Raw genomic sequence first — 114,843 nt, 5'->3', positions numbered from 1 at the left:
AGTCGACCCAGGAATGCAATGCGATCTATTCGCTGCAGGTCAGCGCGCGGCTGACACTCGCCGTGATCGGCGCGGGCATCGGCATCATCGCGACGTTCTGTTCACCGTTATTGTCGGAGCGGCCGCTGATCGGCCTGCTCGCGACCTTGCTAGGTATCGTGTCGGCATGCAATCTCGGCTGGCTATTTCAGGGGCGGCAACAGATTCGCACGCCGATCATGATCGAGGTGTTCGGCTTCGCGCTGAGTCTCGTGCTGGTGCTGACTCTCGTCAAAGGACCGAACGATGCCGTATGGGTGGTGGCGAGTCTGCTGATTGCGGGTATCGCGTCCTTGATCATTGCCTACGGTTTGACGACGTGGCAACTCGGCTGGCCGCGACTGGCGTTTGCCGGCGTCCTGCCGCTCGTGCGCAGGTCGACGATGCTGTTCTGCTATTCGTCCGGCTCCGTCGTGCTGACGGCATCGTCGACGTATTTGCTGACCTTGTTTTCGACGCCCGCGGAGGTTGGCTATTTCGGCGCGGCCGAGCGTTTCGCGGCGATCGGACTCGGCCTGATGGCCCCCGCGGCGCAAGTCTTTATTCCGACGATATCCCGGCAACTCGCGCAGGGCGACAAGGCGGGCGCGCATGTCACGACGCGGCGCGGCGCCATCTTGCTGCTCGGCTATGGCGTGCTCGTGCTGTGCGGCGCGTTGACGCTGTCGCCTTTCGTGTTGCCGCTGATTCTCGGCGCCGCGTTCGAGCCGAGTGTGCACGTATTGCAGGTATTTGCATGGATGTTCCCGTTCGCGGCTTTCAATGATTTCGTCGCGCTCTATGTATTCGTGCCGCGCAGGAAAGACCGGGTGCTCGCGATTGCCGGCGTCGCCTCGGCGCTGGTCAATCTCGCAGCGGCGCTCGTTCTCGCGCCGCGTTTTGGCGCGATTGGCATGGCCTCTGCTCGGGTGATCGGCGAAGCGGCGCTGTCGGTGACGCTGCTCAGCGTGTTGATTCGCCTCGAGCTGGTCGGGCTGTTGCCCGGCGCCGAGCGGGCGCTCGAGCGGGTGCGGGTGGCGTGCGGGCTTCGTACGCAGGCGGGCGGCGCAAAGGACGATTGAAGTGGCGCGTGGGTGCGTGGGAGTTTGGGTGGATTGTCACAGGAGGTCGAAGTGAAAGTCGCTATTGTTCACGATTGGCTGGTAGTGTCCGGCGGCGCCGAGAAAGTATTGAAGAACATCATCGAGTGCTTCCCGGATGCGGACGTCTTTTCGATTGTCGATTTTCTCGAAGACCGCGATTGCGTGAAGGGGAAGTCCGTCAACACGTCATTCATCCAGAAGATGCCGTTTGCGCGAAGACGATACCGCGCCTATCTACCATTGATGCCGATTGCGATCGAGCAGGTGGATCTGTCAGGCTACGATCTCGTCATTTCGAGCTCGCACGCGGTCGCGAAAGGCGTGTTGACCGGGCCGAACCAGGTGCATATCAGCTACATTCATTCGCCGATCCGCTATGCGTGGGATCTGCAACATCAGTACCTGCGTGAATCCCATCTCGACACAGGGCTGCGCTCCGCGTTGGCGCGCGTGCTGCTTCATTACATTCGAGGCTGGGATTCGCGCTCCGCGAACGGCGTCGATCATCTCGTCGCGAATTCTCAGTTCATTGCGCGGCGTATCAGAAAGGCCTATCAGCGCGAAGCGACCGTGATCTATCCGCCGGTCGATCTGGTGAACATGCCTATTGGTACGGAGAAAGAGGATTTCTACGTGACGGCGTCGCGGATGGTGCCTTATAAGCGTATCGATCTGATCGTTCAGGCCTTTTCGCAATCGCCTGAACGCAAGCTGGTTGTGATCGGCGACGGTCCCGAGATGAAGAAGATCAAATCGGTGGCCGGCGACAACGTCCAGATTCTCGGGCATCAGCCGTCCGATGTGCTGGTCGATCATTTGCGGCGCGCGCGCGCGTTCGTGTTCGCGGCGGAAGAAGACTTCGGCATTTCGGTGGTCGAAGCGCAGGCATGCGGCACGCCGGTGATCGCCTTCGGCCGCGGCGGCGTGCTTGAATCGGTGGTGGGATTGCCGCTCGAGCGACCCACCGGGGTCTTTTTCGGGGAGCAAAGCACCGCGTCGTTGCTCGAAGCCGTTACCCGGTTCGAGAGCAATGCAGCCCTATTCGACGCACGCGTGTGCCGCAAGAATGCCGAGCGGTTTTCGTCGGAGAACTTCAAGAAGGCCCTGATGGGCTTCGTCGACGCGCGGCTCCCGTATGCGTGCGTCGAACAGTTTCTTCCCTATGCGCCGAGTCAGTCGCTGCCGGCCGAAGAACGTCATCTTGCCGACGTTACGCCCTGAGTCGGGCGCTGGGGCACGGGCGGTGCAGCTCGCGTGCCCACGATGCCCGCCTTGCGCGCTCCGCGCGGGCCGGGCCTGAATGCGGTGGCCGCCAGCGGACGCGCGGCTAGCAGCAGCGAGATCACCAGAGAAAGAATCAATACATTCGACGGCGAGACCAGCCGATGCTCGGTTGCCGACATCACCAGCAGGCAAACCGACGAAATCTCGACGAAGCGGAACGCCGCGAACTGGCGGCCGCCCTCGACCAACGCGGCATACGCCGCCCCCTGCTTGCTCCACTCGACCAGTCTCCAGAAGAACGCGAGGATCAGCGTCAAGCCCACTACGCCGAGCTCGGCGAGGATATTCAGATACGAGTTGTGAGCGTGTGAGTCGCTGTGCTCGATCACCACGTCGGACGGCACCGCGAACAGATGGAAGTACGAGGTGAGGCTACCGATGTGGTCGTCGAAGGAGCCGAAGCCGAGACCGACGAGCGGGCTTTGCACGAAATACGCGAGCGCTCGCGGCCACAACCACTCGTAGCGAATGTTGAGGTTGTTGACCTTGGCGTCATTGGCGTGAATCGCGAACGTATAGCCCATGTAGTCGACGTTCGGCTGGGTATGGTAGATCGCGATGGCGACCGAGGCGAGCAGCAGCACCGCTATCAGCGTGCCGAGAATCCAGCGCTTGCGGCCAAAGTACAGATAGGGCAGAACGGCCGCCGCGCCAAGCAGCGAGCCGCGGCTGTAGGTCGAAAACAGCATCAGCACATTGCAGGCGAGCAGCGCGATCAGCAGCTTGCTGCGTTTTTGCAGGTAGCACGCTATGCCGAGACAGAACAGCATCGCCAGGAAGCCGCCGGCTGCGTTGCGCGCAATGAAGTAGCTGCCGAAACTGTCGGCCGGATTAACGAACATGCTGAGCAGCCCGTTCGTGGCGATGTAGTAGGCGTACATCGGCAGATTGACGATGACCGCGAAAATGAACAACGCACGCAGTACCTTATTCAGATCCCAGCGGTGTGCATACACGAAACCGGCAAAAATGGGCGTATAGGAAATGAAAAAATTGCCGTCGCGCCTATAAAAGTCGAAGTCGAGGAACGACTGCGAATCATAGAGCAGCGTCGAGACCGTCGCGAGCACCGTGAAAGCGGTAAGCGGCGCGACGAACGCGGGATAACTCCGGCCGTAAAAGCGCCATGCCAGCAATAGCAACGGGACAAAGCCGATCGCACTGATGGGCACGAAATTCGTGACCGTCAGGAAAAGTGCGAGTAGCGAAATATAGGCCATTGCAACTCCAGAAAAACGAATGGCGCGCCGGTTGGGGTTGTGCCCATGCGCTGGATGATGGCGAGATTGGGAACAGCGGAAAACTCACAGTGCGGCCCGCGCGGGGGTCACACCGCCGTTTATCTTTGACATGAATGCCACGGGACGTTCATTAAACGGTAGCACGTGTCGCTGCTTATTTCCAATCGTGCGCCCTGCAATAGAGGTGCAAGCTCGTTAGCGAGCTTGTTAAATCCAGTCCGCGGGCACCGCCAAAACTTCCGCGCTTCGCGCCAGATGGGCTGCGTCGCAATGCGGTCTCACTATGATGAATTCATCGGGGCACGATGTCGACCAGATCCGATGCACGTCGTTTGCCGCATTCGATCTTTCGTTTCGTTTCAATCGTTTCCCGGTCGTCGTTGTCGAGCAGACCACTGCGATTCGGCCAGTCCGTTTCCGTACTTCCCGATCGAGCCGGATTCGCCGTAGGCGCATGCACTTTCACTGCGAACTGAACTACTGGTCTGGTCCGTTTGACACGCACGCCCTGTCATAAATCACATCAGACGGTATTTGCGTGGATCGCGGCACACCGCGTTATGCGGTGTCCTCGAGGGAGACGCGTTCCCGAGCCGGTTTCAATGCGAAGGAGTTAGCGATGGTCAAGGTTACCGCGGCAGCAGCCGCAGCGGATGTCGAAACGATACGACAGGATTCTGCCGAGGCGGAGTTTCCGACGCTCGTGCAGGTGATTCTCGCCGGTGGTTCCGGCACCCGGCTGTGGCCGGTGTCGCGCGAACAGTTTCCAAAGCAACTGATCGACGTGATCGGCAATCAGACTTTGCTGCAAGCAACCATGGGGCGCATGGCGGGTTTTGATGGCGCATGGAACGTCGCGGCCGATCCCGTGATCGTCTGCGGAACCGAGCATTATTTCGCCACTTACGAGCAGGCGCGCGAGATCGGCGTGAACGCGCGGATCGTGGTCGAGCCCGCGCGTCGCGATACGGCGCCGGCATTGACGCTTGCCGCGCTGACGGCATGCCCGGAAGACGAAGACGCGATTCTGGTCGCAATGCCCGCCGACCATGCGATCGCGAATCTCGAAGCGCTTCATCACGCGCTGGACGTCGCCGCGAGGCATGCGCGCGACGGCGCGATCGTCACGCTAGGCGTACCGCCCGAACGGCCCGACACGGGCTTCGGTTATATCCGGCTCGGCGACGCATTGCCAGACGGCGCGCGCCGCATCGAGCGCTTCGTCGAGAAGCCCGCGACGGAGCTCGCGGCGCAGTACGTCGCGTCGGGCAATTACTGGTGGAATAGCGGCATCTTCGTCGTGCGAGCGTCGGTTTGGCTCTCCATCATCGAGCAGTTTCAGCCGGACATGCACGCGGCCTGCGTTCAGGCATACCGCGACGCGAAGAAGACTGAAGAATGCATCATGCCGGACGCCGAGGGGTTTCTGGATTCGCCGTCCGACTCGATCGACTATGCGGTGATGGAGCAGCTTGGCAAACCGGAGTCGGCGTTTTCCGGCGTGGTGGTGCCGCTCGAAGCAGGTTGGTCCGATCTCGGCTCGTGGGATGCCGTATGGCAAGCGATGGAGAAGGACGACTGCGGTAACGCGGCCAGCGGCCGCGTGCTGTTCGAAGGGGCCACCGCGACCTACGCACGCTCGCAAGGAGGCAGGCTTCTCGCCTGCGTCGGCACCAACAACATGATCGTGATCGAGACCGACGACGCGGTGCTCGTCGCGGATCGCTCGCATGTGCAGGACATCAAGGGACTCGTGTCGCGGATCAGGGCCGAGAAGTCGCCGGAGGCCGATGCGCACAGAAAAGTGCGTCGCCCGTGGGGCTTTTACGACTCGATCGATCATGGCGAGCGCTTTCAGGTGAAGCGCATCGTCGTGATGCCCGGCGGCCGTCTGTCGTTGCAGATGCATCATCATCGCGCCGAGCACTGGGTCGTGGTGTGTGGAACCGCACTCGTCACGCGCGGGGAAGAGCAGTTTCTTCTTGGCGAAAACGAATCGACCTATATCCCGTTGGGTGTTCGCCATCGGCTCGAGAATCCGGGCCGCGTGCCGCTGCAGATCATCGAGGTGCAGTCGGGTACTTATCTCGGCGAAGACGACATCGTTCGTTTCGACGACAAGTACGGGCGTTGTGGCTGAAGCGACGGAGTCGACCTGCTACGTCCTATGAGGGGGCTGTGATGCGATTGCTGACTGGTCTGCTGGCGAGAGCGTTCGACGTCGCGATGATCGTGGCTGGGGCATTTGCGGCCTCCCAGATCCGCTTCGACGGCGGCTCGCAACGGAGCTTTTATTTCGCCTTCGTCGCTTTTGCCGCGGCGTTTGCTCTCGCGGTCTTTCCGGCGCTCGGCGTCTACCAATCGTGGCGTGGCCGCTCGAAAAGAGTGCTGGCGAGCCAGGTGGCGCTCGGCTGGCTCGTCGTGCAGGCCTGCGCGATGGTGCTGATGTTCTCGCTGCACCGGATCGATTTCGTGTCGCGACTCTGGTTCGTGTACTGGACGGGCATTTCGGGCGCGGCAATGATGACCGGCCGGCTGGTCACGCATGCGTTGCTTGGGCGCATGCGTCATGCGGGGATGAACTTGCAACAGGTCGCGGTGGCGGCGTGCGGCGAACATTGCGACGAGATCATCCATAAGATCGAGACGTCGCCCGCGGCCGGCTTTCGCGCGAATGCGCTGTATAACCTGCACCCCGGCTGCTGCATTCCGCCGCGCTCGTCGGTGCAGGTCTTCGAAGAACAGGGCGCGTTCGCTCGCTACGTGCGCGAACAGCAGATCGGCGAAGTGTGGCTGGCGCTGCCGCTCACCGAGGAGCGCGCGATTCTCAAGCTGGTGGCGGAGTTTCGCAACGACCTGATCAATGTGCGCTTCATGCCCGACGTGCGCTCGCTTGCGCTGTTCGAAGGCGGCATGACCGAGTTGCTCGGCTTGCCGACGATCAATCTTGCCGCTTCGCCGCTGCCGCCGAAGGCCTTGGTGCAGAAAGACCTGTTCGATCGTCTGTTCGCGCTCGCCGCGTTGATTGCGATCTCGCCGATACTGCTGGGCTGCGCGATTGCCGTCAAACTGAGTTCGCGCGGGCCGGTGTTCTTCAAGCAGCGTCGCAAAGGCGCCGACGGCCGCGTATTTACGATCTACAAGTTCCGCACGATGCGCCTTCACGAGCAGAAGCCGGGCATTCTCGAACAGGCCACGCGAGACGATCCACGCATCACGACCATCGGCGCGTTCCTGCGCCGCACGAGTCTCGACGAACTACCGCAGTTCTTTAACGTGCTGCGCGGCGATATGTCGGTGGTGGGGCCGCGCCCGCATGCGCTCGAACACGACGATCTCTATCAGAACATCGTGTCGGGCTATATCCACCGTTATCGGATCAAACCCGGCATTACCGGCTGGGCGCAGATTAACGGCTATCGCGGCGAAACCGATCGCCTGGAAAAGATGGAGGGCCGCGTCGCACACGATCTGTACTACCTGCGCAACTGGTCGTTCTGGCTCGACATGAAGATCATTCTGGCCACGATTTTCAAGGGGCTTCATCATCCAAACGCGTATTGAGCATGATGCTATCCGGAGTTGAAAACGTAGTGAGACGAGCTGCGAAGCGGGTCTCGCTTTACCGCTTTCACCACGGTCACGAATTGCAGGCGAGAAAAATATTGGAGCGACTCGAAAGCAGGTATGGCAAGACCGATCCGAACAAACTGCGGCTCGCGGACACCTATGCGCGAGACGTGTTCGGCGACCCGGTCTACGCACCCTGGCTGCGCGTTTATACCGCGTTTTGCGGCACTTTCAAGGAAGGCTGGATTCCGGACAACTACTACGGCATCGTCGTCGTGCCGCATATGCAAGGCTGGTACGGCAAGATTTCGAGCCTCAAGCCGATTTCACGGCTGATCTTCGACGGCGACGAATTGCCGGACGTCGCGTACTTTGCCAATGGGCTGTTCTTTACCGACAAAGGCGTCGTGGTGCCCGAGCGCGATCTGACAGACGTCGTGTTCGAGCATACCGAACGCGTCGTATTCAAGCTCGACGGTTCCGGACAGGGCAACGGTGTCTACTTCTTCGACCGTCCCAACTTCGACCCCGCGGTCATCAGATCGCTCGGCAATGGCGTGATTCAGACGTTCATCAAGCAGCACAGTCTGTTCGCTACGTTTGCTGCGAAGCCGGTGGCGACATTGCGCTTCACGACCGTGGTGGACGAGACCGGTCGCATTTCCATTCGGGCCTGCTACTTGCGACTCGGCAGAGCGGACGATACGCATGTGCTGAGCGATCGCGAGGTATGCGTGCCGGTCGAACTCGAAACGGGCGCACTGTGCGACGAGGGGTATATGAGCGACTGGGCCGCGGTGGACGCGCATCCTGACTCGGGCGCGCGCTTCGCGGGCGTGAAGATTCCATGTTTCGAGAAATGCATGGCCACCGTGCTACGCCTGCACAGGAAGATTCCGTTTGCGCGCTGCATCGGCTGGGATCTCACGGTCGACGCGAACGGCCAGGTCAAGGTGATGGAGTGGAACGGCAAGCACAACGACGTCAAATTCAGCGAGGCGACGCAAGGCCCGTGCTTCGCGGATCTGCATTGGGAACGGCTGAGGGCTGAACCTGAGTTTGCACGGCTGCCACTGGGCTGATCGGGCAGGCCAGGAAAACGTAGTAGGAGACGCGACGTGAGCGAACAGTTATGGTGCGTCCATATCGAAGGACTGAACGACTTCATTGCCGTCGATTCGGAGGAATCGGCGCGGTACGAGGCGTCGGAGATCAATGCGTATATCGATCGCGCCGACAGAAGCTCGCGCGCCGCCCGCTTGCGCGCGGTGGTGGTCGAATGGCCGTATGGCGCCGACGCTCACGCAAGAGCGCTCGATGACGACTGGCGCGATCTGCAACATATGCCACACAGACAGCAGGCCGTCGCGCGGTCCGGCGGCGCGTTGTCGAATCTCGCGCGACGCGTTAGAGAACTGCTGAGCGTCGCGCGCACGGGGAAGGACGACGCATGAAGCGCAGCTATGGGCACGCCGCGCTCTGCGGACCGGCAGAGGCACGTCTTCTATCCGGGGCCACCAAGCAACACCTGACAGTCAACGCCCGGCTATGGGCGAAGGATGAAAGCGATAATCCCGGTGATCGCTGTATCCACACAATTCATTAGTCAACTATCACCCGGCTTCTGATAGCCCGCGACCATCGTCACGCTTTGAGGCTTCGTGAGCTGGGCGACGTAGACGGTGATGATCGGCTCGATCGACATGTTCGCGACCATCAGAAGCAGACCCGTGGCAAGCATCGCGATGGCTGGCCGCTTGTCGTCGACCGATGCCCACGCGCCCTGCTTCGACGCGCTGTCCGCGCGCTTGCGCACCGGCTTTTCGCGGATCAGGAACGCCGTCGCGAGAAAGGCCACGAAGATCGCCGCGTGATCCTTGACGCCGAGTTGCTCGACGTAGAGCGGCAGGAACGGCAGCAGCAGCGTCATCGCGACGATGGTCGTGAACGAGCCGAACACGCATACGCCAAGATTTGCGCTGCCAGTGCGCGGTGGCTTCGTCGGCCGTCGTGGCCTGCGCTTGCGGCGGCAGCGGTTCCGCCGATGGGACGTCGAGCTTGCGATTCATCTTTGGGAGTTTCCAGGTTGACTAGAAGCCGGTCGAGCTATCGAAAGCATCGTAACGGCGTGCGGTGCCATCAGGCAGTCAACCCGTCATCCTGGTATCGCTAATACCTCCTCCATAACTAATGGCCCGCGCGCGACGTACTGTGCGACGTCTGCGGCGCGACCGCCGTCGATGCCGCCGCATCCGATACCCCGACCGCACCGCCCGGCAGATCGGCCCGCTTCGTCGAACTCACCGCATCCGGATAGAGCTGCATCAGCACGCGCAGCACGCCATTGGTCCAGCCGAAACCGTCCTGTAACGGATACTCGCCGCCGCCCGCGGACTTGTCGCTCGCGTCGCCGCCGAAGCGGGTGTTTATTCCCCATTTCTTTAAAAGCGCTAGCGACTAGCGCTCTGGACGGGGTCGCCGGGTGTGCCGATCTGCTTCCAGCGAAATCGCGCATTCGGATGAAGCAGCCGAACGGTGTGTGAGCCTTGCATTACTCAATAGGGACAGTTCTTTGTCCGCCAGATCGTAGTCCCTAGCGGACATTTCTTGCGCTTGATTTTTGATGGCCTAGGATTAACCTCACGTTTTGCTAATAGTTTCCAAGAGGTGGCTACATGAATAACGCACGCAACGTTATCGACGCTTCTCGGCTCGTTGCAGCTTTGATCCTCGCCGGCATGGCGGCCTCGGGCGCACAAGCGCAAAGTTCGAACGCGGCACCGGCTGCGGCATCTGCGCCGGGTCTTGCAATAGCCGCTCAGGCGTCGTCAAACGCACTGAACCCATTCCCTCATGGCACGCACCCGTCTGGCGTCGGACCGAAAGTGCCGCCAGCCTTCGCCCTCGATGGATCGGACGTAGACAAACAGAACGGCGGAGACAAGATCAATCCGAATAAATTCCTCGACGATACCGGGCCGGCGGTGGATACGCCGTACCAAGCTCCCGAAGCAGCGACTAAAGCTACATTGAGCCGGACACCAGGGGCCGTCGCCGCGCCAACCTTTACGACGACCGACTGGCCGACGTATGGCATGAACAGGCAGCGGACTGGGTATAACTCAGTCGAGACGGTGCTCACCCAGACCAACGTGACGACGTTGAAAGAGCACTGGAAGTCACCTGTCCTGGACGGTGCCATCCTGACTCAGCCGGTACTGGCTACCGGGGTGACAATCAAAGGGGTGCCAACCGATATCGTCTATGTTGCGACAGAGGGGAACACTACATGGGCACTGAATGCCGCGACAGGGGCGGTCATTTGGCAAAGCGCCCCTATCCCTCAAGCTATCTTGACGTCGAACTGCACCGGGCTGTTCCAAGGCAAGATCGGGGTGCAGGGCACGCCCGTCATCGACCATGCCAACAACCGGATTTTCGTTGTGAGCGGGCGAGGCTACCTGCATGCGTACGACCTCCAGACCGGCGTGGATCTCCCGGGCTTCAACCTGCCACTTCTAGACGCAGCCAACGCTTCTCCAAGAACGATGGTCTATGGCGGCTTGACGCTCAGTCCCGATAGTTCGTCGATATACGTGGCGACAGCCGGCGACCCCTGCGATACGGTGCCGTACCATGGACAGGTCGTCCGCGCGTCCACCACCAACCCAGCTGCGATTCTGCAACGCTGGTACCCAGACGGCGCAAGCGGGCCAGACGGGGGCGGTATATGGGGTGTGGGCGGCGTATCGATTCCGCCTGATGGCACGGTCGTCTATGCACTCACGGGCAACGCATTCGCCAATCCGGAAAATGCCGCGTTCGCGGAGCACGTCGTGAAGCTCACGCCGACCCTGGCGGTAGCCGCGTCGAACTCGCCGCTTTCTCCGCCCAGCACGGACTCCGACTTCGGCGCTACAGCATTGCTCTTCCAGCGTCCCACCTGCCCGACGATGCTCGCGGCCTACAACAAGTCCGGCAACCTCTTCATTTATAACCGAGCCACTATTCAGCAGCAGGGCCCCATTGAAAAGTTGACGATTTCCCTCAGTTCAGTCGAGGGCAGCAACATAGGCCTTCCTGCATTCGACCCGGTGCTAAATCGGCTTTACGTCGTGTCCCCTGGCGGTTCGGGGAGCAACAACTTATACAAACACGGGGTCATTGCACTGTCGATCGACAGCAACTGTACTGTGAACCCCAAACCCGTGTGGCAGGCGCAAGTCGGCTTGAACAGATCCTCGTTCAACCCGGCTATCCCGCCCGTCGCCGCAAATGGTGTGGTGTATTACGCAGACGGTTTGGGCAACGACTTTTACGCATTGGATGCAGCGGACGGGGCCATACTCTTCCACCGCCAATACACGCCAGTTCAAACCGGCGAGGGTAACTTCGCGTCGCCGATGGTCGTGAACGGGCAAGTCTTCGTCGCTGGTAGCGACCACGTGGTTCATGCCTATGGCCTCTGACTGCTAAATTCGTTAGGAATACGGTACCTTTTTCGCAAGAGTAACCACTCTGCCCTTATTGCGCGCAGTGATTCGCAGTATCGCGCCGCTGCGCGCGTCCTGCGGACAGATCACAATTCGATGTCGTCGACGCAGGCATTGCCGCGAGCGCTTCACGACATCGCGAATCTTTTTTAATAGTTGATAGCAGCGCGTTCCTTCGCGCTCGGGTCCTTTATTCACAGTGCCCTGACATCGAGTTCGACGAGCCTATCGTCTTAGCTCACTTTGTGGCTGTCCTTAAAAATCAGATTGAAAAGATAATTTCTCCAACCGATACCGGTGGGACCAGCACGTTCGTTCCCCAGCCGACAGAAGGGATCAAGCTACTGAATTTCGTTTATCGAGAGCCCACGCTGGAAAACGTCAAACGCATGATGAATGTGTTTGTTTATGATCCTTCGGCACTGACCGATGACCTGCTGCAACAGCGTGTCAATAACTTGCAAGCCAACAAGCACCACGTCGAAAGCTGGCTGGCGAGTATGGCAGCAAACCCCAGGCAGTTCACAGACTACCAACTGCGATTGTCGGAGATCAAGGCGCCGACACTGATCGTCTGGGGTAGAGAAGATCGATTTTTTCCCTTTGACATCGGGTTGCGTCTGCTATCCGGATTGCAGGGGGGGTCGCCGGCCCGAAGCGTGGGTAGCATCACGGGTAGGAGGCTGTCGGGAACGGTTGAGGTGGCACATGGCGACGCTTTCCGGGCGGCAGTCGGCATTTGCTGCCACCCGCCATGATGGTTTGGCGGATTTTAGCGCACTGAAATGTCCGATAATTCATAAAACGTCCTCCCCGCAGTTGATTGGCTTAGAACAGCGACGCGCTATGGAATACGGCTTCACTTCATCTTCGCTTGTACTATGATGAACCGGTGTGTTCCGTCCTGTCTCTTGAGTAGTCGCGATCGGTGCTGCGACCGGAGGCGCGGTTATTAGCATCGGCACCGTTGGTGCTGGCATATTCGTGATGCACGTGATGCCAGGTTCGGTGCCGTCCGATATTCGCATGTATGTTCCCTGGGCAATGTGCTCGTCGCTACCTACGAAGGAGTAGCATGACTGCATCCGGTTCTAACGTGGCATCGAGGCGAGTCGCCATTCTGGTCCTGCTCTGTCGCGACTATGCAGCGCTCGAACTCACCCTCGCCAGTCACATGGCGTACCGGCCAACAGGCGTCGAGTTCATCCTGCTTCAGAACTGCCGGGGCGGCTATGACGCGGAACGCACGCTTGCCGTCGCGCGGCGCTATGCAAGACTTTTTCCGGGCATCGTTCGGGTCGTCGACGACATTCCGCCTGGCCCACCCTATCGCACGATCAAAAAACTACTCTCGCAACCGGCGCTCGCCGAAATCGACTTGATCTGCAAGGTGGACGACGACGCGTTCCCGATCGCCGGCGAGTGGCTCGACAAGATGCTCGCCACGTACGACGCGGCGGAAAATGAAAGCGCGAACGAGCTTGCCTACGTCACCCCGCTGATCAACAACAACAACTGGGGCTTCCCTGAGGTGATGCGTGTGATGAACCTGGAGCGCGAGTACTTCACGAGCCAGGCGCATCCCCATTTCGTCGGAGCCGACGGGGACAAGCGCTTTCCGATGCGAATCATCCCTGCGGAGCAGATCGAGATCGGCACCAATGGCACGATATGGGGCTATCCGCACATCGCGCGCTGGCTGCATGAACGGACCACGCTTCAGCCTGATGCTTTCATCGCTGCCACGCGGGACCTCGAACCTTGCGAAGTGCCCTCAGGATCGCGCTATTCGATCGGCTGCATTCTTTTTCGCAAGCAGTTATGGGACATGATCGACGACGGTGGGCAAGACGACGAGCACATGATGCATATGTACTGCGCGCGACACCAGCTGCGAATCGTTTGTACGCGCAGCGTGCCGTTCGTTCACATCGCGTACTTTACCCAGCGCGAGGAGAACCGCGACATCGTCGATGCCGCTCGCGCGCTTTACGACGCGAGGCTTGGCCATCCCTTCCCGATTGCACTCTACGCGGACCGTGAACGCGATATCGAAGCACGGCTGCGCTGGCTCGAAGATCACCCGCCGCAGGCCACCAAGGGGACGCTTGAAGCGTCGAAGCGTGTGAGCCGCGCGATCTATCGGCGAGTGCGCGCGCTGTGGAAAAACGGTCGCCGAGCGTGGTATGTCGTGACTGGCAAGCGCGATGCGACGAGCGGCCGACGCTCTCCGTCGCCATGACGATGCGCAAGATCCATCCCCGGATCTTCTATTGCTTCGTGAGAAGCCTCAATAGCCGCTGACCCTGCGAAATGCGCCATCTGGCACATAACGCAGAGCGCGCTGCTATCTATCGAATCGAGTGCGCACTGCGCTTGTTCATGGCGGTGACTCTGGTGCCGTCAACTATCCGAACGATCACGAATACACGAGGATTACGGAGTTCAAGTACCTCACCGGGCACCAGCATCAGGGAACCTCGATCGTCAGGGAGTATCCGCGAGCCGAAGGCGAGTCGTACTATCCGATTCCACTCTGGCGGCTCAGGCGGTCAAGGTTTTCGACGATCAGCGTATCGCCGGGTACGACGTCACCGGCCTTGATACGCTCGATGAACGCGCCGAGCGCGCCGCCTTTCTTTACGTGCTCGCCCTTGTGAGCGGACTTGCCGCGGTCCTCCATGCGTAAAGAGCGATCGAGTATCAGGCCGTGCTGCTCGGCCCACGCTTCCGCGTAGGCATCCTGCCGCGCGATCGAGCTACCGTCTGCCTGCTGTGAACTCGAAAAACGGGCGCATGTATAGATTCGTGGCGTGTTGCTTGTCGCGCTTTGCGCTTTCGTTGACATGGTTCATCTATCCTGCGGCGTACTAGCTATATTCAGCAAATCTATTCGCGGCAATCGAGCTTCGTCGAACTCATCGCGTCCGGATAGAGCTGCATCAGCACGCGTAGCACACCAGTGGTCGAGCCTTCGCTTCCATTCGGCTGAAGCCCTTGCTGGACGGAGCCCTGCGGGCATTCATCTATTGTGCTTTGAGGTCCAACGAGCTTGCCGGTGCGCTGGTAGTACGCGACGTCGGTGCGGATCCAGCGCGTCGCGATATGAAGCGTTGCGATGCGATCAACCCTTGCACATTGCGTACCAGTTCGTGAGGCTAGTGCCGGTCGCGGGTAGTCGACGCTGTTCAGCTTGCGAAGTGCTGGTCAGTCAGCAAAGTGCTGGACGAAAGCTGCTGGAGCCGCAACCCGGTTGGCTAGCTTTGGCCGTGTTCGGATCGCAGAGCCGTTTCAGGCGTTCACAAGATTGGTGATGCCGGTGCCTTTATCACTACGGCGCAGCAGCGATACGGCATTCAAATCAATTATCCATGTTGTTACCCTAAGGGACTCGAACGTCCATTCGGAGCCCAATATGGCTGCGTTTTGCGCTTGGTATAGTGAAGCCACGGAAGATACTCTTTCAGCAGCCCCAGATAGGCGATGAGATTTTTCCGTCGCGCAGGATGGCTGCCTTTTACTGCATGGATGAACAACATTGGGTTGCCCAGCCGACCGCTCGCATAGGTTTTGCCTATGTAGCGTGTTCTGCCCCGCAGAACCTTGATCGACGCGCGCATTCCGTATTGCGCGAGCGTCTGATGCAATTCCGACCACGCCATGCTGTGGTCCGCTGAGGCGACCGGCCGTGTATGCAACACGGCAAAACGGTCGACAATGCCAACCTTCCCTAGCGGGGCGACCTGTTTGGGCCACAGGTAATCCAGACCCCAGCCTGTGCTGGTCCATCCAAAGCTGTCCTTTATCGCATGCAAGGCATTCGACGAGAAACATGGCACCATCACTTCCACGAAATTGGTTTCACGAAACTCGAACGCCCTGTTCTGCAACGTCGTTGCGTGACTGGATGAGCCCTTCCGCAGCTTTAAGCGCCGCACCAACGACCTGGTCCATGTTGTAGTAGCGATACTGCGCGAGCCTGCCCACAAAAGTAATATCGGCAACTGTCTCCGCAAGCGCGTTGTAGCGCAGGAACAATGCCTCGTTTTCCTTGCGTGGAATCGGGTAGTACGGCTCACCTTCGGCTCGCGGATACTCCCTGACGATCGAGGTGCCCGGATGCTGCTGCCCGGTGAGGTGCTTGAACTCCGTAATCCTCGTGTATTCGTGATCGTTCGGATAGTTGACGGTACCTGTCGTCTGAAAGCGCTCCACGTCGCTCAGATGCTGGTGCTGAAAATCCAGGCTGCGGTACGGCAGCTTGCCGAAGCGATAGCCGAAATACGCGTCAATCCGTCCTGTGTACACAAGGTGTCCGCATTCGATACTCGCTTTCACCTCGTTATAGTCGGTCGACAGACGTACCTCGATGTCCGGACTGCCAAGCATCCTTTCGAACATCGCGGTGTAGCCTTGCGCCGGCATGAATTGATACGTATCGGTGAAGTACCGGTCGTCGTCGTTCGAACGTGTCGGGATTCGCGCAGCGACACCCGCGGACAGTTCAGAAAGATCGAGTCCCCATTGCTTGCGCGTATAGCCACGGAAAAACTTCTCGCACAGATCGCGGCCAACGCTGCTGAGCACCGCGTCTTCGCTGGTGGAGACGGTTCCTCGCGCTTCACGTACCGACTCTAGAAACGCCACGGTGGCCTGCTCGTTCAGGTCGAGGCCATATAACCTGTTGATCGTCGTGCGATTAATCGGTATTGGATAGAGACCCCCGTCTACATAGGCCTTCACGCGATGCTCGTAGAAGCGCCAATCGGTAAAAGCCGACAGGTATTCGAATATCCGCTTGCTGTTGGTATGAAAGATATGCGGACCGTACGGATGGATCAGCACGCCGTTCTCATCGAGCCGGTCGTAGGCATTGCCGCCTATATGATTCCGTTTGTCGACGACGAGCACGCGTTTTCCGCTTGCCGCGAGGCGTTCGGCACAGACCGCGCCCGCAAAGCCGGCGCCTACGATAAGGAAGTCATATTTCATCTGTGCGCACCCTCGTTTGGAAAGCCGGAACCTTGCATTTGATCAGGTAAAGCGCCATCGAGGCCGTGACGAGAAACTCGGTGGCCAGCGCTGACATTGCCGCGCCCTGAGCGCCGTAAAACCATACAAGCGGCACGAGGATGGCAAGATTGAACAGGCCGGCGACGATCAGGATCTCGCTGACCTTCTTCTTCATGCCGAGCGGCAGCATCAGCTGCACGCCGAATACACCGCTCAGCCCGATGAGCAGTGGCATCGGCGCCATCCACTTCAGGACGATCACGGCCGGCTCGTACCCGGAGCCCATCGCGATACGAACGATCAACTCGGCGCCGCCCCACAGCGCGACCGAAGCCAGCAACATGGACGAGCCCGCCAGGTAAAACATCTTGCGCACCAGCGCAAACGCCTTGGCGGAGTCTTCGGAAAAGAGCGCCGTCATGCGCGGGTACACCGCGTTGGCGACCGGTCCGAGCGGCGCCTGGGCGAGGTTGCGGATCTTGTCGGCGACGCCAAAGAAGCCAACAGCGGCATCCCCCGCAATAAATCCGAGCACCACGCTATTGGTGGTGGTGTACAAACTGATCGCTGCGGTGGAAATGAACGTGTGCCAGCCGTCACGAAGCGTCTCCAGGATCTCCTCCTTGCCCGGCACCATCGCGACAATCATCCGGTCTTTTACGATCAGGAACGAGGCGACGAGTCCGGCAGCAACCACGCTCATCGAGCTGATCAGCGAGGCGATCCACGTGTCGGCCGGCGAGTGCACCAGGATGAACGTGAGCGGAAGCAGCAGCAGCCGCGCGCTCAGCATCGAAACGGTAGTCAGCGTCATCTGCTCCAGACCCTGGAACAGCCACTGCGGAAACAGCACCGTTCCGATCACGACCGGATAGGTCGCCAGCAGAACCGGCAGCAATTCGCGCAGTCTTGCCACGAACAACGCCGCTAACAGCAGCATCGCGAGGCAGACCACCGCGATCAGCGCCTTGGCGCCTTGCGTCGCCCAGAAGATCTTCGACACCGCGTACCGGTCATTCTGGACCCGTGCGACGTGGGCAGTCGATGACCAGTTGAAACCGTAGTCGGTCAGCAGTACGAGGTAGCCAATGATGGCTTGTGCGAAGATGTATGCGCCAAAGTGTTCCGGGCGCAGCACGCGCAACAGGTAGGGAACGGTTGCAAGCGGCAGCAGCATGTTAGCCGCCTGCAGGATGGTCAGCGCGACGATGTTCTGTCGGAGTGAATTCGCCATGGTTAGACCGTTTTCAATACTTCGATGAAAGTTCAGGACAAGCGCGGCATAAGCATAAGTCCATCATATATGTCATACGCAGGGTCACCAGATTTCGTCGTCAGTAGGCGCGGCCCGTTGGGGTACGCAAACGCCGTGCCTTTCAGAGGGTTAAACGGATACTTCCAACGCGCTCTGCGTTATGTGCCAGATGGCGCATTTCGCCGGATCAGTGATGATTGAAGCGTCTTACGAAGCAATAGAAGATCCACGGATGGATCTTGAGCATCGTCATCGCAACGGAGAGCTTCGGCCGCCCGTCCGCATACATGCCGATCCGTTGCTTCACACGCAGCTTCTTCGAAACGCTATATAGGATCGGGCTCGCGAGCTCGTAGCGCGGCGCGGTCATAGCGGCCTGAAACGCGATCGTGCGGTATCCGAAGATGTATCTGAGCCGGAACAACAGACGTTTGTAGTCGGGAATCGGGAGGAACGCAGTGCGTTTTTCAACGCGGTCGATGATGACAAAAAGATCGACGACCCGCGGGTTGAAGCGCCTGGAAATTGCCGATTCGCGGAACATGTATGAGTAAAGGCTGTCCGGAATGAGCCGCACGATTTTCGCGCTGGCGAGCGTCTGCACCGTCACGCAAATGTCTTCGTAGATGAGACCGCACGGATGGTCGGCCGCGACGAAAATGGAACGGCGCACGAGTTTGTTCCAGCAAAAGGCTTGCAGTTCCAGTCCCATGATTTTCTGCATGGCTTGCACGCCGGTGATGATGCAGTCGCCGGAATCGATGCGAGCGTTGACGGCGCCATCGGGGCTTACGTGTTCGGCGGCGAAAATGACGACATCGGCGTCGTGCTGATCGGCTTCGCGCAGCACGGTGCGAATCAGATCGCGATGAACGTGGTCGTCGCTGTCGACGCAGAGCACATAGTCGCCGCGCGCTTCCGATGCGGCGATTTTTCGCGTTTCAGCGAGCCCTTTATTGTCGGTGTTCCTGATCAACTTCCATGGAATGCGATCCTGTTGCGCGAGCAGGCGGGCGGCGATTTCACCTGAGCGATCGGGGCTGCTGTCGTCGACGGCGATGATTTCGAAATCAGTGCAGGTTTGTGACAGCAGGGAATCCAGACAGTCTTCGATATAGTCCTCGACCTCGTAGACCGGCAGCAGAACGCTGATTCTCGGCGCGGACATGGACAGGCTCCTGGAAGCTTCGGTTTCTCCGGGCCAAGCGATGCCCGTTGTTTTGCTCTGCAATTCTGACCTCAATCTTCGTCACCATCGTTGCCGTCAAGGCCGTAGCGCCGTTTGTCCCGGCAATCCCAGCGGTGACGACCTGGGAGTCCGGTGATCTTGCGGATCCTGAAACCATCGGCGACATACAGCGCTCCGTCACGCCCGAACGCGAGCCCCCTTGGACCCGACAGCATCGCGTGAACCGCGAGACCGCCGTCACCTGCGTAGCCCGCCGCACCAACCATGCACGAATGGGACATCTCATGACACACACCCTTGGATCTGTCTTGACGCAAGTAGTCGACGGAATGATCCGTCGACGCCCCGTAGCGGGCAATCAGCCGGAAGGCAAGGTTTGAATATAGTCCTTGGCGCGAGGGCATTTGAAACACTGACCCGAAGCGCTGAAGATTTGGCGCGTTTGTTCGAGTGTATGCGTCATCCAGTTCAATGAGCCATGCGAGAAAACTTCACATGTCCAGCGGGCGAAGCCCTACCGGGCGGTGACAAAGCTCCAAAGCGCTGCGCTTCTGTATCGCTGAACGTGTATTGCGGCATCGCTTTCTTCAGCACGATTCCTGTCGGATCGACGCCGACATTCGGGACACGGCAGAACGAGCCCAAATCGTAACGACTCGGCGGGCCGCCGCGTCGGCGGGTATCGCTGAGCAGATACTGGCTTGTCAACGGGGGCGCAAAAGACGCTGCGTTGTCCGCGTGGCCGTGGCGGGTGTCGTTTCTCGCGGTCGCCGCGCTGACGCTCGTGTGGGTCGTGGTCTCGCATGGTATTTCACGGACGATCCGCGCAAGCATCGCCATATGACCGCGGACCAGGAAACGCAATTGCCGCCGGTCCGTCGATCCGCGGTCGAAGCGACACGCGAGCCCACGCCGTGGCGGCGTCTGCTCAAACGCATCGCACCAACGATGCTCGTCTACTTCTGCTACGGCTGGACCGGCTGGCTGTTCTTCACCTGGCTGCCCACGTTCTTCATGCACGGTCGCGGCCTCGATCTGAAAAGCTCGGCGATGTTCTCCGCGGGCGTGTTTCTGTCCGGCGTGGTCGGCAATACCGCGGGCGGCGTGCTCAGCGACCGCGTGTTGAAGCGTACGCGCAACGTCGTCGCGGCGCGCCGCAACGTGATCATCTGCGCGTTTCTCGGTGCCTTGGTGTTCCTCGCACCGGTGATGGTCGTGAAGTCGCTGCCGGTCATGGCGGCGTGCATGAGCCTGTCGTTTGTTCGGCCTGATCGTGGACCGCACGGGTAGCTGGACGCTGCCGTTCGCCGGCTCGCTCGGACTGCTCGCGCTCGGCATCGTCGCGACCTTCTTCATGCGGCCGGATATTCCGCTCGACGCGGCTCGCGCTCACCCGGATCTCGCGGACATCAATGCGGGCGGCGAATTGCGCTTCGCGGAAAACCTCACGCCGCGCGAATCGAATCGATGACCAGTTGCATCGCCGGCGTGATGCGCCGGTTTCTGCGCAGAATCAGCCCATACGGCGCGAGCCGGCCGCGCAGCGGCGTCGCGATCGCGGCGATCGCATCGAGCGCGACGTAGTATTGCGCGACCGAACTCGGCAGTACGGCGAGCATGTCCGAATCGCGCAGCAACGACAGCGTGGTCAGAATCGACGACGTCTCGACCGTGCTGACCGGCGGCGCGACGCGCGACTCGCGAAACGTTTGATCGATGACCTGGCGCATCGGGCTCGGATGCGGCTGGATGATCCACGGATAGCGCGCGAGGTCCGCGAGCTTCGGCCGCGTGCCCGTTTGTTTGCCTGTTTTCACGGCCGGATGATCGGGCCGCACGACGATCGACAGCGCCTCTTCCGCCAACGTTTCGAAGCTCAGATCGAGCGCCGGAAAGCCATCGGGAATCCGGCCAATCACGATATCGAGCTGATCCTGTTGCAGCGACTGCACGAGCACGTCGCTGGTGTCGATCGTGACCGCCATCTGCAGGCGCGGGTGCGCTTCCTTCAGCTTGACGATCGTGTTTGTCAGCAATTCGGGCGACGGCGCCATCACCGCGCCGATGCGCACCTTGCCGATGTCGCCGGCCTCGATGCCGGCCAACTCCTCGCGCAACTCGTCGAGATCCTCGAACACGACGCGCGCATAGCGCATCACGGCCTCGCCGAAGATCGTCGGCGCCATGCCGCGCGCATGGCGCACGAACAGCGATACGCCGAGCGTGTCTTCGAGTTCCTGCAAGGCCTTGGTCGCGGCTGGCTGGGTCATCGCGAGATCGTCGGCGGCGCGGCGCAGCGATTCTGTTTCCGACAGCGCGACCATCAGTTGCAGATGACGCAGGCGCAAGCGTTTGCGAATGGTGGAGGCGGGCGGGATCATGAGCGATAACTTTAGCGAATCGGCCGATTCGAATTATTCAGTGGTCAGTTATCGGATAGTTTCGCACACTAGCGGTTATCGCAGGACGGCAATCGCAACGCCGTTCGCGTTGACAAGACAAAACCGGAGACGACGCATGACGATGACCGCGAGCCCCGCGCTCGACAGCGCGATTACCAAAGCGCGCACGAGGCTGCTGCCTTTTCTGATCCTGATGTACGTACTGGCGTTCATCGACCGCGCGAACGTCGGCTTCGCGAAGAACGTGCTGCAGGCCGACACGGGCTTGAGCGACGCGGCGTTCGCGTTCGGCGCCGGCATTTTCTTCATCGGCTATGCGGTGTTCGAAGTACCGAGCAACCTGCTGATGTACCGCTTCGGCGCGCGCGTCTGGATGAGCCGCATCATGGTCACGTGGGGCATCGTGTCCGCGTGCACGGCCTTCGTCGACAGCGCCACGAGCTTCTATGTGCTGCGCACGCTGCTCGGCATCGCCGAAGCCGGTTTCTTTCCCGGCATCATCCTGTTCCTGTCGAACTGGTTTCCCGCGAAAACGCGCTCGCAGACGATTGGCATGTTCTATTTCGGCTTCCCGCTCGCGCTCCTGCTCGGCAGCCCGATCTCGGGTCTGCTGCTCGATACGGGCAATCCGTTCGGCATGCATCCGTGGCAATGGATGTTTGTCATCGAAGGACTCGCGGCGTCGGTAGTAGGCGTCGTCGCTTACTTCTATCTGACCGACCGGCCCGTGCAGGCGCGCTGGCTCGATGGCGAAGAGCGTGATGCACTGGATCAGGCGTTGCGCCAGGAAGACCGCCAGAAGCTCGCGCATGGTCCGGCTTCGGTGCTCGGGGCGCTGCGCGATTCGCGCGTACTGTTCTGCGGCCTGATCTACTTCGCGGTGCAGATGAGCGTGTATGGCGTCGTGTTCTATCTGCCAACCCGCATCGCCGGGCTCGCGAGCGGCGGCCATGTGGGCGTCGAGGTCGGAATGCTGACAGCGATTCCGTGGATCGCCGCGATCATCGGCACGTTCTGGGTGACGCGCTACGCCGACCTCCACGGTCATCACCGTATCTGGGCCGCGGCGATGCTCGCGCTCGCGGCGTTCGGCATTGCCGCGTCGGCGATGACGTCGTCGGTCACGCTTGCGATTGCCGCCTTCTGTTTCGCCGCCATCGGTTTCGTCTGCGTGCAGCCATTGTTCTGGACGCTGCCCACCGGTTACCTGGGTGGCGCCGCGGCCGCGGGCGGCATCGCGTTGATCAATTCGATCGGCAATCTGGGTGGCTTCGTCGCGCCGAATCTGAAAGGGTTGGCCGAGCGCGCGACCGGCTCTTCGCAGGCGGGTATGTTCTCGCTCGCGGTGGTCGGCCTGATCGGCGCATTGCTGCTGCTGACGTTCCGCTTCGCCCCTGCCGCCTCGCATTCCGTCTCTCATCGCAGCGGCCCGCTCGGCGAACGCCCGGGCCACTGACTCTCTGAAGGAAATCGTCGAACATGAAAATCAAGCGTATCCGAACGCGTGTTTTCGAGTGGAAAGGCAAAGTCGTGCCGCCGCAAGCGCATTTCTGCACGAACGCGGTCGATATTCTGTACGAGCGTGGCGACGCGATGGGGTCGTTCCGCTTTCACGGCTGGCTCGTCGTCGAAGTCGAATGCGACGACGGCACCGTCGGCATCGGCAATTGCGCGCTCGCGCCGCGCATCGCGAAGCAGATCATCGACGAATACCTCGCGCCGATCGCGATCGGCGAAGACCCGTTCGACAACGAATACATCTGGCAGAAGATGTATCGCCGCACGCTCGCGTGGGGCCGCAAAGGCATCGGCATGGCGGCGATCTCCGCGATCGATATCGCGCTGTGGGACATCATGGGCAAGGCCGTGAAAAAGCCGGTGTTCAAGCTGCTCGGCGGGCGCACGAAAGAAAAGATCTGGTGCTATGCATCGAAGCTTTACAACAACGATGATCGCGACGCTTTCCTCGGCGAAGCGGAAAGCTATCTGGACAGCGGCTTCACCGCGATGAAGATGCGCTTCGGCTACGGTCCGAAAGACGGCCCGAAAGGCATGGCGAAGAACATCGAACAGGTGCGTCTGTTGCGTGAACTGGTCGGCGACGAAGTCGACATCATGCTCGAATGCTATATGGGCTGGACGCTCGAATACGCGCGCAGAATGCTGCCGCGCCTCGCCGAATTCAATCCACGCTGGATCGAGGAGCCGGTGATCGGCGACGACGTCGAAGGCTATCAGGAGTTGAAGAAGATGAACCTGATGCCGGTGTCAGGTGGCGAGCATGAGTTCACGAGCTATGGCTTCAAGGATCTGCTCGAACGCCGCGCGATCGACGTGATCCAGTACGACACGAATCGCGTGGGCGGGATCACGGCGGCGCGCAAGATCAACGCGATGGCCGAAGCGTGGTCGGTGCCGGTGATTCCGCATGCGGGACAGATGCACAACTATCATCTGACGATGTCGAGCACCGCGAGCCCGATGTCGGAGTTCTTCCCGGTGTTCGATGTCGAAGTGGGCAACGAATTGTTCTACTACATCTTCGAAGGCGAGCCGCAGCCGGAAAATGGCTATCTGCAACTGTCGGACGACGTGCCGGGTTTTGGCATCAAGTTGAGCGACAAGTATCTTGCCGACTTCAACATCGTCGAATGAGTGGACCCATCCGAGGAAAGCACATGAAGCCACGCATCGCAGTCCTTCTTGGCGACCCCGCCGGTATCGGTCCCGAGCTGATCGCGCGTCTGTTCGCGTAGCGGGCGAACCGGGCGCGCGCGGAGCTGCTGATCATCGGCGACCGGCGCGAGCTGGAAACCGGCATGAAGATCGCGCAGCAGCGCTTCGATTACGACGTGGTCGAAGATGCGCATGCCGCGTTTCAACGCGACGGCGTGCCGTCGCTGATCGATTTCCGTCTGCCCGGCGATCAAGCTTTCGAGCGTGCGGTGGCGACCGAACACGGCGGCCGCTATAGTCTCGCCGCGTTCAGGCACGCGCTCGCGCTGACGCAAAGCAACGTCACCCAAGGCATGCTGTTCGCGCCGGTCAACAAGACCTCGCTGCATCTGGCCGGCATGGAAACCGGCGACGAGATGGAGTGGTTCGCGAAGCAGCTCGGCTACACGGGCAGCTTCTGCGAGTTCAACGTGCTCGACGAGTTATGGACTTCGCGCGTGACCTCGCATATGGCATTGAAGGACGTCAGCGCGAAGCTGTCGGAGGAGCGCATCGTCGGCGCGGTGCGGCTGATTCACGAAGGCCTGAAGCGGGCCGGCCATCCGCAGCCGCGTATCGCGGTATGCGGTTTCAATCCGCACAACGGCGACAACGGCGCGTTCGGCCGCGAGGAGATCGACGTGATCGCGCCGGCCGTCGAGGCCGCGCGCAAGCTCGGTTACGACGCGCAGGGACCGTTTCCCGCCGACACGATCTTCGTGCGTGCGCGCGACCAGAAGGCCTTCGACGGCGTCGTCACGATGTACCACGATCAAGGCCAGATCGCGATGAAGCTGATGGGTTTCTGGCGCGGCGTGACCGTGCACGGCGGCTTGCCGATTCCGATCGCGACGCCCGCGCACGGCACCGCGTTCGACATCCACGGCCAGGGCAAGGCCGACGTCGGCGCGACGCAGAAGGCATTCGACATCGTCACGCGGATGGCGACGGAGCGCGTGAACTAACGCGTCAGCGTTTCCTGCGCGGGCCGGTCGAGGCGCGCACCACGAGCTCGGGCGGTGGCCCGAGCTCCATCGACGGCTGCCGCTCCGGCGTCTGGATCAAACGGATCAGGCTCTTGATCGACAACTCCGCGACGGCCGCGGTTTGAATCGCGACCGTGGTCAGCGCGGGATGCACCTGATGCGCGAGCTGAATGTCGGTGATGCCGATCACCGACACGTCGTCGGGCACCGAGCGGCCGAGCGTGATCAACGCCTGGATCGCGCCGATCGCGAGCAGGTCGTTGGTCGCGAAGATCGCGCTCAGTTGCGGGCGGTTCGCCATCAGTTCCATGCAGGCGGCGAAGCCGGCGTCGATCGAGTCGCGAATCTGCAGCACGGCGGCCGCATCGGCTTCGATGCCAGCCATGCGCATCGCGGCGCGAAAGCCGTTCGAGCGCGCGTCCTGCAAACCGCCGCAACCGTCGCCGATCAGCAAGCCGATCTCGCGATGGCCGAGTCCGAGCAGATGCCCCGCGGCCAGCTCGCCGGCACGCGCGAAGTCGACTGCGATGCACGGTAGCTCGGGCGGCGACTCGGGGTGCTCCCACATGGCGAGCAGAATCGGCGCGCTATGCGTCGCCGATGCGCACAGGTCGTTGATCGTGATGTCCGTGTTCATCACGAGCACGCCGTCGGCGAGCGTGCCGGCAATCTGGTTCAGATACGCGCGGCCGATTTCGGCATCGTCGTCGGTATTGCAGACCATCAGGAAGTGGCCGGTCTTGCGCGCCGCGCGCTCGGCGGCGAGCACGAACTCCGGGTAAAACGGGTTCGAGATGTTCGACAGCATGAGCGCGAGCGTCGACGAACGGCCTTCGGCCAGCGCGCGCGCATTCAGGTTCGGCCGGTAGCCGAGCTCGGCGATCGCCTGCAGCACGCGCTCAGCCGTTTCAGGGCGGACTTTCTCGCGATTGCGCAGCACGTTGGAGACCGTGGCGGCGGTAACCTGCGCGCGTTTCGCGACTTCTGACAACGTGACCATGTCGTTATCCCATATTTAGGGAGGTCAATTCAAATGTTGCAAACGGCCTGCGACATTGCTAACTTTCTCAAAAACGTAACGGAGACACCCACCATGACTTTTCCCGTCGAACTCGAATTTAAGCGATTAAATGCCGCCGGCACAAGACCGGGGCGTTTTATTTCGGCGAAAATTTAAGCGGTTAAATCAAGGCGGAGACAGCATGGCGACGATTCGTTTGAGCGATGTGCAAAAGGCCTACGGCGACCATCCGCCGGTGATCCGGCGCGTGAATCTCGAGATCGCGCAGCATGAATTCTGCGTGTTTCTTGGCCCCTCGGGCTGCGGCAAGTCGACCTTACTACGGATGATCGCCGGTCTCGAAGACCTCAGCAAAGGCGAGCTGTATATAGGCGGCCGCCTCGTCAACGATGTGCCGGCCGCCGAGCGCGGTGTCGCGATGGTGTTCCAAAGCTACGCGCTGTTTCCGCACATGACCGTGTTCGACAACATGGCGTTCGGATTGAAGCTCGCGAAGCAGCCGAAGGACGTGATCGAGCGCAAGGTCCGCGAAGCCGCGCGGATTCTACAACTGGAAAGCTTGCTCGAACGACATCCGAAAGCGCTGTCGGGCGGCCAGCGGCAGCGCGTCGCGATCGGCCGCGCGATCGTGCGCGAGCCGGGCGTGTTTCTGTTCGACGAGCCGCTATCGAATCTCGATGCCGCGCTGCGCGGCCAGACGCGCGTCGAGATCGCGCGTCTGCATCAGCGCTTCGCGAATGCGAGCGTCGTGTACGTCACGCACGATCAGGTCGAAGCGATGACGCTTGCCGATCGCATCGTGCTGCTGCATGCGGGCGCGGATGCCGAGCGCTTCGGCAGCATCGCGCAGAGCGGTGCGCCACTCGAGCTGTATCACCACCCGAAGTCGCGCTTCGTCGCGGGCTTTATCGGCTCGCCGCGTATGAACTTCGTCGATGCGACCGTCGAGTCGATCGAACCGGGGCGTGTGACGGTGGCGCTCGTGGCCGGGGCGGAAAAGCTGGTCGCGCACGTCGACGGTAAACGGCTGCAACGCGGCCAGCGCGTCACGCTCGGCGTGCGCCCCGAGCATCTGCGGCTCGATGGCGACGAACAGTTCATTCAGTGCGCGACCGTGCTATCGGAACGGCTCGGCGAGCACAGCTATATCCACGCGGACCACGCGGGAGGCACGCTGATCGCGAAGGCGCCCGGCGATACGCCGCTCGGCGCGGGCGAGCGCATCCGCGTCCATGTTCCGCCCGCTGCCTGTCATCTGTTCGACGAACAGGGACTCGCGCTGCGGCGTAGCACGTTCGAGCCGGAACGCGCGGCCGCCTGATCGATCGTCGACGGCGGACCTGCTTCAACGGTTCGTCAGACTGAATTCCGCCATAGAGCGGGTTACATCGCCGGCCACACTGCGTAGCCGGTCAACAAGGTAGACAAGGAGACATAGATGATCGCTCTTCGCCTTCGCCGTTTTGCACAGGTGTCGATCGCCGCGGCCGTGGTGGCCGGCGCGCTCGGCAGCGCCGTGGTCGACGCGGCCACGCTGAACGTCAACGTATCGGCGCGTGGTAATCAGCGCTCGACCTGGCAGGACGCATTCGACCAGTTCAAGAAAGCCAATCCCGACATCGACCTGAAAATCACCTACGTGACCGAGGAAGCATACAAGGTGCAGATGGGCGGCTGGCTCGCCACCGATCCGCCCGACGTCGTGTCGTGGCACGACGGCGAACGAATGGCGTATTACGCGCAACGCGGTCTGCTCGAGGATCTGAGCTCGGACTGGGCGAAGAACGGCTGGTCGCAGCAGTATGCGTCGGTCAAGGACGCGTCGACGTACAAGGGCAAGCAGTATGCGGCACCGCTCGGCTATGACGCGTACGGCTTCTTCTATCGCAAGGATCTGTTCGAGAAGGCCGGCATCAAGAGCGAGCCTAAAACGTGGGACGAACTGCTCGAAGCGAACAAAAAGCTGAAGGCGATCGGCGTCGCGCCGATCGCGGTGGCCGCGCGCGATAGCTGGACGCTGGCCGCCTGGTTCGACTATCTCGATCTGCGCATCAACGGCAACGAATTCCACCAGAAGTTGATGGCCGGCGAAATTCCATACACCGATCCGCGCGTGAAGAAGGTCTACACGACGTGGAAGACCCTGCTCGACAATCACGACTTCATCGAGAACGCGCTGTCGTACGACGTCGATTCGATCGGCCCGATACTCAACAACGGCAAAGCCGCGATGATGCTGATGGGCACCTTCTTTTCGGCGAGCTTCCCGCCGTCGATTAAAGATCAGATCGGCTTTTTCCGCTTCCCGGTGATCGACGCAAATGTGCCGATGGCCGAGGATGGTCCCGTCAACGTACTGCTGGTTCCGGCAAAGGCAAAGAACAAGGCCGACGCGCGCAAGCTGCTCGCGTTCATGGAGACGCCGAAGATCAACGCCGAACTTGCGAAGGGCTGGGGAACCTTGCCGTCGAACAGCCAGGCGGCGCCGCCTGAAGATGCGATTTCGAAGGTCGGCTTCCAGACGCTCGCGAACACGAAGGGCGGCATCGCGCAGTTCTACGATCGCGATATGCAAAAGGAAATGGCCGACGAAGGCATGAAGGGCATGCAGCAGTTCTACAGCGATCCGTCGCAACTCGACAGCGTGCTCGCTCATCTCGAAGCGACGCGCAAGCGCATCTACCAGAAGTAAGTCCCGCCGGGCCGGCCGCGTGAACGGCCGGCTACGGCGCCCAGATTCCGCCTTCGATTTCCGACGAGGCCGTTCCATGTCTCATACCGCAGCGCGCCGCCTGCCCGCGGCGCGGCACCGTCGCGTCTCGACGACGCGCCGTCATCAGCATCGCGCCGCGTTTTTCTTTCTGCTGCCGGGCTGCGCGTTGTTCGCGCTGTGCGTGATCTATCCGATCATCAGCAGCATTTCGCTGAGCTTCTACCACTGGGACGGCATGACGCCGAAGACCTTCGCCGGTCTCGCCAATTACGTCGAGCTGTTTCAGTCCGATACGTTCTATACGGCGCTGAAGAACAACCTGATCTGGCTCGCGCTGTTTTTGCTCGCGCCGCCTCTCGGTCTGCTGTTCGCGCTGTATCTGAACCAGCACGTGCGCGGCATGCGCGTCGTGAAGTCGCTGTTTTTCGCGCCGTTCGTGCTGTCGGGCGTCGTGGTCGGTCTCGTATTCAGCTGGTTCTACGATCCGACGTTCGGGCTGCTGCGGCTGATCGTCGGCCGTGGCATCCCGGTACTCGGCGATCCGCATACGGTCACGTTCGGCATCATCTTCGCCGCGCTGTGGCCGCAGGCGCCGTTCTGCATGATCCTGTATCTGACCGGGCTCACCGGTATCAATCCCGAAGTGGTCGAGGCTGCGCGCATGGAAGGCGCGCAAGGGCTGCGACTGCTGTGGCACGTGATCCTGCCGCAATTGCGGCCCGCCACCTTCATGGCGGTGGTGCTGACCGTGATCGGCGCACTGCGCAGCTTCGATCTGATCGCGGTGATGAGTGGCGGCGGTCCGTTCGACAGTTCCACCGTGCTCGCCTATTTCATGTACGACCAGGCGATCAAGTACTACCGCGAAGGCTATTCCGCCGCGATTGCGGTCGTGCTGTTCGCGATCATGCTCGTCTATATCGTGTTCCATCTGCGCCGCATGTTGCGCGAGGAACGCTGATTCTCTGAACCTCAGGAGTATCCGGTCATGTATCCGCTTCCCGTCGAACGCTGGAAACCGCTGAATCGCACGCTTTACAAGGCCTCGCTGCCGCTGGCGTTGTTCATCTGGCTGCTGCCGATGCTCGCCGTGCTGCTGACCTCGATCCGCTCGACGGATGAATTGTCGCAAGGCGACTACTGGACGTGGCCGAAACACTTCGCGTTGCTGGAGAACTACGGCACCGCGCTCACGCAAACGCCGATGCTGCATTACTTCGCCAATAGCGTGCTGATCACGGTGCCGTCGGTGATCGGCGCGATCGTGCTCGCGTCGATGGCGGGCTTCGCGTTGGCGACGTATCGCTTTCCGGGCAACACGGCCGTGCTGTTCGCGTTCGTCGCCGGCAATTTCGTGCCGATCCAGATCCTCATGATTCCGGTGCGCGACATGGCGTTGAAGTTCGGCCTGTTCAACACCGTGTGGGCGCTGGTGATCTTTCATGTGTCGTTTCAGACCGGCTTCTGCACCTTGTTTCTGCGCAACTTCATCAAGCAACTGCCGTTCGAGATGATCGAGGCCGCGCGCGTCGAAGGCGCGGGCGAGTGGACGATCTATCTGCGCATCGTGCTGCCGCTGATCCGCCCCGCGCTCGCCGCGCTCGCGATCCTCGTGTTCACGTTCGTGTGGAACGACTACTTCTGGGCGCTGTGCCTCACGCAAGGCGACGACGCCGCGCCGATCACGGTGGGCGTCGCCGCGCTGAAAGGGCAGTGGACGACCGCGTGGAACCTCGTCGCGGCGGGCTCGGTGCTGGCCGCGTTGCCTTCGGTGCTGATGTTCTTCGGCATGCAAAGGCACTTCGTCGCCGGACTGACCTTCGGGGCGAGCAAGGGATAAACGGCGCTTGAAACACGATTGAAACGACGGCTCGACGTCAACTCACCACGAGACTTTCACATGCAACTTGGTGTCTGCTACTACCCGGAACAATGGCCGCGCGCGATGTGGGCCGACGACGCGCAACGTATGGTCGAACTCGGTATCACGCATGTGCGGATCGCCGAATTCGCGTGGAGCCGTATGGAGCCGCGCGCCGGCGAATTCGACTGGCTATGGCTCGACGAAGCCGTCGACGCGCTCGCGAATGCGGGCCTGAAACTCGTGCTCGGCACGCCGACCGCTTCGCCGCCGAAGTGGCTCGTCGACGCGCACCCGGACGTGTTGCCGGTGCGCGCGGACGGCACGCGCTGGAATTTCGGCTCGCGGCGTCACTACGATATTTCGAGCGACACGTACCGGCGCGAATGCGTGCGCATCGTCACCGCGATGGCGAAGCGCTATGGCCGGCATCCGTCGATCGTCGCATGGCAGACCGATAACGAACTCGGCTGCCACGACACGGTGCCGAGCTATTCGGCTGCGGCGTTGCAGCGCTTTCACGTGTGGCTGCAGCGGCGCTACGCAACGATCGGCGCGTTGAACGACGCGTGGGGCAACGTGTTCTGGAGCATGGAGTACCCGTCGTTCGACGGGATCGGCCTGCCGACGCTGACACCCACCGACGCCAACCCGATCCATCTGCTCGACTTCCGCCGCTTCATGTCCGACGAGGTGGCGAGCTTCCATCGCGAGCAGATCGACGTATTGCGCGAGCATGCGCCGAACGCGGATCTGCTGCACAACTTCATGGGCTTTTTCACGACCTTCGATCACTATCGCTTCGCCGCCGACAACGCGATCGACGTCGCCGCATGGGACAGCTATCCGATTGCGCGCACTGAGTCGATCGCGTTGCCGGAGGAGCAGAAGGCGCGCTTCGCGCGTACCGGACATCCCGACGTGTCCGCGTTCGATCACGACCGCTACCGGGGCATTGGCGACGGGCGCTTCTGGGTGATGGAGCAGCAGGCCGGTCCGGTGAACTGGGCGTCGTGGAATCCGATTCCGGCGCCGGGCATGGTGCGGCTATGGGCGTACGAGGCGTTCGCGCATGGCGCGGAGCTGGTGTCGTATTTCCGTTGGCGTCAGTGCCCGTATGCGCAGGAGCAGATGCATTCCGGGCTCAATCTGCCGAACGACGAACTGTCGCCGGGCGGTCTCGAGGTGCAACGGGCCGCGCGTGAGATCGCGGGCAGTACGGCGCTGTCGACGCTCGCCGCGCCCGCGCGCGCGGTCACCGCGCTGATATTCGACTACGAGACCCAATGGATGTTCGAAATCCAGCGTCACGGCAAGGGCTTCGACTACCAAACGCTCGCGTTCGACTACTACGAGTCGCTGCGCGAACTCGGGCTCGATGTCGATATCGTGTCGAGCCGGGCAGATCTTTCGCGCTATCAGCTAGTCGTGGTGCCGAGTCTCGCGGTGATCGACGCCGCGCTCGTCGAGCAGATCGCGCGTTCGAACGCGCAATGGGTGTTCGGCCCACGCAGCGGCTCGAAAACCGACGCGTTCGCGATTCCCGGCAATCTGCCGCCCGGCGCGTTGCAGCGCGCGCTGCCGATCCAGGTGCTCGAAGTCGAAACGCTGCGCTCGACGCTCGCGCCCGCGCTGTCGATCGACGGCACCGAGGGTCACGCGCTGCACTGGCGCGAGCATGTGCGCGCCAATGGCGAGACACGCATTGCCGCGCGCTTCGACGATGCCTGGCCCGCGCTGCTGACGCACGGCAACGTGCGCTATGTGGCCGGCTGGCTGTCGCATGAACTGCATCGCACGCTGTTGCGGCAGGCGGCGCGCGACGCGGGCCTCGATACGCAGGTACTCGCCGACGGACTGCGGCTGCGCCGCCGCGGCGGCTTGACCTTCGCATTCAATTTCGGCGCGCAACCGGTGCAGGCGCCAGCACCGCGCAATGCGACGTTCGTGCTCGGCGAGCCGCGCCTGAATACCGGCGACGTCTGCGCGTGGAAAGACGCGTGACGTAGTGTGGTTGTCACGTCACGTCAGGAAGTCAACCAGGGAGGAAGTGGTAACAGCAGTCAGAAACTCGCAGTTCAAAACTCGAAGGTTGCAGCACGGACGCATCAAACCAGGACCAGGCGGCCCGCAAAGAGCCGCCATTTAATCGATGGAGGATGACGGATGAACCGAAGAGAAATGCTGGGATGGCTGGCGGGCGCCGCTGCGGCGGCGGGTGTCGGCGCGACGCTCGGCACGCCCGCTGTTGCGGCGGAGCAGGGTGGGGCACCCGGCAACGCCACGGCGCAGGACGCCGCTGCGCTTGCAAACCGCTTCGCGATGGGCGCGGACGTCTCGACGTTGCTCGAACTCGAAGCGAACGGCGCGAAGTACTACGAGCATGGCGAGGCGCACGACTGCCTGCATATTCTGAAGCGTCACGGCGTCGATTCGATCCGTATCAAGGTGTGGAACGATCCTGGCAATCCTGACTTCTTTCCGGCCAATCAGAGCCCCGCGGCCGGCTGGAACAATGCCGGGCACGTGCGCATTCTCGCGCGCCGCGCCGCCGCGCTCGGCCTGCGTATTCTGATCGACTTCCACTACAGCGACTGGTGGGCCGATCCGGGCAAGCAGTACCCGCCGCACGACTGGGCCGGCAAGGACATCACCGAGACCTGCGCGCTGCTGTCCGCGTATACGTCGAACGTGTTGCGGATGCTCGAGCGCGACGGCGTGCATCCCGAGTGGGTGCAGATCGGCAATGAGATCACCGGTGGCATGCTGTGGCCGCTCGGCAAGTACGATCAGCTCGATAACCTCGCGGCGCTACTGAAGGCTGGGCACGACGCGGTCAAATCCGTCGACGGGCGCATCAAGGTGATGCTGCATATCGACAGCGGCGGCAACAACGCGACGAGCCGCTGGTGGTTCGACAACATGACGCAGCGTGGCGTCACGTTCGACGTGATCGGCCTGTCGTATTACCCGCAATGGCAGGGCTCGTTCAGCGACCTGCAGGGCAATGTGAACGATCTTGCGACGCGCTACGAGAAGGACGTGATCGTCGTCGAGACCGCGTATCCGTGGACGACCAGCGACGGCGATCCGGAACCGGACTCGATGACCAACGTCGGCACCTCGCCGTACCCGCAGACGCCCGCCGGACAGGCGCAGTTTCTCGGCGCGGTGACCGATATCGTGAAGGGGATCCCCGACGGACACGGGAAGGGCGTGTTCTGGTGGGAGCCCGAGTGGATTCCGACGCCGAACGTCGGGTGGAAAGTCGGCGCCGGCGACCAGTGGGACAACAACACGCTGTTCGATTTCCACGGCAATGCACTGTCGTCGCTGGATGCGTTCCGGCAGCGCTAGCGCATCGCGGATGACGCGCGGCTGAATGCGCGCCAGCCGCTACGCGCATGGGACACGCCGGCATCACTGTGCCGGCGATGCCTGCCCCTTGTGCTGGTTCACGCACTCCGACGTGATCGCCATGCTCGCCTGATCGGGCGTCATGTGGGGCGCGTCGGGGCTGAAGATTTTTTCGATGATCGCGTCGACGGCCGCGCGGTCGGACGGGTCTTTGTAGTAGTGGGCGGCCTGTTCGAGCGCCTGAGCTTTGGTCTTTTTGTGCGCGCGCCACGACGCGACCTGGCCGGCGATATCGCCGAGCGCGAAACATTGATCGCTGACAGTCTGCGCGACGGCCTGAGCGGCCGGCTGCGCGATGCACAGCGCGACGAGCGCGGATACGACTACGCGTTTCATTACCGGAGTCCTGACATGAGACGGCGGCGGCGCGAAAGCGGCGGTGATCGCCGCGCCGGGCCGCGCGCGGAAAAATTGTTGCGTAGTGTATCGGGAAGTGGGCCGGGGCGCTTTTTGCCGCCGTGGATCACAATGCCGCAGGCGAACGGGTGTGACGTCGATGCGTCACAGCGGCAGCGGCCGGTCCTTTAGCCAGGTTTCAGGCGCGGCGATGGTTCTGATTGCCGTGCTGCTGTGTGTCGATCAACTGCTCGCGTTCTGGTAAGCGAGAGATTCGAGGCGTTCAGCGAAACAAAAAGCCGCCCTGCGATTCGCAGGGCGGCCTCTGGGTCACCACTCGATCGAACCGTTACCGGTCCGCTGGCGCGCACATTTCATTGCACGCTCAATGGCCGAACGACTCCGTCTTCGACGCACCCGCGTCCACCGCCTGCGGCCGTGCCGCCTGCTTGATCAGCAGCGCGACGCACGACAGCAGACCCGCCACCGCGATCGTCGCGAAGATGCCGCCGAACGAAAAGTGGCGGCGCGCCAGCTCGGCTACGAGGAACGAACCCGCGATGCCGCCGAAGCGGCCGACGCCAAGCATCCACGCGACGCCCGTGCCGCGGCCCACGGTCGGGTAGAACGCGGCGGCGAGCGCCGGCATCGACGATTGCGCGGTATTCATCAGCACGCCGGCGATGAACACGATCAGCACGAGCGCGCCGACGTTGCCGGCCGCCTGACCGATGAAGTACACGCTGACGGCGGTCAGTGCATAGCAGGCCGCGATGATGCGATTCGCGTTGAAGCGGTCCATCAGCACGCCGGCCAGCACCGCGCCGACGCCGCCGAGCGGGAACAGCGCGGAGATCAGCGTCGCGCGTTGCGGCGTGAGGCCGGCGTCCTTCAGCAGTATCGGCATCCAGTTGATCGATGCGTAGAAGATCACGAGGCCCATGAAGTACGCGAGCCACAGCATCACCGAACCGACGATGTACGAGCGCGACAGCACGACGCCGAGACCTTTGCCGCCGGTTTGCGGCGCGGTTTCGGTCATCGTGAAACCGACGGCCTGCACCGCGTCGCCGGAAATGCGCGCGAGAGCGGCGCGAATCCGCTCGGCCGGCTTGTTATTCGCGACCATGTAGCGGACCGACTCCGGCATCTTCGCGAGCAACAGCAGCAACAGCAGCAGCGGCGTGACGCCGCCGAGGATCAGCACGCTGCGCCAGCCCAGATGCGGAATCATCCACGCGGCGAGGAAACCGCCGAACGCGGCGCCGAGAGGGAAGCCGCAGAACATCAGGTTGATCACGGTGGCGCGGCGCTTGTCCGGGCAGTATTCGCCCATCATCGTGACCGCGTTCGGCATCGCGGCGCCGAGGCCGACGCCGGTGACGAAGCGCAGCACGGTCAGTTGGTCGATGCCGGTCGAGAACGCCGACGCGAGGCAGGCGAGGCCGAACAGCAGCACCGAGCCGATCAGCATCGAGCGACGCCCGAGGCGGTCGGACAACGGACCCGAGCCGAGTGCGCCGCACGCGAGGCCGAACAGCGCGGCGCTCAGCACCGGCGCGAGCGCGGGCTTGTTGATACCCCATTCGGTGATCAGTGAAGGCGCGATGAAGCCGATCGCAGCAGTGTCAAAACCGTCCAGCAGGACGATGATGAAGCACATGAAAAAGATCAGCCACTGGAACGGCGAAAACGGATGCTCGTTGATGAAGGTTTGAACGTTCACAGCGGGGCTGCGGTTCATGATGGTCTCCTGGCAGCGAAAGGCCCGACACGACGAGCTATTCTTCTCTAAGACTGTACGCCGTCTGGCAACGGCGTACGATGCCTTCGGCGGGCCAACTGACCGTTCGTCGGCAATGAATCACACCCGGACGGATCGGTTTGACGGAATCGCGCCGGGCGAGGGAATTTGTTCGCATAAAGAACCGAGATTCTCTATGCGAACGCGCGCCACTGTAAGGAATGAAATCGATGCGGTCAACGGGGGAATACCCGAGCTTCGCAGTGGCGGACGTGCCCGCCGATGTATGGGAGCGGCGCGCTGCAATAGGGCCGGAGAAAGGACGAGGCACGCCAGGCTCAACGCGCCAAAACAACCGGCGAGCGGCGTCGAGACATCAGCCCGTCAGGCCGTCACCCCTGGATTGGCCACCGTCCGCTCGATTCGCCCCAGCCGGACCACCGTCACACCGGGGCGTAACTGCCGCAGCGACGGCATCACGAGCATGCAGTTGTCGTAGGGGGTGCGCATCTCTTCGCCGTTCGATCAGCCGATCACGGCACCCGCCTCGGCGAAAACCTCGAGGCCGGTGTACGCCGCGGCGAAGCTGAAAGTCCATGCTGGTCGCGACGACCGGCTGTGTCACGCGCACGATATTCTGCTCGGGCGGACGGTGCCCGGCGTAGACGTATTCAAATGGGGTTTCGACTTGCAGCGGGTGGGCGCGCTTTGATGGGCCTGGCGCGTCGTTCATATCAGGCGACTTTTGCCGCGATCGCCTCGCCGACTTCGCTCGTGCTTGCCTTGCCGCCGAGGTCGCCGGTGTGCGGACCCTCGATCAGCGTCGCCTCGATCGCCTTCAGGATCGCGTCGTGCGCTTCGCGCTCCTTGCCGCTCGAATGACCGAGGAAGTCGAGCATCATCGCTGCCGGCAAGTACATCGCGATCGGATTCGCGATGTGCTTGCCGGCGATATCGGGTGCCGAGCCGTGCACCGGCTCGAACAGCGACGCAAACTTGCGGCTCAAACCACTGTACCCGGCGCTAGTAATTTGCCTGACTGCGAGCACTGGCTTCGCGGCCGGGCTGACGGCCACCCGTCATCATTCATCGGAAAATGGACCGTCACCGAGGTGGTCGGATACAGCGATGTTTCGGGCGGAATACCTGAGGCAAAACGACTGCTCGGCAAGGTGCTGAGCATATCTACCGGGCAGATCGAATTCGCAGGCGAGCGCTGTCGTCCGCACGGCGGTTTCAACGATGCGCATCGCGTCGTATTCGGTTGGGACGGCGTGATCGTGCGGGCAGTGAAATTGTCACCATCTCTACCGCCCCGCATTCAACTTGCGCCACAGCGTCGTCTTGCTGATGCCCAACGCGGCGCAAGCTGCATCGCGATCACCGTCGTGAACCGCGAGCACCGCGCGGATTTCATCGGCTTCGACATGACGGCTGCGCTCGCGCAGCGTCAGCGCCGCCGGCTTCGCGCGCGCGACGGGCTCGACGACTTCCGGCGCGATCGCGCGCAGCATGTCGCGCGTGACGAGCGCCGCACTCGCATCGGTGTCCGCATCGCCATCGGCGAGTTCAACCACGATCCGCTCGATCACGTTCTGCAACTCGCGCACATTGCCCGGCCACGCATGGCGCCGCAACGCCGGCCCCAAACCCTCCAGCATGCGAGCGGCGGTCTGCGCGTCGGGCACGCGCGCCGCCAGCCTCGGCTCGCGCGCGGCCGCCTGGCGCAACAGTTCGGCGGCGAGCGGCAGCAGGTCGTTCGGCCGCTCGCGCAGCGGCGGTAGCGCGATGCTGAGGATGTTGAGCCGGTAGTACAGATCGGTACGGAAACTGCCGGCTGCGACGGCGTCGGTCAGCGCGCGATGCGTCGCCGCGACGATGCGGATATCGACGCGCATCGGCTCCGTCGACCCGAGCCGCACCACCTCGCGCTCCTGCAACACGCGCAACAGGCGGCTTTGCAACGGCAACGGCATCTCGCCGATCTCGTCGAGAAACAGCGTGCCGCGATGCGCGACCTCGATCAGCCCCGCCTTGCCGCCCTTGCGCGCGCCGGTGAACGCGCCTTCCTCGTAGCCGAACAGCTCGCTTTCGAGCAGCGCCTCCGGAAACGCGCCGCAATTGATCGCGACGAACGCGAAGTCGCGTCGCGCGCTCAGTTGATGCATGCTCTGCGCGACCATCTCCTTGCCGGTGCCGCTTTCGCCGAGAACCAGCACGGTCGCGTCCGACCTCGCATAACGCGCGACGAGCGCGCGCACCCGTTTGATCGATTCCGACGCGCCGACGATATCGTCGAGCCGGTAGCGCGCGGTGAACTGCTGCACGCGTTGACGCGCGCGCAGCGTCCGATCGAGCCGTTCGACCGCGCGCGATTCCTGAAACGTCAGTACGGTGCCCGGCGCCGCGCCGCTGCTTGCGAGCGGGCCGCGATGCACGACATAGCTGGCGCCGCGCACCGTGCAGAAGCTGTCGCCCTCCGCGTCCGGCAGACTGCCCGCGAGGTCGGGCGCGAGTTCGAGCAGCGCGCGGCCGACGGCCTTTGCCGCATCCATACCGAGCACGCTCGCGAGCCGCTGGTTCATCAGTTCGACGCGGCCTTGCGCATCGAGCGCGACCACGCCGTCGCGCAGGTGCTGCAGCAGCGTGTCGAGCCGCTGACGTCGCACGGTTTCGCGGCGCATCGCCTGCGCGACTTCGAGCGCGGTGTCGAAACCGGCCCGCACCGACGCGCGCGAGTACAGAAACACCGCGCCCATGCCGGCGTTCGCAGCGAGGTCGGTGACCATGCCTGGGCCGACCACGACGTCGATGCCACGATCGCTGAGATCGAGCACGACGCTTTCCGCGTCCTGCGCCGACTGATACGACGCGAACGTAACATCGAGCGCGTACGCGGCGGTGAAACGGCGCACTTCGTCGGGCGTGTCGCCATGCGTGACCAGCGCGATGCGCGCGCCCTCCCGACGCGCGCGGGCGAGTGCATGCATGACGTCGTAGCCGGTCGGGCTGATCCGCACGACCGGCACCGACACGCGCGTTTTCAGATACGCGCCGTTCGAGCCGCCTGCGAGCACGACGTCGGGCCGCGCGGCGCCCGCGCCCTCGATTTCGCGCACTGCGTCTTCGAACGCGTGCGACACGATGCGAACATCCGCGTGTTCCACGTATTCGCCGGCGATGTCGAAGAACAGATCGCGCAGGCGGCTAATGCTGAGCGCCCAGACGCGCGGGCGTTGCGGCGGTTCATAAAGAGGCGTGCTCAAGGCGGGTGGCTCGCGACGGGACGGTTCGGGATCTCCATTATGCGAGCATTCATTGCCGATTTGAAATGCGCAGTTTCATTAGTGAAATCGCGCGTCGGGCGGGGCTGCGTCATCGTTTCGCCAGACCGCCGCCAAATCAGGCACTTAGCCGGCTACGAGCGAGCTGGCCCGTTCTTTGCGTACAAGGCAACCCAGTCGAAGCAATGGCCAAATTCCAACCCTTTCTGGAGACAATCGATGAGCGAAGCAGACAACAGCGCGCCGAACGCAGGCGCTTTCAAACCAAAAAAATCCGTCGCCCTGTCGGGTGTCACCGCGGGCAACACCGCGCTGTGCACGGTGGGCAAGACCGGCAACGATCTGCACTATCGCGGCTATGACATTCTCGACATCGCCGAGGCGTGCGAATTCGAGGAAATCGCTTATCTGCTGGTCCACGGCAAGCTGCCGACCCAGGCCGAGCTGACCGCGTACAAGACGAAGCTGAAGTCGATGCGCGGCCTGCCCGCCAACGTGAAAGCCGCACTCGAATGGATTCCGGCCGCCGCGCATCCGATGGACGTGATGCGCACCGGCGTGTCGGTGCTCGGCACCGTGCTGCCGGAGAAAGACGATCACAACCTGCCCGGCGCGCGCGATATCGCCGACAAGCTGATGGCCTCGCTCGGCTCGATGCTGCTGTACTGGTATCACTACTCGCACAACGGCAAGCGCATCGAGGTCGAAACCGACGACGATTCGATCGGCGGTCATTTCCTGCATCTGCTGCACGGCGTCGAGCCGTCGAAGGCGTGGGTCGATGCGATGCACGTGTCGCTGAACCTGTACGCGGAGCACGAGTTCAACGCGTCGACGTTCACCGGCCGCGTGATCGCGGGTACGGGCTCGGACATGTACTCGGCGGTCACCGGCGCGATCGGCGCGCTGCGCGGCCCGAAACACGGCGGCGCCAATGAAGCCGCGTTCGAAATCCAGTCGCGTTACCAGACGCCTGACGAAGCCGAAGCCGACATCCGCCGCCGCGTCGAGAACAAGGAAGTCGTGATCGGCTTTGGCCATCCGGTGTACACGATCTCGGACCCACGCAACAAGATCATCAAGGAAGTCGCGAAGAGGCTGTCGAAGGAAGCGGGCAACACCAAGCTGTTCTCGATCGCCGAACGGCTCGAATCGGTGATGTGGGACGCAAAGAAGATGTTCCCGAACCTCGACTGGTTCAGCGCGGTGTCGTATCACATGATGGGCGTGCCGACCGCGATGTTCACGCCGCTGTTCGTGATCTCGCGTACGGCAGGATGGAGCGCGCACATCATCGAGCAGCGCGTCGACAACAAGATCATCCGTCCGAGCGCGAATTACACCGGTCCGGACGATCTGCCGTTCGTGCCGCTGGCGAAGCGCGTTTGACGCGAGCAGCGAGCTAAACTGCCTGCACTGTCCAACCGGCCGCGCGCGAGAAGCGCCGCCGGACGCCGCCGGCATCCTGTCCGGCGGCCGATAACCGTCCTGTCCCTACGCCATGAATACTGCCAACCGCAAACGCCTTCCGGGCACCAAGCTCAACTTCTTCGATACGCGTGCCGCGGTCGACGCAATCAAATCCGGCGCCTACGACAAGCTGCCGTACACGTCGCGCGTGCTCGCCGAAAACCTGGTGCGCCGCTGCGATCCGGTGACGCTGACCGCTTCGCTGAAACAGATCATCGAGCGCAAGCGCGAGCTCGATTTTCCGTGGTTCCCGGCGCGCGTCGTGTGCCACGACATTCTCGGCCAGACCGCGCTCGTCGATCTGGCGGGTCTGCGCGATGCGATCGCCGCGCAAGGCGGCGATCCGGCGCTCGTGAATCCGGTGGTGCCGACGCAACTGGTCGTCGATCACTCGCTGGCCGTTGAGTGCGGCGGTTTCGATCCGGACGCGTTCGCGAAGAATCGCGCGATCGAAGATCGCCGCAACGAAGACCGCTTCCATTTCATCAACTGGACCAAGCGCGCGTTCCGCAACGTCGACGTGATTCCGCCGGGCAACGGCATCCTGCATCAGATCAACCTCGAGCGCATGAGCCCGGTCGTGCAGGTGAAGGACGGTGTCGCGTTTCCTGACACGTTGGTCGGCACCGACTCGCATACGCCGATGGTCGATGCGCTCGGCGTGATCGCGATCGGCGTCGGCGGCCTCGAAGCGGAGAGCGTGATGCTCGGCCGCGCGTCGTACATGCGGCTGCCAGATATCGTCGGCGTGGAGCTGAGCGGCAAGCCGGGCGAGGGCATTACCGCAACCGACGTGGTTCTGTCGTTGACCGAGTTTTTGCGCAAAGAGAAGGTGGTCGGCGCGTACCTCGAGTTTTACGGCGAAGGCGCGGCGAATTTGACGCTGGGCGATCGCGCGACGATCGCGAACATGGCGCCCGAGTTCGGCGCGACCGCCGCGATGTTCTACATCGACGAGCAGACGATCCGCTATCTGAAGCTGACCGGCCGCGACGACGAGCTCGTCAAACTCGTGGAAACGTATGCGAAGCAAACCGGCTTGTGGGCCGATACGCTGAAGCACGCCGAATACGAGCGCGTGCTCAAGTTCGATCTGTCGAGCGTGGTGCGCACGCTCGCGGGGCCGTCGAATCCGCACCGCCGCTTGCCGGTGTCGGAGCTGGCCGCGCGCGGCGTCAGCGGCAAGGTCGAGAACGAGCCCGGTCTGATGCCGGACGGCGCGGTGATCATCGCCGCGATCACGAGCTGCACCAACACGAACAATCCGCGCAACATGATCGCGGCGGGCCTGGTCGCACGCAACGCGAATCGGCGCGGACTCGTTCGCAAGCCGTGGGTCAAGAGCTCGCTCGCACCCGGCTCGAAGGCGGTCACGCTGTATCTGGAAGAGGCAGGGCTCTTGCCTGAACTCGAACAGCTCGGCTTCGGCGTGGTCGCGTATGCGTGCACGTCGTGCAACGGCATGTCCGGTGCGTTGGACCCGGTGATCCAGAAGGAGGTGATCGAGCGCGATCTGTATGCGACCGCCGTGCTGTCGGGCAACCGCAACTTCGACGGCCGCATCCATCCGTACGCGAAGCAGGCTTTTCTCGCGTCGCCGCCGCTGGTCGTCGCCTATGCGATCGCGGGCACGATCCGCTTCGACATCGAGAAGGACGTGCTCGGCATCGATGCGGACGGTCATGCGGTCACGCTGAAAGATCTGTGGCCGTCGGATGCGGAGATCGATGCGATCGTCGCCGCGAGCGTGAAGCCCGAGCAATTCCGCAAAGTGTATGAACCGATGTTCGCGGTCTCCGCCGACACCGGCGCGAAGGCCGACCCGCTGTACGACTGGCGCGAAGAAAGCACCTATATTCGCCGTCCGCCGTACTGGGAAGGCGCGCTCGCCGGCGAGCGAACGCTGAAGGGTATGCGCGCGTTGGCCGTGCTCGGCGACAACATCACGACGGACCACCTGTCGCCGTCGAACGCGATTCTGCCCGACAGCGCGGCCGGCGAATACCTGACGAAAATGGGCCTGCCCGAAGAGGACTTCAATTCGTACGCGACGCACCGCGGCGATCACTTGACCGCGCAGCGCGCGACCTTCGCGAACCCGACGCTGAAGAACGAGATGGTGGTCGAGAACGGCCAGGTGAAGGCCGGTTCGCTCGCGCGTATCGAGCCCGAGGGCAAGGTCACGCGCATGTGGGAAGCGATCGAAACGTATATGGAGCGCAAGCAGCCGCTGATCGTGATCGCGGGCGCCGACTATGGCCAGGGTTCGTCGCGCGACTGGGCCGCGAAGGGCGTGCGGCTGGCCGGCACCGAAGCGATCGTCGCGGAAGGCTTCGAGCGGATTCACCGCACGAACCTCGTCGGCATGGGCGTGTTGCCGCTCGAATTCAAGCCCGGCGTGAATCGCCTGACGCTCGGCATCGACGGCACCGAAACGTTCGATGTGATCGGCGAGCGCAAGCCGCGCGCCGATCTGACGCTGGTGATTCATCGCCGCAACGGCGAGCGCGTCGAAGTGCTGGTGACGTGCCGGCTCGATACGGCCGAAGAGGGGTCGATCTACGAAGCCGGTGGCGTGCTGCAGCGTTTCGCGCAGGACTTTCTCGAGTCGACCAGAGCGGCGGCTTGACGGGTAGACGCGCGTTTTGCAGTGAACGTCGCAACAGACCAGGGCGATGCGGCTTGACGAGCCGCATCGCCCTTCATCAAAGAACATGTCACCTCAGGACACCTTCATGGCCCACCTTCCCCAGATCAAGATTCCGGCCACCTATATGCGCGGCGGCACCAGCAAGGGCGTGTTTTTCCGTCTGCAGGATCTGCCCGAGGCCGCGCAGCGACCGGGCGCCGCGCGCGACGCGCTGCTGATGCGCGTGATCGGCAGTCCCGATCCGTACGGCAAGCAGATCGACGGCATGGGCGGCGCTACGTCGAGCACCAGCAAGACCGTGATCGTTTCGCGCAGCAGCCGGCCCGATCACGACATCGACTATCTGTTCGGGCAGGTGTCGATCGACAAGGCGTTCGTCGACTGGAGCGGCAATTGCGGCAACCTGTCGGCCGCGGTGGGACCGTTCGCGATCAGCGCGGGCCTTGTCGATGCGGGCCGCGTGCCGCGTGACGGCGTCGCGATCGTGCGTATCTGGCAGGCCAATATCGGCAAGACGATCGTCGCGCACGTGCCGATGAGCGATGGCGCGGTGCAGGAAACCGGCGACTTCGAGCTCGACGGCGTGACCTTTCCGGCCGCCGAGGTGCCGCTCGAATTCATGGACCCGGCCGCCGACGAAGATGGCGCGGGCGGCGCGATGTTCCCGACCGGCAACCTCGTCGACGATCTGGAAGTGCCGGGCGTCGGCACGTTGAAGGCGACGATGATCAACGCGGGCATCCCGACGATCTTCGTCAACGCCGAGGCGATCGGCTACAAGGGCACCGAGTTGCAGGACGCGATCAATAGCGACGCGAAGGCGCTCGCGATGTTCGAGACGATTCGCGCGCATGGCGCGCTGCGCATGGGGCTAATCAAACATCTGGACGAGATCGCGACGCGGCAGCACACGCCGAAGGTCGCATTCGTCGCGAAGCCGGTCGATTACGTGGCGTCGAGCGGCAAGCCGGTGCGCGCGAGCGACGTCGACCTGTTGGTGCGCGCGATGTCGATGGGCAAGCTGCATCACGCGATGATGGGCACGGCGGCGGTCGCGATCGGCACCGCGGCGGCGATCGCGGGCACGCTCGTCAATCGGGCGGCGGGCGGCGGCGAGCGTGAGTCGGTGCGCTTCGGGCATCCGTCGGGCACGTTGCGCGTCGGCGCGCAGGCGAGTCTGCAGGACGGCGAGTGGGTCGTCACGAAGGCGATCATGAGCCGCAGCGCGCGCGTGTTGATGGAGGGGTGGGTCAGGGTACCGCAACAGGGCTGAGGCGGCGCTGATGTCGGTCAACGTCAGCGGCACGGAAGGCTAGGCGCAGCAGGCCGCAGCACTGATCGCGATCGCACCGGTCGACGCATTGCGCAACGCGGCCGATGCGAACCGACGCGTCGTCTACAATGGCCGCTCGAAACGGCCGCTGCCATAACCACGCCCGGCGGCCGACTTAGTCCCGACGCAGAGGAGCCACGATGCAGAAAAGGCTGGACGCCGACGCAACGAATTCCGGCGACGCGGCGCACGACATCGCGCGCGCGAGACGCGCGGTGCTCGTGATCGCGATTGCGCAATTGCTCGGTACATCGTTGTGGTTCAGCGCGAACGGCGCGATGCGCGATCTGCAGATCGCCTGGCAACTGAGCGCGTCTGACATCGGCTGGCTGACGAATGCGGTGCAGGCTGGCTTTATCGTCGGGACCTTGCTGTCGGCGACTACCGGACTCGCGGATCGCGTGTCGGCGAGCAAGGTGTTCGCCGTCTGCGGCGTGCTCGGCGCGACCTTGAATGCGCTGTTCGCGCTGTGCAGCAGCGGGCTCGCGTCGGCGCTCGTGTTCCGCTTCGGCGTTGGCGTCGCGCTCGCGGGCATCTACCCGCTCGGCATGAAGCTGCTCGTTACGTGGGACCCGCGCCGCGCCGCGCAGACGCTCGCGTTGCTCGTTGCGATGCTGACGCTCGGCACGGCCTCGGTGCATGCGATTCGTGCGTTGCTGTCGAGCGTGCCGTGGCAAACCGTGGTGCTCACTTCGTCGGGACTCGCGGTGATCGGCGCGCTGCTGGTGTTCGTGCTCGGCGAAGGGCCGCACGCGCGGCGCTCGGGCAACCGACGCTTCGGATTGTCGGCGGGCGTCGGGCAGGTCGTGCGCATCAGCGAGTTTCGCTCGGCCGCGCTCGGCTATTTCGGTCACATGTGGGAGTTGTACGCGTTCTGGACGCTGACACCGCTGCTCGTGCAGCGCGCGTTCGCGAGCGGGGAGCAGGCGACGCCGGGCACCGTCGCGTTGTGGTCGTTCCTGATCATCGCGATCGGCGCGCTCGGCTGCCTGTTCGGCGGCAGGCTCAGCCAGTCGGTCGGCAGCGCGCGCACCGCCGCGCTTGCGCTGACGACATCGGGCACGCTGTGCGCGATTTATCCGCTGACCACCGGGCTCGGCACCGCCGCGCAGCTCGGGTTACTACTCGTGTGGGGCATCAGCGTGATCGCCGATTCGCCGCAGTTTTCGGCGCTGTCCGTGAAGGCCTGTCCCGCCGACAAGATCGGCGGCGCGCTGACGCTGCAGAACAGCTTCGGCTTTTTCCTGTCCGCATGCTCGATCCTGTGGTCGACTAGCGTATTTCACGCGCTCGACGTGCGCGTCGCGTGGCTGCTGCTGCCAGGGCCGATCATCGGTCTGATCGCGATGACGCCGCTGTTGCGCAAGCAGCCACGCTGGTGATGCTTGCGCTGCGTTACTTGCCGCCATGCTTTTCCTGCCAGCGCCGCATGAACGCGATCTCGTCATGCTGCGCCTTGATGATGTTGCGCGCGAGCCGCTTGATCTCCGGGTCCTTGCCGTATTTCAACTCCGCCTGCGCCATCTCGATCGCGCCCTGGTGATGCGGGATCATGTGCGCAACGAAGTCCCGGTCGGCGTCGCCGGTGTATTCGGGGGCGCTCATGTCATGCATCATGCGCTCGTCGGCGGCCTTGAAGGCTTGCGTCGATGCGCCCGCGTCGGTATGCGCCGAATCCGGCATGTCCATGCCGGGCATGCCCTGATGTTGCGCGTGAGCGGGCAGTGCCGCCGCCGCGAATGCCAATCCGCCGAACACACAGAGAGCGCGCAACGCGCGAACGTTTTTCATATTGATTTTCCGTTGTTGAAGAGATGGCGACGTGATCCGCGCGATTCTAACGGTCACGTCGGACAGCGTGTCGCTTCCCACCGTGGTAAGGTCAAGCGAAGGCAAAGCAATGCACGCCTATAATGAAACGCGACCGGATGACCAATCCAGCATCATGGGCAGCATCACTCACTCAACGAGGCTGACAGCATGTACATCGCGATGAACCGCTTCAAGGTGGCGCCTGGCTCCGAGGACGCCTTCGAACATCTGTGGACCACGCGCGACACCCATCTGAAAGAGGTGCCGGGGTTCGTGGAATTTCATTTGCTGAAGGGACCGCGCAAGGACGATCACGTCCTCTATTCGAGCCATACGATCTGGCGCGACCATGGATCGTTCGAGGCATGGACGAAGTCCGACGCGTTTCGTGCCGCGCATCGCAGTGCCGGTAACGAAAACCGCGTGCTGTATCTCGGCCACCCGGAATTCGAAGGCTTCGAAGTCATCCAGACCGTCAAATAGCGCGGTGCTCGCGCGGCGCCTGCATGCCTGTTCGCATTCGCGCGGGCATGGCGCATGCACATCCGACGCGCATCGCGCGTTGACATCGAGCTGCTCACGGCAGCGCACCACTCACCAAGGATCGAAAACATGAAAGCCGTCAGAATCGGTTCGCCCGCCACAGTCGATAGCCTGCAAGTCGTCGATCTCGCCGATCCCGGTCAGCCCGAGGCCGGGCAGATTCGCGTGCGCATTCGCGCTAGTTCGTTGAACTACCACGACTACGGCGTCGTCTGCGGCAATCTGCCGGCCGAAGCGGGCCGCATCCCGATGGCCGATGGCGCGGGCGTCGTCGAAGCGGTCGGCGCAGGCGTGCGCGAATTCAAGGCAGGCGATCACGTCGTGTCTTGCTTCTTCCCACACTGGGAAAACGGTTCGCCCGCGATCGGCGATTTTTCGACCACCCCCGGCGACGGCGTCGACGGCTACGCGCGCGAAGTCGTCGTGCTGCCGAGCCACTACTTCACGCATGCACCGGCCGGCTACAGCCACGCCGAAGCGGCGACGCTGACCACGGCGGGGCTGACTGCGTGGCGCGCGCTGGTCGTCGATGGTCAGTTGAAGGCAGGCAGCAGCGTGCTCGTGCTCGGCACTGGCGGCGTGTCGATCTTCGGCTTGCAGATGGCGAAGGCGATGGGGGCGTCGGTGATCGCGACGTCGTCGTCGAATGCGAAGCTCGCGAAGCTGCGCGAACTGGGTGCCGACCATACGATCAACTATCGCGACAATCCCGAGTGGGGCAAAGAAGTGCGTCACATCACCAACGGGCGCGGCGTCGATCACGTGGTCGAGGTGGGTGGTCCCGGCACGCTGCCGCAGTCGATCACCGCATGCCGCATCGGCGGGCACATCGCGCTGATCGGCGTGCTGACCGGCCGCGCGGGCCAGGTGCCGACCGCGCATCTGATGGCGCGGCAACAGCGTCTGCAAGGGCTGATCGTCGGCAGCCGGCAGGATCAGATCGATATGGTGCGCGCGCTCGAGACCACTGGCATCAAGCCGGTGATCGACAGCACGTTCGCGCTGGACAAGCTCGCCGACGCGTTCCGGCACGAGGCATCGGGTGCGCACTTCGGCAAGATTTGTGTGGCGATCTGAGGATTCAACGCTCGCGCCCGGCCCGCATGACCCGCAGGATCGCTCTAGCTCAAATGCCCCTCGCGAGGTCCGCGAAACAGACACTCGTCGCCTCGCAGGCTTGCGTGAACGCTTCGTCGTAACTCGTGAAAAACACCGTGCGCGTCGTGCCGAGCGTTCTGAACAGCTCGGCGAGCACCGCGCGCGCCGACGCGTCGAGTCCGCCGGCCGGTTCGTCGGCGATCAGCACGCGGGTTTCGCCGAGCGCGGCCGCCGTCAGAAACACCTTTTTGCGGCTGCCATACGACATCTGCTCGAAACGTTTGTCCAGATGCGGCGCGAGGCCGAAGCGTTCGGCGAGCGCGAGCACGTCGTCGGTCAGCGCGGCGTGCCGCGCCGCCGCAACCTGCCGCAGATAATCGCGGCCGGTCTGATCGGGCCAGCTCATGCTGTCTTCCGGCACATACGTGAGCAGCGCTTGCGCGGCATGCGGCGCGGCGCGCAGCGAATGACCGCCGAGCCATACGTCGCCGCTGTCGGGTTCGAGCGCGCCGGCGAGGATGGCGAGCAACGTCGATTTGCCGCCGCCGGACTCATCGTTCAACGCGACGCAGCCGGACGTCGCGTCGAAGTGCAGTCCTTCGAACAGGACGCGGTCGCTATAGCGCTTGCTGAGGTTGTCGAATCGAAGCATGGGTTGGCGCGCAGAGGGCGATGTGAACGCGGCGCAGGTTCGCGCCACGCCTCGTGCATGCCGTGTGGGATCTCCGGCACGGCAATTTCGCGCCAGTGTAGCAGCGCGCGCCTGGTTTCTTCGCGCCGTTACGCAGACGTCGGCGTGTTCAGAAAGAACTCCACCATCCGATCACACACGCATTCGAACATCTGCGTGCCCGTCACGGTCGGGCAACCGCGCGCGCGTGCGGCTTCGATCAGCGGCGTAAGTGGCGGTTTCGTTACGACATCGCCGACAAAAGTCGTGGCCGGCAAGCGCGCGACGTCGATCGGCAACGAATCGCCCGCGCGCATGCCGAGCGGCGACGCGTTGACGACCACGTCATACGTACTCGGGTCGAGGTCGGCCGCCGCACCGCGCGCCGTGCCTCGGCCGAGCGCATTGAGCCGTGCGGTCAGCGAGCCGGTGCGTTCGACTTCGTTGTCGCGCACGTCGAGCGAGCCGACGCCGCGCTGAATCAGCGCATGGCCGATCGCCGAGCCCGCGCCGCCCGCGCCGACCAGCAGCGCGCGCTTGCCCTGTAGTTCGCAGCCCGCCGCGACGAGCGCCGCGACGAAGCCGGTGCCGTCGAACATGCCGCCATGCCAGCCGCCATCGGCGTTGCGGCGCAGCGTGTTGACCGCGCCAAGGAACGCGGCTTCTTCGGCGAGCGTCGCGCAATAGCTCGCCGCGCTGAATTTGTGCGGCACTGTGATGATCACGCCGTCGACGTTGCGCATCGGCGCGATGCCCGCGAAAAAAGCCGGCAGATCGGCGGGCGAGACGTGCGCGGGCACCACCAGCGCATCGCGGCCGGCCGACGCAACGCGGCGGTCACGCCGCACGGCGAGCGCACCTGCGCAATCGGATCGCCGACGATGAAATACACGCGCGTCGCGCCGCTCAGACCCGCGTCGAGCGACGCCGCGAACGAAGGGGTTTCAGCCTGCTGCATAGTCGAACCTCCTGAGTGCAGCGTAGGAAAGAACCGTCGATGCCGCGAACGGGTCCGCAGAGAACCGTCGCTCATCCGCCGGTATCGCCAGCCGATTCCGAAATCCTGACTTAATCGTGGCCTATTTTCGGATCATTTAGGTTCGTCTAAATTGCGTTTTTGTCAGTAATTGTGACTGATTTTAATTGGGGTGCGGTTAGATATAGACATTTAAAAACACGCGCCGCTTTTTACGCTGATAAACTGTGCGCGGAGCCAAGGCGGCGACGCCTTGCGCGCGCTTGCCGCGTCCCCTTCTGGCGTGTCGATGGCTGGATCGACGGGTACAAAAAGGCCTTTTCCGCGGATTTGACAGACGCGTACCGCTGGCATACTGCCTTCGGCTAACGCGGTTCACCGGGACGCACAGTCCTTCCGAATTGTCTTTTGAGCCTCGCCGTGTGGCGCTTCGCCCCAGCCGATTTTCCGCAGACTCCGCCTCCGATTTCGACAGGTAATTTTGACAGACAGCTTGATTAAGTAAGGGCTTGTTCAAGTCCGCATTTTGGAAATGACTCATGAAGCCGGGAAACAATTCGCTTGGTAAAAAGCGCGCACGCAAAATTGCGGTGGCGGCGGTGGCGGTGCTGATCGCGGTGTTGGTAGGTTGGGGCGTCTGGTATGTCCAGCATCGCGCCGAGCTGCAGGCGCCGGCGCTGACCGGTATCGCGAGCCAGATGCGTCACGATGCATCCGCGTGGACGCATGCGGAGAAGGATGCGTCGACGATGCTGCGCGACATTCACGACACCAACGTCGCGGCGATCGGGGTGAGTCCCAACGCGATTCTGGTATCGCTGCATGACGGCTCGAAGTACTTCGTCACCGATCACAACGCAACCTTCTCGCACGCTCTGCTGCTGGGCGAGCGCTCCGACGCCGCCGCGTATCAGCTCGTATGGCTGCCCGACGTCGACATCCACAGCGACGGCGCACGCTGGACCCAACTGTTCGAACAGTTCCGCGACGCGCTGAGCGTGCTGCTGCCGCTCGCCCTGATCGGCGGCATGGCGTGGTTCATGCGACGCGAGATGAAGGGCGGCGCGAAGCTGCTCAGCGAAACACCGACGCTGCGTTTCGACGACGTGATCGGCGCGAACGAAGCGAAGGCCGCGCTCGCCGACATTCGCGGTTACCTGTCCGATCCGAAGCAGTTCTCGTCGCTGGGCGTGCGCGCGCCTTGCGGCATCCTGATGGTCGGCGCGCCCGGCGTCGGCAAGACGCGGCTCGCTCAGGCGCTGGCCGGCGAATGCGGCGCGAACTTCATTTCGATCACGGGCAGCTATTTCAGTGCGAAGTACTACGGTGTCGGTATCCAGAAGGTGCGGCACCTGTTCGAACTCGCGCGCAAGAACGCGCCGACGGTCATCTTCATCGACGAAGCGGACGGTCTCGCGAAACGAACCGATACCGGCGGTGGTCCGGTCGAAGCCGAAAGCAACCGGATCATCAACCAGCTGCTCGCGGAGATGGACGGCTTCGAGTCGAACGAGGGCGTGATCGTCGTGGCCGCGACCAACCATCCCGACAATCTCGACGAAGCATTGCGCCGTCCCGGCCGTTTCGATCGCACGGTGCAGGTGCGTCTGCCGGATCGCGAAGACCGTGCCAAGATTTTCCGTTTCTACGCGCAGCGGCTGAAGTCGAAAGCGGCGGATATCGACTACGACCAGCTCGCGCGTTTGACGACTGGACTGTCGCCGGCCACCGTCGCGATGGTCGTGAATCAGGCGGGGCTGATCGCGCGCAAGGCGGGCGATAACGAAATCGCCGCGAAGCATTTCATGGAAGCGATCAAGATCGCGCGCATCGGCGACGTGAGCGGCGCCGAGCGCGCGCTCACCGACGACGAGCGCAAGCGCATCGCGGTGCATGAGGCGGGGCACGGTCTGGTCGCCGCGCTGCTTGACACCGGCGTGCTCGAGGAAGTGACCATCCTGCCGCGTGGCGGCGCGCTTGGCGTCGCGCTGATCACGAAGGCGCAGGACAAGCACCTGTACCGCGAAACGGAAATCCGCAACGAAATCCAGGTGCTGCTCGGCGGACGCAACGCGGAGATTCTGATGTTCTCTGAAGCATCGAGCGGCGCCGCGTCGGACTTGCAGGAGGCCTCGCGTATCAGCCTCGACATGGTGTCGAAGTTCGGCTTCAACAGCGACGGCGATCTGTTCAGTCTCGCGGCGCTGCCGTCGCAGTACGCGGGCCTGCAAATGAAGAGCGCAATCGAGCATGCGAACGTGCTGCTCAAGGAGCTCAACGAACTTTGCTACGGGCTACTGCACGCGTACGAGCCGGTACTGCGCGACATTTCGGACCAGTTGCTCGAGCACGAGACCGTACCCGGGGACACCGTTTATCGGCTCATCGCCGAGCACAAGAGCACGCTGAAGATCGTGCACGAGCCCGCGGCGGCTTGACGGGCCTGATGATGCGCTACGCGAAGTCCGACGATCCGGGTCGTTCGGCCGGTTCGGTCCCGTGGAGTGCGTCAGATGAGGGGCGGCCGGGAGGTGACGCCGAATGATAGCGTGAGGCGCGTAGCCGGATAGATCGGCGACCTGGTTCGATCTTTCAGGCTACGTCGGAAGCGACGTTCTCCGCCGCTTTCAATACCGATTCGCCACGCGTCTTCACTCGCAAAATCGGTGCCTCGATCAACCGCCACGACAGCACCGCAATGCCAAGCGAAATCGCAAACGACGCGACGATGCCAAGCATATGTGCCCACATCGGCACGCTGCCGCCGAACAACGCCTCGGCGTGACGGTTACGCGTCAGATCGGGGATCAGGTTGTGATACAGATAGAAGCCGTAACTGATACGCCCAAGACCGGCGAGCCAACGCGTCTGTAGCAGACCCATCACGGCAGCATTGCGGCAACACGCGATCGAAGCCACCAGCGCCGCGATACCGATCCCGTACGTTGCGCTGATCGCGGTAAACAGCAAGGGATCGTCGAGCATGTTCCACTTCGGCTCGGCCGCGCACAAACCGATCACGACCAGACTCAGCGCGAACAGCGTCAGGCCATGACCGAGCCAGGCACGTACGTGGCCGCGATCGTCCTCGATCACCAGACCACCGATGCCGCCCAACGCGAGCAACCATACATTGCTCAACGGGTGCGTATAGATCGTGATCTCATCCCAATGCGCGGCGCGCATCGCGAACAGCGCGGCAAGGCCTAGCGCCACGATCGCCCAACATGCCGCTCGATGTCGCCGCGTCGCGAGCAGCAGCAAAAGCGGCGCCACGACGAGATAGAACTGCTCCTCGATCGCGAGGCTCCACAAGTGCGAATAGCGGCCCGGCCAGTAGCGCAGCACCGAGCCGATCCAGAAGTTGGACAAATACGCGAAGTGAAACGGCATGCCGCTCGCCAGTTCCGGATTCGCGAGGCCGAATGCCATCAGCACGCACATCACGACGAGCATCAGGTAATAGATCGGAAAGATGCGCACCGTGCGACGAAACAGAAAGCGTCCGAGTTCGGTGCGGAAACGGCTGTCGCCCTCTTCGATGCGCGCGCGCCGCGACGACAGGATGCCGATGATCAGAAAGCCGCTCAGCGCAAAGAAGATCCACACGCCGAGATGCCCGATTTCGCCGATGTCGCCGAAGAGTCGATGCTGCAGAAACACCATCAGCACGGCGATCGCGCGCAATCCATCGAATCCGGCAATTCTGTTTTTCATAAACCTCTATTCGCAAAGCGGCGGAAAAGCACGAAAACATCGTACGGGGAAAAAATGCGAAAAAAATCGCAGCGCGCATTCGATGATTTATTTTCGAGGCTCGCGTCCATCCATGAAGACGGGTGTCCCTGTTTCGTGCATGAAAAGCCGCAAAACTTTCCGCGTGTTCGCTAAAGACGCGCCGAGTATTACCAGTCGCCAACGACTCCATTTCAGATAGCCGTTGTGAAAAGCGAACATTAGAGGCGGCTCGTCAGCGCCTTCGCCTGCGTCATAGGTGATGCATTGAACGATTGAGTCCTTTGTTGTTCGCACAGATCGGCACGCTGATGCTTGGCCATTCACGTTCTTGAGTGCCGCCAGCGCGCATTCTTCGAGAAGACGAATGGAAACCCCAAGCCGTGGCCGTGGACGATCGGTCGAAGTCGATTTCTTTCGCGGTGTCGTGCTGATCGTCATCGTGCTCGATCACATTCCCGGCAGCACGCTATCGCATCTGATGCTGCACGCGTACGCGTTGTGCGATTCGGCCGAGGTGTTCGTGTTTCTCGGCGGCTATGCATCGGCGGCGGCGTATACGGCGGTGCTTGCGCATCGCGGCGAACACGCGGCGCAGCTGCGCTTCGTCAAACGCTGCGGGGAGATCTATCGCGCGTATCTGTTGACGGCGATGCTGACGCTCGTGTCCGGCGCGATTCTCGCGCTGCTCGATCTGAACCGGCCGATGGTAGAAATGACCGGCTGGCCGCCGTTCGCGTTGCAGCCATGGCGTCAAGCATTCGATATCGCGCTGTTGCGCCGGCAACCGTATCTGTCCAGCGTGCTGCCGATGTACATGCTGTTCGCGCTATGCGTGCCCGTGATGGTGCCGCTCGCGCGCCGCTCCGCATCGCTCGCGCTCGCGGCGAGCGTCGCGGTGTGGGCCGTCGCGCGGCCGCTTGCCGCGTTATTTAGCATTGACGATGTCGCCGACTGGGCTTTTAATCCGTTTGCGTGGCAGCTGATGTTCGTGCTCGGTATGCTGTGCCGCGTGCAGCCGATCAGCGAACGTTTTCATGCGAGCTATGCCGCGCAGTGGCTCACGCGCGTCGCGGTGGTCGCGGTGCTTGGCTTCGCGATGGTCAAACTTTTCGTGCTGACGCAGCCATTGCCCGGCACGCACAAGCAGAATCTTTCAGTGGAACGTGTGATCAATTTCATCGTCATCGCGTGGCTCGCCGCCCAGTTCGTGCGGATGGGCAGTGTCGCGTGGCTAGCGAGGCGGCTGCCCGCCGTCGTGACGGTGGGGCGCACCGGACTCGTGTGCTTCGTCACCGGCACGCTGGTGTCGTTGATCATCGACACGGCGACACCGCACACGTTTCACGGTTTTCGCGCGGTGCTGGTCGGGCTCGGCGGCGACCTCGCGGCGATCGGCGCGCTGCTGATGATCGCGCGCGGCTGGAGCGGCTGGAAAGGGCAGCAGTCGGGCGCACAGGCGAATGGCGCGGGTTGCGGATGACACGAGGCGAGCGCCGCGGGCGCATCACGACCACGATGCGCACGACGCGCAAGCTCGTTGGACTTGCAACCGTGATGAGCGTCGTCGTGCTCGCGTGGCTCGCGATGCATCGCACGGCCGCGCATGCCAAAGAGACACCGTTCGCGATGCACTGCGCGGAGTTCGCGGGCGCGGTGCTGTCGCCCGAATTGATCGAGATGCCGACGGCCGGCGCGCTGATCGAAAGCGCGGCGATGATCGGCGCGACCGCGCCGGGCAATCAGCAAGGCGGCGAGTATTGCCGCATCACGGGCCGCATCAAGGCACTGAATCGGACGACACCCGACATCCGCTTCGATCTGAATCTGCCGCGTCGGTGGAATGGCCGTGCGTTGCAGATCGGCGGCGGCGGGTACAACGGCGTGGTTGTCAGCGGCACCGGCGTGATGCCGTTCTCGCCGGATCGCGCGCCGCTCGCGCAAGGCTACGCGACGTTCGGTGACGACTCGGGGCATGTCGGCGATTCGTCGCTCGCGGCGTTTGGTCTCGTCGATGAAGCGGTGACGAACTTCGGCTACGCGCATCTGAAGAAAACCCATGACGTCGCGCTCGCGTTGATCGCGCACGCGTACGGCAGGCCGCCGCAGCGCATGTATTTTGCCGGCGGCTCGACGGGGGGCCGCGAAGGCTACACGGTGATGCAGCGCTTCCCCGACGACTACGACGGCGTGATCGCCAATGCGCCCGCGCTGAATTTTTCCGGCGTGCGGCTGATCGGCGTGAAGCTCGGCCAGGCCGAGTACGGTACGCCGGGCGGCTTCGTGCCGCCGGCGCTGCTCGAACGCGTCTATCAACGCACGCTCGAGGTATGCGACCGGCTCGACGGCATGGCGGACGGCATCGTCAGCGACGTCGAAGCATGTCGCGCGCACGAAGCGCAAATTGTCGATTCGCTGCGTTGCGCGCTGCGCCCTTCATTTGACGATGCGTGTCTGACCGACGCGCAACTGGCCACCTTGCTGGCGATGCGCGACGGGCTGTCGCTGCCGTATCGGCTCGCGTGGGACGTGAGCGGCTATCGCGGCTACAACGTGTTCCAGGGCACGCAACTGACCGGCTCGCTCGGGCTCGCGCATCAGCCGCGGCGTCAACCGGTGCCGACGTTCTATGCGAACGGCTATCTGTTCGCGCAAGGCGACGGCTATCTGCGCTACTTCGTCGCGCGCGATGCGGACTTCGATTCGTTGACGTTCGATCCGCAACGCCCCGGCAAATATCGCGCGCAACTGATCGCGCTGTCGGGCACGATCGGCTCGATGAACCCCGACTTGTCGCGTTACATTGCGCACGGCGGCAAGCTGATCACGCTGCAGGGTCTCGCCGACGAAGTGATCAGCCCGAACCAGACGATCGCATATCACGACGCGCTAGTCGCGCGTTTCGGCAAGGACGAGGTCGATCGCTTCATGCGGCTGTACATGGTGCCGGGGTTTCAGCATGGCAACGGCGTGTTCATTCCATCGGTCGATCTGCTCGGCGCGCTCGACGCGTGGGTCACGCGCGGCGTCGCACCCGAAACGCTGATGGCCACAGATCTCGCCGCGGCGACGAATGGACGCTCGCGGCCGCTGTGCCGCTATCCCGGGTTTCCGCGCTACGTCGGCAGAGGCAATGAAAATCTGGCGAGTAGTTTTGTCTGTGCGCAGCCCTGAGGTCTGAGTCGTCGCAGCGCCTGTTTGACCGGCGAGCCGCGCAAGAAAACGGCGACGCGGCAACTCGATACCGCGTCGCCCGACGAAGCCCGACAGCAGTTACTGCCCGTTCTGCATGGTGCCGTTGTTCATGCCGTTGCCGGTTCCGCTGCGCATGCCGTTGTTCATGTTATTACCCATGCCGCCCGTCGAACCATTGGTCGCCGGGCTATTCGGGGTCGCGCCGGTGCCGGTGCCCATGCCGCCGCCGGTGCCGGTCACACCCGGCGAACCGTAGCCGGAGCCGGTGTTGCCCGGCGTGCGGACCGAGCCGGGGCCAACGCCCGGGGTGGCCGTACCCGCTGCGCCGCCGGTCGTGCCGCCACCGGCGCCGATGCCGTTGCCGGCCCCGCCACCGCCGCTCATGCCGCCGGCAGCACCGCCGCCCGCGCCTCCCGCACTACCGCCGGCACCGCCACCCGCACCGCCGCCCGCCTGCGCGTACACGCCGCCCGACAACGCTATCACGAGCGCGGAAGCAAAAATCGTCCTGGTCATGCGTTTCATGATTTACCTCCACGAAAAGGGTTGATGTGATGCAGGCGTCGCAAGGGGTGTGCCTTGGGGGGCTTTCACGTCGCTGAAACCCTCGGCGTGAATCTGTCGAACGTGATTGCAAGCCGCTTTCCGGGCGCGCACCGCAGCGCCTCGGCGTAAAAAGCCGTCGGCGCGCGTCATACGCGCCGGATCGCCGCGCCGAGCCTCGGTCTGCGCCCCGACACATCAGGGCCGAAATGTCTTGCGCCACAGGGAAATCGCGGCTGCACGCTTTCGCACTTTCCATTACATTGCGGATGCGGCGCGTTCCTTCGCGCCGTTTCCTGTCATTCAACAGCGGTGTCTGCCATCATCGAGTCCATGCAGCCAATCGTTTCGGTCACGAATCTGTCGAAAACCTATGCCAGCGGTTTTCAGGCACTGAAGAACATCAATCTGGCGATCCACCGTGGAGAAATCTTCGCGCTGCTCGGGCCGAATGGCGCGGGCAAGACCACGCTGATCAGCATCGTCTGCGGCATCGTCAACGCAAGCGAAGGCGGCGTGACGGTGGACGGCCACGACATCGGCTCCAACTATCGCGCGGTTCGCTCGCTGATCGGCCTCGTGCCGCAGGAGTTGACCACGGACGCGTTCGAAACCGTCTGGGCCACCGTGTCGTTCAGCCGCGGCCTGTTCGGCAAGCCGAAGAACCCCGCTTACATCGAGAAAGTGCTGCGCGACCTGTCGCTATGGGAGAAGCGCGACAACAAGATCATCACGCTGTCGGGCGGCATGAAGCGGCGCGTGTTGATCGCGAAGGCGCTGTCGCACGAGCCGCGCGTGCTGTTTCTCGACGAACCGACCGCCGGCGTCGACGTCGAGCTGCGGCGCGACATGTGGAAGCTCGTGCGCTCGCTCGCGGCGAGCGGCGTGACGATTATCCTGACCACGCATTACATCGACGAAGCCGAGGAGATGGCCGACCGCATCGGCGTGATCAACGCGGGCGAAATCATGCTGGTCGAAGAGAAGACCGAGCTGATGCGCAAGCTCGGCACGAAGCAGTTGACGCTGCAACTGGAGAGCCCCCTCGACACGGTGCCGGCTTCGCTCGCCGGCTACGGGCTCGCGGTCGCGAACGGCGGCAACGAACTGACCTACACCTATGAAGGCGAGGGCGGGCGCACCGACATCATCGCGCTGCTGAAATCGCTCGACGACGCCGGTATTCGCTTCAAGGACCTGCATACCACGCAGAGTTCGCTCGAAGACATTTTCGTCAGTCTGCTGCGGGGGAACCCATGAACATCTACGCAATGCGCGCGATCTACCAGTTCGAAATGGCGCGCACGTGGCGCACGCTGATGCAAAGCATCATCGCGCCGGTGATTTCCACGTCGCTGTACTTCGTCGTGTTCGGCTCGGCGATCGGCTCGCGTATCAAGGAAGTGGAGGGCATCAGCTACGGCGCGTTCATCGTACCGGGCCTGATCATGTTGTCGCTGCTGTCGCAAAGCGTCGCGAACGCGTCATTCGGGATTTACTTCCCGCGTTTCACGGGCACGATCTACGAGCTGCTGTCGGCGCCCGTATCGTATCTGGAGATCGTCGTCAGCTATGTGGGCGCGGCGGCCACCAAGTCGATCCTGCTCGGGCTTATCATTCTCGCGACCGCCGCGCTGTTCGTGCCGTTGCAGATCATACATCCATTCTGGATGGTGCTGTTTCTCGTGCTGACGGCGGTCACGTTCAGTCTGCTCGGCTTCATCATCGGCATCTGGGCCGACAGCTTCGAGAAACTGCAACTGGTGCCGCTCCTGATCGTCACGCCGCTCACGTTTCTCGGCGGCGCCTTCTATTCGGTGGACATGCTGCCGCCGTTCTGGCACGCCGTCACGCTGTTCAATCCGATCGTTTATCTGGTCAGCGGATTTCGCTGGAGTTTCTACGAGTTGGGCGACGTCGGCGTCGGCCTGAGTCTCGGCATGACACTGCTGTTCCTCGCGGTGTTCCTCGTGATCGTCGGCTGGATCTTCAGGACCGGCTATCGATTGAAAAGCTGATAAGACCGCGCGATTAGCAGAGGGCGCGACAGCGAAAAGCCGTCGCGCCCTCTTCATCGATACGCGGAGTCGCCGACTACGACAGATACGCCTGCGCGACATTGATCAACTGCACGCGGTTGCGCACGTTGAACAGCTGCCGCAAGCGCCGCAGATGATAGTCGACGTTATGCGGCGACAGCCCGAGGAAATACGCGATTTCCTTGTCGCGCTGCCCTTGCACGACCGCCTTCAGTACCGCGTGCTGCAGCTTGCTCAGCGCGATGCACTGCTGCTGCGCGGGCGCGATGCCGATCACGCTTTTCGCGTGCGTCCAGATGAACTCATGAATCGAGTGCGCGAACATCAGCGTTTCCGCGACGATCGATTCGGTCATCCAGCGCGGGTTGCCGATCTCCGAATTGAAGCACAGGCTCGCGCTCAGCTCCGGCTCCGGCAGCGGCATCTGCGTGAGAATCCCGCTCTTGCGGCCGGTCGCCTCCAGCATGTCGATCAGCGCGCCGAGCCGCTCGCTGCGCAGCTGCGCGCGCGGCAGATCGGCGCGCAGGTCGGCTGTATTCCACAGAAACGGCATGCCGGTCGGCGACGCGAGCGCGACGCGGGGGTCGAGCTCGAAATAGCGCTCGCGGAAATAGCGCGTGAGCCATGCCTGCGACTCGTAGCTCGTCAACACGAACATCGTCTTGTGATGCGAAGACGTGCGCGTGGCGGTATAGCTGAACGAGTCGAAGCCCAATTGCCTGATGCGCTGACGCACGAACTCCATGCGGTCCTGCGCGCTGCCGAACCGTCCGAGCGGACTGATCAGCGGCGCGGAACGCCGCGCCGCGGGCGACGGTGTGCCGATCTCTTCCTCGGTGAACAGAGTGAGAAAGCCATTGCGCACCGCACCATTCGCGGCGCGGGGAGACATCTTCACTGCTTCAGCCGCGTGGGCTGATTTCGCGGCGTGCCGCGCGCCGGCCGGGTAAGCCGGTTGGGCGGATGCCGCTCTCGGGTGTGCTGCCGACGCGTGCCCGGCTTCGCCTTGCGGCGAGCCGGTCAGCCATTGCGGCAGCGTATCGCATTCATGTTCCATGAAACGGTAGCTCCGGCGTTCTAGACGCGTGAAAGACGACAACCTCAATGATTAGCGATTTCGTGAAATGTCGGTAGCCGGTTCCTTGCTATCATTTTTGTGATCTTGCGCTGACAGTGGACCGGCAATACAGGTACGGCGGCGTTTCTCCTTCCATACGGCACCTCCTTCGAGGGGATGTGATGGCACGAATTCCCAAGCTCACGACGACGCTCGCCTACGACCGCTACATGGCCGGCCAGCGACTCGTGTCGAGCGTGGATCGCGAGTGGCGGCATTTGGTGCTGCGCTCGTATCTCGAGCCGGTGCGGCAAGACCTGCTCGAAGCGCCCGGTTTGCGCGACTTCACGCTGATGACGCTCGCGAGCGGCGCCGAGCATCTCGAACGCAACCTCGGCGGTGCTTGGGAAAGCGCCGATATGCGCGTGAACGACCTGTGGTTCGTGCCGCCCACACCGATCTCATGGCGCTGGCATTCGATCAGCGACGAGCCGTTGTCTACGTTGCACGTGCACATCGAGCGCGATTTGATCGACAGCGTCGCGCAACAGATGGGGCTCGACGCGTCGCGTGAACTGTCGCTCGGCGACGCGATGCGCTTCAACGATCCGCTGATCGCCGCGATGCTTGCCGCGCTGCATCGCGCCGCCCGCGATCCGGCCGATTCGCGTCTGTATGTCGATACGCTGGCTCACGCGCTCGCCGCGCACCTGCTGCAGCACTATTCGAGCGGCAACGCCGCGCGGCGCGGCGGCGCGACGCGGCCCGAACGGCTGGTGCCGCGCCGGATCCGCCGAGTGACCGACTACATCCGCACCAATCTCGCCGAAGATCTGGCGATCGCCGAACTGGCCGAGCAGGCCGGCCTAAGCAGTTTTCATTTTGCTCGGGTGTTTCGCCGCGAGACCGGTGAGACGCCGCATCAGTTCGTGACGCGCTTGCGGCTCGAGGAAGCGGCGAGGCTGCTGCGCGCCACGGATCGAACCGTGCTGCAAATCGCGCTCGAAGTTGGCTTCGAGAATGCCAGTCATTTCTCCGTGCAGTTCAAGCGTGGCTATGGTGCGACGCCGCTCGCCTACCGGCTGCGCGGTTGAGATGCACGCCGGCTGATGCTTGCCTGCGCACGTCGTAACGGCTCGCCTTTCTACAGTCGGAATCACGCACTCGCGCAGTGTGCTTTGCATTGCGCGGCTTGCAAACTACGAACTTTCGTGGCGGCGCGCGGTGCAAACTGGCATGGTGCGTAGCGCAAGGCTTCGCGGTTCGGCCGGCCGCCCGCGATCGGACGTGGTCTAACTGGACTGACCGCGGCGCCGACAACTGTATCTGTCGAAACCTTGCATCGGACGACAGAATCGAACCGCTTTTGAACCCCACATACCGGATAACGCGCCATGACCCGACTCAAGATGACCGCCTGCGGCCACGCCTTCATCGCCGAAACCCATCCCGATGCGCCGCAGACCGTGGCCGCGTTCCTGAAGCTGCTGCCGTACCGGCAGAAGCTGATCCATGTGCGCTGGAGCGGTGAGGGCTGCTGGGTGCCGCTCGGCGAATTCAAGCTCGAGAACGACGGCGTCGCGGTCGGCTTCGAGAATCACACGAGCCATCCATCGGTCGGCGACATCCTGTTCTATCCGGGCGGCTATAGCGAGACCGAGATCATCCTCGCATATGGCTCATGCTGCTTCGCGAGCAAGATGGGGCAACTCGCGGGCAATCATTTTCTGACGATCGTCGAAGGCAAGGAAAAACTGCGCGAGCTCGGCACGAAGGTGCTGTGGGAAGGCGCGCAGGAGGTGGTGTTCGAGAGGCTTTGAGCGGGCCGCATTTCCTTGCTGGGCATATGTGATGCTTGTTCGAAGAGCCGTCGGCGATCGGGCGCCAATCCGGCACCGATCACGCAGGTGACGTACTCGACACCGTCAGGCCCGCCCGGCGAGGAGGAGCAAATGCGAGGAATAAATGACAAGATCCGCGCTGTAGTTTTTGCCATGTCGATCGTGCTGCTCTCGGCTTGCGGCGGGGGCGGTGACAGCAGCGGCGGGTCGAGTAGCGGCGGCAGCACGGCGGCCGAGCCGCCTGGCGGCGTCAAGCTGCAGGTCGTGTCGTTCGGCGACAGCCTGTCGGACGTCGGGACTTATGCGCCGCTCGCGAGCGCGGTGGGAGGCGGGCGTTTCACGACCAATCCCGGCCAGGTGTGGGCCCAGCAGGTCGCGCAATACTACGGCGATACGCTCAGCGCCGCGTTCACGATCGATTTCACGCATAAGCTGACTGCGCAGAGCGGCTTCGGTTATGCGGAAGGGGGCTCGACGGTGGCGACGCCGGCGAACCAGTACGACTATCTGAGCGACGTCATCGGCGACATCGAAATGCCGGTCAATCAGCAACTGTCGAGCTATCTGAGCGCTCACGGCAGCTTCAACGCCAATCAGCTCGTGCTCGTGTGGGTGGGCGCGAACGATGTGCTCCGCGCCGGCAACCTGCCCGCCGCGGCGCCGATCGTGCAGGCGGCGGCCACGACGCTCGCCCAGCTCGTCGGGCAGATCGTGCAGAACGGCGGCGCGCACGTGGTGGTGATCAATCTGCCGAATATCGGGCTGTCGCCGAAGGGGCTCGCTTCGGCCGATGGTGGCGCGAACCTCACGCAGTTGTCGCAGCTTTTCAACGCTACGTTGAATACCGCGTTGCAAACCGATGGGCTGCAGTCGAAGGTGATCGAGGTCGATTCGTACACGTGGACGAATCAGGTCATCGGAAGCTTTCAGGCGAACGGTTTTACCGTGTCGAATACGGGGCAGGCCTGCGATCCGAAGAAAACGCCCGATGACACCGCGCTGCTATGTTCGCCGGCGACCTATGTGAGCGCCAATGCGGATCAGACTTACATGTTCGCCGATGATTTGCATCCGACGACGCATATGCATGCGTTATTTGCGCAGTTCGTCGAGCAGCAGATCGCGCATAGCGGGTTGGGGCGGTGAGGGAAGACTAAGGCGGGGCGCGCTATCGGCACCCCGCCCCTCAACCAGGCCGGGGTGCGCACCCCATCAGGTCATCACTTGAACAACTTCATCGCCTGCGTCAGCGTATTGATCACCCCCCAGGCAAGCGGAATCATCACATACACCCAGAACACCACGAGCATCACCTTGTTGGTCGGATGTACGGTTTGAACGGTCGACATACGGATCTCCTCACGCGCCCTTGGCGACTTGTGCATCGGTCATGTGGTGCTTCTCATCCACACGCTTGACCAGCAGGTTGCAGATAAAGCCGATTACGAGCAGCACGGCCATGATATGCACGGTCATCGTGTACGCGTCTGCTTTGGCGACACCGTTCGCGACTTCATAGGCGCGGATGTAATTGACGAGCACCGGACCCGCTACACCCGCCGCCGCCCACGCGGTCAGGAGCCGTCCATGAATGCCGCCGACGAACGCCGTACCGAACATGTCGGCGAGATAGGCCGGCACCGTCGCGAAGCCGCCGCCGTACATGGACAGGATGATGCAGTACGTCAGCACGAACAGCGCGATCTGTCCGTTCGCGGCAAAGCTGGGCACCAGGTAGTAGAGCACCGCGCCGAGCACGAAGAAGATGGCGTAGGTGTTCTTGCGACCGATCCAGTCCGATGCCGACGACCACACGAAACGTCCGCCCATGTTGAACAGCGAAAGCAATCCGACGAAGCCGGCCGCAGCCGACGCCGTCACGGTGTTCTTGAAGCTCTCCTGGATCATCACCGAGGCCTGGCCGAGAACGCCGATCCCGGCCGTCACGTTCAGGAACAGCACGAACCAGATCAGATAGAACTGCGGTGTTTTCAACGCCTGATCGATATGCACGTGGTTGCGCGAGATCAGCCGGTGCTGCGTGACTTCGGGCGGCGTCCAGCCGGCCGGCTTCCAGTCGGCGGGCGGCACACGGATCGCGAGCGCGCCGATCGTCATCGAGATGAAGTAGACGATGCCGAGCACGACGAAGGTCTCCGCGACGCCCACGCTCGTTGCGCTATGAAAGTGGTTCATCAGCGCGACCGACAACGGCGCCGCGATCATCGCGCCGCCACCGAAGCCCATGATCGCCATGCCTGTCGCCATGCCGCGGCGGTCCGGGAACCAGCGGATCAGCGTCGACACCGGCGACACATAACCGAGCCCCAGCCCGATCCCGCCGATCACGCCGTAACCGAGATATAGCAGCACGATCTGATGCAGATAGACGCCGAGCGCGGCCACCAGGAACCCGCCGCCGAAACAGCATGCTGCCGTGAACATGGTGCGGCGCGGACCGACGTGTTCGAGCCATTTGCCCGCGAATGCCGCCGACAAACCGAGGAACACGATCGCGAGCGAAAAGATCCAGCCGAGCGCGGTCAGCGACCAGTCATCGGGCGCGGACTGCGTGATGCCGATCACTTTGGTCAGTGGTCCGTTGAATACCGAGAACGCATAGGCCTGACCGATGCACAGATGCACGGCGAGCGCCGCGGGGGGCACCATCCAGCGCGAAAAGCCGGGCTGTGCGACGGTGGCCTGTTTGGAAAAAAATGGGGCTGAACCTCGTTGGCCGCCCGGCTCGCTGATGCTACTCATAAGTGGGTCTCCTTACAGTTGTTCTGTTTATCGGCGCTTCGTGCATTTACCTTGAGGCGGCGGAGTGTAACTTTGCGCAGGTCGTCGCGTCATCGTTATATGTACTTTTATTTCATATGATCCCGATCCACGCACCCAAAATTGTGCCTGGCTCGAACAATAGGACGTGAACGATGGCTTCGCAATATGAATCACGCGGACATAAGGTGTGAACCTGGTGAAACGCGGATATTCTTCACGCGATCGTGCAAATCGTGGGACGCTCGGAGCCGGTTGCTCCGCGCTTCCGACTAGAGCCACTATGCAAATTCGCCAATAAGCGAGCCGCGCACGACGCGCAGCACAAAAAGAAACGGGCCGGCGCGGCTTCTTCGCCGCGCCGGCCCGTCGTGTATCGACGGCGAGTTCCGCCGGTGTCAATCGATCTTGCGCCCGGTCTTCATGCGTGCTGCAACGAGTACCGAAATCAGACAGCCGATCGCCAGATACGCGGCCACCGGATGCCACGAGCCGCCCGCCAAGCTGACCAGCGCGACCGCGATGAACGGCGTGAAGCCGCCGCCGACCACGCTCGCCACCTGATAGCCGACACCGGCGCCGCTATAGCGGTACTCGGTGCCGAACAGCTCGGTGAACATCGGCTGCTGGACGCTGACGACCATGTCGTGCGCGATGTTGGCAAGCATCACCGCGAAAACGACGATCCATACTGTCGAACGCGCTTCGAGCGCGAGGAAGAACGGCACTGCGCTGAACACGCCGACCAGCGCACCGAGCATATAGATGCGACGGCGGCCGAAGCGATCCGCGAGCCAGGCGAAGCACGGAATCGTCACGCAGCTGAGCGCGCCGACGACGAAGCCGATCGTCAGGAAAAACTCGCGCGGCATGTGCAGGTTCGTGGTCGAGTAGCTCAGCGCGAACGCGGTCACGATGTACATCGTGAACAGCTCGGCGAGCCGCAGGGCGATGATCAGCAGGAAGGCTTTCGGATGGCGCAGCAGCGCTTCGACGATCGGCAGGCGCACGCGGCGCTCGCCATGCTGGCCGACTTTCTCGACGAACTCCCGAGATTCCTCCATGCTGGAGCGGATCCACAGCGCGATCAGCACCAGTACGACGCTGAACAGAAACGGCAGACGCCAGCCCCAGCTGAGGAACGCGGCGTTGTCCATCGAGCGGCTGATCAGCGCGACGAGTCCCGTCGACAGCACGAGCCCGACGCCGTAGCCGACCTGCACGCCGCTGCTGTAGAACGCCTTCTTTTTCTCGGGCGCGCTCTCGACGGCCATCAACGCCGCGCCGCCCCATTCGCCGCCGACCGCAAAGCCCTGGATTGCGCGCAACGTGACGAGCAGCACCGGCGCCAACCAGCCGATCGTCGAGAACGCCGGCAGCAGACCGATCGCGGCCGTCGACAGACCCATCATCATCACGGTGAGCACGAGCATGCGCTTGCGTCCGAGCCGGTCGCCGTAATGGCCGAACACGAAGCCGCCGAGCGGCCGGAACAGAAAGCCGACGCCGAAGGTCGCGAACGCGGCAAGCGTGCCCATCGCCGGGCCGACGTTCGGGAAGAACTCGGCGTTGAACACGAGCGCGGCGACGATGCCGTACAACAGGAAGTCGTACCAGTCGACCACGGCGCCGATAAAGCTGCCGAGCGCGGCCTTGCGAGCCTGACTGCGCGCATTGCGGTGAGTGGCCACTGTGGCCTGCGGGTGGGCGGTGCTCATCGAGTCTCCTTCAATGTGATATGTGCTTTAATCGATCGCGCCGCCGGGCAAGGCTTTCGACGCGATCGATCCGCAGAGGGAATGTCCGGAAGGTTAATGACGCCACCCGGAATTCACAATCCGCGTGATGGAGAAAATGCGCGATCATCGCACGCGGCCGCGCGGATAGCGCGCGTTTTGCGTGTTTACACCGAGCGCCACGGAGAACCGTCGCGGGGAAGATGTGGACGAACCCACGCAGCGCGCAGCGTGCTACCGTGAAAGTAATCTTAAAAACAACAGGTATTGATATACTACATACGGAATATTGAAAAATGCGGCGTTGCAGCATATGATTGAGGGATCAATCTTCTCAATCATCCGGAGTTACACGTGGAATTCGTGCCTCTTGCGCTGTTCGCCATGGCCGTCGTTGGGTTGGGCTGTGCCGCCACCGTTCTGCTGACCGACTGGATTCCCGAATCGGTCGCTGCACCTGCATCGCAACATGGCCGCTTCGTCGGTCTGGGCGAGCGGCGCGGCAAAACGGCGGCGCCGAATCGCGCGTGTGTTCAAGCAGAGGCGATGAATGTCGTCAGAACTTCCAACTGAAACAGTGGCCACCCCGTTGACCCTGTCGTTGCAGCCAATCGGCGCGAGCGCGAGCTTGCGCGATCAGGCCTATGCGATGCTGCGTCAGGCAATCGCCGACGCGGATATCTACCAGAATCGCGAAGAAATCCGTCTCGACGAGCGCGTGCTCAGCGAATCGCTCGGCGTGAGCCGCACGCCGGTGCGCGAAGCGATGACGCTGCTCGAGCAGGAAGGCTTCCTGCGCATGGTGCCGCGGCGTGGCATCTACATCGTGCGCAAGAGCAAACGCGAAATCGTCGAGATGATCCAGATGTGGGCCGCGCTCGAAAGCATGGCCGCGCGGCTCGCCACGCTGCACGCGACCGACGAGGAAATCGGCCGCTTGCGCCATATGTTCGACAATTTCCGCGACACGACGCCGGCCGAGCATATCGCCGAGTATTCGGACGCGAACATCGCGTTTCATCAAGCGATCGTCGAGCTGTCGAAGTCGCAGATCATTCTCGACACGATCAAGAACATCTTCATCCACGTGCGCGCTATCCGGCGCATGACCATCTCGCAGAGCGACCGGGCCGCGCGCTCCATCGTCGATCATCTGCGCATCATCGAGGCGCTCGAAAAGCGCGATACCGAACTCGCCGAGCGGCTCACGCGCCAGCATTCGCTCGATCTCGCGGCGTTCGTCGAAGCCAATTGCGATTTCCTCGATTGATGGCGTCGTAGACGCTGCCTGGCTGCTGATTGCGAAAAGCCCGCGTGTGCAAGCACCGCGGGCTTTTTTGCGTGCGCGCACTTCGAACGATGCGCAGCTCGCGCGGCGGCGAACGGCAAACAAAAACGAGGTCGCCGCCGCGCTGCGGGATAACCTTGCTTGACGGTCGTGAAAATATGGTATGTGATATATCAACAGTGACCGGTATAACGCATGACCTGGTGTTTTCCCTTGAAATGACTGCCGCAGAGCCTTGTAGATTCGGCGCAAAGCTGCGGCTAGCAAGCTCGAGCAGCACAACTTCGCGCCGTCTATGTCTCGAAATTGGCCTTGAACGAATGTGATATATCACATACGGTATCTTCCAAGCCGTGAGACGTCGGTGCAACCGGACGTATATCGAAGCGGACGCGTCCGTCGATAACCGTTGCACATCCGATTGATGAGGAGATGACCATGTCTGAAGTTGTTTCATCCCTGAGTCCGGCCACGGCCACCACGACCGCCGACGACACGCTCAAGCAGAAGACCCGCGAAGCGGGCGTCGTGTCGGGCGGCCATCTGGTCGCAAAGGCGCTGAAAAACGAGGGGGTCGACACGATCTTCACGCTGTGCGGCGGCCACATCATCGATATCTACGACGGCTGCGTCGACGAAGGCATCCGCATCATCGACGTGCGCCACGAGCAGGTCGCCGCGCACGCGGCCGACGGCTACGCGCGCCAGACCGGCAAGCTCGGCTGCGTGGTGACGACCGCCGGCCCCGGCTGCACGAACGCGGTGACCGGCATCGCGACCGCGTTCCGCTCGGAAAGCCCGATCCTGCACATCGGCGGGCAGGGCGCGCTCACGCAGCACAAGATGGGCTCGCTGCAGGACCTACCGCACGTCGACATCATGGCGCCGATCACGAAGTTCGCCGCGAGCGTGTCGAGTACCGAGCGCGTCGCGGACATGATCTCGATGGCCGCGCGCGAATGCTTCAACGGCGCGCCCGGTCCCGCCTACCTGGAAATTCCGCGCGACGTGCTCGACCGCGAAGTCGACGCGACGCGCGCGGTCGTGCCGCAGCCGGGCCGCTATCGCGCGTCGACGAAATCGATCGGTGACCCGCGCGACATCGAGAAACTGGCGGACATTCTCGTCGATGCGGAACGCCCCGCGATCCTGTATGGCCAGCAGGTGTGGACCGCGCGCGGTCACGAGGAAGCGATCGCGCTGCTGCGCGGCATCGAGATTCCGGGCTATTTCAACGGAGCGAGCCGCGGGCTGCTGCCGCCGGGCGATCCGCATCATTTCGATCGCACGCGTTCGCAGGCGTTCGCGAACGCCGACGTGCTGATCGTGGTCGGCACGCCGTTCGATTTCCGCATGGGTTACGGCCGACGCATCAGCAAGGAATTGACGCTGGTGCAGATCGATATGGATTATCGAACCGTCGGCAAGAATCGCGATATCGATCTGGGGCTCGTCGGCGATCCGGGCGCGATCCTCGCCGCGGTACTGCAGGCCGCGAGCGGTCGTATCAAGGACGACAAGCGTCAGGCGCGCCGCAAATGGATGGCGCAGTTGCGCGACGCCGAAGCGAGCGCGACCGAAAAACTGATGCCGCTGTTCCGCTCGAACAGCACGCCGATTCATCCGTATCGCGTCGCGTACGAACTCAACGAGTTCCTGTCCGACGACACCGTCTATATCGGCGACGGCGGCGACGTCGTGACGATCTCCGCGCAAGCAGTGCGCCCACGCCGCCCCGGGCAGTGGATGGACCCCGGCGCGCTCGGCTCGCTCGGCGTCGGCACCGGCTTCGCGCTGGCGGCGAAGCTCGCCCATCCGCACAAGGAAGTGCTCTGCTATTACGGCGACGGCTCGTTCGGCATGACCGCGTTCGACATGGAAACCGCGAACCGCTTCGGCGCACCGTATCTCGCGGTGATCGGCAACAACTCGGCGATGAACCAGATCCGCTACGGCCAGCTTGCCAAATACGGCGAAGAACGCGGCAACGTCGGCAATCTGCTCGGCGACGTGCCGTTCAGCAAATTCGCCGAAATGCTCGGCGGCTATGGCGAGGAAGTGCGCGATCCCGCGCAGATCGCGAGCGCGCTACAGAGTGCGCGCGAAGCGATTCATCGCACCGGCCGCTCGGCGGTGGTCAACATCTGGGTCGACCCGCGCGAGTACGCACCGGGCACGAAGAACCAGACCATGTACAAATAACCCTCATCGTTCAGGAGATACGACATGGCCAAGGCACTCGACGGTGTGCGCATCCTCGATTTCACGCATGTGCAATCGGGGCCGACCTGCACGCAATTGCTCGCATGGTTCGGCGCGGACGTGATCAAGGTGGAACGGGCAGGCGCGGGCGACATCACGCGCGAGCAGCTGCGCGATATTCCCGACGTGGATAGCCTGTACTTCACGATGCTCAATCACAACAAGCGCTCGGTCACGATCGACACCAAGCATCCGGAAGGCAAGCAGGTGCTCGAATCGCTGATCCAGAAATGCGACGTACTGGTCGAAAACTTCGCACCGGGCGCGCTCGACCGGATGGGCTTTACGTGGGAGCGGATTCAGGAATTGAATCCGCGCATGATCGTCGCATCGGTGAAGGGTTTCGGCCCGGGACCTTACGAGGACTGCAAAGTCTATGAGAACGTCGCGCAATGCGCGGGCGGCGCGGCCTCGACCACCGGCTTCGACGACGGCCCGCCGGTCGTGACCGGCGCGCAGATCGGCGATAGCGGCACGGGGCTGCATCTCGCGCTCGGCATCGTCACTGCGCTCTATCAACGCACGCATACCGGACGCGGCCAGCGCGTGCTGGCGGCCATGCAGGACGGCGTGCTCAATCTGTGCCGCGTCAAACTGCGAGACCAGCAGCGGCTCGACCGTACCGGCGTGATGAAGGAGTATCCGCAATATCCGAACGGCACCTTCGGCGAAGCGGTGCCGCGCGCGGGCAACGCGTCGGGCGGCGGCCAGCCGGGCTGGATTCTGAAATGCAAAGGGTGGGAGACCGACCCCAACGCCTATATCTACTTCATCACGCAGGCGCCCGTGTGGGCGAAGATCTGCAACGTGATCGGCAAGGAGGAGTGGGCCACGGACCCCGACTACGCGACGGCGCCCGCGCGCCTGCCGCGGTTGAAGGAGATCTTCGCAGAAATCGAACGCTGGACGATGACGAAGACCAAGTTCGAGGCGATGCAGATCCTGAACGAATACGACATTCCGTGCGGCCCGATCCTGTCAATGAAGGAAATTGCCGAGGAGCCGTCGCTGCGCAAAACCGGCACGATCGTCGAAGTCGATCATCCGAAGCGCGGCAAGTATCTGACAGTGGGCAATCCCATCAAGCTGTCCGACAGCCCGACCGACGTCAAACGCTCGCCGCTGCTTGGCGAACATACCGATGAAGTGATGGCCGAGCTCGGTTATTCGGCCGAGCAGATCACGGCGCTGCGCACGGCGGGCGCAATCTAGGAGCGAGGCATGCAGACGTGGATGCGGTTCATGTCGGGCGACGGCGGCATCGTGTTCGGCCGTGTCGAAGGCGCCTATCTGCACGAGTACGAAAGTCTCGCGCAGCCGGTGCCGACCGGCGCAGTGCTGTCGCTGCGCGCATTGACGCCGTTGGCGCCGTGCTCGCCCGGTAAGATCGTCGCGCTCTGGAATAACTATCACGCGCTCGCGGCGAAGCTCGACAAACCCGTGCCCATGCATCCGCTGTTTCTGCTGAAGCCGGCGGCGTCGGTGATCGGCGCGGGCGAGCCGATCCGCCGGCCGCGTCACTACGCGGGCAAGATCGTCTACGAAGGCGAACTCGGCATCGTGATCGGCCAGCGTTGCCGCGACGTGGATGCGCAGCAGGCGGAGGCGGCGATCTTCGGCTACACGCTCGTCAACGACGTCACCGCCGCCGATCTGCTTAACGAGAATCCGCATTTTCCGCAGTGGTGTCGCGCGAAGAGCTTCGATACCTTCTGTTGCCTGGGGCCGGCCATCGTCTCCGGTTTCGACTGGCGGGCGGCGCGCCTCCTGACCACGCTCGACGGCGCCGAGCGTCAGAACTATCCGCTCGCCGATATGGTCTTTTCGCCGGCCGAGCAGGTGAGTCTGATATCGCAGGATCTGACGCTCGAACCCGGCGACGTGATTGCGTGCGGCACCTCGGTGGGCGTGGGGTCGATCAAGGACGGTGCAACGGTCTCGATCACGATCGATGGGATAGGCACGCTGACCAATACCTTGAGCGCGGCGCAGCGCGACGAGCCGCGACAATCGGGCGATACCGCGAACGTCGGTTGACGAGGGCCGGGCCTCGCGGCTCTTGCTTTTCATCGCATCACGGAGGATCACGCATGCTGCAAGCTTGTGGGAGTGCCGTGTGGATGGACCTGTTGTTGCTGCTCGCCGTGGCTGTCACCGCTGCGTTGGTTGCGGTGCTGATGGTGGCGTTGGCCGCGCTCTCGCGAGGACAGTTCGGCCGACGTTCGGCGCATCGGCATTCATGCGTGCGCGAACGCGATCTGACACGCAGGCCCCGGATGCTTGCATTGCTTGGCAGCGGCATCGGTTTGGCGGTCACGTCGATAGGCTTTACGCGCTACCTGTTGGCAGCGGCGCGCGAGAACACCGAACGCCTCGAACTGTTTGCAGCCGTGTTGATCGGCGCGCTGCTCTTTGCGATCTCGGCGATTGCGTTCTGCAAGCTGCGCGGCGCATTGCAACTCGAGGCGGTCGCGCGGCCGGGACATCACGTCGTCAATCTGTTTGCGCTGTTTTTATGCGGATGGCTCGGTTACGGTTTCGTCACTGAACAGGCACAGCCATTCGGACTCGCCGCATTGCTCGCGACGGGCGCGCTGGCGTTGGCAATGGGCGTGCATCTGATGCTGAGCCGCGAGTACTCGGCCGATCCCGCTCACGCGGCGAATCGCGTCAGTTGCGCAGCGCGCATGTGTGCCTTCGCCGCGCGTAGCGATGGCCTGGCGATCGGCAAGCCGGGCCTGCTCGCGAACATCGAGTGGCATGACGGGGAAGAGCAGACGTGGGCGCTTCGCGATGTCACGCCGGCGATGATGCGCGTGCGTGCCTCTGCAGATAGTCGGGATGGACGTGACGGTAGACGCGGCAACGGCCGCCAGCGCGACTGTGCACGCCAATGCGCGCACAAGCGGCCGGTTCATTTCACTACACGTCGCTGATCAATGATGCATGCGCCGCCAGGAGACCAGATTGCCAATAGCAAAGACGGCGGGACGATGATCCCGCCGCCCGAGTCTTTTTCAATGCTTCTATTCGCCCACGGCCGCGGCGAATTCGCTGTAGTACTGCGTCTTCCTATGCAGAATCAGTTGCGCGAGAAAGTCGGCATCGTACGCCCGATGCAGGTGGCTGTGATAGCGCTCGATATAAGCGGTGATTCGCGCCAACTCGCCATTGAACTCTTTCAGCATGTCGAACGTCGCACGGTCCCAGCGAAACCGCAGCCCAAGTTCGCTGAACGCGGCATTGTAGGCGCTCAGATGCGCATCGTCGGATTGGTCTTCGTGATCCGCCGCCGCTGTGCGAGCGTTGCGTGTACTGATACGGGATTCAACCGGAGCGTGGTTCATGATCGGCCTCCTCGGCTCGCAAGTGAAAGAACTCGCTTGCAGCATAGAAGTCGCGATCGATTTGCAATAGTTAAAGTTTTATTGGCTTTCCATAGCCTACGGCTTATGTACGCTCAGTTCCTTCACGCGGGTGATCTTTTCGATCAGATTGGCGCCTTCCTCCATCAGGAAACGTTTGAAGGCGACGGCAACCGGCGGCAGACGCTTGTTCTTCCGATGCACGACATACCAATTGAGCATGACCGGAAAGGTTTCGACGTCGAGCACGACCAGATGACCCAGTTGCAATTCGAGGCTGATCGTATGGGCGGACAGAAACGCGATGCCCATGCCGGCGATGACCGCCTGCTTGATCGTCTCGGTGCTCTTGATCTCCATCGCAATCTTCAGATTGGACAGTCGGCCGGCAAAACCTTCTTCCATCGAATTCCACGTGTCCGAGCCGCGTTCGCGCACGATGAACGCTTCGTTCGCGAGTTGACTGAAGCGGATATTGCGCTTGTGCGCAAGCGGATGAGTGGGCGCCGCGACGATCACGTATGGGTGCGGAGCGAACGGTTCATTGGTCGCGTCGGTTTCATGCGGCGGACGCACCATGACCGCGAGGTCGGTCTGATTGGTCGCCAGTTGATGAAGCAGTTCTTCGCGGTTGTGTACCGCGAGATTGAGATCCACACCCGAATAGCGACGCGTGAATTCGGCGAGAAGGCGCGGAAAGAAATAGTCTCCCGCGCTAATCACCGCAACATTCAGTTTGCCGCCGGAGACGCCCTTCAACTGGCTCATCGCTTCGTCGACTTCATGGAACTGCTGCATGATCGCGCGGCTGTAGTGGAGCATTTCCGTGCCGGCCGGCGTCAGATAGATCTTCTTGCCGAGTTGCTCGAACAGAGGCAGCCCCGCATGTTCCTCGAGTTGCCGGACCTGGGTGGAAACGGCCGGCTGAGTCAGATGCAATTCTTCCGCGGCGCGCGAAAAACTCAGGTGGCGCGCTACCGTTTCAAAGACCTTCAGCTGCCGCAGAGTTGCATTGCGCATCGTCATGGTCGATGTATAAGGAAACGTGAATCAACATAATAACAAACTTTAATTATGAGTAATTCAGCAATGACCCTAGCATGAAACCTATAAGAAGCCGAATAGCCGCTGTAATACGCGGGTTAACGCATAGATATGTGGTGTGGCGGACTCAATAGCGGGGAATAACCCGTAATGCTTACCGGCTGAAGCGTGGTTCTGGTCGGAATAAAGCAAGAATTTTATAGAAGACGAGTTCGGGGATCTGCGGAAACGCAAAAGCGTCAATTGAGACTTATCCCGAATAGCGAAAGTTCTCGGGCCATAACGATAAGGCGGGACACATCCAGCGCGGCGCGTAAGCCGGCTGCACTAAATAAATAGTGGAGACAAGGCTCATGAACGATATCACCCAGCAATCGACGACCCGTATGTCCTGGCGTAACCGATGGTGGCAACTCGTCATCGGCATGGTATGCATGGCGCTGGTGGCGAATCTGCAATATGCGTGGACGTTATTCGTGGCTCCTATGCATGCGCGGCATCACTGGAGCGAGGCGTCGATCCAGCTCGCGTTCTCGATCTTCATTCTGACCGAGACGTGGCTCGTGCCGTTCGAGGGCTGGCTCGTCGATCGATTCGGGCCGCGCCCGGTGGTGGCAGCCGGCGCGGTATGCGCGGGTTTGTCGTGGATTCTCAATTCGCATGCGACCACGCTCGGCATGTTGTATTTCGCCGCGGTGATTGGCGGGATAGGCGCGGGCGGTGTGTATGGAACATGCGTGGGCAACGCGCTCAAATGGTTTCCCGACCGGCGCGGTCTCGCCGCGGGTTTGACGGCAGCGGGCTTTGGCGCAGGCGCGGCGCTGACGGTGATTCCGATTGCGAACATGATTACGCGCCGCGGCTATGAAGAGACGTTCCTGTTCTTCGGCATCGTGCAAGGCGTCAGCATTCTGCTGCTCGCGCTGCTCCTGACGCGGCCGATCCTGCGTCAGCCGGGAGTACGCAAGAGCCGCTTCGCGGTGTCGAAGGTCGATTTCACCTCGCGCCAGATGATCAGAACGCCAGTGTTCTGGGTGATCTACGCGTCGTTCGTCGCGGTCGCGGCGGGCGGCTTGATGGCGACCGCGCAAATCGGCCCGATCGCGAAAGACTGGGGCATAGCGCGCATTCCGATGACGGTCTTCGGCGCGACGTTGCCGCTGCTGACCCTCACGCTGTCGATCGACAATATCTTCAACGGCTTGACGCGTCCGCTGTGCGGTTTCATCTCCGACAAGATCGGCCGTGAAAACACGATGTTCGTGATCTTCATCGGCGAGGGGCTCGCGTTGCTCGGCATGATGCAGTTCGGCAGCAATCCGTATGCGTTCATGGTCTTTGCCGCGCTGATCTTCCTGTTCTGGGGCGAGATCTTCTCGATCTTCCCGGCGACTTGCGCCGATACGTTCGGCAGCAAGTACGCGGCCGCCAATGCCGGCACGTTGTACACCGCGAAGGGCACGGCCTCGTTGCTGGTGCCGATCGCGTCCGTACTCGCGGCGACGGGCGGCTGGAGTCTTGTCTTCGTCTTTGCCGCCGTCATCACGATCGCAGCCGGCATTGCCGCGAAGTTCATCCTCGAGCCGATGCGCGCGCGTTGGATCGAATCGCACAACGAACCTCAGGGCGCGCTGGCCGTCGCGGGTCCTGGCAATGGCAATGGCAATGCGTCGCGAATGAGTCACTGGCCCGGACAGTCTGGGGAATAACGTGAGCGTCGCGCGCCCGGAACCGACGCCATGAATGTTTCGCTGCAGCAGCTCAAGGTGTTCGTCGCGGTCGCGCGCGAGCGGAGTTTCACGCGCGCGGCGCGCGAGTTCGATCTGACGCAGTCGGCCGTGAGCCGTTGCGTGCGTGAACTGGAAGATGCGGTCGAATTGAAGCTGTTCGATCGCACGACACGCCAGGTCGAACTGACGAATGCGGGCGCGAGTCTCGAGAGAAGAATTGGCCGGCTGCTCGACGAAATCGAGTTGACGCTGCTCGAAGAGCGCGCTGCTTTCGACGGACACACGGGCGTCGTCTTATTCGCGAGTAATCCGGTGTTGTCCTCGGGCTGGGTGCCGCAGGCTTTGGCGCAGTGCGCGTCGGTTTTTCCCGAGCTGGTCGTATCGGTCAAGGATCAGCCTCAAAGCAGCGTACTGGCCAGTATCGAGCAGGGCGAGGCGGATTTCGGCGCGGTCTGTGTGACTGCACCTGTCGATAGTCCTCTACTGCACGCTCAGGTACTTTTCACTACGCCACTGCATGCGGTGTTTCCGTCCGCGCATCCGCTGGCGCGGCAAGACAGCATCGGATGGCACGCGTTGCGAGAATGTCCGCTGATAACGCTGAATGCCGATACTGGCGTGCGCGCCGCGCTTGCACCGGTACTCGCCGCGAACGGATCGAAGCGCCTGCCGTTGCAGGAACTCGGACACGTCGCGGCCGTAGCGCGCATGGTCGAATTGGGACTGGGTGTCGGCGTATTGCCTGTCGATGCGCATTGGCCTTCGCCGGGCGCTTCGTTGGTGAGTCGTCCGCTGGTCCCCGAAACGGCATTGACGACGGTACTCGTGCAGCGCAGAAATCGCTCGCTGCGTCCCAATGCCGCTGTTGCGTGGGGGCAGTTTGTCGCGTCGACGACTGATCATTCGCCGACCGCGAACGAAGCGCCTGCCGCAGCCGCGACGCCAAGCTTCAACTGGCGGTCCGTGCGGCAAAGCCTGTTGCCGGAACCTTAGACAGGGGCCGACCAAAAAGCTTGCGCGACGCGCGGCATTCGATCGATGTGCCGTCAGTCAACCACATAACGTCCTACTCAAGGAGTTTCATGATGGAAATCCAGACCGATCTCAGGCACCATGATCTGCTGATCGACGGCAAGCGCATGCCGCCAGGCACCGGGGAATATTCCGTCGACATCAACCCCGCGACCGAGGAGCCGATCGCACTGGTGGCGCAAGGCAGCGCCGCCGACGTCGATGCCGCGGTGCGCGCCGCGCGCGGCGCATTGAAAGTATGGAATTCGATTCGGGCCGCCGAACGCGGGCGCATCCTGCAACGTCTCGCGGGCCTGATGCGCGAGAACATGGAAGAACTCGCCGCGCTCGAAAGTCTCGACGGCGGCAAGCCGATTGGCGCGGTGATGCGTCAGGACGTGCCCGCCGCGATCGATACCGTCGAATACTACGCAGGCTGGTGCGACAAGATCAACGGCCAGGTGGTGCCGACGCGTCCCGATGCATTGACCTATACGTTGCGCGAACCTGTCGGCGTGGTCGCCGCAATCGTGCCGTGGAATTTTCCGCTGATGATCGGCATGTGGAAGATCGCGCCCGCGCTCGCATGCGGTTGCACGCTGATCGTCAAGCCCGCCGAGATCACGCCGCTCACTGCGTTGCGCATCGGCGAGCTGGCGCTCGAAGCGGGCGTGCCGCCGGGCGTGCTCAACATCGTCACCGGCAAAGGCAGCGTGGTGGGCGACGCGATGGTCTCGCATCCCGGTATCGACAAGGTCACGTTCACCGGTTCGCCTTCGGTCGGACGAGGCATCCTGCAGGGCGCGGCGGGCAATTTCAAACGCGTGACGCTGGAACTCGGCGGCAAGTCGGCCAACGTGATTTTTGCCGACGCGAATCTCGACAATGCGGTGCGAGCCGCGGCGTCGGGCGTGTTCTTCAATACGGGGCAAGTGTGCTCCGCCGGGTCGCGGATACTCGCGCATCGCGACGTGTATGACGAAGTGGTCGAGCGTCTGGCCACGCGCGCGAAGTCGATCAAGGTCGGCGATCCCGCGCTGCGCGAAACGTCGATGGGACCGCTGATTTCGGCCGCGCAGATGAAGACCGTATTGAGCTATGTCGACACGGGACGCTCGGAAGGCGCATCGCTCGTGACGGGTGGCGCGCGCGTCGGCAATCGCGGCTTTTTCGTCGAGCCAACCGTGTTCGCGAATGTCGAGCACGAAATGCGCATCTCGCAGGAAGAAATCTTCGGGCCCGTGGCGAGCGTGATCCGTTTCAACGACGAAGCGGACGCGATCCGAATCGCCAATGGCACGTGGCACGTCGTACAGTCTCGCGGCAGGCGTGTGGAGCGCTGACTTGAGCCGCGTGCATCGCATGGCGCGCGACCTGAGGGCGGGCACGGTGTGGATCAACACCTACGGCTATACGGACGTGCGTTTGCCGTGGGGCGGTGCTGGCGACTCGGGCTTCGGTCGCGAGCATGGCGATGTCGCGATCGAGAACTTCACGGAACCGAAAGCGGTGTGGGTGGCGATAGATCAATAACGTCCAATGTGAAAAAAGGATCGGATGCATCGCATCCGATCCTTCAGGCCATGTTGCAAGACGAAAAGGAATTGACGAGTACTCGGTCAATTGCCCTGTAAAGCCATCTTCTCGCGCAATTTGATCAGTGCGAGCACGACGTCGATAGTGGGTGTCGGTTCGGCAACGAGTCGCCCCATTTCCTGCACGACAGTCAATAAAGGATCGATTTCCATCGGCCTGCGGTGCTCGAGATCGACGAGCGTCGATGTCTTGTGCGCACCGACCGCGCCCGCGCCATCAATACGCCTTTCCACATCGACGCGAAAGTGCACGCCGAACTGATCCGCGATTCGCTTCGCTTCGAGCATCATCGTGCGTGAAACCGCGCGCGTGCCCGGGTCACTCGTGAGCACATCGAGCGTTGCATGCGTCAATGCGCTAATCGGGTTGAAGCACAGATTACCCCATAGCTTGAGCCAGATCTCGTCGCGAATGTTGTCGCGAATCGGCGCTTCGAAGCCGGCCGCCTGCATGATCTCGTGCAGTTGCTGAATGCGCGGGGTGCGCTCGCCACTGGGTTCGCCGATGGGAAACTTCTTGCCGTACACGTGCTTGATCACCCCCGGTTCGACGATCTCCGCCGCCGGATAGAGTACGCAGCCAATCGCGCGCTCGGGTCCGAGCTTGGTCCATTGCGAACCGTCGGGGTCGACGCTCGTCAGCCGAGTGCCGGCAAAGCGCCCGCCGTGCTGATAGAAGTACCAATATGGAATGCCGTTGACGCCGGTAACGATCGCCGTGTGCTTGCCGAGTAGCGGTTGCATGGAATCGACCACGCCAGGCAGCGAATGCGCCTTCAGCGTCACGATGACGAAGTCCTGAACGCCGAGTTCGCGTGGATCGGACGTGCAGCGCACCGGCGCGCTGAACGTTTCGCCATCCATGATGAGGCGCGCGCCGTGTTCACGCATCGCGGCCAGATGCGGGCCGCGCGCAATGAAGCTGACGTCCGCGCCGGCGCGTGCCAATTGCACGCCCATTAAACCGCCGATCGCTCCCGCTCCGAAGATGCAGATCTTCATGATGTCGCTCCGTGACGATGAAAAAGCCGTTCGCCCAATGCCGCATTGCAGTAATCCGCGGCCGGTCACGGTTCGAGCATAAGGTGGCGCGACGAATGCTGATAGTTAAAGTTTCTCGGTCGATGTATTAGTTATTCGTTATGACAAGACCGCGACGTGAATGCTGCTTCGACTGTCGGAGAGCCTAGGGCCTGTTCACGCTAATAACGGGCTTGCGAACGTGCCTTTCCGCGCGCGTGAACAGGCCCTAGATAGCTCAGCCGCGCCGAACCAGCAGAAAACTCACGCCGATTGCCGCGAGAAATCCCCCGCAGCAGCGATTGAACCAGCGGCGGATCTGCGCGCGCATCAGCCATTTGCCGAGATACATGCCGGCCCACGAATACAATGCAATCGCCACCCATTCGAGTACCAGAAAGCTCGCGCCGAGCGCGGCGAATTGCGGCAGTATCGGCTGCGCGACGTCGACGAATTGCGGCAGGAACGCGGTAAAGACCAGAATCGCCTTCGGATTGCCCGCCGCCACGAAAAACTCGTGTCGTGCGATGCGCGAGAGCGCAGCCTCCTGTGGTTGCGACGTATCGATTGCGGGTGCGTCGCTGCGCCACAACTGGATCGCGAGCCAGATCAGATAAGCGGCGCCCGCGAGTTTGATCGCCAGAAAGATCCACTCGGACGCATGCAGCACGACCGCGAGACCGGTCGCGGCGAGTGCGAGCATCATCGCGAAGGCGAGCAGCCGGCCGCTGCCGCCGACGAACGCTTTCATGAAGCCATGACGCGCGGCCACGTTGATCGAAAGCAGGTTGTTGGGCCCGGGTGCGAGGTTGATGGCAAAGCAGGCGGGTAAAAAGAATAGCCAGGCGGTAAGGGACATGACGGCTTGCATTCCGAACGGGAGATCACGATGCATCGCGCGGAGAATCGCGCGCGATGCGTTACCGGGATTGTAGCGAAACCGCGCCGCGCGTCGGCTGGCCGCGTGCTCAGTTCACCGCCTTGATAAAGCCTGGATCGCCAATCAATGTATCGACGCTGAGGTTGACCGTGTCTTCGATCGCGATCGTGTTGCTGGTGAATTTCGGCGACTTCTGCTTCACGGTGCGCGTGGTCGTGTACATGACTTTTTGGGTCGCCGCATCGATAACCACGTAATGCATCTTCAGCGTCCACAGCGCCGGCGAGCGCCTATCGTCCACCGTGAAGGTTTCGATGCTGCCGCTGAGCACGCGTTTGTTGTCGTCGATACGAAAACCGGCCACTCGCAGACTATTCGCGACGCCATTGCGCACCACGAGGCTGACGTCGTCCTTCAGCACGAGCCCGGTCATCCCGGTATTTTCGATGCGGTTCGGCGAGATATGTCCGTCGCGCGCGGGCAGATACGCGAAGTCGCGTGCAGGGGCGACGCTGAGCGAGCCAGTGCCGTGGGTCTTCGTGTGCGTCGCGCTGGCGCTGCTGTTCAGGCCGAACCATGACCACGAGCACGCGGACAGCAGCGTGGGCAGCAGTACGGCGCTGCAGCCCTTGAGCACGACGGATCTCAACGGCGAACGCGCAGCAGCCATGCGGGAGAAAGCGGCGGTCGAAGTCAGAGGAGTTGCCCTTTTCAGTGGAGTCATCCCGGTGAAGAACAGCATGGTAGCAGCGAACTGGACCGTCGAACTTTCAAACGGGCTCCGGGCGCTCCCTGCCGATTCGGGCAGCAAGCCTCGCGTCGGGGTGGCAGCCCATCATAACGGGCCGCGCTAGCGATGGACACCGAGGCCGCGCCCGAAGGGTTTTCGCGATGTTTTCGGAATTGCCCGCGCCAGGCCCGGACCTGAGCCGTTCAAAAAAAGCCCGCCTTTCCTTGCGTGATATCGATCAGCGTCGCCTTGGCGTCGTCGAGTGCGTTGGCGGGCACGCGCATCGTCATTTTCACCAGCATGCCGTGGGCGCTGTCCACGAGCGCATAGCCTTCGGCGTCCATCCATCGACGGACTTTGGCTTCGTCGGCATAACTCACTTCGACGCCCAGCAACACCTGGGCAATCCTCTCGACGCGCGGCGCGTCGAGCAGCGCGGACGCGATCGCATCGGTGTACGCGCGCACCAGACCGCCCGCGCCGAGCTTCACTCCGCCGTAATAGCGCACGACGGCCGCAAGGACGTCATCCAGATCGTGATGCCGCAGCACTTCGAGAATCGGCCGACCGGCGGTGCCGGACGGTTCGCCGTCGTCGGACATGCCGGACTGGCCGCCCGCGAGCAGCGCCCAGCACACATGCGTCGCGGCAGGATGTTCGTCGCGCAGACGCTGCAATTCGGCCATCGCGGCATCGCGATCGGCGACCGGAATCGCATGCGCGATGAAGCGGCTCTTGCGAATCTCGAGTTCCGCGCTTAGTGGCGCGGGCAGGGTATAGGTGGGCAAGGCGGAAACGTCGGTGGATGAAACGAAGCACGCGGTAGGCGGCGCGATGTCCCTCATGGTAACGGATCGTCGGTGCCAGCGAGGCGCAAGGGCAGCTTCGCGGGTTCGTCTACAATGGTCCGCTGAGCGCGCGCCCATCATTCAGACCCCGCGCGTCGCAAGGAGACGACATGCTTGACCTATCCACGTTGGGGACGTTCGTTGCCGTCGTGCTCGGGCTCTTTCTGATTCCAGGCCCGGCCGTGCTGCTAGTTTTGACGCGCACCATGCACGGCGGACGTAAAGCCGGCATTCTGACCGGTCTCGGTATCGCAGCTGGCGATTTCGTGCATACGCTGGGCGCCGCGGTTGGCCTCTCCGCACTGCTGATGACGTCCGCGCTGGCCTTCAATGCGGTGAAATTCGTCGGTGCCGCGTATCTCGTCTATCTGGGCATTCGTGCATTGCGCGAAAAGCAGGCGAGTGCGCACCTGCCGGTCGTCGCGCCGGTGTCGGGTTCGAAGGCGTTCTTGCAGGCGATTCCCGCCGAAGTGCTGAACCCGAAGACCGCGCTGTTTTTCCTTGCGTTTCTGCCGCAATTCGTGCGCCCCGAACATGGCTCGACGTTTCTGCAGTTCGCGACACTCGGGCTTATTTTCGTTGCCATGAGCGCGCTTTATACGACGCTGATCGTCCTGACGATGCGGCCGCTGGGCAAACTCGTGAAGCGTTTGACGTGGTTGACGCGCTGGCAGAACAAGCTCATCGGTGTGCTGTTCATTTCGCTCGGCCTGCGCGTGGCAGTGCAAACACGCTGAGTCCCGAAGCGCGAGTTCAGGACGACGCCAGCGGGATCAGCGACCCAACGACGCGACCATTAAGCATTGCAAGGCGACGATGCCATGGCACGCGCGATTCAGGAGACAGCGATGAATGAAGACGCAACTTCGACGGCGCGCGCAATCGAGTTCTGGTTCGACTTCGGCAGCAACTACAGCTATCTCAGCATGATGCGGATCGAAGCGTTGGCGGCCGCGCGCAACGTGACGATCCTCTGGCGGCCGTTTCTGCTCGGTCCGGTATTTCGCCAGCTCGGTTTCGACAACTCGCCCTTCGTATTGCAGAAAGAAAAAGGCGCGTACGTGTGGAAAGACATGGAGCGTCAATGCCGCAAATACGGCATTGCGCTCACGCGCCCCAGCACGTTTCCGCGCGCGGCGCTTCTCGCGATGCGTGTCGCGCTGCTGGGTGCGAACGAGCCGTGGATCGGTGCCTGGTGCCGCAAGATCATGCAGTTGAATTTCGTCGACGACCGCGACATCGGTTCAATCGATGTCGTCAGTCACGCGCTCGACTCGCTTGGCTTACCGGCGCAGAGCGTGATCGACGCCGCGCAAAGCGACGCGAACAAGCTCCGCTTGCGCGAGCAGACCGAACGGGCCATCAACAAGGGGATTTTCGGTGCGCCGACGTTTTTTGTCGGCGGGGAGATGTTCTGGGGCAATGACAGGCTGGAGGACGCGTTGGACGACTGCGACGCGATCGCGGCGCGTCATTGAACGTCAGCGGAAGCGCTTAATCAGCCTGCTGACAGAAGCGCCGACCCGGCACGTGAGAGACCACGGCCTGGGCGATTTCGAGCGGAGTACTTTCGGCGGGAACGACGCGACGGCTCGATTCGGGCGCGTGCTTCATCGTCCATTCGACGAGTCGGTATGAACGGCCCCAGGGCGGTTGCAGCGGATCGGAGACCTTGCAGGAATGAATCTGGCGAGTCCATTCATGGCCGGGCATCGCACGCAGGTGTTCGACTACCATCTCTTCAACCATGATTTACCTCCTTCTTCTTGCGCGTAACCGTTTTCGGTCGCGCTTCTGGCACCCCTCAAGAAAAAGCGCCGCCGATGTTCTGGCGGCTCAACAGGGGATGTGCCACATACTTGCAGGGAACAATTAAGCGAAACTTAAGAACCGCAATCATTACGCAAACGGATCTCACTGCGTGTAAGCGAGGGTAAGTGAATGCAAGCGAGAGCTGACAACAGTGGGCATGAACGCTCGCAAGCCGGCCGACACGTCGCGAGCCTGCCCTCAAGACCCCGGCGGATCGGCCGTTATCAGTAGGGTTGGGGCGTCGACCCCGCTTCGCCTTCAGGGCCGCCTTGTTGATACCGTGACGAATCTCGCCCAAACGCCGCTTTCCGAGCGCCTTCGCGCGCTCGTCGACACCGTGCAGCACAATGAGCGCACGTTGCGCCGCTTCCAGAACGTCGAGTTGCGGTTGATCGGCGCGCAGGATTTCGCATCGTTTCTCGATACGTTGTTCAGCCATCTGCCGCAGGAGTTCTCGCTCGCGAACGTGGTGCTGTGGCTCGACGAGCGCGCGCCAATGCTGCTCGAACTGCTCGAGCCGGGCAACCTGCGCGCGCTCGATAATGCGCAGCTGAAGACGTCGCGCGAGGGCGGTCTCGTCGCGCAATCCTTGTGCGAAGACGATCGGCCGTGGCTTGGCCGCCCTGGCGAACTCGACGACGACACGCGCCACGCGTTCTTCGGTGCCGCGCCAGCTCACGTGCCGGCCAGCGCGATCCTGCTGCCGCTCGTCTCGGGCACGAGCGTCAGCGGCTATCTATGCCTCGGCAGCGACGACCCCGCGCGCTTCGGCGCCGGCATGGCCACCGACATTCTCGAGCGCTTCGCGAGCATCGTCACCGCGAGTCTCGACAACGTCGCGCATCGCGAGCGGCTCAAGCAGCTCGGCATGACCGACTCGCTGACCGGCCTCGCGAATCGCCGCTATTTCGACGAACGGCTGCGCGAGGAGTTGATGCGCGCGGCCCGTTATCGCGTGCCGGTCGCATGTCTTTTCATCGATATCGACGGTTTCAAGCGCATCAACGATAGCCACGGCCATCAGGCCGGCGACCGCGCGCTCGCGGCGGTGGCCGCCTGCGTGCGACAGCAGGTGCGGCTTGGCGACACCGTCGCGCGCTATGGCGGCGAGGAGTTCGCCGCGCTGCTGCAAGGCGATCGCAGCGACGCGTTGATCGTCGCGGAACGCGTGCGGCGTGCGGTCGAGAATCTCGACGTGCGCGACGAGCACGGCGAGCTCATTGCATTGACCGTGTCGATCGGCGTGGCCGGGCGCGTGGTCGCCGGCAGCCCGGCCGAGGCGATGTCGCTCGGTCAGGCGATGATGGATGAGGCCGATCGCGCGATGTATCAGGCCAAGCGCAACGGCCGCAATCGTATCGAGGCGCAGGTCGATGCGCTCGATGCGCAGGGCTGATCGACCGTAACTAACACTAACTACGCGTCACACTCCTGCCGCATCCGGCGGCACCCCGAGCAGCTGCAACGCGCCGCCCATCACGCCGCTGAACACCGGTCCAGCGACCGTGCCGCCATAGAACGCCTTGCCAGCCGGATCGTCGATCATCACGGCGACGATCAGGCGCGGATCGCTCATCGGCGCCATGCCGACGAACAGCGCGCGGTAGCGGTTCTTCGCGTAGCCCGCGCCGATCTGCTTGCGCGCGGTGCCGGTCTTGCCGCCGACGCGATAACCCGCCACGGTCGCGGCGCGTCCGGTGCCGCCGTTGCCCGTGGCCATTTCGAGCATGTTGCGGATCGCGCGCGCGGTGCCGGGCGTCGTGACCGATTCGCCGCGGTCGGCTAACGACGCGGGGCCGTCCGCGTCGAGCGGCTCGCGCAGCAGGCTCACGCGCCTCAGCGCGCCGTCGCCCGCATAGGCGGTGTAGACCTGCGCGATTTGCAGCAGCGATACCGACAGCCCGTAGCCATACGCCATCGTGGCCTGTTCGATCGGGCGCCAGCGTTTATATGGCCGCAGCTTGCCGGCGGCCACGCCAGGGAAGGGCAGCTCGGGCTTCAGACCGAGCCCGTATTGCCGATACTTGGTCCAGATCGTCTCGGCCGGCAGATTCAGCGCGAGCTTTGCCAGCGCGATATTGCTCGACTTCTGCACCGCCTCGGCGACCGTCATCGCGCCGTGATTCGACGTGTCGTGAACTACGGCCGGGCCGATCCGATACCAGCCGGGCGCGGTATCGATGATGCTCTGCGGCCGCACCTTGCCTTCGTCGATCGACAGTGCGACGACCAGCGGCTTAATCGTCGAACCCGGTTCGAACGTGTCGATCACCGCGCGATTGCGCAACTGCCGGCCGGACAGGCGCGTGCGGTCGTTCGGATCGAAGCTCGGGTAGTTGGCGAGCGCGAGGATCTCGCCGTTGCGCGCATCGAGCACGACCACGCTGCCCGCTTCGGCGCGGTGCTGCGCGATCGCGGCTTTGAGTTGTGTGTACGCGAGTTGCTGGATGCGCCGGTCGATCGTCAGCTGGATCGTGGCGCCGTTGCGCGCGGGCACGAGCGGCCGCGTCTCCGAGATCACGCGGCCGAGCCGGTCGCGGATCACCTCGCGGTGGCCGGGCGCGCCTTGCAACTGCGCGTTGGCGGCGAGTTCAACGCCTTCCTGGCCGTTGTCCTCGATGTCGGTGAAGCCGACCACGTGCGCGGCCGACTCGCCCTCGGGATAAAAGCGTTTGGTGTCTGCGATCTGCGTGATTCCGGCGAGCCCGAGGCGCGACAGATGCCCGGCAGTGTCGGCATCGACCTGGCGCTTGAGCAGCACGAAGCTGCGCTCGCCGTTCAGACGGCGATGCAGTTCCGCGAGCGGCAGATCGAGCAGCTTTGCCAGCGGCGCGAACGCGCTTTCGTCGACGAGCTTCGGCGTGGCCCAGATCTCGTAGGTCGCGAGACTGACCGCGAGCATCGAACCATTGCGATCGACGATCCGGCCGCGCGTCGCGTCGAGTTCGAGCAGGCGCTGATAGCGCTTCTGCCCTTGGTCGACGTAGAAGTCCTGATTCACGACCTGCACCCAGAACGCGCGGAGCGCGAGCGTCGCGAACGCGCCGAACACGAGCAGCACGACGAACTTCGAGCGCCACGCGGGTAGTCGCGCATCGAGCAGCGGGTTCTTCGCGGCTAAGGCATAGGGATCGGACGATGGCGGTTTTTTCTGGCGGATCATGGCGGCGGGCAGCGGACCTCACGTACTTTCGATTGAACGAGGCCGCCAACGCCACGAGGCTTGGCGGCAAGGACTGTCGCCGGGCCGATTGTAAATAAAACGTAATTTAAATGCGAGGAATGTGAAAGGAGGCGCGTTCGAGCTGGAGCAAAGGCGAGCCGAGCCGAAGCTTGGTAAACGAAAAGCCGCGCGGACTTGCAGAACCCGCGCGGCTGATTCGTTCGATTGATGCGTCGACTCCGACGCGGCGTGTTGAATAGGCGCTCCCTGCCTGTGGGGCGCCTTCTTTTTTCGCGCCCGTTGCGGGCGCGGCGGGGCAAGCTCAGTCCGGCAACGCGAAACTCGCAATCGCGTCGCGCAACACGCCGACCTGGTCCTTCAGCGAATGCGCGGCGGCCGCGGCCTGTTCGACCAGTGCCGCATTCTGCTGCGTGACCTGATCCATCTCGCCGACCGCGCGGTTGACCTGTTCGATGCCCGCGCTCTGCTCGCGCGACGCGTGGCTGATTTCTTCGAGGATCTCGTTGACCCGCCGCACCGACTGCACGATCTCGCCCATCGTCGCGCCCGCGTTGGCGACCAGTGACGCGCCGGTCTCGACGGTATCGGTCGAGGTCTCGATCAGCGCCTTGATCTCCTTGGCGGCCGTCGCCGAGCGCTGCGCGAGGCTGCGCACTTCGGCCGCGACCACCGCGAAGCCACGACCCTGTTCGCCGGCGCGAGCCGCCTCGACGGCGGCATTCAGCGCGAGGATATTGGTTTGGAACGCGATGCCGTCGATCACGCCGATGATGTCGCCGATCTGCCGCGAGCTCGCGGTGATCTCGCTCATCGTGCGCACCACGTCGTCGACCACGCGGCTGCCGCGCGTCGCGACGTTCGCTGCGTCGCTCGCGAGTTGCGCGGCCTGGGTCGCGCTGTCCGCGTTCTGCTTCACGTTCACCGTCATCTGATCCATGCTCGACGCGGTTTGCACGAGCGCCGCCGCCTGCTCCTCGGTACGCTGCGACAGGTCGGTGTTGCCCGCCGCGATTTCGTTCGCGCCGACGTTGATGTTCTCGGTGCCCTTGCGCACGCGCGAGACCGTGTCGACGAGTCCCGCCTGCATCGTGCGCAGCGCATGCAGCAGGCTGCCGTTGTCGTGCGGCTCGATCGGCACCGGCGTCGCGAGGTTGCCTTGCGCCATCAACCGCGCGTGCTCGACGGCCACTTCGAGATCGCCGCCGAGCGAGCGGCGGATGCTGCGCAGCACGACCAGCATCACGACCGTAGAGAGCGCGCCGAGCGTGACGGTGATCGCGAGCCAGCGCAGCAGGTTGCGGTAGAACGCGCTTTGCACGTCGTCCGTGTACATGCCGGTCACGAGGTACCAGTCCCACGGCGCGAAGTGCATCGAGTAGCTGGTCTTCGCGACGGGATGCTCGCTGCCGGGCTTGGCCCACAAATAATCGACGAAGCCGCCGCCGTCGTGATTGCCCGCGTTGACGATATCGACGAACAGATGATTGCCGGCCGGATCGGTGAACTGCGCGAGGTTCTTGCCGATCAGTTCGGGCTTGATCGGATGCATCAGCATGACCGGCTGCGAGTCGTTGATCGACAAATAGCCGTCCTTGCCGTAGCGCATCGCGCCGAGCGTCGCGAGCGCCTGCTTTTTCGCGTCGTCCTCGGACAGCGCATGCTGCTGGGAGAGCGAGTAGTAGTGGCCGACGACGTGGTTTGCCTCTTCGATCAACGAGCGCAATTGCTCGCGTCGGTCGGAGATCATCGATGCGCGGTTCTGCCACGCGCCGAACGCGCCAATCAGGATCAGGCCGACCCACAGAACGGCGATCATGGACGCCAGTTTTCGGTTCAGAGTCATAGCGATGGGAATAGGCGTTTTGGCCAGTAGGGTCCATTGAGTTGCGGTGGGATGCCGCTCGCTGTGTTTACGGCGCGAAATGGCGTTGATCGAGGCAGGGAAAACCCGCTGTTTTGACATCGCTATTCATCTGATTAATAGGCAGATTTTATTGAGCGTTTTAAGTGGATTTCATGCGCCAATTCGAAAAAGACTTTTGTGCATGATTCGCGGATCTGAATTAACTGGCGATTATCGGTAAATCGCAGCAATTGAAAAAATGCGCGCGAAAATCGACATGAAAAATGCCGGTTCTGGTCTGCGTAAAATCTGCCGAGCCCAATCCAGGAAGGCTTGTACCAACATTCCACAAAACGCCAATCAAATCCAAAAATCCCGTTAAATGGTCACGCATGCAAAAAACAACACATTTTTCCACTTAAGCGCAACCACGAAAGACCGCTGAGACCTTCAAAGACTCGTCATAAAAAATTCCGCTATAGTCGCCCTTTTCCGATTGCCAGCCTGGCATCGAAGAACGCCAATAAGCCCGCCACCAGGAGTCCCGAAGAGTGAATGCACGCGATCCCGCTTTCGTTTCCCAGTCCCGCAGTGCGCGCCTGCGCCAGATGCTCGTCAGCAGCGAACTCGAATTCATGATGGAGGCGCATAACGGCCTGTCCGCGCGCATCGTTCGCGAAGCGGGGTTCAAGGCGATCTGGGGCTCTGGCCTCGCGATCTCCGCGCAGTTCGGCGTGCGCGACAACAACGAGGCGAGCTGGACGCAGGTGGTCGATACGCTCGAATTCATGGCCGACGCGAGCGATCTGCCGATCCTGCTCGACGGCGACACCGGCTACGGCAACTTCAACAACGTGCGCCGCCTCGTGCGCAAGCTCGAACAGCGCGGCATCGCCGGCGTGTGCATCGAGGACAAGCAGTTTCCGAAGACCAATAGCTTCATCAACGGCGAGGCGCAGCCGCTTGCCGATATCGGCGAATTCTGCGGCAAGATCAAGGCGGGCAAGGACTCGCAGAACGACGAGCATTTCTCGATCGTCGCGCGCGTCGAGGCGCTGATCGCGGGCTGGGGCATGGACGAGGCGCTGCGCCGCGCGCAAGCGTACGCCCAAGCTGGTGCCGATGCGATCCTGATTCACAGCAAGCTGTCGCGCCCCGACGAGATTCTCGAATTCGCGCGCGAATGGGCCGGGCGCGCGCCGCTCGTGATCGTGCCGACCAAGTACTACAGCACGCCAACCGAGGTGTTCCGCGAAGCGGGCATCAGCACCGTGATCTGGGCGAACCATCTGATCCGCGCGGCGACCTCGGCGATGCAGGCCGTCGCGAAGGAAATCCATTCGAGCGAGACGCTCGTCAACGTCGAGGACAGCATCGCGGCCGTCAACGAAATCTTCCGTTTGCAGGACGCCGACGAATATTCGGAAGCCGAAGACCGCTATCTGTCGAGCGGCCGCGCGGCCGGCTCGGCCGTCGTGCTCGCCGCGAGCCGCGGCAAAGGCCTTGAAGCGGTGACCGGGGACCGTCCGAAGGTGATGCTGCCGATCGCCGGCAAACCGCTGCTGCGCTGGCTCGTCGACGCGTTCAAGAAGCAGGGCGTCAACGACATCACCGTGGTCGGCGGCTATCGCGCCGACGCGATCGATACCGCGGGCATCCGCCTCGTGGTCAACGAGCAGCATGCGCAGACCGGCGAGCTTGCCTCGCTCGCGTGCGCACTCGACCACCTGACCGGCGACACGGTCATTTCGTACGGCGACCTGCTGTTTCGCAGCTACATCCTGCGCGATCTGGTGGAAAGCGAGGCCGCGTTCAGCGTGGTCGTCGATTCGTCGCTAACCGATGCGGAGAACGCGAGCGTGCGCGATTTCGCGTGGTGCTCGGCCGCCGACGACCGCGGTCTGTTCGGCAACAAGATCGTGCTGCGGCATGTCGCGAGCGGGCGGGAGCAGTCGTCGGCGGCGGGCGTCGCCCCAGTGCCGCATGGCCGCTGGATGGGTCTGCTGAACGTGCGCGGCGCGGGTCGCGAGCGCCTGCGGGCGGTCATGCGCGAGTTGCGGACGCGCGACGATTTTGCGTCGCTCGACATGCCCGCGCTGCTGAACGCGTTGATCGAAGCGGGCGAGTCGATCGAGGTGCAATACGTGCACGGCCACTGGCGCGGCGTCAACGATCTCGACGATTTCCGCCGCGCGGGCGACTTCGCGCACGCGCAGGCGCCGTTCGCGACGGCCGTCGGCGGCGGGGCGACGACGAACGATGCACACGGAGGCGCGCGATGATCGAAGCAGCACAGTTCGTCGAGGCGGCGCGCGAGCGCGGTTTCGACTGGTACGCGGGCGTGCCGTGCTCCTATCTGACGCCGTTCATCAACTACGTGCTGCAGGACGAATCGCTGCACTATGTGTCGGCCGCCAACGAGGGCGACGCGGTCGCGCTGATCGCCGGCGTTACGCTCGGCGCGAAAAACGGCCGGCGCGGCATCACGATGATGCAGAACTCCGGGCTCGGCAACGCGGTCAGCCCGCTGACGTCGCTGACGTGGACCTTCCGCCTGCCGCAACTGCTGATCGTCACGTGGCGCGGCCAGCCCGGCGTTGCCGACGAGCCGCAGCATGCGCTGATGGGCCCGATCACGCCGGCGATGCTCGACACGATGGAAATTCCGTGGGAGACATTCCCGACCGAGGCCGACGCGATCGGTCCGGCGCTCGATCGCGCGATCGCGCACATGGACGCAACCGGCCGTCCATACGCGCTCGTGATGCAGAAGGGCAGCGTTGCGCCGTATGAACTGAAGGACGGCGGCGCGCCCAGGCGGCGCACGCCGGTCGAGCCTCGCGCGCGGTTCCGCGACAGCGCCGCGAACGAACTCGCGACGCGCCACGACGCGCTGCAAAAGGTGATCGCGCATACGCCGCTCGACTCGACGGTGGTGCTCGCGTCGACCGGCTTTTGCGGCCGCGAACTCTATGCGATCGACGATCGCGCGAACCAGCTATACATGGTCGGCTCGATGGGCTGCGTGACGCCGTTCGCGCTCGGCCTCGCGCTCGCGCGCCCCGATCTGCGCGTGGTCGCGCTCGACGGTGACGGCGCCGCACTGATGCGCATGGGCGTGTTCGCGACGCTCGGCGCGTACGGCCCGTCGAACCTCGCGCACGTGCTGCTCGATAACGGCGCGCACGACTCGACCGGCGGCCAGGCGACGGTATCGTCGCAGGTGTCGTTCGCGGGCGTGGCGGCCGCGTGCGGTTACGCGTCGGCGCTCGAGAGCGACGATCCTGCGATCATCGACGAGCTGTTCGCGGCGGCGCCGCTCGACGGGCCGCGCTTCGCGCGCCTGACGATCCGCCGCGGCACGCCCGGCGGCCTGCCGCGCCCGACCATTACGCCGCCCGATGTGAAGACGCGCCTGATGCGCCACATCGGCGCGATCTGAACCCAACGCCAACAGGAGCGCCCATGCTGCTGCTCAACCCCGGCCCGGTGACGCTCACCGAACGTGTCCGCAACAGTTTGTTGCAGACGGATCTGTGCCATCGCGAGAGCGAGTTTTTCGATCTCCAGGAAGAGGCGCGCACGCGTCTCGTCGACGTGTACGGGCTCGACCCGAACGAATGGCAGGCAGTGCTGATGACCGGTTCCGGCACGGCCGCCGTCGAAAGCATGACGGCCGCGCTGGTGCCGCACAACGGCAAACTGCTGGTCGTCGAAAACGGCGTGTACGGCGAGCGTATCGCGCAGATCGCCGCGCAATACGGCATCGCGCACGAAGCGCTGAAGCACGACTGGATGGACGCACCCGATCTGGCGAAGATCGCCGACCGTCTCGACGCCGACAAGTCGTTCACGCACGTCGCGGTGATTCATCACGAAACGACCACGGGCCGTCTGAACGACATCGCGGCGCTCGGCGCCTTGTGTCGCGAGCGCGGCCTGCGTCTGCTGGTGGACGGTGTCAGCAGCTTCGGCGCCGAAACGATCGATTTCGCGGACGCGAGCCTCGACGCGCTCGCCGCGACCGCCAACAAGTGCCTGCATGGCGTGCCGGGCGCGTCGTTCGTGCTGGTGCGGCGCGCGGCGCTCGCGCGCGCGGCGAGCCGCACGTACTACCTCGATCTCGCGCGGCTCGCGCGTTTGCAGGATCAGCGCAACACGCCGTTTACGCCGTCGGTGCACGCGTATTACGCGCTGGTCGAGGCGCTGCGTGAGCTCGCCGACGAAGGCGGCTGGCGCGCGCGTCACGCGCGCTATGCGGCGCTTGCCGAGCAGGTGCGCGCGGGGCTGGCGGCGCGCGGCATCGACAGTGTGTTGCCGGCCGGGCAGTCGTCGGTGGTGTTGCGCGCGTACCGCTTGCCCAACGGTATCGCGTATCCGCAACTGCACGACGCGCTGAAAGCGCGCGGCTTCGTGATCTATGCGGGGCAGGGCGGGCTGTCGGCGGAGCTGTTCCGCATCTCGACGATGGGCAACATTCACGCGGCCGATATCGACCGCCTGCTGCAGGGCTTCAGCGACTTGATGTGCTGACGCTGCGCCGAGCGGCGCGCCGCGACCGCGCCGCTCGCGGCTCCCTTACACCGGATCCTTGTCCGGCGGCCCGTCAGGCCGCTGCGGCTCCTCGACATGATGCCCCGGCGACGGCGGCACGAGCGGGTCGGCTTCGGGGTCGCGGTTCGGATCGGCGTTCGGGTCGGGAATCGGGCTGGTGTGCATTTCGTAGCTCATTGCGTCACCCTGCGGTTGAAATGCGCGGGTCCGGCGTAAGCGGCTTGATACCGCTGATGTGTGCTGCCACGTCGTCTATCTGTCTTCAAGCGTAGGCGCTCGCCGCGCTTCCTGCTCGCTCCTTTTTGCTATTTCTTCGCGCGTTTGCGGCCGGCGCTGAGCTGCCAGTAGCGCTCGATCGCGAACACGTCGTCGTAATTGCCGGCGCCGAACGCCCGCAACTGGCTCGCGTACGCGTTGACCGCTTCGCGTTTCAAATGCGCGCGGCGCTGCACGTCGATCGTGTGGCCCGCGCTCGGCGTTGCCGGCGTCGCGACGATGCCGCGCTGCGCGAGATCGGCGAGCCGCGCCTGCACCGCGCCCGGTGTGAGCCGGTGAATCGCTTCCTCGTAACCGAACCAGTCCAGATGCGTGAGCCGCGGCAGGATCTCGCAGCACGCTTCGAATACCCGCGCGTGATCGTCGTGATGCAGGCCAAGCGGCATCAGCAGCGTGTTCGCGGTCGTGCGGTAAATCGTTTCCTCCAGCGCCGCGGCCATCTGGCTGATCGACGGCGAGTCGGCGTACTGGCTGTCGCGAAACGGCATGCGCAGCGGGATCGCGTCGAGCACTTCGAGCGCGCGGTTGTCTTCGATCGTGCGTTCGCGGACCGCTTCATGGGCGTTCGTGAAGCCTGCTTTTTCGTCCCATTCCGTGTGCATGTCGTGTTCGGGCGGAGCGGCGAACACGGTGCAGACGGCGGCGTCGGGATGGGCGGCGAGCAAGGCGCCGCAACTGAAGACGGCGTCGTCGAAATGGGGCGAGACGATGAAAAGGCGTGGGGTGGTTTCGCTCATGGGCTTGCGTATGGGGATTCGAGGCGGGACGGATGAGGTATCGAGGCTACCGGTCGTCAAGGCGCCGCGTGCGCAAAAAACGTGGCTCACCTCAGCTTAGGCGCAATTGGCGCGGCGTGCGCGCGAAACTTGCGGCGCGCAAAGCGCGTGCCTGACAGGCCGCGGATCGAACTCCCGATCCGTCCATCCAGTGACGGCCGTGGCTTTCCGGCTTGTCGCGCGCCGCTGTCAGGGGCCCTTGAAGCGCACGTTTTTTGTGTACTTTGCGAATTCTCCGAACACTGTCCTCCCGCCTCCCACGTTCAGGGGATGGTCCCTCCGCGCGACCGCGCCGATCATTTTCCCGATTCGGAAGACACCGCGGGACGAGCCGGGGAGTGAGTCGCGATCTCGACGGCTCAAGTACAACAAGGTTGAGATCGAAACGCGTCAGATCCCGGCTAGAGCGTGCGCAAATCGTCCGGTGTGTCCACGTCGCGCAGAATGCCGGGATCGTCAACGTCGATGCGCGTCAGCGCGTGTGACGTGAGCAGCGCTTTCGCGCCGGTGTCGCCGTCCAGCGCGAGTAGCGCGTCGCGATGCTCGCTGCCGAAGCCGACCGGATGGCCGCGCTGGCCGTCGTAGAACGGCGCGACGAGCGGCGCGCCGTTGTCGAGCGCGCGGGCTACCGCTTCGATCGTCGGAACCGCAATGCGCGGCATATCGGCAAGCGCGACGATCCAGCCCTCGGCGTCATCGCTCGCTTCGATACCGGCGGCGAGGCTCGCGCCCATGCCGCGCTCGGCGCTCGCCGCAAACACGACATCACAGCCGGCATCGTTCAGCGCGCGGGCGAGCGCGTCGGAGCCGGGCCGCACGACAGCGAGCACCCGCGTCACGACCCGCAGCAGCCGATGCGCGGCTTCATGCGCAACCGGCGTGCCGTCGGGCATACGTGCGAGCAGTTTGTTGTGCAGCCCGTGCGGATCGAAGCGCGAGCCGAAACCGGCGGCGAGCAACACACCAGTGGCGAGCGAGGCGTAGGCCATCGGCGAATACCGGTAGACAGGAATGCACCCGATTGTGCGATGCAACGGGGCGCGAAGCAAGCGGCAAGCAAGCAATATGCAAGCCGCCCGCTGCTTTCGCTTTCACTCCAATTCCGGCACTGCCGCCGGTTCAGGTCCGCACCACCTTGTCCAGCGTGATCGGCAGATCGCGCACCCGCACGCCGGTCGCGTTGTACACCGCGTTCGCGATCGCGGCTACCACAGCCGTGATGCCGATCTCGCCGATACCGCGCACGCCGAGCGAGTTGATATAAGGATCGGGCCGGTCGATGAAAGTGATGTCGAGCGTGCCGATATCGGCATTCACCGGCACGTGATACTCGGCGAGGTTCGCGTTGGTGAAGCGTCCAAAGCGTGCATCGAGCGTGCTTTCCTCCTGCAGCGCCGCGCCGATGCCCCATACGATGCCGCCCATCATCTGGCTGCGCGCGGTCTTCTGGTTCAGCACGCGGCCGACGTCGTACACCGCGACCACGCGCGGCACGCGGATTGTGCCGAGCTCGGCATCGACGTGGACCTCGACGAACACCGCGCCGAACGAGTGGAACGAGTACTTCTGCTTCTCGTCGCCGGGCTTCACGGTCGCGGTCGCCTCGATCGGCTTGCCGCCCGCGCGCGCGCGATGATCGCCGCGGCCGGATCGCGCTTGCCCGGTTGCGAGCGGCTCACGACCCAGCCGCTTGCGACCGTGACGTCATCGAGCGGCAGGCCATGCACGGGCGACGCCGCATCGGCAAGCGCCAGCGCGATCAACTGGCTGCGCGCCTGGCTCGCCGCGTCGCGCACCGCGGGCGACACGCTGGCCGCCGACTGCGAGCCGCCCGAGACCGGCGCGCGCGGCAGCGACGAATCGCCGAGCGCGAAGTGGATCTGCTCGGGCGTGAAGCCGAGCGCATCGGCGGCGACCTGGGTCATCACCGTGTAGGTGCCGGTGCCGATGTCCTGCGTGCCCGATGCGACCACCGCGGTGCCGTCCGGCAGAATCTGCGCAAGCGCCGACGCCTCGCTGCGGTTGGCCGGATAGGTTGCGGTCGCCATGCCCATGCCGATCAGCGTGTTGCCGTCGCGTCTCGAACGTGGCGCGTGCGGGCGGCGCGACCAGCCGAACTTCTCGGCGCCGATCTGATAGCACTCGCGCAGCGACTTGCCCGACCACGGCTTGTGCTCCTGCGGATCGCTGTCCGCATAGTTCTTCAGGCGCAGCGCGAGCGGGTCCATCTTCAGCGCGACGGCGAGTTCGTCCATCGCCGATTCGAGCGCGAACGAGCCGGTGGTTTCTCCGGGTGCGCGCATGAAGGTCGGCGTGCCGACATTGAGTTGCACGAGCCGGTGCGTCGTTATCTGGTTGGGCACCGCGTACAGCATGCGCGTGACCATGCAGCAGGTCTCGGTCCAGTCTTCGATCATCGACGTGTTCGAGATGCTGTCGTGACGCATCGCGGTCAGGGTGCCGTCGTGCCGCGCGGCGATCACGAAGTGCTGCTCGGTGCGCGGACGTGCGCCGACCGGGCCGAACATCTGCGGGCGTTCGAGCGCGAGGCGGACGGGCCGCCCGGTTTGCCGCGCGGCCATCGCGCACAGCGACACGTGCGACCACGACGAGCCCTTGCAACCGAAGCCGCCGCCGATCAGCGGCGAGATCACTCGCACGTCGGACACAGGGATCGCGAACGTCTTCGCGAGCACCTGCGCGGCGCCGCTCACGCCCTGCGTCGAGTCGTAGACCGTCAACTGCGGGCCGTCCCATTGCGCCATCGTCGCGTGGGGCTCCATCGGGTTGTGGTGCTCGATCGGCGTCGTATAGGTCGCTTCGATATGCACGTCGCCGCTTTGCATGCCGTCCTCGAAGCTGCCGCGCTGCGTGTCGGTCTGGCGGCCCTGCGGCTTGTCCGGCGCATGCGCGTGCGCCTTCGCCTGCTCGAAGTCGAGCGCCGCGGCGCCCGGCTGATAGGCGATGCGCAGCTGGCGAGCGGCGTCGGTCGCATGTTCGAGCGTATCGGCGACGACCACCACGACCGGCTCGTTGCTGTAGTGCACTTCGTTATCCTGCAGAAGCGACAGATGCCGGCCGGCCGGCGGCGCGAGCGCGGGCCGGCCGCCATTCGGCAGGCGTGGCGCGTTCTGGTAGGTCATCACGAGCAGCACGCCGGGCACGGCCTCGGCGCGGCTCGCATCGATCGACGCGATCGTGCCGGCCGCGATCGTGCTCGTCACGAGCACCGCATGCGCGAGGCGCGCCCCGGGGAATTCGGCTGCATAGCGCGCGTCGCCGGTCACCTTGAGCAGACCGTCGACGCGATCGAGCGGTTGTCCGATCAGATTCATGCGACACCTCCCGCGTTACCGGCGGCCTGGTTGACCGCGCGCACGATCGCGCGTTGCGCGAGTTGCACCTTGAACGCGTTGTCGTGGCGCGGCTGCGCGCCACTCAACGCGGCCGCGGCGGCGTTCTTCAGCGTGGCCTGGCTGAGCGGCTGGCCGCTCAGCATCTGCTCGGCCACGTTCGCGCGCCATGGTTTGTGCGCGACACCGCCGAGCGCGATGCGCGCGCTCTGAACACGCTCGCCGTCCATCTGCAACGCGGCCGCGACCGAGACGAGCGCGAACGCGTAGCTCGCGCGGTCACGCACCTTCAGATAGTGCGAATGCGCGCTGAAGAGCGGCGGCGGCAGATCGACCGCGGTGATCAGCTCGCCGGGCTGCAAGGTGGTATCGACGTCGGGCCGGTCGCCCGGCAGCCGATGGAAATCGGCGAACGCGATCGTGCGCTCGCCCTTGGGACCGCTCACGCGCACCAGCGCATCGAGCGCGGCCAGCGCGACGCTCATATCCGAGGGGTTGACCGCAATGCATTGCGGGCTCGCGCCGAGGATCGCATGCGCGCGGTTATGGCCGTCGAGCGCCGCGCAGCCGCTGCCGGGCAGGCGCTTGTTGCACTGTGTGAACGCGGTGTCGTAGAAGTAGCCGCAGCGGGTGCGTTGCAGCAGGTTGCCGCCGACCGTCGCCATGTTGCGCAACTGCGCCGACGCGCCCGCGAGCAGCGCTTGCGACAGCAGCGGGTACTGCTCGCGCACTAGCGCGTGATTGGCCGCGTCGCTGTTGCGCACCAGCGCGCCGATGCGGATGCCGCCGTCGGGCAGCGTCGTCACCGAGTCGAGGCCGCCGATGTGCGTGATATCGATGAGCCGCACCGGCCGCGCGACGCCGCCCTTCATCAGATCGAGCAGATTCGTGCCGCCGCCGATGAATACCGCGCCCGGCTGTTGCGCGGCGCGCACCGCGCTGGCGACGTCGCCGGCGCGTTCGTAGGAGATCGCATCCATGTCGGTCTCCGTCAGGCGATGTCGTGCGCGGCGCGGACCGCGGCGACGATGTTCACGTACGCACCGCAGCGGCAGATGTTGCCGCTCATGCGTTCGCGGATTTCGTCGTCGGTGAGCGCGGCGGGACGCGCGCGCACGTCGGCGGTCACGGTGCTCGCCGTGCCGTTGCGGAATTCGCTGAGCAGGGCGGTCGCCGAGTACAACTGCCCGGGCGTACAGTAGCCGCACTGGAACGCATCGTGTTCGATGAACGCGGTCTGCACCGGACTCAACGCGCCGTTGCTCGCGAGTCCTTCGACGGTCGTGATGTTCTCGCCTTCATGCATGACCGCGAGCGTCAGACACGAGTTGATGCGGCGGCCGTCGACGAGCACCGTGCAGGCGCCGCATTGACCGCGGTCGCAGCCTTTCTTCGTGCCCATCAGTCCCGCGTATTCGCGCAACGCGTCGAGCAGCGTTACGCGCGGTTCGAGCTGCAGCGTGTACCCGCGGCCGTTGACGGTCAACGTGACGGGGCGCGGCGGCACCACGGGGTTGCTTTGCGGCGCGGGTGAGGCGGGCGCCGGCGCTTGCGTTTGCGCGCGCAGATGCGGCGCCGCGCCGATCGTCGCGGCGGCCGCCGCGGATTGCAGGAAGCGGCGTCGTGACGGTTGGGAAGGCGTGGTGGTGGGCTCGGCGGTGGACTCTGACGCGGAGGTGTCCCCGCAATGCTGACATTCTGTAGGCGTCATGACGATCTGTTGACTCCACTGAAAGGTCAATGCAGGCTGACGACGCGTCGATGTCCAACGCATCGCGCTGAAGCAAAACTATTGCGCAGCAATTTGAATGCCATTGCAGCTACCAGGGTATTAAAAACTCGCTGCAAGCGCAAAGCCGATCTGCGCAATAAACGCAGGCCAATATGCGCAATGACCGGATGGAGCCCGGCTGGAGCCGCGCAAACACGGGCAAAAGTTGCACATTGCAACGGGGAAATGCGAGATCGACCTCCGGGCTCAACGCGCCCGGCAGGCGGCCAGGATGCCTCGCAGCAAATCGATCGGCGGCGGCGGACATCCGGGGATCGTCAGGCTTACGGGTAGCTTCGCTGCGGATGTCGACAGGTTTGAACTGGATGGATAATGTCCGCTTTGCGGGCGATAAATTTTGAACGGGCCAACCGGGTCAAAATGGAGTCGGTGCTATGAGCAAAACCGATCGGGGATAACACCCTGATTGCCGCGCGCGTTCGCGGGCGACCGAGTATTGCGACGTCGCGGAGCAATAGGCGAGGGAGGGTGATCATGGCATGCGAAGCTGCGCATTGCGACGTTCAACATCAACGGTATCCGCTCGCGGCAGGCGGCGCTATTGCAATGGCTCGAGCGCGAGGCGCCGGACGTCGTCTGCCTGCAGGAACTGAAGGCGGTGGATAACGCATTTCCAGTCGACGCATTGCGCGACGCCGGTTATGGCGCCGTGTGGCAAGGCCAGAGCGCATGGAACGGTGTGGCGATTCTGGCCAAAGGCGACGCACCGCTCGAACGTCGGCGCGGTCTGCCCGGTTTCGAAGACGACACGCATAGCCGTTACATCGAGGCCGCGGTCGGCGGCGTGCTGATCGTGTGTCTGTACCTGCCGAACGGCAATCCGCAGCCCGGCCCCAAGTTCGACTACAAGCTCGCGTGGTTCGATCATCTGATCGCGCATGCGGCGCAGCTCTACCAGAGCGGCCACCCGGTCGTGATCGCTGGGGACTTCAACGTCGTGCCGACCGACGAAGACATCTACAACCCGCGCTCGTGGCTAAAGGACGCGCTGCTGCAGCCGGAGAGCCGCGAGCGTTATCGCAGGCTGCTCGCGCAAGGCTGGACCGATGCGCTGCGCACGCATTTCGGCGACGAACGCGTGTACACGTTCTGGGACTATTTCCGCCGTCATTGGGATACGAATTCGGGGCTGCGCATCGATCATCTGCTGCTGAGCGCCGACCTCGCGCCGCGCCTGCGCGATGCGGGCGTCGACCGTTGGGTGCGTGGCGAACCGCATGCCAGCGACCACGCACCGACGTGGATCGAACTGGAAATGGGCGCCGGCCGCAAGAAGAAGAGCGGCTAGTGAAGCGGCGGGCGATCCGCTTGCGGCGGATCGCCCGCTTTGGCGCGACTGCTTCGCGCTGTTGATCGGCGCCTATGATCCGGCGCCGTGCCTGCTTCAGTCGTAGTCGCGACCGCCGCGCGACCACAGCGCGCCCATCACGAACCCGGCGAGAGCAACCACGGCCAGCGTCGTGAACGGGTTTTCGGCCGTCGCATCGCGCACGAGGCTCGTGGTATTCGCGCATAACTGCTGCGCCTTGCCGCTCAATTCGCGCGCCTTGCCCGCCACCTGCGCGCTGGTGTCGCCGACTGCATCGCCGACCGCGCTTTGCACCTTGCCCGCGACTTCCTTTACCGCGCCTGCCGCTGAATTCGTATCCATATGCATCGCTCCTGTTGTCATATTTACGTGCGGGTCCGCTGCAATTGCAACGCGCTCGCACAAGGGCGCCGCGCAAGCCGTGCCAGTGCGGCGTGGGCCTGCGTCAGTGACGAAAGGGGCGCAAGAAGTGCGCCCGGCGACGGGACGCCATGCATCCGGCCAAACGGGACGTGCTGGAACATCATCGTCGGCGCCCGAAATTGATGCCGACGAACACGGCCAGCAGCATCAGAAAACCGCCGAATAGCAGCGCGGCATTGACGAGCACCTGGTGCAGCCCGAGCGTTTCGACGTCGATGAACGGATACGGATAAAAATCCGACAGGCTGCCGCGCCAGAACGTGATGCCGAGATAGGCGAGCGGATAGACGAGCCACAGCGGAGCGTGGCGCAACCGCAGATGAAAACGCGGCACGAACAGCACCCAGTAGAGCGCGGCGAGCATCGGCAGCACGCTGTGCAGCGACTCGTTGAGCAGGCGCCGGTAGGGCGACAGCGGCCACAGTCCGCGCAACAGCAGGTTGTACGCGAGGCCGACGAACACGATGTACGCGACCACCGCGGTCACGACCGTCGGCTGCCGGAAAAAGCGCACGAGCGGCGAGCGGTGCTTCCACAGCACGATGCAGGTGAAGCAGAGCGCACTGGCGAGCACCGTCAGATTGGTCAGGTAGCTGCTCATGCGCGCGAGCGCGTCTAACACGGTGAGCCCGCGCGCGAGCGATCGATCGATCGTCAGGTCGGCTTGCGCGAGGATCGCCATCCACGCGATCAGCGCAATGACCGCCGCCAACGTCAGCGACGACACACTGGGCGTATGCAGCGGCAGCTCGGGTTCGCGCTGCGGAACGAAGGTAGGGCGCATGCGCTCGATTCTACGCGCGGTGCGCGCGCGGCTGCATGGGCTTTCGCGCCCATGCGAGCCGGCGTTGGAAAAATACTACGGCGTACTACGCGAGCTAGTGGCTGGCTGTAAAGCGGGTTGCAAAGCGGATTGCGAGCTCGCCGCCACGGCTGCAAGCGCCGCACTCACTGGCGGCGATTCATCGTGTGTTTCGACCCGTTATGATCGCGACTGCAGCCCTCGATGTTAACGACGCCGTGCGCGGCAAGCAGTCTCTGTCAGCGCCGTTTCCAGACTCGCAAAACGGAGAGAAAGCATGAAAGCCAGCACCGTTGCCGAACGGGAAGCGCGCGGCCGCGCCGCGCGCGAGCATTCGAAACGCTCGAGTCACCGGGCGGTCGGCGAGTTGTACCGCGATCCGATCGAGCTGCTGAAACAGAGCAGCGCGGAGCGCGTCGAGAGTCTGGTGCCGCTGCGCTATGGGCGCATGGCTGCCTCGCCGTTCTCGTTCTTTCGAGGCAGCGCGATTCTGCAGGCGCACGATCTGAGCAAGGTGCACGACACCGGCCTCACCATGCCGATCTGCGGCGACGGCCATCTGATGAATTTCGGCGGCTTCGCGACGCCCGAGCGGCAACTGGTCTTCGACCTGAGCGACTTCGACGAAGTCTCGATCGGCCCGTTCGAATGGGACCTGAAACGCTTGTGCGCGAGCCTCGTCGTGGCCGCGCGCCAGATGCGCCTGAGCCGCGGCACCGCCGAGAGTCTCGTGATGACCGCGGTCGGCTCGTATCGCGATCGCGTCGCGCAATACGCGCAGTTCGGCGCGCTCGACCTGTGGTACGACCGCATCACATTCGACCGCATGGCCGAGATCGCACTGACGCCCGAGCGCCGGCGCGCGGTGCGGCGCGGCATGGAGAAGGCCGCGAGCCGCACGCATGAAAGCCTGCTCGAAAAAATGACCTCGTTCGACGGCAATCGCTGGACCATCCACGATGCGCCGCCCGCGCTGTTTCACGTGCATGGTGCGAACACGTTGTTGACGGCCGAGGAAACCGAAGCCTACGGGACCGGCAACGTCGACAAGATGGTCGAGCAGGTGTGGGACGAGTACCGCAAGACGATGTCGCACGATCGGCGCGAACTGCTGGATCACTTCACGAGGCACGACGTCGTGTTCAAGGCGGTCGGCGTCGGCAGCGTCGGCACGCGTTGTCTGGTCGTGCTGCTCGTCGATCACATGGGCAAGCCGTTGTTCCTGCAATTGAAGGAGGCGCGGCCGTCGGTCATTGCGCAGTTCTACAAGTCGCCGGCCGTCAAGCATCAGGGCGAGCGCGTCGTGCAAGGACAGCGGCTGCTGCAGGCCGCGAGCGACGTCTTCCTCGGCTGGGGGACCGGGCCGCTCGGGCGGCATTTCTATTTCCGCCAGCTGCGCGATATGAAGCTGTCCGCGAATATCGAGCTGTTCGACAGCGATCTGCTCGACGGCTATGCGCGGCTATGCGGCTGGATCATGGCGCGCGCGCATGCGAAGGCGAGCGGCCAGGCGATCGAGATCAGCGCGTACATCGGCCGCGGCGATCAGTTCGGCGAAGCGCTGAGCGGGTATGCGAGCGCCTACGCGGATCAGGTCGAACGCGACTACGACGTGTTCATCAAAGCGTGCCGCGACGGCAAGCTCGAAGCGCGCACCGAAGAGGATATGGCGGCGGATTTCCGTGTGTAGCGCTGCGTGCGCGTGGTCCTGCGCGTGGTGTCACTTCACGCGGACCGTCACGCATCGGCGCGCGCTTCGCGCAGCGTGACGAAACGCAGATGGCGCTCTCGCGCCGCTTCGATCACGCTCGGCAGCACCGCGAGAATCAGCGGCTGGCCTTCGATCGTCAGCGCGGCGTTGCCATCGTGCAGCAACAGGATGTCGCGCGCGGCGAGACCATCGAGCAGCCGCCGCGCAACCATGTGAGGGTCACGCTCGCGCGTATCGTAGCCACGCCGCGTCCAGGCCGCGAGACGCAGGTCGAGCTTGCGCAGCACCGGCTCCAGGAAGAGGTTGCGCAGGCCGGCGGGCGCGCGGAAAAACATCGGCCGCGCGCCGCTGACGGTTTCGAGCGTGCGTTGCGCGGCGGCGATCTCGCGCGTCAACGCGCGCGGAAACGCGACCGAAAACGTATGCACGTGCATCTGCGAGTGATTTTCGAGCCCATGCCCACGCGCGACGATCTCGCGCGCGAGTTGCGGATAACGCTCGACCTTCGCGCCGATGCAGAAGAACGTCGCGCGCACGTCGAACGCGTCGAGCAGATCGAGCACTTGCGGCGTGACGACGGGATCGGGACCGTCGTCGATGGTCAGCGCGATTGCATCCGCGTTGCGCGGGTTCGCGGGCAGGCGGGTCCAGTTGGGCCCGAGCAGGGTGGTGCGCGGCAATAGTCCGGCGATCGTGAACAGCGCGTGGTTCGCGACGATCGCGGCGAGCCACCATGGCCACGCGGCCGGTGCGACAGCCACGCCGATCAGCACGATCACGTGCCAGCCGATCGTGCCGCTCAGCAGTGCGGAGTTGCGGCTACGCGGCCAGCGGCGCGGCGGGTTCGGGCATTCATTCATCGAACGTGTTTGCAGTACGCCTTCCTCCGTCCCGGGAAGGCCGTGAATCTTGCGCGATGCGCAACCGCGAACGATACCACTGTTGCGCTCGTCGACGTGCCGTTCGGCGGCCACGTATGCGGTGAAAGCGCGCTGAAAGACGTCGCGCGGTTTGCGATCGCCGATTCGCTGTTGTATGGTGCGGGGCGAAAAGCGCCGCGCGTGTCGATGGCGATCGGACCGATCGCCGCAACAAGCTCGCGTCGCTACCCAACACAACAGGAGATGCGTGATGTCGGAAACAGGAAACGGAAAAGTGGCGCTGGTGACGGGCGCGGGCAGCGGCATCGGTCGCGCGTGCGCACTGACGCTCGCGCAGCACGGCTATAGCGTGGTGCTCGCGGGACGCCGCCAGGCCGCGCTCGATGCGGTCGCGCAGGAAGCGCGGGCGCTGCCCGGCGACGCGCTCGCGGTATCGTGCGACGTGACCGACGCCGATAGCGTCGCCGCGCTTTTCGACACGATCCGCGCGCGCTTCGGCCGGCTCGACGTGCTGTTCAACAACGCGGGACGCAACGGCTCGCCCGTCGATCTCGACGAAGTCAGCATCGACGAATGGCGTTCCATCGTCGATACCAATCTGAACGGCGTGTTCCTGTGCACGCGCGCGGCGTTCGGCCTGATGAAGACGCAGAACCCGCGCGGTGGCCGCATCATCAACAACGGCTCGATCTCCGCGCATGCGCCGCGTCCGAACAGCGCCGCGTACACGGCGACCAAACACGCGATTACCGGACTCACGAAGGCGGTGTCGCTCGACGGCCGCAAATACGACATCGTGTGCGGTCAGATCGACATCGGCAACGCAGGGACCGAGATGGCCGCGCGAATGGCGCGCGGCGTGCCGCAAGCGAACGGCGAGATCGCGATCGAGCCGCTGATGGACGTGCAGCACGTCGCCGACGCGGTGTTGCACATGGCGAGCCTGCCGCTCTCGGCGAACGTGCAGTTCATGACGATCATGGCGAGCAAGATGCCGTTCGTCGGGCGCGGCTGAGCGGCGGCACCGGCTCACAACGCCGGGGCGGGGAGCGGGGCGCGCGCGTTCAACTTATACTGGGCGCTCCGCCGTCTTTCCACGCAAAGCAAGCCGCCGTGCCCCGCGCCACATCCAGCGACGATCCGCCGCCGCAGCCGCCCGTGCGGCCCGATCTCGACGACTGCTGTCATAGCGGCTGCACGCAGTGTGTGTTCGATCTCTACGACGAAGCGCTAGAGCGCTACGAGCTCGCGCTGGCTGCGTGGCACAAGCGGCAGGCGCAGAAAGCGCGGCCAGCGCGGCGACCGGACACGCAGGGCGCGAAGCCGAAACCGCAAGCCGACGCGCGTCGCTCGACAACCACGCGCGGCAAACCGAGCCCTCGCCGCTGATCCGCGCACGAATTCGCGCGCGATCGTCCACCGTCCCCGTTATGACCGACCTTCAGCTCACGCCGACCGAATCTCTCACCGATCCGCACACGCTCGACGATCTGCATCGTTTCGTGCAGCGTCATCCGCGCCTGTTCGTGCTGACCGGCGCGGGCATCAGCACTGACTCCGGCATCCCCGGCTACCGCGACGACAACGGCGCATGGAAGCGCTCGCCGCCGATCACGCTGCAGGAATTCCTTGGCACGCTGGCGATGCGTCAGCGCTACTGGGCGCGCAGCATGGTCGGCTGGCCGCTCGTCGCGCGCGCGCAGCCGAATGCCGCGCATGTCGCGCTCGCGCGGCTCGAAGCGGCCGGTCACGTGCCGACGCTGGTCACGCAGAACGTCGACGGCTTGCATCAGCGCGCGGGCAGCCGCGACGTGATCGAGCTGCATGGCGGCATCGACGGCGTCAGTTGTCTCGACTGCGGCATGGAGCACTCGCGCGCGGCGATCCAGCAGACGCTCGAAGCCGACAACCCCGCTCTGCTCGACGTCACGGCCGAAGCCGCCGCCGATGGCGACGCGCATCTCGAGTGGCACGATCTCGGCGGTTTTCGCGTACCGGCATGCGCGAACTGCGGCGGGTTGCTGAAGCCGTCGGTGGTGTTCTTCGGCGAGAATGTGCCGAAGGCGCGCGTCGAAGCGGCGTCGCATGCGCTCGATGCGGCCGACGCGGTGCTCGTGGCCGGCTCGTCGCTGATGGTGTATTCCGGCTACCGCTTCTGCGTGTGGGCGCAGCGCCAGGGTAAGCCGATCGCGGCGATCAACCTCGGCCGCACGCGCGCCGATCCGCTGCTGTCGCTGAAGGTGGCCGCGCCGTGCGGCGATACCTTGAGCGCGCTCGCCGGTCTGCTGGCTGGCGATTGAGAATGAGTAGATCCCGTGGATCACCGTCAAAACCTGAGGAACACCCAGAGCCAATCATGACCGACTCCCGGCAACATTCGCCATCCGTCGAACGCAATCGCGAACCGATCCTCGCCGTGCTGCGCGAGGCGCTGCCGGCGAGCGGCCGCGTGCTCGAAATCGCGAGCGGCACCGGCGAGCACGCGATCTGCTTCGCCGCCGCGCTGCCCGGTCTCGACTGGCAGCCGAGCGATGCCGACGAAGAAGCACGCGAGTCGATTGCTGCGTGGACCGCGCACGCGGGGCTCGCGAACGTGCGCGCGCCGCTCGCGCTCGACGTGCATCAGTCGGACTGGGGCGTCGATGCGCTCGACGCCGTCGTCTGCATCAACATGATCCACATCTCGCCGTGGAGCGCGGCGCAGGCACTTTTCGACGGCGCGGGGCGGCGCCTCGTCGACGGCGGCGTGCTCTATCTATACGGTCCTTACCGGCGCGGCGGAGCGCACACGGCACCGAGCAACGAAGCGTTCGATCAATGGTTGAAGAGTCGCGATCCCGAATGGGGCGTGCGCGATATGGAAGCGGTCGTCGCACTCGGCGACACGGCGGGGCTCACCTGCGAGCGGGTGGTCGCGATGCCCGCGAACAACTTCAGCCTGGTGTTCACGAAGCGGGCAGGGTAGCGGGTGCACCGACAGGCCGCGCATTCGTCCACGCCTTCCGCCAAACCTCAGTGCGATCCCAAAGCGAACCCGCCGCGCAAACGCCGACGCGCGCACAATACCTTTCGTCACGCGCAAGCAGGAGCACGGCAGGAGCACGGGCAACTGGCGTGCTTGCCCCCTCCCAAGCGGCAAGCGCGCATTTCTTTTATCCTTTCACCCTCGACGCTGCGCCGCCGTTTTCATGGCGCGGCGCCACGACATTTTTTGGACTCTGGAGAATTCAAATGGGCAAACAGGCAATCGGCGTGGTGGGGCTGGCGGTCATGGGCCGCAATCTGGCGCTCAACATCGAGAGCCGCGGCCACGCGGTGTCGGTCTACAACCGTAGCCGCGCGAAAACCGACGAACTCATCGCCGAATTTCCGGACCGCAAACTGGTGCCGGCTTTCACGCTGGAAGAGTTCGTCGACTCGCTCGAAAAGCCGCGCCGCATTCTGATGATGGTCAAGGCCGGCGAGCCGACCGACGCGACCATTGCCTCGCTCAAGCCGCTGCTCGAAAAAGGCGACATCCTGATCGACGGCGGCAACACGCCTTTCACCGACACGATCCGCCGCAATCAGGAACTCGCAAAGGCCGGTCTGCATTTCATCGGCACCGGCGTCTCGGGCGGCGAGGAAGGCGCGCTGAAAGGCCCGTCGATCATGCCGGGCGGCCCGCGCGACGCGTACGACCTCGTCGCGCCGATCCTCACCGAGATCGCCGCGAAGGCGCCGGACGGCGAGCCCTGCGTCGCGTACATGGGACCGGACGGCGCGGGCCACTTCGTGAAGATGGTGCACAACGGCATCGAGTACGGCGACATGCAGCTGATCGCCGAAAGCTACGCGGTGCTCAAGCAGGTGGTCGGTTTGTCGAACGAGGAACTCGGCAAGGTCTATACCGAGTGGAACCAGGGCGAGCTCGACAGCTACCTGATCGAAATCACGTCGAAGATCTTCGGCAAGAAGGACGACGAAACCGGCAAGGACCTCGTCGACGTGATTCTCGACCGTGCCGCGCAGAAGGGCACCGGCAAGTGGACCAGCCAGAACGCGCTCGACCTCGGCGCGCCGCTGCCGCTGATCACCGAGGCGGTGTTCGCGCGCGTGCTGTCGTCGCTGAAGACGCAGCGCGTGGCCGCGAGCAAGGTGCTGGAAGGTCCGCAGGCCAGGCCGCCCGAAGGCGCGAAGGACGCGTTCATCGAATCGGTACGCCGCGCGTTGTATTTCAGCAAGGTGATCTCGTACGCGCAAGGCTTCGCGCAGTTGCGCGCCGCGTCGGAAGAGTACAAGTGGGATCTCGATTACGGAACGATCGCGAAGATTTTCCGCGCGGGCTGCATCATCCGCGCACGCTTCCTGCAGAAGATCACCGACGCCTATTCGCAGGACAAGGCGCTCGCGAACCTGCTGCTCGACCCGTACTTCCGCGACATCGCGAAGAACTACCAGGCGGCGCTGCGCGAAGTCGTGGTGGCCGCGGTCAAGGCGGGTGTGCCGGTGCCGGCATTCGCGTCGGCGATCGCGTATTTCGACGCCTACCGCTCGGAGCGTCTGCCCGCGAACCTCGTGCAAGCGCAGCGCGACTTCTTCGGCGCGCATACGTTCGAACGCATCGACAAGCCGGGCAGCTTCCACGCGCAGTGGAGCTGAGCGGTTGAAAAAATGGCCCGGCGGGCCATGGTGATAGGGCGCGCCGGGCCGTTGCTCCGTTTGGATCGGCAAGGAAACACCGCATTATTACCAAATATCTCGCGGGTTAAACGCTGACTCAAATGATTATTGCGGCGGCAGCAATATAGTTTCACTGGTTTAAGGGTTTACCCTAGATCGAGACACCTCTAAACTTGTTTTCAATCGCTGAGGGATAAGCAGAAACCCCGAAGCGCACCACAACAAGTCCTTTGGAGGTTAATCATGAAGACCCTGATTTCCGCAGTTGCTATCGCCGCCGCCCTCTTTGTTCCGGTCGCGTCGTTTGCTCAAGCGAATCAGCCGGTGACCCGTGCTCAGGTTCGCGCTGAACTGATTCAACTCGAAAAGGCCGGCTACAACCCGAGCGCCAACGACGTGAACTACCCGTCCGACATCCAGGCAGCGCAAGCACGCGTCGATGCGCAACGCGGCACGGCCATCGCGGCCAACCCCGCAGACACCAGCGGCTACGGCGCTCCGGCTGCCGGCACGTCGCAAGCTGGCCACGCTGCCATCCCGGCGAAGGCCAACCGTGACTCGGTGTACTTCGGCAACTGATCGCAGTAGAAGTCCGCAGGTGTAGTAGGTAGTTGTAGTGCGCTGTAGACGCCGCTTCGTGGAATAGCGCGAACGCGGCGGGCAAGAAAAAACGCCATCCAGTTCGATCGGATGGCGTTTTGTCGTTTACGGCGCCGTGCTGCGACGGTTCCCGTCAATGCAGCGTTCGCTGTCGCCGGCCGATGTCATCGAACAGCGCGCGGCTCGGCTCCAGCGCTAGGAGCCACGATTCGTCGTAGTCGCTGAGGTTGTCGAGCGCCTCGCGCAGCCGTTCGAGCGCCACCGCCGGCAGCTCGACGCTCGCCTCGACCCCGCTCGATAGCCTCGCGATGCTCGCCAGTTGCACGAGCGCATCGGCGGCCTCGGCGACGTCGGCGGCGAAGATCAGATGCGTGTTCAGCAGTTCGACGAGGCCGGCAGACGCCCCCACATCGTCGACGTTGAGTTGCACGGCCAGAAAGGTGGCTTTGTTCATCCTCGATTCCTCCCAGAATCCCAACGTTGTCGTGAGCTGCTCCGCGCGGCTTGACTGAGTATAGGCGATGGTCGATCGCCTGCAATTGTCGGAAGGAACGGCCGTGGCGGCTTGCTCGCCCAGACGCGCGGGCCACGCGACCTATAATAGGGCCAGCCGCGCGAGCGCCGTCGCCGTGGGCGGACGGCGCCGCCCGCGGGGTTTGCACGCTTGTCAATTGCTCATCGACCATGAAGATCATCCGCAGCAGAAGCTTCACCGCGTCGCGTGCCTGGGGCGCGCTCGACATCGCGAACATGAACGGCATCACCACGCGTTTGCATTGGACCGACCAGCCGTACAAGTGGCACGTGAACGACGGCGAGGAGGTATTCGCCGTGCTCGACGGCCGCGTCGAAATGCGCTATCGCGAAGACGGCGTCGAACGCACGACGGTTCTCGAAACCGGCGACGTGTTCCATGCGTCGGTCGGCACCGAGCACGTCGCGCATCCGCTCGGCGCGGCACGCGTGCTCGTCGTCGAAGCGCAGGGCAGCGTCTGAAGAACACGGCAGTTGGACGGCGCACGCTAGCGCGGCGCGCGTGTGGCGGTCGCGCATAATATCCAGGTGGCTGCGGACAGCCGCGACCTTCTGCAAGCGTGACGGCACGGCAATTGCTACGGCGTCGATTGAACCGGATTGAGACACACGTCGAGGAAAATCAGATGACACAAGAATGGCAACCGACGGCGATCCGCCTGCTGATGGCGGCAGCGCTCGGCGTGGCGATCGCCGGCTGCACGACGATGCCGTGGGAAAGCACGCCGTTCTACAGCAACGCGCCGTCGAGCACGACCAGCCTCGCGACCGTCCAGGTGCCCGCCGGCTACTATCGCGTCAATCCGGGCGATACGCTGTCCGGCATCGCTTCGGCCTATGGACGAAGACCGCAGGAAATCGCGGCCTGGAACGGCTTGCCGGTCAACGCGGCGGTCGCGCCCGGCCAGGTGCTGCGCGTTTCGCCGCCGCTGGCCTCGGGCAGCGTGGTCACGCCGCCGGTCGCGGTGGCGCCGGGTGCGCCGGGCGCGACGGCGAATCTGCCGCCGGGCGCCGTACCCGGTGCGCCGGCGCTTGCCGCCGTGCCGCAGCAAGGCGTGCTGCAATGGCCGTTGCGCGGACCGATCCTGCGCGCGTTCGCACCGGGCAAATCCAACGGCATCGTGATCGGCGGCCAAGCCGGTGATCCGGTCAAGGCCGCGGCGACCGGCCGCGTGGTGTACGCGGGCACCGGCATCGAAGCCTACGGCCCGCTCATCATCATCAAGCACAACGATTCGCTGATCACCGCATACGGCCAGAACAGCCAGCTACTCGTCAAGGAAGGCGACGCAGTGGCGCAAGGGCAGACGATCGGCGAGGTCGGTGTCGATAGCCGCGGCGTCGCGTCGATCCAGTTCGAAGTGCGCGAGAACGGCCAGCCGGTCGATCCGCTCCAGTGGTTGCCGAAGCCTGGCGGCTGAGTGTCCCCGTCGCGTCTGTTGGCTCATCGCAGCCGGTTCGGCGCGCTTCTCGGGGATGCGGCGATTTTCAGCGTCGTCTGAATTGAATACACTGTATGGCTCGTTTGCCGGCGCGCGCGTTCCTCCCGGAATGCACGGGCGGCCGGTTGCCGTAGCCTGTCATTCATGGACACACAGGAACACACAATGATCGATTTGCGCAGCGATACCGTTACCCGTCCGACTCCGCCGATGCTCGCGGCGATGTCGGCGGCTGAAGTCGGCGACGACGTCTGGGGCGACGACCCCACCGTGCTGCGTCTGCAGGCCACGCTGGCCGAGCGCACCGGCAAGGAAGCGGGGCTGTTCTTCCCGAGCGGCACGCAAAGCAACCTCGCCGCGTTGATGGCGCACTGCGCGCGCGGCGACGAGTACATCGTCGGCCAGCTCGCGCACACCTACAAATACGAGGGCGGCGGCGCGGCCGTGCTCGGCAGCATCCAGCCCCAACCGCTCGAAAACGCCGCCGACGGTTCGATCCCGCTCGACAAGTTCGCCGCCGCGATCAAGCCGATCGACGATCACTTCGCGCGTACGCGGTTGCTCGCGTTGGAAAACACGATCGGCGGCAAGGTGCTGCCGGCGCAGTACGTCGCCGACGCGACGCAGCTCGCGCGCGAGCGCGGCCTCGCCACTCACCTCGACGGCGCGCGCGTGTTCAACGCGGCGGTCGCGTCGGGCAAGCCGGTCGCGGCGCTGGCCGAGCCGTTCGATTCGGTGTCGATCTGCTTTTCGAAGGGGCTGGGCGCGCCGGTCGGCTCGGTGCTGGTCGGCAGCCGCGCGCTGATCGACGTCGCGCATCGCTGGCGCAAGGTGCTCGGCGGCGGCATGCGCCAGGCGGGCGTGCTCGCGGCGGCGTGCCTGTACGCGCTCGATCACAACGTCGAGCGGCTCGCCGACGACCACGCGAACGCCGCGCATCTGGCGGCGGGGCTGGAGACGATCGAGCAGGTGAAGATGCAGTCGGTCGCGACGAACATGGTGTTCGCGCAGGTTCCGCAGCAGCATTGCGCGCCGCTCGAGGCGTGGCTCAAGGAGCGCGGCATCCTCACGCAGATGCTGTATGCGTCGCGCTTCGTCACGCACATGGATATGTCGCGCGACGATATCGACACGTTCATTGCCGCGGTGAAGGGGTATTTCGCGGCACGTTGATCGCGCCGCATGGGTCGTAAGCGAGGCGGCTCGCGTGGTTGCCGCCTCGTCTTCCCGCACAGGCTTCAACTCGTGCGCGCTCGTTCGAGGCGCGCTTCATTCAGGCTTCATCCCCGCCTCACGCGCCGTCCGGCGCATATCTCACTTGACCGCCGCCTTCGCCTGCACGCCCGCGCGATGCGACGGCGCGAGCAGCCGCAAGCCGCTCGCCAGGCTCGCCGCGCCGGCGAAGAACGCGCCGAGGCCGAGCGCGAGCGTCGGCCCATGCTGGCGGCCGGCAATGCCGAAGCACAGCGCAACCAGCGCCGCGCCGGTCGCCTGTCCGAGCAGCCGCGCGGTCGCCACGATGCCGCTCGCGCCGCCGCTGCGCTCCGGCGGCGCGCTCGCCATCAGCGCCTTCAGGTTCGGCGACTGGAAAAAGCCGAAACCCGCGCCGCAGATCGCCATACGGATGCCGATGTCGAGCACGTGCGGATGGGCGGGCAGCATCGCCAGCGAGGCCATTCCCGCCGACAGCACCGCGAGCCCGATCGCGCCGAGCAGCCCCGGCGGGTAGCGGTCCGACAGGCCGCCCGCGAGCGGCGCGGCGAGCGCGACCACGACGGGCCACGGCGTCATGAGGAAGCCGGTTTCGACCTGGCTGCGCAGCAGCACGTCCTCGAAATAGAACGGCAGCGACACGAACGCGAGGCCCTGCGCGGCGAACGAGCACACGGCCGTCACCGCCGACAGCGCGAACACCGGCCGCTTGAACAGATCGACAGGCAGCATCGGCGCGGGGTGGCCCGCCTCGCGGCGGATCAGCAGCAGCCCGAACAC

The 114,843-nt window shown here is 63.5% G+C and carries 98 protein-coding genes and 9 pseudogenes (2 of these 107 cut by a window edge); 61 read left to right on the top strand and 46 right to left on the bottom strand.

The features are described from left to right. Positions 1–1,100, top strand: the 3' portion of a protein-coding gene (locus tag OKW44_RS09390; protein WP_026226565.1) for a lipopolysaccharide biosynthesis protein. Its footprint begins 217 nt before the window's first position; the window shows 1,100 of its 1,317 coding nt (coding positions 218–1,317); the start codon falls outside the window, past its left edge; it ends in the stop codon at positions 1,098–1,100. 51 nt (positions 1,101–1,151) lie between these two features. Continuing rightward, a complete protein-coding gene (locus OKW44_RS09385) occupies positions 1,152–2,342 on the top strand; it encodes a glycosyltransferase family 4 protein (RefSeq protein ID WP_018424664.1) in 1,191 nt (396 codons plus the stop codon). Here OKW44_RS09385 and OKW44_RS09380 read toward each other — a convergent pair. Further along, on the bottom strand, positions 2,318–3,625 hold the full coding sequence (locus OKW44_RS09380) for an O-antigen ligase family protein (protein ID WP_018424665.1): 1,308 nt from the start codon (positions 3,623–3,625) through the stop codon (positions 2,318–2,320). The two genes, OKW44_RS09385 and OKW44_RS09380, sit on opposite strands and share 25 nt — an antisense overlap. A gap of 640 nt (positions 3,626–4,265) precedes the next feature. Here OKW44_RS09380 and OKW44_RS09375 point away from each other — a divergent pair. From OKW44_RS09375 to OKW44_RS09360, 4 genes are all read left to right on the top strand, one after another. Beyond that, on the top strand, positions 4,266–5,786 hold the full coding sequence (locus OKW44_RS09375; protein WP_018424667.1) for a mannose-1-phosphate guanylyltransferase/mannose-6-phosphate isomerase: 1,521 nt from the start codon (positions 4,266–4,268) through the stop codon (positions 5,784–5,786). A 41-nt stretch (positions 5,787–5,827) separates the two neighbouring features. Beyond that, positions 5,828–7,210, top strand: a complete 1,383-nt coding sequence (locus OKW44_RS09370; protein WP_018424668.1) for an undecaprenyl-phosphate glucose phosphotransferase — start codon at positions 5,828–5,830, stop codon at positions 7,208–7,210. A 101-nt stretch (positions 7,211–7,311) separates the two neighbouring features. Beyond that, positions 7,312–8,298: a sugar-transfer associated ATP-grasp domain-containing protein gene (locus tag OKW44_RS09365; protein WP_018424669.1), complete on the top strand. Its 987-nt coding sequence runs from the start codon at positions 7,312–7,314 to the stop codon at positions 8,296–8,298. A 36-nt stretch (positions 8,299–8,334) separates the two neighbouring features. Further along, positions 8,335–8,670, top strand: a complete 336-nt coding sequence (locus OKW44_RS09360) for a hypothetical protein (protein ID WP_018424670.1) — start codon at positions 8,335–8,337, stop codon at positions 8,668–8,670. Positions 8,671–8,831: 161 nt separating this feature from the next. Here the strand turns inward: OKW44_RS09360 and OKW44_RS09355 are convergent. Both OKW44_RS09355 and OKW44_RS09350 read right to left on the bottom strand, forming a co-directional pair. Next, a pseudogene (locus OKW44_RS09355) lies at positions 8,832–9,285 on the bottom strand (hypothetical protein); the annotation flags it as partial. 118 nt (positions 9,286–9,403) lie between these two features. Beyond that, positions 9,404–9,646: a trehalase family glycosidase gene (locus OKW44_RS09350; RefSeq protein WP_429410847.1), complete on the bottom strand. Its 243-nt coding sequence runs from the start codon at positions 9,644–9,646 to the stop codon at positions 9,404–9,406. 245 nt (positions 9,647–9,891) lie between these two features. On the opposite strand from OKW44_RS09350, the gene OKW44_RS09345 reads away from it, so the two are divergent. The 4 genes and pseudogenes from OKW44_RS09345 to OKW44_RS09330 form a co-directional block, all read left to right on the top strand. Beyond that, complete coding sequence (locus OKW44_RS09345; protein WP_026226567.1) at positions 9,892–11,685, top strand: outer membrane protein assembly factor BamB family protein; 1,794 nt, start codon at positions 9,892–9,894, stop codon at positions 11,683–11,685. Between the two features lie 317 nt (positions 11,686–12,002). Continuing rightward, positions 12,003–12,344 (top strand): annotated as a pseudogene (locus OKW44_RS09340) (alpha/beta fold hydrolase); the annotation flags it as partial. A gap of 440 nt (positions 12,345–12,784) precedes the next feature. Next, a complete protein-coding gene (locus OKW44_RS09335) occupies positions 12,785–13,951 on the top strand; it encodes a hypothetical protein (protein ID WP_026226568.1) in 1,167 nt (388 codons plus the stop codon). A gap of 151 nt (positions 13,952–14,102) precedes the next feature. Further along, positions 14,103–14,243 (top strand): annotated as a pseudogene (locus OKW44_RS09330) (UDP-galactopyranose mutase); the annotation flags it as partial. On the opposite strand, the gene OKW44_RS09325 reads toward OKW44_RS09330, so the two are convergent. The 6 genes from OKW44_RS09325 to OKW44_RS09300 all read right to left on the bottom strand — a co-directional run bounded on the left by OKW44_RS09325 (position 14,231) and on the right by OKW44_RS09300 (position 19,447). After that, entirely contained in the window at positions 14,231–14,557 is a 327-nt protein-coding gene (locus OKW44_RS09325) for a recombinase family protein (RefSeq protein ID WP_018424676.1), read from the bottom strand. The pseudogene OKW44_RS09330 and the gene OKW44_RS09325 sit on opposite strands and share 13 nt — an antisense overlap. Positions 14,558–15,086: 529 nt before the next feature. Further along, complete coding sequence (locus OKW44_RS09320) at positions 15,087–15,599, bottom strand: hypothetical protein (RefSeq protein WP_018424677.1); 513 nt, start codon at positions 15,597–15,599, stop codon at positions 15,087–15,089. Further along, complete coding sequence (gene glf / locus OKW44_RS09315; protein WP_018424678.1) at positions 15,571–16,701, bottom strand: UDP-galactopyranose mutase; 1,131 nt, start codon at positions 16,699–16,701, stop codon at positions 15,571–15,573. The genes OKW44_RS09320 and glf overlap by 29 nt, the downstream gene beginning before the upstream one ends. Next, positions 16,691–17,956 (bottom strand): flippase, encoded by a 1,266-nt coding sequence (locus OKW44_RS09310; protein ID WP_018424679.1) that lies wholly within the window; start codon positions 17,954–17,956, stop codon positions 16,691–16,693. The genes glf and OKW44_RS09310 overlap by 11 nt, the downstream gene beginning before the upstream one ends. A 208-nt stretch (positions 17,957–18,164) precedes the next feature. Next, positions 18,165–19,145, bottom strand: a complete 981-nt coding sequence (locus tag OKW44_RS09305) for a glycosyltransferase family 2 protein (RefSeq protein WP_018424680.1) — start codon at positions 19,143–19,145, stop codon at positions 18,165–18,167. Positions 19,146–19,216: 71 nt separating this feature from the next. Continuing rightward, positions 19,217–19,447 (bottom strand): NHL domain-containing protein, encoded by a 231-nt coding sequence (locus OKW44_RS09300; protein ID WP_239499258.1) that lies wholly within the window; start codon positions 19,445–19,447, stop codon positions 19,217–19,219. A 559-nt stretch (positions 19,448–20,006) separates the two neighbouring features. Here OKW44_RS09300 and OKW44_RS09295 point away from each other — a divergent pair. Together OKW44_RS09295 and OKW44_RS09290 are read left to right on the top strand one after the other, a co-directional pair. After that, positions 20,007–20,456 carry an MFS transporter gene (locus OKW44_RS09295; protein WP_239499259.1) on the top strand — a complete coding sequence of 150 codons (450 nt, stop codon included), beginning with the start codon at positions 20,007–20,009 and terminating at the stop codon, positions 20,454–20,456. Beyond that, positions 20,425–20,637, top strand: coding sequence for a hypothetical protein (locus OKW44_RS09290; protein WP_239499260.1), 213 nt, complete (start codon positions 20,425–20,427; stop codon positions 20,635–20,637). Before OKW44_RS09295 ends, OKW44_RS09290 begins: the two co-directional genes overlap by 32 nt. Here the strand turns inward: OKW44_RS09290 and OKW44_RS09285 are convergent. Beyond that, on the bottom strand, positions 20,612–21,547 hold the full coding sequence (locus tag OKW44_RS09285; RefSeq protein ID WP_018424681.1) for a LysR family transcriptional regulator: 936 nt from the start codon (positions 21,545–21,547) through the stop codon (positions 20,612–20,614). The genes OKW44_RS09290 and OKW44_RS09285 overlap by 26 nt on opposite strands. A gap of 136 nt (positions 21,548–21,683) precedes the next feature. Between OKW44_RS09285 and OKW44_RS09280 the strand changes: the two genes are divergently transcribed. The 3 genes from OKW44_RS09280 (at position 21,684) to OKW44_RS09270 (ending at position 25,248) form a co-directional block, all read left to right on the top strand. Then, entirely contained in the window at positions 21,684–23,024 is a 1,341-nt protein-coding gene (locus OKW44_RS09280; RefSeq protein WP_018424682.1) for an MFS transporter, read from the top strand. Between the two features lie 23 nt (positions 23,025–23,047). Continuing rightward, a complete protein-coding gene (locus OKW44_RS09275) occupies positions 23,048–24,223 on the top strand; it encodes an L-rhamnonate dehydratase (RefSeq protein ID WP_018424683.1) in 1,176 nt (391 codons plus the stop codon). A 125-nt stretch (positions 24,224–24,348) separates the two neighbouring features. Beyond that, entirely contained in the window at positions 24,349–25,248 is a 900-nt protein-coding gene (locus OKW44_RS09270) for a 4-hydroxythreonine-4-phosphate dehydrogenase PdxA (RefSeq protein ID WP_429410844.1), read from the top strand. A gap of 4 nt (positions 25,249–25,252) precedes the next feature. Here OKW44_RS09270 and OKW44_RS09265 read toward each other — a convergent pair whose 3' ends face one another. Further along, entirely contained in the window at positions 25,253–26,269 is a 1,017-nt protein-coding gene (locus OKW44_RS09265; RefSeq protein ID WP_018424685.1) for a LacI family DNA-binding transcriptional regulator, read from the bottom strand. A 202-nt stretch (positions 26,270–26,471) separates the two neighbouring features. Between OKW44_RS09265 and OKW44_RS09260 the strand changes: the two genes are divergently transcribed. The 6 genes from OKW44_RS09260 (at position 26,472) to OKW44_RS09235 (ending at position 34,221) form a co-directional block, all read left to right on the top strand. Then, positions 26,472–27,611: an ABC transporter ATP-binding protein gene (locus OKW44_RS09260; protein WP_018424686.1), complete on the top strand. Its 1,140-nt coding sequence runs from the start codon at positions 26,472–26,474 to the stop codon at positions 27,609–27,611. A 117-nt stretch (positions 27,612–27,728) separates the two neighbouring features. Next, positions 27,729–28,982, top strand: a complete 1,254-nt coding sequence (locus OKW44_RS09255) for an ABC transporter substrate-binding protein (RefSeq protein ID WP_018424687.1) — start codon at positions 27,729–27,731, stop codon at positions 28,980–28,982. Between the two features lie 76 nt (positions 28,983–29,058). After that, on the top strand, positions 29,059–29,964 hold the full coding sequence (locus OKW44_RS09250) for a carbohydrate ABC transporter permease (protein WP_018424688.1): 906 nt from the start codon (positions 29,059–29,061) through the stop codon (positions 29,962–29,964). Positions 29,965–29,991: 27 nt separating this feature from the next. Then, positions 29,992–30,843 (top strand): carbohydrate ABC transporter permease, encoded by an 852-nt coding sequence (locus tag OKW44_RS09245; RefSeq protein ID WP_018424689.1) that lies wholly within the window; start codon positions 29,992–29,994, stop codon positions 30,841–30,843. Between the two features lie 60 nt (positions 30,844–30,903). Then, positions 30,904–32,868, top strand: coding sequence for a beta-galactosidase (locus OKW44_RS09240; RefSeq protein WP_018424690.1), 1,965 nt, complete (start codon positions 30,904–30,906; stop codon positions 32,866–32,868). A gap of 162 nt (positions 32,869–33,030) precedes the next feature. After that, a complete protein-coding gene (locus OKW44_RS09235) occupies positions 33,031–34,221 on the top strand; it encodes a glycoside hydrolase family 53 protein (RefSeq protein WP_026226571.1) in 1,191 nt (396 codons plus the stop codon). 63 nt (positions 34,222–34,284) lie between these two features. On the opposite strand, the gene OKW44_RS09230 is transcribed toward OKW44_RS09235, so the two are convergent. The 5 genes and pseudogenes from OKW44_RS09230 to prpR form a co-directional block, all read right to left on the bottom strand. Beyond that, on the bottom strand, positions 34,285–34,617 hold the full coding sequence (locus tag OKW44_RS09230; RefSeq protein WP_018424692.1) for a hypothetical protein: 333 nt from the start codon (positions 34,615–34,617) through the stop codon (positions 34,285–34,287). A 385-nt stretch (positions 34,618–35,002) separates the two neighbouring features. After that, positions 35,003–36,361, bottom strand: a complete 1,359-nt coding sequence (locus OKW44_RS09225) for an MFS transporter (RefSeq protein WP_018424694.1) — start codon at positions 36,359–36,361, stop codon at positions 35,003–35,005. A 384-nt stretch (positions 36,362–36,745) separates the two neighbouring features. Continuing rightward, positions 36,746–36,995: pseudogene (locus tag OKW44_RS09220) on the bottom strand (succinylglutamate desuccinylase); the annotation flags it as partial. Positions 36,996–37,095: 100 nt separating this feature from the next. Further along, positions 37,096–37,365, bottom strand: a pseudogene (locus OKW44_RS09215) (isocitrate/isopropylmalate family dehydrogenase); the annotation flags it as partial. Positions 37,366–37,668: 303 nt separating this feature from the next. Then, the gene (prpR, locus tag OKW44_RS09210; protein WP_018424697.1) at positions 37,669–39,627 is read right to left on the bottom strand and encodes a propionate catabolism operon regulatory protein PrpR; all 1,959 of its coding nucleotides are present in this window, start codon (positions 39,625–39,627) and stop codon (positions 37,669–37,671) included. A gap of 237 nt (positions 39,628–39,864) precedes the next feature. Here prpR and prpC point away from each other — a divergent pair, with 237 nt between their 5' ends. From prpC to OKW44_RS09190, 4 genes are all read left to right on the top strand, one after another. Further along, positions 39,865–41,034: a bifunctional 2-methylcitrate synthase/citrate synthase gene (prpC, locus tag OKW44_RS09205; protein ID WP_018424698.1), complete on the top strand. Its 1,170-nt coding sequence runs from the start codon at positions 39,865–39,867 to the stop codon at positions 41,032–41,034. A gap of 112 nt (positions 41,035–41,146) precedes the next feature. Next, positions 41,147–43,744, top strand: a complete 2,598-nt coding sequence (gene acnD / locus OKW44_RS09200) for a Fe/S-dependent 2-methylisocitrate dehydratase AcnD (RefSeq protein ID WP_018424699.1) — start codon at positions 41,147–41,149, stop codon at positions 43,742–43,744. Between the two features lie 106 nt (positions 43,745–43,850). Further along, positions 43,851–45,038, top strand: a complete 1,188-nt coding sequence (prpF, locus tag OKW44_RS09195; RefSeq protein WP_018424700.1) for a 2-methylaconitate cis-trans isomerase PrpF — start codon at positions 43,851–43,853, stop codon at positions 45,036–45,038. A 200-nt stretch (positions 45,039–45,238) separates the two neighbouring features. Next, on the top strand, positions 45,239–46,480 hold the full coding sequence (locus tag OKW44_RS09190; protein WP_018424701.1) for an MFS transporter: 1,242 nt from the start codon (positions 45,239–45,241) through the stop codon (positions 46,478–46,480). A 13-nt stretch (positions 46,481–46,493) separates the two neighbouring features. On the opposite strand, the gene copM is transcribed toward OKW44_RS09190, so the two are convergent. Continuing rightward, positions 46,494–46,889, bottom strand: a complete 396-nt coding sequence (gene copM / locus OKW44_RS09185; protein ID WP_018424702.1) for a CopM family metallochaperone — start codon at positions 46,887–46,889, stop codon at positions 46,494–46,496. Positions 46,890–47,078: 189 nt separating this feature from the next. Here copM and hmuQ point away from each other — a divergent pair, with 189 nt between their 5' ends. Then, the gene (hmuQ, locus tag OKW44_RS09180; protein WP_018424703.1) at positions 47,079–47,393 is read left to right on the top strand and encodes a heme-degrading protein HmuQ; all 315 of its coding nucleotides are present in this window, start codon (positions 47,079–47,081) and stop codon (positions 47,391–47,393) included. 129 nt (positions 47,394–47,522) lie between these two features. Further along, on the top strand, positions 47,523–48,530 hold the full coding sequence (locus tag OKW44_RS09175; protein ID WP_026226572.1) for a zinc-dependent alcohol dehydrogenase family protein: 1,008 nt from the start codon (positions 47,523–47,525) through the stop codon (positions 48,528–48,530). Positions 48,531–48,579: 49 nt separating this feature from the next. Here OKW44_RS09175 and OKW44_RS09170 read toward each other — a convergent pair whose 3' ends face one another. Together OKW44_RS09170 and OKW44_RS09165 are read right to left on the bottom strand one after the other, a co-directional pair. Then, positions 48,580–49,203 (bottom strand): ABC transporter ATP-binding protein, encoded by a 624-nt coding sequence (locus OKW44_RS09170; protein WP_018424705.1) that lies wholly within the window; start codon positions 49,201–49,203, stop codon positions 48,580–48,582. Positions 49,204–49,331: 128 nt separating this feature from the next. Continuing rightward, positions 49,332–50,179, bottom strand: a pseudogene (locus OKW44_RS09165) (shikimate dehydrogenase family protein). 557 nt (positions 50,180–50,736) lie between these two features. Here OKW44_RS09165 and OKW44_RS09160 point away from each other — a divergent pair. Next, a complete protein-coding gene (locus OKW44_RS09160) occupies positions 50,737–52,635 on the top strand; it encodes an ATP-dependent metallopeptidase FtsH/Yme1/Tma family protein (protein WP_018424706.1) in 1,899 nt (632 codons plus the stop codon). A gap of 154 nt (positions 52,636–52,789) precedes the next feature. Here the strand turns inward: OKW44_RS09160 and OKW44_RS09155 are convergent, their stop codons facing one another. Further along, a complete protein-coding gene (locus OKW44_RS09155) occupies positions 52,790–53,914 on the bottom strand; it encodes an acyltransferase family protein (protein WP_018424707.1) in 1,125 nt (374 codons plus the stop codon). A gap of 385 nt (positions 53,915–54,299) precedes the next feature. Here OKW44_RS09155 and OKW44_RS09150 point away from each other — a divergent pair, with 385 nt between their 5' ends. Further along, entirely contained in the window at positions 54,300–55,415 is a 1,116-nt protein-coding gene (locus OKW44_RS09150; protein WP_018424708.1) for an OpgC domain-containing protein, read from the top strand. Then, a complete protein-coding gene (locus tag OKW44_RS09145; protein WP_018424709.1) occupies positions 55,412–57,106 on the top strand; it encodes a tannase/feruloyl esterase family alpha/beta hydrolase in 1,695 nt (564 codons plus the stop codon). Before OKW44_RS09150 ends, OKW44_RS09145 begins: the two co-directional genes overlap by 4 nt. Positions 57,107–57,205: 99 nt before the next feature. Here the strand turns inward: OKW44_RS09145 and OKW44_RS09140 are convergent, their stop codons facing one another. Further along, positions 57,206–57,652, bottom strand: coding sequence for a hypothetical protein (locus OKW44_RS09140; protein ID WP_018424710.1), 447 nt, complete (start codon positions 57,650–57,652; stop codon positions 57,206–57,208). A 351-nt stretch (positions 57,653–58,003) separates the two neighbouring features. Here OKW44_RS09140 and OKW44_RS09135 point away from each other — a divergent pair, with 351 nt between their 5' ends. After that, entirely contained in the window at positions 58,004–58,930 is a 927-nt protein-coding gene (locus OKW44_RS09135) for an ABC transporter ATP-binding protein (RefSeq protein ID WP_018424712.1), read from the top strand. Next, the gene (locus OKW44_RS09130) at positions 58,927–59,688 is read left to right on the top strand and encodes an ABC transporter permease (RefSeq protein ID WP_018424713.1); all 762 of its coding nucleotides are present in this window, start codon (positions 58,927–58,929) and stop codon (positions 59,686–59,688) included. Before OKW44_RS09135 ends, OKW44_RS09130 begins: the two co-directional genes overlap by 4 nt. 76 nt (positions 59,689–59,764) lie before the next feature. Here the strand turns inward: OKW44_RS09130 and OKW44_RS09125 are convergent, their stop codons facing one another. Further along, positions 59,765–60,766: a helix-turn-helix transcriptional regulator gene (locus OKW44_RS09125; protein WP_018424714.1), complete on the bottom strand. Its 1,002-nt coding sequence runs from the start codon at positions 60,764–60,766 to the stop codon at positions 59,765–59,767. A 182-nt stretch (positions 60,767–60,948) separates the two neighbouring features. Here OKW44_RS09125 and OKW44_RS09120 point away from each other — a divergent pair, with 182 nt between their 5' ends. The 3 genes from OKW44_RS09120 to OKW44_RS09110 all read left to right on the top strand — a co-directional run bounded on the left by OKW44_RS09120 (position 60,949) and on the right by OKW44_RS09110 (position 63,753). Beyond that, on the top strand, positions 60,949–61,860 hold the full coding sequence (locus tag OKW44_RS09120) for an AraC family transcriptional regulator (protein WP_018424715.1): 912 nt from the start codon (positions 60,949–60,951) through the stop codon (positions 61,858–61,860). A 300-nt stretch (positions 61,861–62,160) separates the two neighbouring features. Beyond that, the gene (locus OKW44_RS09115; RefSeq protein ID WP_018424716.1) at positions 62,161–62,586 is read left to right on the top strand and encodes a DUF3830 family protein; all 426 of its coding nucleotides are present in this window, start codon (positions 62,161–62,163) and stop codon (positions 62,584–62,586) included. Between the two features lie 132 nt (positions 62,587–62,718). Further along, a complete protein-coding gene (locus OKW44_RS09110) occupies positions 62,719–63,753 on the top strand; it encodes an SGNH/GDSL hydrolase family protein (protein ID WP_026226573.1) in 1,035 nt (344 codons plus the stop codon). Between the two features lie 74 nt (positions 63,754–63,827). On the opposite strand, the gene OKW44_RS09105 is transcribed toward OKW44_RS09110, so the two are convergent. The 3 genes from OKW44_RS09105 to shiA form a co-directional block, all read right to left on the bottom strand. Continuing rightward, entirely contained in the window at positions 63,828–63,956 is a 129-nt protein-coding gene (locus tag OKW44_RS09105) for an MFS transporter small subunit (RefSeq protein ID WP_018424718.1), read from the bottom strand. A 10-nt stretch (positions 63,957–63,966) separates the two neighbouring features. Beyond that, positions 63,967–65,370 carry an L-lactate MFS transporter gene (locus OKW44_RS09100; RefSeq protein WP_018424719.1) on the bottom strand — a complete coding sequence of 468 codons (1,404 nt, stop codon included), beginning with the start codon at positions 65,368–65,370 and terminating at the stop codon, positions 63,967–63,969. 416 nt (positions 65,371–65,786) lie between these two features. Continuing rightward, positions 65,787–67,106 (bottom strand): shikimate transporter, encoded by a 1,320-nt coding sequence (gene shiA, locus OKW44_RS09095; protein WP_018424720.1) that lies wholly within the window; start codon positions 67,104–67,106, stop codon positions 65,787–65,789. Between the two features lie 372 nt (positions 67,107–67,478). Between shiA and OKW44_RS09090 the strand changes: the two genes are divergently transcribed. The 6 genes from OKW44_RS09090 (at position 67,479) to OKW44_RS09065 (ending at position 73,610) form a co-directional block, all read left to right on the top strand. Beyond that, positions 67,479–67,697 carry a hypothetical protein gene (locus OKW44_RS09090; protein ID WP_018424721.1) on the top strand — a complete coding sequence of 73 codons (219 nt, stop codon included), beginning with the start codon at positions 67,479–67,481 and terminating at the stop codon, positions 67,695–67,697. Then, a complete protein-coding gene (locus tag OKW44_RS09085) occupies positions 67,675–68,394 on the top strand; it encodes a GntR family transcriptional regulator (protein ID WP_013091210.1) in 720 nt (239 codons plus the stop codon). The genes OKW44_RS09090 and OKW44_RS09085 overlap by 23 nt, the downstream gene beginning before the upstream one ends. Positions 68,395–68,850: 456 nt before the next feature. Continuing rightward, positions 68,851–70,614: a thiamine pyrophosphate-binding protein gene (locus OKW44_RS09080; protein ID WP_026226574.1), complete on the top strand. Its 1,764-nt coding sequence runs from the start codon at positions 68,851–68,853 to the stop codon at positions 70,612–70,614. Positions 70,615–70,638: 24 nt separating this feature from the next. After that, complete coding sequence (gene frc / locus OKW44_RS09075) at positions 70,639–71,886, top strand: formyl-CoA transferase (protein WP_018424724.1); 1,248 nt, start codon at positions 70,639–70,641, stop codon at positions 71,884–71,886. A gap of 9 nt (positions 71,887–71,895) precedes the next feature. Further along, positions 71,896–72,711, top strand: coding sequence for a fumarylacetoacetate hydrolase family protein (locus OKW44_RS09070; RefSeq protein WP_018424725.1), 816 nt, complete (start codon positions 71,896–71,898; stop codon positions 72,709–72,711). Positions 72,712–72,764: 53 nt separating this feature from the next. Beyond that, entirely contained in the window at positions 72,765–73,610 is an 846-nt protein-coding gene (locus tag OKW44_RS09065; RefSeq protein WP_026226575.1) for an NAD(P)(+) transhydrogenase (Re/Si-specific) subunit beta, read from the top strand. Between the two features lie 90 nt (positions 73,611–73,700). Here OKW44_RS09065 and OKW44_RS09060 read toward each other — a convergent pair whose 3' ends face one another. Both OKW44_RS09060 and OKW44_RS09055 read right to left on the bottom strand, forming a co-directional pair. Beyond that, positions 73,701–74,021, bottom strand: a complete 321-nt coding sequence (locus tag OKW44_RS09060) for an HAD family hydrolase (RefSeq protein ID WP_018424727.1) — start codon at positions 74,019–74,021, stop codon at positions 73,701–73,703. Positions 74,022–74,117: 96 nt separating this feature from the next. Next, positions 74,118–75,065 (bottom strand): LysR family transcriptional regulator, encoded by a 948-nt coding sequence (locus OKW44_RS09055; RefSeq protein ID WP_018424728.1) that lies wholly within the window; start codon positions 75,063–75,065, stop codon positions 74,118–74,120. Positions 75,066–75,436: 371 nt separating this feature from the next. On the opposite strand from OKW44_RS09055, the gene oxlT reads away from it, so the two are divergent. From oxlT to OKW44_RS09040, 3 genes and pseudogenes are all read left to right on the top strand, one after another. Beyond that, complete coding sequence (gene oxlT, locus OKW44_RS09050) at positions 75,437–76,792, top strand: oxalate/formate MFS antiporter (protein WP_018424729.1); 1,356 nt, start codon at positions 75,437–75,439, stop codon at positions 76,790–76,792. Positions 76,793–76,822: 30 nt separating this feature from the next. Beyond that, positions 76,823–77,806 (top strand): LysR family transcriptional regulator, encoded by a 984-nt coding sequence (locus OKW44_RS09045; protein ID WP_018424730.1) that lies wholly within the window; start codon positions 76,823–76,825, stop codon positions 77,804–77,806. Positions 77,807–77,898: 92 nt separating this feature from the next. Further along, positions 77,899–79,357: pseudogene (locus tag OKW44_RS09040) on the top strand (aldehyde dehydrogenase family protein). Positions 79,358–79,443: 86 nt separating this feature from the next. Here OKW44_RS09040 and OKW44_RS09035 read toward each other — a convergent pair. The 4 genes from OKW44_RS09035 to OKW44_RS09020 form a co-directional block, all read right to left on the bottom strand. Beyond that, positions 79,444–80,421 carry a 2-dehydropantoate 2-reductase gene (locus OKW44_RS09035; protein WP_018424732.1) on the bottom strand — a complete coding sequence of 326 codons (978 nt, stop codon included), beginning with the start codon at positions 80,419–80,421 and terminating at the stop codon, positions 79,444–79,446. Positions 80,422–80,677: 256 nt separating this feature from the next. After that, positions 80,678–81,298, bottom strand: coding sequence for a LysE family translocator (locus tag OKW44_RS09030; RefSeq protein ID WP_026226576.1), 621 nt, complete (start codon positions 81,296–81,298; stop codon positions 80,678–80,680). A gap of 109 nt (positions 81,299–81,407) precedes the next feature. Further along, positions 81,408–81,989, bottom strand: a complete 582-nt coding sequence (locus OKW44_RS09025) for a hypothetical protein (RefSeq protein ID WP_018424734.1) — start codon at positions 81,987–81,989, stop codon at positions 81,408–81,410. Positions 81,990–82,252: 263 nt separating this feature from the next. Continuing rightward, entirely contained in the window at positions 82,253–82,837 is a 585-nt protein-coding gene (locus OKW44_RS09020) for an IMPACT family protein (protein ID WP_026226578.1), read from the bottom strand. Positions 82,838–83,007: 170 nt separating this feature from the next. Here OKW44_RS09020 and OKW44_RS09015 point away from each other — a divergent pair, with 170 nt between their 5' ends. Then, positions 83,008–83,634, top strand: a complete 627-nt coding sequence (locus OKW44_RS09015; RefSeq protein WP_013091224.1) for a LysE family translocator — start codon at positions 83,008–83,010, stop codon at positions 83,632–83,634. Between the two features lie 111 nt (positions 83,635–83,745). Beyond that, positions 83,746–84,375 carry a 2-hydroxychromene-2-carboxylate isomerase gene (locus tag OKW44_RS09010; protein WP_026226579.1) on the top strand — a complete coding sequence of 210 codons (630 nt, stop codon included), beginning with the start codon at positions 83,746–83,748 and terminating at the stop codon, positions 84,373–84,375. Positions 84,376–84,391: 16 nt separating this feature from the next. On the opposite strand, the gene OKW44_RS09005 is transcribed toward OKW44_RS09010, so the two are convergent. Then, positions 84,392–84,646 (bottom strand): DUF2866 domain-containing protein, encoded by a 255-nt coding sequence (locus OKW44_RS09005; RefSeq protein ID WP_018424737.1) that lies wholly within the window; start codon positions 84,644–84,646, stop codon positions 84,392–84,394. 343 nt (positions 84,647–84,989) lie between these two features. Here OKW44_RS09005 and OKW44_RS09000 point away from each other — a divergent pair, with 343 nt between their 5' ends. Further along, on the top strand, positions 84,990–86,105 hold the full coding sequence (locus tag OKW44_RS09000) for a GGDEF domain-containing protein (protein WP_018424738.1): 1,116 nt from the start codon (positions 84,990–84,992) through the stop codon (positions 86,103–86,105). 27 nt (positions 86,106–86,132) lie between these two features. Here the strand turns inward: OKW44_RS09000 and OKW44_RS08995 are convergent, their stop codons facing one another. Then, positions 86,133–87,872 carry a peptidoglycan D,D-transpeptidase FtsI family protein gene (locus OKW44_RS08995; RefSeq protein WP_018424739.1) on the bottom strand — a complete coding sequence of 580 codons (1,740 nt, stop codon included), beginning with the start codon at positions 87,870–87,872 and terminating at the stop codon, positions 86,133–86,135. Positions 87,873–88,194: 322 nt separating this feature from the next. Then, positions 88,195–89,736, bottom strand: coding sequence for a methyl-accepting chemotaxis protein (locus tag OKW44_RS08990; RefSeq protein ID WP_026226580.1), 1,542 nt, complete (start codon positions 89,734–89,736; stop codon positions 88,195–88,197). 551 nt (positions 89,737–90,287) lie between these two features. On the opposite strand from OKW44_RS08990, the gene aepX reads away from it, so the two are divergent. From aepX to OKW44_RS08975, 3 genes are read left to right on the top strand one after another with little or no spacing between them, the layout of a single operon-like run. Then, positions 90,288–92,018 carry a phosphoenolpyruvate mutase gene (aepX, locus tag OKW44_RS08985; protein ID WP_018424741.1) on the top strand — a complete coding sequence of 577 codons (1,731 nt, stop codon included), beginning with the start codon at positions 90,288–90,290 and terminating at the stop codon, positions 92,016–92,018. Beyond that, positions 92,015–93,178: a phosphonopyruvate decarboxylase gene (aepY, locus tag OKW44_RS08980; protein ID WP_018424742.1), complete on the top strand. Its 1,164-nt coding sequence runs from the start codon at positions 92,015–92,017 to the stop codon at positions 93,176–93,178. The genes aepX and aepY overlap by 4 nt, the downstream gene beginning before the upstream one ends. A 23-nt stretch (positions 93,179–93,201) precedes the next feature. Then, positions 93,202–94,269 carry a 2-aminoethylphosphonate aminotransferase gene (locus OKW44_RS08975; protein WP_018424743.1) on the top strand — a complete coding sequence of 356 codons (1,068 nt, stop codon included), beginning with the start codon at positions 93,202–93,204 and terminating at the stop codon, positions 94,267–94,269. A 45-nt stretch (positions 94,270–94,314) separates the two neighbouring features. On the opposite strand, the gene OKW44_RS08970 is transcribed toward OKW44_RS08975, so the two are convergent. From OKW44_RS08970 to OKW44_RS08940, 7 genes and pseudogenes are all read right to left on the bottom strand, one after another. Next, entirely contained in the window at positions 94,315–94,467 is a 153-nt protein-coding gene (locus OKW44_RS08970; RefSeq protein ID WP_018424744.1) for a hypothetical protein, read from the bottom strand. Positions 94,468–94,595: 128 nt separating this feature from the next. Further along, a complete protein-coding gene (locus OKW44_RS08965; protein ID WP_018424745.1) occupies positions 94,596–95,303 on the bottom strand; it encodes a PIG-L deacetylase family protein in 708 nt (235 codons plus the stop codon). A gap of 440 nt (positions 95,304–95,743) precedes the next feature. Next, on the bottom strand, positions 95,744–96,331 hold the full coding sequence (locus tag OKW44_RS08960) for a nucleotidyltransferase family protein (protein ID WP_018424746.1): 588 nt from the start codon (positions 96,329–96,331) through the stop codon (positions 95,744–95,746). A 130-nt stretch (positions 96,332–96,461) separates the two neighbouring features. Further along, positions 96,462–98,677, bottom strand: a pseudogene (locus OKW44_RS08955) (xanthine dehydrogenase family protein molybdopterin-binding subunit). Next, positions 98,674–99,675, bottom strand: a complete 1,002-nt coding sequence (locus OKW44_RS08950; protein WP_018424748.1) for an FAD binding domain-containing protein — start codon at positions 99,673–99,675, stop codon at positions 98,674–98,676. The pseudogene OKW44_RS08955 and the gene OKW44_RS08950 overlap by 4 nt, the downstream one beginning before the upstream one ends. An 11-nt stretch (positions 99,676–99,686) precedes the next feature. Further along, positions 99,687–100,406 (bottom strand): (2Fe-2S)-binding protein, encoded by a 720-nt coding sequence (locus OKW44_RS08945; RefSeq protein WP_018424749.1) that lies wholly within the window; start codon positions 100,404–100,406, stop codon positions 99,687–99,689. A gap of 267 nt (positions 100,407–100,673) precedes the next feature. Further along, a pseudogene (locus OKW44_RS08940) lies at positions 100,674–100,760 on the bottom strand (formate hydrogenlyase); the annotation flags it as partial. Between the two features lie 214 nt (positions 100,761–100,974). Here OKW44_RS08940 and xth point away from each other — a divergent pair. Beyond that, positions 100,975–101,775, top strand: coding sequence for an exodeoxyribonuclease III (gene xth, locus OKW44_RS08935; RefSeq protein ID WP_429410841.1), 801 nt, complete (start codon positions 100,975–100,977; stop codon positions 101,773–101,775). A gap of 96 nt (positions 101,776–101,871) precedes the next feature. Here xth and OKW44_RS08930 read toward each other — a convergent pair whose 3' ends face one another. Both OKW44_RS08930 and OKW44_RS08925 read right to left on the bottom strand, forming a co-directional pair. After that, positions 101,872–102,138: a CsbD family protein gene (locus tag OKW44_RS08930; protein WP_018424751.1), complete on the bottom strand. Its 267-nt coding sequence runs from the start codon at positions 102,136–102,138 to the stop codon at positions 101,872–101,874. A gap of 181 nt (positions 102,139–102,319) precedes the next feature. After that, the gene (locus tag OKW44_RS08925; RefSeq protein WP_018424752.1) at positions 102,320–103,003 is read right to left on the bottom strand and encodes a Pr6Pr family membrane protein; all 684 of its coding nucleotides are present in this window, start codon (positions 103,001–103,003) and stop codon (positions 102,320–102,322) included. A gap of 295 nt (positions 103,004–103,298) precedes the next feature. On the opposite strand from OKW44_RS08925, the gene OKW44_RS08920 reads away from it, so the two are divergent. After that, entirely contained in the window at positions 103,299–104,711 is a 1,413-nt protein-coding gene (locus OKW44_RS08920) for a DUF2252 domain-containing protein (protein ID WP_018424753.1), read from the top strand. A gap of 47 nt (positions 104,712–104,758) precedes the next feature. Here OKW44_RS08920 and OKW44_RS08915 read toward each other — a convergent pair whose 3' ends face one another. Further along, complete coding sequence (locus OKW44_RS08915; protein WP_026226582.1) at positions 104,759–105,592, bottom strand: polysaccharide deacetylase family protein; 834 nt, start codon at positions 105,590–105,592, stop codon at positions 104,759–104,761. Positions 105,593–105,863: 271 nt separating this feature from the next. On the opposite strand from OKW44_RS08915, the gene OKW44_RS08910 reads away from it, so the two are divergent. The 6 genes from OKW44_RS08910 (at position 105,864) to OKW44_RS08885 (ending at position 110,854) form a co-directional block, all read left to right on the top strand. Next, positions 105,864–106,628 (top strand): SDR family oxidoreductase, encoded by a 765-nt coding sequence (locus OKW44_RS08910; RefSeq protein ID WP_018424755.1) that lies wholly within the window; start codon positions 105,864–105,866, stop codon positions 106,626–106,628. A 98-nt stretch (positions 106,629–106,726) separates the two neighbouring features. Then, positions 106,727–107,002: an oxidoreductase-like domain-containing protein gene (locus OKW44_RS08905; RefSeq protein WP_018424756.1), complete on the top strand. Its 276-nt coding sequence runs from the start codon at positions 106,727–106,729 to the stop codon at positions 107,000–107,002. 41 nt (positions 107,003–107,043) lie between these two features. Further along, positions 107,044–107,913, top strand: coding sequence for an NAD-dependent protein deacetylase (locus OKW44_RS08900; protein WP_018424757.1), 870 nt, complete (start codon positions 107,044–107,046; stop codon positions 107,911–107,913). 56 nt (positions 107,914–107,969) lie between these two features. After that, positions 107,970–108,578, top strand: a complete 609-nt coding sequence (locus OKW44_RS08895; RefSeq protein ID WP_018424758.1) for a DUF938 domain-containing protein — start codon at positions 107,970–107,972, stop codon at positions 108,576–108,578. Positions 108,579–108,844: 266 nt separating this feature from the next. Then, entirely contained in the window at positions 108,845–110,254 is a 1,410-nt protein-coding gene (gene gnd, locus OKW44_RS08890; protein WP_018424759.1) for an NADP-dependent phosphogluconate dehydrogenase, read from the top strand. 264 nt (positions 110,255–110,518) lie between these two features. Further along, positions 110,519–110,854 (top strand): DUF4148 domain-containing protein, encoded by a 336-nt coding sequence (locus OKW44_RS08885; protein WP_018424760.1) that lies wholly within the window; start codon positions 110,519–110,521, stop codon positions 110,852–110,854. 154 nt (positions 110,855–111,008) lie between these two features. On the opposite strand, the gene OKW44_RS08880 is transcribed toward OKW44_RS08885, so the two are convergent. Further along, a complete protein-coding gene (locus OKW44_RS08880) occupies positions 111,009–111,329 on the bottom strand; it encodes a hypothetical protein (RefSeq protein WP_018424761.1) in 321 nt (106 codons plus the stop codon). A 230-nt stretch (positions 111,330–111,559) separates the two neighbouring features. Here OKW44_RS08880 and OKW44_RS08875 point away from each other — a divergent pair, with 230 nt between their 5' ends. The 3 genes from OKW44_RS08875 (at position 111,560) to ltaE (ending at position 114,024) form a co-directional block, all read left to right on the top strand. After that, complete coding sequence (locus OKW44_RS08875) at positions 111,560–111,871, top strand: cupin domain-containing protein (protein ID WP_018424762.1); 312 nt, start codon at positions 111,560–111,562, stop codon at positions 111,869–111,871. Positions 111,872–112,035: 164 nt separating this feature from the next. Further along, complete coding sequence (locus OKW44_RS08870; protein ID WP_018424763.1) at positions 112,036–112,830, top strand: peptidoglycan DD-metalloendopeptidase family protein; 795 nt, start codon at positions 112,036–112,038, stop codon at positions 112,828–112,830. A gap of 186 nt (positions 112,831–113,016) precedes the next feature. After that, positions 113,017–114,024 (top strand): low-specificity L-threonine aldolase, encoded by a 1,008-nt coding sequence (ltaE, locus tag OKW44_RS08865; protein ID WP_018424764.1) that lies wholly within the window; start codon positions 113,017–113,019, stop codon positions 114,022–114,024. A 141-nt stretch (positions 114,025–114,165) separates the two neighbouring features. On the opposite strand, the gene OKW44_RS08860 is transcribed toward ltaE, so the two are convergent. Next, a protein-coding gene (locus OKW44_RS08860) for an MFS transporter (protein ID WP_026226583.1) crosses the window boundary here: on the bottom strand, positions 114,166–114,843 show its final stretch. The gene runs 693 nt beyond the window's last position; 678 of the gene's 1,371 nt are visible here — the last part of the coding sequence; its start codon lies off the right edge, out of view; the stop codon is at positions 114,166–114,168.

The sequence above is a fragment of the Paraburkholderia lebeckiae genome (assembly GCF_050436325.1).
GTDB lineage: Bacteria > Pseudomonadota > Gammaproteobacteria > Burkholderiales > Burkholderiaceae > Paraburkholderia > Paraburkholderia tuberum.
Note: the sequence above shows the minus strand (reverse complement) of the source record. Positions and strands in the feature narration are given on the sequence as shown.

Bases quoted from the DNA above. Each gene is read 5' to 3' on its own strand.
- OKW44_RS08970 (WP_018424744.1), bottom strand. From the start codon at position 94,467: ATGAGCTACGAAATGCACACCAGCCCGATTCCCGACCCGAACGCCGAT.
- OKW44_RS09005 (WP_018424737.1), bottom strand. From the start codon at position 84,646: ATGGTTGAAGAGATGGTAGTCGAACACCTGCGTGCGATGCCCGGCCAT.
- OKW44_RS08880 (WP_018424761.1), bottom strand. From the start codon at position 111,329: ATGAACAAAGCCACCTTTCTGGCCGTGCAACTCAACGTCGACGATGTG.
- OKW44_RS09065 (WP_026226575.1), top strand. From the start codon at position 72,765: ATGCTGCAAGCTTGTGGGAGTGCCGTGTGGATGGACCTGTTGTTGCTG.
- OKW44_RS09265 (WP_018424685.1), bottom strand. From the start codon at position 26,269: ATGGTCACGTTGTCAGAAGTCGCGAAACGCGCGCAGGTTACCGCCGCC.
- OKW44_RS09145 (WP_018424709.1), top strand. From the start codon at position 55,412: ATGACACGAGGCGAGCGCCGCGGGCGCATCACGACCACGATGCGCACG.
- OKW44_RS09010 (WP_026226579.1), top strand. From the start codon at position 83,746: ATGAATGAAGACGCAACTTCGACGGCGCGCGCAATCGAGTTCTGGTTC.
- OKW44_RS09250 (WP_018424688.1), top strand. From the start codon at position 29,059: ATGTCTCATACCGCAGCGCGCCGCCTGCCCGCGGCGCGGCACCGTCGC.
- OKW44_RS08870 (WP_018424763.1), top strand. From the start codon at position 112,036: ATGACACAAGAATGGCAACCGACGGCGATCCGCCTGCTGATGGCGGCA.
- OKW44_RS08930 (WP_018424751.1), bottom strand. From the start codon at position 102,138: ATGGATACGAATTCAGCGGCAGGCGCGGTAAAGGAAGTCGCGGGCAAG.
- gnd (WP_018424759.1), top strand. From the start codon at position 108,845: ATGGGCAAACAGGCAATCGGCGTGGTGGGGCTGGCGGTCATGGGCCGC.
- OKW44_RS08910 (WP_018424755.1), top strand. From the start codon at position 105,864: ATGTCGGAAACAGGAAACGGAAAAGTGGCGCTGGTGACGGGCGCGGGC.
- OKW44_RS09295 (WP_239499259.1), top strand. From the start codon at position 20,007: ATGACCGCGGACCAGGAAACGCAATTGCCGCCGGTCCGTCGATCCGCG.
- OKW44_RS09240 (WP_018424690.1), top strand. From the start codon at position 30,904: ATGCAACTTGGTGTCTGCTACTACCCGGAACAATGGCCGCGCGCGATG.
- OKW44_RS09225 (WP_018424694.1), bottom strand. From the start codon at position 36,361: ATGAACCGCAGCCCCGCTGTGAACGTTCAAACCTTCATCAACGAGCAT.
- OKW44_RS09255 (WP_018424687.1), top strand. From the start codon at position 27,729: ATGATCGCTCTTCGCCTTCGCCGTTTTGCACAGGTGTCGATCGCCGCG.
- OKW44_RS09030 (WP_026226576.1), bottom strand. From the start codon at position 81,298: ATGTCCCTTACCGCCTGGCTATTCTTTTTACCCGCCTGCTTTGCCATC.
- glf (WP_018424678.1), bottom strand. From the start codon at position 16,701: ATGAAATATGACTTCCTTATCGTAGGCGCCGGCTTTGCGGGCGCGGTC.
- OKW44_RS09170 (WP_018424705.1), bottom strand. From the start codon at position 49,203: ATGCTTCGATTCGACAACCTCAGCAAGCGCTATAGCGACCGCGTCCTG.
- OKW44_RS09130 (WP_018424713.1), top strand. From the start codon at position 58,927: ATGAACATCTACGCAATGCGCGCGATCTACCAGTTCGAAATGGCGCGC.
- OKW44_RS09280 (WP_018424682.1), top strand. From the start codon at position 21,684: ATGACGATGACCGCGAGCCCCGCGCTCGACAGCGCGATTACCAAAGCG.
- OKW44_RS09140 (WP_018424710.1), bottom strand. From the start codon at position 57,652: ATGAAACGCATGACCAGGACGATTTTTGCTTCCGCGCTCGTGATAGCG.
- OKW44_RS09345 (WP_026226567.1), top strand. From the start codon at position 9,892: ATGAATAACGCACGCAACGTTATCGACGCTTCTCGGCTCGTTGCAGCT.
- OKW44_RS09325 (WP_018424676.1), bottom strand. From the start codon at position 14,557: ATGTCAACGAAAGCGCAAAGCGCGACAAGCAACACGCCACGAATCTAT.
- OKW44_RS08950 (WP_018424748.1), bottom strand. From the start codon at position 99,675: ATGGATGCGATCTCCTACGAACGCGCCGGCGACGTCGCCAGCGCGGTG.
- OKW44_RS09035 (WP_018424732.1), bottom strand. From the start codon at position 80,421: ATGAAGATCTGCATCTTCGGAGCGGGAGCGATCGGCGGTTTAATGGGC.
- OKW44_RS09100 (WP_018424719.1), bottom strand. From the start codon at position 65,370: ATGAGTAGCATCAGCGAGCCGGGCGGCCAACGAGGTTCAGCCCCATTT.
- OKW44_RS08960 (WP_018424746.1), bottom strand. From the start codon at position 96,331: ATGGCCTACGCCTCGCTCGCCACTGGTGTGTTGCTCGCCGCCGGTTTC.
- shiA (WP_018424720.1), bottom strand. From the start codon at position 67,106: ATGAGCACCGCCCACCCGCAGGCCACAGTGGCCACTCACCGCAATGCG.
- OKW44_RS09055 (WP_018424728.1), bottom strand. From the start codon at position 75,065: ATGACGATGCGCAATGCAACTCTGCGGCAGCTGAAGGTCTTTGAAACG.
- OKW44_RS09045 (WP_018424730.1), top strand. From the start codon at position 76,823: ATGAATGTTTCGCTGCAGCAGCTCAAGGTGTTCGTCGCGGTCGCGCGC.
- prpF (WP_018424700.1), top strand. From the start codon at position 43,851: ATGGCCCACCTTCCCCAGATCAAGATTCCGGCCACCTATATGCGCGGC.
- OKW44_RS09335 (WP_026226568.1), top strand. From the start codon at position 12,785: ATGACTGCATCCGGTTCTAACGTGGCATCGAGGCGAGTCGCCATTCTG.
- OKW44_RS09275 (WP_018424683.1), top strand. From the start codon at position 23,048: ATGAAAATCAAGCGTATCCGAACGCGTGTTTTCGAGTGGAAAGGCAAA.
- OKW44_RS09175 (WP_026226572.1), top strand. From the start codon at position 47,523: ATGAAAGCCGTCAGAATCGGTTCGCCCGCCACAGTCGATAGCCTGCAA.
- OKW44_RS08875 (WP_018424762.1), top strand. From the start codon at position 111,560: ATGAAGATCATCCGCAGCAGAAGCTTCACCGCGTCGCGTGCCTGGGGC.
- acnD (WP_018424699.1), top strand. From the start codon at position 41,147: ATGAATACTGCCAACCGCAAACGCCTTCCGGGCACCAAGCTCAACTTC.
- OKW44_RS09125 (WP_018424714.1), bottom strand. From the start codon at position 60,766: ATGGAACATGAATGCGATACGCTGCCGCAATGGCTGACCGGCTCGCCG.
- OKW44_RS09120 (WP_018424715.1), top strand. From the start codon at position 60,949: ATGGCACGAATTCCCAAGCTCACGACGACGCTCGCCTACGACCGCTAC.
- OKW44_RS08915 (WP_026226582.1), bottom strand. From the start codon at position 105,592: ATGAATGAATGCCCGAACCCGCCGCGCCGCTGGCCGCGTAGCCGCAAC.
- OKW44_RS08885 (WP_018424760.1), top strand. From the start codon at position 110,519: ATGAAGACCCTGATTTCCGCAGTTGCTATCGCCGCCGCCCTCTTTGTT.
- copM (WP_018424702.1), bottom strand. From the start codon at position 46,889: ATGAAAAACGTTCGCGCGTTGCGCGCTCTCTGTGTGTTCGGCGGATTG.
- OKW44_RS09025 (WP_018424734.1), bottom strand. From the start codon at position 81,989: ATGGCTGCTGCGCGTTCGCCGTTGAGATCCGTCGTGCTCAAGGGCTGC.
- OKW44_RS09260 (WP_018424686.1), top strand. From the start codon at position 26,472: ATGGCGACGATTCGTTTGAGCGATGTGCAAAAGGCCTACGGCGACCAT.
- OKW44_RS08990 (WP_026226580.1), bottom strand. From the start codon at position 89,736: ATGACTCTGAACCGAAAACTGGCGTCCATGATCGCCGTTCTGTGGGTC.
- OKW44_RS08920 (WP_018424753.1), top strand. From the start codon at position 103,299: ATGAAAGCCAGCACCGTTGCCGAACGGGAAGCGCGCGGCCGCGCCGCG.
- OKW44_RS09370 (WP_018424668.1), top strand. From the start codon at position 5,828: ATGCGATTGCTGACTGGTCTGCTGGCGAGAGCGTTCGACGTCGCGATG.
- prpC (WP_018424698.1), top strand. From the start codon at position 39,865: ATGAGCGAAGCAGACAACAGCGCGCCGAACGCAGGCGCTTTCAAACCA.
- OKW44_RS09105 (WP_018424718.1), bottom strand. From the start codon at position 63,956: ATGTCGACCGTTCAAACCGTACATCCGACCAACAAGGTGATGCTCGTG.
- OKW44_RS09245 (WP_018424689.1), top strand. From the start codon at position 29,992: ATGTATCCGCTTCCCGTCGAACGCTGGAAACCGCTGAATCGCACGCTT.
- OKW44_RS09080 (WP_026226574.1), top strand. From the start codon at position 68,851: ATGTCTGAAGTTGTTTCATCCCTGAGTCCGGCCACGGCCACCACGACC.
- aepY (WP_018424742.1), top strand. From the start codon at position 92,015: ATGATCGAAGCAGCACAGTTCGTCGAGGCGGCGCGCGAGCGCGGTTTC.
- hmuQ (WP_018424703.1), top strand. From the start codon at position 47,079: ATGTACATCGCGATGAACCGCTTCAAGGTGGCGCCTGGCTCCGAGGAC.
- ltaE (WP_018424764.1), top strand. From the start codon at position 113,017: ATGATCGATTTGCGCAGCGATACCGTTACCCGTCCGACTCCGCCGATG.
- OKW44_RS09110 (WP_026226573.1), top strand. From the start codon at position 62,719: ATGCGAGGAATAAATGACAAGATCCGCGCTGTAGTTTTTGCCATGTCG.
- OKW44_RS09230 (WP_018424692.1), bottom strand. From the start codon at position 34,617: ATGAAACGCGTAGTCGTATCCGCGCTCGTCGCGCTGTGCATCGCGCAG.
- OKW44_RS09190 (WP_018424701.1), top strand. From the start codon at position 45,239: ATGCAGAAAAGGCTGGACGCCGACGCAACGAATTCCGGCGACGCGGCG.
- OKW44_RS09310 (WP_018424679.1), bottom strand. From the start codon at position 17,956: ATGGCGAATTCACTCCGACAGAACATCGTCGCGCTGACCATCCTGCAG.
- frc (WP_018424724.1), top strand. From the start codon at position 70,639: ATGGCCAAGGCACTCGACGGTGTGCGCATCCTCGATTTCACGCATGTG.
- OKW44_RS08945 (WP_018424749.1), bottom strand. From the start codon at position 100,406: ATGACGCCTACAGAATGTCAGCATTGCGGGGACACCTCCGCGTCAGAG.
- OKW44_RS09060 (WP_018424727.1), bottom strand. From the start codon at position 74,021: ATGAACCACGCTCCGGTTGAATCCCGTATCAGTACACGCAACGCTCGC.
- OKW44_RS09300 (WP_239499258.1), bottom strand. From the start codon at position 19,447: ATGTCCCATTCGTGCATGGTTGGTGCGGCGGGCTACGCAGGTGACGGC.
- OKW44_RS09150 (WP_018424708.1), top strand. From the start codon at position 54,300: ATGGAAACCCCAAGCCGTGGCCGTGGACGATCGGTCGAAGTCGATTTC.
- OKW44_RS09380 (WP_018424665.1), bottom strand. From the start codon at position 3,625: ATGGCCTATATTTCGCTACTCGCACTTTTCCTGACGGTCACGAATTTC.
- OKW44_RS09135 (WP_018424712.1), top strand. From the start codon at position 58,004: ATGCAGCCAATCGTTTCGGTCACGAATCTGTCGAAAACCTATGCCAGC.
- oxlT (WP_018424729.1), top strand. From the start codon at position 75,437: ATGAACGATATCACCCAGCAATCGACGACCCGTATGTCCTGGCGTAAC.
- OKW44_RS09115 (WP_018424716.1), top strand. From the start codon at position 62,161: ATGACCCGACTCAAGATGACCGCCTGCGGCCACGCCTTCATCGCCGAA.
- OKW44_RS08995 (WP_018424739.1), bottom strand. From the start codon at position 87,872: ATGATCCGCCAGAAAAAACCGCCATCGTCCGATCCCTATGCCTTAGCC.
- OKW44_RS09375 (WP_018424667.1), top strand. From the start codon at position 4,266: ATGGTCAAGGTTACCGCGGCAGCAGCCGCAGCGGATGTCGAAACGATA.
- OKW44_RS09285 (WP_018424681.1), bottom strand. From the start codon at position 21,547: ATGATCCCGCCCGCCTCCACCATTCGCAAACGCTTGCGCCTGCGTCAT.
- OKW44_RS09305 (WP_018424680.1), bottom strand. From the start codon at position 19,145: ATGTCCGCGCCGAGAATCAGCGTTCTGCTGCCGGTCTACGAGGTCGAG.
- OKW44_RS09160 (WP_018424706.1), top strand. From the start codon at position 50,737: ATGAAGCCGGGAAACAATTCGCTTGGTAAAAAGCGCGCACGCAAAATT.
- OKW44_RS08895 (WP_018424758.1), top strand. From the start codon at position 107,970: ATGACCGACTCCCGGCAACATTCGCCATCCGTCGAACGCAATCGCGAA.
- OKW44_RS08900 (WP_018424757.1), top strand. From the start codon at position 107,044: ATGACCGACCTTCAGCTCACGCCGACCGAATCTCTCACCGATCCGCAC.
- OKW44_RS08965 (WP_018424745.1), bottom strand. From the start codon at position 95,303: ATGAGCGAAACCACCCCACGCCTTTTCATCGTCTCGCCCCATTTCGAC.
- OKW44_RS09155 (WP_018424707.1), bottom strand. From the start codon at position 53,914: ATGAAAAACAGAATTGCCGGATTCGATGGATTGCGCGCGATCGCCGTG.
- OKW44_RS09085 (WP_013091210.1), top strand. From the start codon at position 67,675: ATGTCGTCAGAACTTCCAACTGAAACAGTGGCCACCCCGTTGACCCTG.
- OKW44_RS09015 (WP_013091224.1), top strand. From the start codon at position 83,008: ATGCTTGACCTATCCACGTTGGGGACGTTCGTTGCCGTCGTGCTCGGG.
- OKW44_RS09235 (WP_026226571.1), top strand. From the start codon at position 33,031: ATGAACCGAAGAGAAATGCTGGGATGGCTGGCGGGCGCCGCTGCGGCG.
- OKW44_RS08925 (WP_018424752.1), bottom strand. From the start codon at position 103,003: ATGCGCCCTACCTTCGTTCCGCAGCGCGAACCCGAGCTGCCGCTGCAT.
- OKW44_RS08975 (WP_018424743.1), top strand. From the start codon at position 93,202: ATGCTGCTGCTCAACCCCGGCCCGGTGACGCTCACCGAACGTGTCCGC.
- OKW44_RS09070 (WP_018424725.1), top strand. From the start codon at position 71,896: ATGCAGACGTGGATGCGGTTCATGTCGGGCGACGGCGGCATCGTGTTC.